Origin of the sequence: Alloacidobacterium sp., assembly GCF_035631355.1 — a bacterium.
In the GTDB taxonomy this organism is placed as follows: Bacteria; Acidobacteriota; Terriglobia; order Terriglobales; family Acidobacteriaceae; genus Alloacidobacterium.
Window position 1 is genome coordinate 57,672 of sequence record NZ_DASQIX010000061.1, and the last position, 115,343, is coordinate 173,014.

The window sequence follows — 115,343 nt, forward strand, 5'->3', positions numbered from 1 at the left end:
CGGCCCGACAGGCGGCTACTTCCACATGGGCCAGCCGCTGCCCTGGTAAATGAAAATACAACGGTGCGGAAAGCGTTGGCATCACTGCCTAGCTTTCCGCATTTCTTACTCCGTTCGTAACGCCTGCACAGGATCGGTGGAGGCTGCCCGTCGCGCGGGAATCAATCCGGCAATACAAGCTGCCACAGCAAGCGTCAGTATGGCTACAGTGAGCACACTGGAATCCACGCTGGCAATCTCATAGAGCTGCGCCTTCACAAAGCGCACGCAAAGTAAAGCAATCGGGACTCCAATGGCCAGACCCAATAGAGTCTGGAATACCGCCCCTCGCATCACCATCGCAATCACGCTGCCGCGTTCCGCGCCCAGAGCCATGCGAATGCCGATCTCCGAAGTCCGCCGCACAACTGTATATGAAGTGACGCCGTAAAGGCCGATTGTCGCCAGCAGCAGCGCCAGCCCGCCAAAGAGCATTGTCAGCCGGGCCAGCAAACGTTCTTCTGTAAAACGGTCGGCAATCTGTGCATCGAAGGTCTGGAATTTCTGGGCGGTCAGATTTGGATTGATTGCCGCAAGCGTCTGCCGCGCCAGCGTTTCCATGTTGTTGATCGGGTAGTCAGTGTCGAGGACGATTGCATTGACATACATCGACTCGTCCTTTTCGATCGGTTCCTTCGTGCCCAACGGCCTCTGGCCCAGCGGCACAAAGTACATCAGATGGTCCTTCCAGCGGACGTTCGTGTAGGCCGTATCTTCCACTACGCCCACGATCTCCCATTCGGCGGGAGACTCTGGACCGCCGCCAAAATGCTGCCCGATCGGATTCTCACCCGCCGCAAACAGCTTCCGCACAAACGTCTGATTCACAACCGCCACCGGCCGCGTAGCTGAAGTGTCCTGTGTCCCGATACCGCGCCCCATCACGACGCGCGTTCCCACCGAATCAAAGTACTCCGCATTCGCTTTGATACGCGATGCCCAAGTCCCATCCACACGAGGCTTTCCTTCTACCTGCACGCCCCAGCCGTTATTGTTGTCTTCCATCGGCGTATAGGAGCTGATACCGACTCTCTTCACGCCAGGAATCGCATGAAACCGGTCTTCCATTGTTCGATAAAGCGCCTCTACCTGTGTCTGCGCGTATCCCGCGGTCTGAGCATTGAAGTGGACGATATAGCGGTTCTTCGTTTCCAGCCTCATGTTCGTGCTTTCCAGCTTGTTCAGACTTTGCGAAAACAATCCCGCGCCCACCAGCAGCACCAACGACAGAGCCGCTTGCCCTACGACGAGTCCACGCTGGAGCAGCGAAGCGCCTGAGACTGTTGACCGAGAACTGCTGCGCAGTACATCGGCTGGTTCAGCCTGTGCCGCGATCCATGCCGGAGCTACTCCAAACAGCACGCCCGTCACCAGCGACAGTGAAAAGGCAAATCCCAGCACTTCCAGTGATGGGCTTGCGTTGATCGGAACATTCTGGTCTCCGGGAAACGCCAACATCAGCAGCATCCGTGTCCCGGCATATGCCACAACCAGCCCGACAAGCCCGCTCAACACCGCCAGCACGAGGCTCTCTGTCAGCAACTGCCGGATGATTCTGCTGCGTGCCGCTCCCAATGCTGTCCGCACGCACATCTCGGCTTTCCGCGCCATGCCACGCACCAGCAGCAGGTTGGCGATATTCGCGCATGCAATCAGCAGCACCAGGCCAGCGACCCACGTCAACAGGTGCAGGTGCGAAGAATAGTCGTCCTGCATCCACTGAATCCCCCCGCCAGCCGGCGTCACCACGATGTGCGCCTTCGCCAGCAGTTCGTCATGATGTGGTCCTGAAAACATTTCGCTCGGCGCAAAGATCTGCCGCAGTAGTCCGCTCAGTTTCGCCTGTAGCGGACCAAGTTGCACGCCCGGCTTTACGCGACCAACGATATAGAGCCAGTTCTGGTCAGGGTCATGGACATATGCAACATTCGCGAGCACCGGCATTGTCTCAATCGGTAGATAAAAGTCTGGCGGCGTGCTCACCAGCCGGTCTCCGAAATATCCCTTAGGAGCAATTCCGGCAATCGTCACTGGCTTTGTATTGATGTAGAACGTGCTGCCAACAATCGCAGGGTCGCCCGAATAGTCGTTCATCCACTTCTCATAGCTCATTACTGCAACCATCGGCGCGCCCTGAACGTCGTCGGCATCCGTGAACAGCCGTCCTGTCTGTGGCTTCAGTCCGAATGTCCGGAAGTAGTTGCCGGAGACAAATTCGCCCATTACCGACCGCGCCAGTTCTCCATTCCCATCACGTCGCACAGTCACGGGCCTGAAGGTAAAGCCCGCCTGAATGGCCGCCAGTTCTTCAAATTCCGGCGCATTCTTTTTTAATTGCTCATAGGTGTCGGTCGAGAAGAGAGAGTATTCGCCGCTGTCGCCGTTTGTCCCCTCCCCCACGCAGCAATCGTCGTTATTGCCCAGCCGCACCAGCGTCTTCGGATCGGTCACCGGCAGGTTCTTCAGCAGCACGGCGTTTACAAGTGTGAAAATCGCGCAGTTCGCTCCGATTCCCAGTGCAAGGGTCAACACTGCCGTGATCGTAAAGCCCGGAGTCTTGCGCAACTGCCGCAGAGCGTAGCGAATATCCTGCAGCCCGCTCTCGATCAGGCCTGTACCCCGCGCTTCGCGGCAGTCTTCCTTCACTTGCTCCTGCCCTCCGAAACTCATTCGCGCGCGCCGCCTCGCCTCGTCTTCATTCATGCCTGTCTTACGGTACTTCTCCACTTCATGCTCGAAATGGAAGCGCAGTTCATCATCCAGTTCCGCTTCTACAGTGTTCCGACGAAACAGCGCGCGCAGGCGATACAACAAGTCACTTAGCATTGCGGCCTCACACGCTTTCCAGAATCTGGGCGACCGCAGCGGTCAGCCTGCTCCAGCTCTCGGTTTCCGCCTCAAGCTGCTTCCGTCCCGAGCGGGTCAGTCCGTAATACTTCGCGCGCCGGTTATTTTCCGATGCCCCCCATCTGGCCTTGATCCAACCGCGCCGCTCCAGGCGGTGCAGCGCCGGATACAGCGACCCCTGCTGAATCCTGAGCACGTCGCTCGACACCTGCTGCACGCGGTCTGCTATGGCCCAGCCATGCTGTGACCCGGGCAACAAAGTTCTGAGGATGAGCAGGTCTAAAGTTCCCTGCGGGAGATCGATGCGTTCGGTCAATGATTTACCCTTTCACTTCTACAAGAAGATTAATACTTCATCTTTTGTAGAAGGGCAAGGGGAACAAGTTCAGTATTTGGTTATACCTAGGTGGAAATGTTGCTGCGCCGAAACGCCAGTTCCCAATCATTGAAATGAAGCGATCTAAGCTCTGGCGGTGGCGGTGACTCCTGCGGCGACTCCAGCGGAATCGGATCGATGAACTCAATGCCACGTTCGCGCAGCGCGCATCTCCATTCCCGTTCCACCCATTCCGAGTCTCGGGCATGAGTAGACCAGAACAGGTAAAAAATGTCGCTTGCAGGAATCACCCGCCACAATTCCGTTTCCCAGTTCTGTCCTGAGCGCAACGACAGCACATCGAGAAACACATCCAACTCTGGCGCAATTTTGTGGATGCCCTGGATCCGTCCCAGCACAGCATCGCGATCGGCTGACGCGTACGAGGCAAAGGCATTCTTGTATCGAACCCCAGAAGCCTCAATGATGTCTGCTGTACCCGCTGCCGATAACAGGAATGGAATCTTCGCAATCTGAACGCCGTTTGCATAGATGTGGGCAGAGCCGTAGCACTTTGCTTCCCTGCTTAACTCAGGCAGTGTAACCACGAACGAAGCGCAGGTGGATTCACCTTCCCACACCATCGTATCTTCCGACTCATCAATTACTGCGCCAGGAATTCTAAGTTGTACGCGCAACACGGTTCCGGTCAAAAGCTTGACCGGCCCCTTCGCCCGTGCCAGCACATCTCGCACTCCGAGTTCCTCGCGAGCCCGAGCCAGCACACGCGACCGCTGACCAGATTCGTGTGCCCAGATAAAAATCTCAAATGGCACTGACGGGACAACTGCGGCTGGAGCCGTCAGGGTAAAATCCACTTTTTGTGGCTCGCGAACGACAATTGACGCGGGCATAGCAGGCGCTGGAGCACGCGGCGGCGGAGAAACAGCACTCCTTTTTTCCTGTATCTGGTTACGCACCGAATCGAGTAAGCGGTTCACTTCCTCCGATTCAGGAAACTCGTGCACCGTGTGAAGTGCCGCATCATAACGGCGCGCCTCCAAGAGTCCTTCCACTACCTGCTTTCGTTTTTCGATCTCTATCAATCGAAGTTCAGACTCGCTCACGGGAAGGTCTTCCGCGTCTGCAAGCAGCGCCGCCAGATTGTCTTCACCGGCCAAATGCCCCAGCAACGTATTACGCAACTTCGCGAATACCGGACCCTCGTCACCGAACTTCTTCCAACATGCCTCTTCCAGCGTCTTGAGTCTTTCGATACAAGCATCGAGTTCACAGTTTCTTTTGCGGCGGCCCTCAAGGTCGTCGGTCTTTGGGTAAATCGCAAGAACTCCCTCAACCGATACTGCAAGCTGCTGGTCCAGCCATTCGAAAATACGCAGCCGGGACTCAATATCGCCGTCTTCGATCTCTGGGTACAGCGTTTCCCAGAAGTTCTCTAACAATCCGCGGTGTATGTCGAGTCCATCCTGCAGTCCGGCTAATCCATCTAGTGCAAGCTGCGCCTCGATCAGCCACGCTGCGAGCATCAGGTCTTTGCTTCGTCGCATCAGCAAATCGCGGCAGGTACGGGCAACAAATCGCCAGTCTTCATCGGCGCTGCAATAGTCGAGATCACCCGGATGGGAAAACACTTCGCCCCGCGCTCTCCTGATGCGCTTGCGAATCTCTCCATAAATCAGTTCGTGTCGAAGATTCTCGCCACTCGGATTTGTGCCGGGGATTGCGTCGAGGATCGTTGTGTCCATGCCGCCTCCGTTCAGCGCACAGAACTGTAGGCCGCCAGTGTAAACCTGTGGACGCATGAATTTTACTTTGGATTTATTCGGCTAGTTCCTTAAACCGCTTACTCCTCAGCGGATCGCTTCGGAGCTTTCAGTCCCAACTCGCGCATGGCAATCTGCAGGTCGGCCCAGGCTTCCTTCTTCTGCCGCGGATCGCGCAGCAGGTATGCCGGATGGTAGGTGACGATGAGCTTCGATCCGCGGGCCTCATGCACGCGCCCGCGCAGAGCGCTCAAGGATGATTTGCCGCCCAGCAGATAGGTGGCGGCCGTCGAACCGAGAGCGACAAGAACCTCGGGACGGATCACGTCGATCTGCCGGAAAAGAAACTGCGAGCAGGTGTTCGCTTCCACAGGCTCCGGCGTGCGGTTCTGCGGCGGACGGCACTTGACGATGTTGGCGATATAGACCTGCTCGCGCTTGAGCCCCATTGCCGTAATCATGTTGTTGAGCAACTGCCCTGCTCTGCCGACAAACGGCCGTCCCTGCGCATCTTCATCTGCGCCCGGCCCTTCACCGACGAACATGAGACGCGCATTCGGATCGCCTTCGCCAAAGACGATGGTATGCCGTCCCGCAAAGGCCAGCGGGCAACGTTTACAGTCGCCAATATCTTCGCTGATGACTCTGAGAGCGGCTTCGCGCTTCTCTGGAGCAATCAAAGAGTCAGATGTGAACAAGTCTTGAGGAGGAGCAATCGAGGACTTTTTCAGCATGTTTTCTTCTGAAGGTTCAACCGCAGATACAGCTTCAGGAATCGCATCGCCCCGGCGATAAAAGTCGAACACGCCTAGATCGCGATAGTAGTTGACGCGCGCGGCAAGGGCCATCTGTTGTTCAGGATTGAGACGAGGCATTGTTTACCGTTCCGCAACCACTTTCTGCGGGCGGCGGAGGGCCATCACCTCTTCAAGAATGCGGTCGGCAAGCTCGCGCTTGCTCATCTCAGGAAGCTCGATGGCCGTTGACTGCGTGAGGAATGTAACCGCGTTTCGGTCAGAGTCGAAACCGATGCCTTCACGCGAAACATCATTCAGCACGATGGCGTCAGCGCCCTTGCGCAGCAGCTTGTCGCGTCCGTGGACGATAGCGTTTTCGGTCTCGGCGGCGAAGCCAATGACCAGCATTCCATCGCGGCGGCGGCGGACGACTTCAGCCAGAATGTCTTCCGTCGGCTCCAGTTCCAGCGTCAACGGTCCGGAGCGCTTCAGCTTCTGCTCTGCCTGTATGACAGGACGATAGTCGGCTACAGCAGCGGCCTTGATGACAATGGTCGCTTCATCGAGCCTGCTCAATACAGCCGAGCGCATCTCCTCGGTTGTGACGACAGGAACGACTTCGCAATTCATAGGCGCGCGAAGAGCAGTTGGCGCCGTCACAAGAATCACCTTTGCCCCGCGCTTCACTGCCGCTTCCGCGAGCGCATAGCCCATCTTGCCACTTGAGCGATTGCCCAGAAAGCGCACTGGATCGATGGCTTCGCGCGTGCCGCCCGCCGTGATCATGACCGTCTCACCGGCAAGGTCGTTGCGATGATTCAGAATGTCGAGCACCGCCTGCACGATGGCGTCATTCTCGGCCAGACGGCCACTGCCGATCATGCCGCAGGCAAGATAACCGCTGTCCGGCGAAACGATGCGCACGCCGCGCTCTTCCAGCAGTGCGAGATTAGCGCACGTCGCGGGATGGTTCCACATATTGACATTCATGGCCGGGGCCACGATCACCGGAGCCGTCGTCGCCAGGTATATTGTCGTCAGGAAGTCGTCAGCAATGCCCTGTGCGAACTTGGCAAGAATGTTCGCTGTCGCCGGAGCGACTACCAGAGCATCCGTGGTCTGCGCCGCGTCGATGTGCTCGATGGCCGATGCCAGGTTACTCTCGTCAGAATCGGTTGCCCAAAGGCTGGTGATGACCTTGTGCCCGGTAAGCGATGCGAAGGTCAGCGGCTGCACGAACTGTTGCGCCGCTTCGGTCATCACAACATGAACATCGAGCGCCTGCCGTTGCAACGCGCGAACAAGTTCGGCTGCCTTATAGGCGGCGACACCACCGGAGACTCCGACTGTGACCTTCATAGTCACGATTTTACGCTGGATTCACAAACCGGCTGCCTCGGAAATTCGCCCCATGGGCTGAGGAAATCCGGGTACAAATCCCGTAGTCTGGTGAAGATGAAGATCGGCGTCATCTCCGATACACACGGCCTGCTGCGGACTGAAGCAGTCGAAGCGCTGCTCGGCGTTGAGCACATTCTCCACGCCGGTGATGTTGGCGACCCGGCAATACTTGACCAACTACAGCAGCTTGCGCCTCTGACCGCGATTCGCGGCAATGTCGATAATAGCGGCGCTTGCTCACAACTGCCGGAAACAGAGCTGGTCGAATTGAGCGGATGCTCGATATACATGCTGCATGATGTCCATGCTCTCGATCTTGATCCGGTTGCAGCCGGGATTCAGGTTGTTGTCAGCGGGCATTCTCATAAACCCTCGATCGAGTGGAATAAGGGAGTGTTCTACTTTAATCCGGGTAGTGCGGGGCCTAAGCGTTTTTCGCTGCCGATTTCGATTGGGTTTCTGGAGATTGCGGGAGCCAGAATCGAGCCGCGTTTGAAAGCTCTTGTGTAGTCTCTACGCGCATTGTCATCCTGAGCGAAGCGAAGGACCTGCTTCTTTCGCAGAGTGGAACAAAACAGATCCTTCGCTTCGCTCAGGATGACAATCTTTCATTAACACACGCCTCAATTCCGAATGCGTGGATTTACAACCATGTACAACACGTCGGTCAGCAGGTTCACCAGCACATAAGTCAGCCCTATGGCAAGGATGCAACCCTGCACCAGCGCATAGTCGCGGTTCGAGATGGCCGATATGGTGAGGCGTCCAATTCCGGGCCAACTGAAGATCGTTTCCGTGACGATGGCTCCAGCGAGGAGAGCGCCAAATTGCAGGCCGATCAACGTGAGCACGGGAATCATGGCGTTGCGCAAAGCGTGTTTGTAGACGACCGTGCGCTCAGGCAATCCCTTGGCGCGCGCGGTGCGGATGTAGTCCTGCCCCAGTTCTTCGAGCATCGCCGTGCGCACCATGCGCGTCAGGATCGCGGCCAACGCGCTGCCCATGGTGATGGCCGGCAGGATGAGGTGGTCCACTCCACCCGCGCCGCTCACCGGCAGCCAGCCGAGTTTGATGGAAACCAGCAAGATGAGAATCGGCCCCATGGCAAATGCCGGAAACGATAATCCAAAAAGGCTGACAACACTGAGCACATTGTCCTGCCATCGTGCTCGATGAAGCGCCGCAGTGATTCCCGCCGGAATAGACAGGAGCAATGCGACGAACAACGCTGCGGCAGTTAATTCCACCGTATATGGATAGCGCGTGAGCACAAGATGCGTGACCGTGTCATTCAACCGCACAGACCTGCCCAAGTCGCCATGAATCGCTCCGCGCCAGTAACGGATATACTGCTGGCCGAGTGGGATATCCAGCCCATAAGCATGACGCAGCGCGGCGATATCCTGCGCGCGCGCGCCTTCCCCAAGCATCTGCTCGACCGGATCGCCGGGGACGATGTGAATCAGAAGAAAGACCAGCGTAACCACCAGCCACACCACCGGGATGGTGTACACCAGTCGCATAAGCAGCGACCGCAGGGCCTGCATCAGGAGGCTTTCTCCTGCCTCTCGCCCGGCGCGGGCAGATTTTCGACAACAACTTTGCTGATGCGGTTGCCGTTCATCTCGGCGACCGTAAGTTTGCGCTCTTCAAATTCGACTGTCTCGCCGCCTCTTGGAATTTTCCCAAGGCGCGCGAGCAGGAAACCGGCCAGCGTTTCCACGCCTCCATCCCGCGGCAGATGCCAGTTCATCTGTGTCTCCAGGTCGCGCAGGTTCACGCTGCCGTCGAGTGTCACGCTTCCGCTGGCTGAGGTAAGGGGCGTTTTCGCGGCTACATCAAACTCATCCTCCACTTCACCTACCAACTGCTCGATGGCATCTTCCACAGTGACAAGGCCGACGGTCGAGCCGAACTCATCCACGACGATCGCCAGATGGCGGCGGCGCTGCTGAAATTCCTGCAGCAGGTCGAGGACAGGTTTCGTCTCCGGCACCACCAGCACCTCGCGCATGACCTGCCGGAGGCGCAGTTCGGTAAAGGGCGCATCGGAAAAACGCGTCCGGGCCGAGGCACGAAAGTGCATAAGCCGAGAAACATCCTTGGAGTAGACGATTCCAACGATATGGTCCGGGCCCCGCGCCGGGTCGTATACCGGGATGCGCGAGTGCAACTCTTCTACAATCCGCGCACTGGCTGCTTCAATCAGCATGTCCGCCGGGAGCGAAAATATCCGCTGGCGCGGGGTCATAATCTCGCGCGTGGTTATCTCATTCACTTCCACGGCGCGATGAATCAATGATTCCTGAAACTCCGGCAGAATTCCGCCGCGCCGGGCTGCGGTCGCAATCAGCTTCAACTCTTCCGGCGAATGCACCGTACCCTCATGAACCATTGGCGCGCGAAAAAGCCTTAGTACGAATGCGGCAGATACATTGAGCAAGCGTACTGCTGGACGCGTGATGTGGATAAACGCGTCCATTGGCCCAGCCACGCCTAGCGCCACCTGGTCGACCTTACGCAAAGTCAATGATTTAGGGACCAACTCTCCAAGTAACACATGAAAATAGGTAATCAGGGCAAAGGCCACTGGGACAGCAATCAGGTGGGCATAGACGTTCACATGCGGAAGATATGACAGCCATTCCCGAAAAACGGAGGCAACAAGAGGCTCGCCGATCCAGCCCAAAGCCAGGCTACAGAGAGTTACACCAAATTGGACGGCAGGCAAAAAGTCGTCGAGGTTCTGCTGGAGGCGGCGTACTGTGCGCGCTCCGGGTCGGCGTTGCGCGATCAGTTGTTCGACGCGCGTCTCCCGCAGACTCACAAGGGCGAATTCCGCCGCGACAAAGAAGCCGTTGGCGAGAATCAGCACTGCGATCGAGACAAACCGGAAGAGCAGCAAGCCTGACATTTTTCCTGAGTGTAACAACTGGCGAAGAAGATAGGGAGATAGGGAGGTTAGAACCAAAACCAGCGGCCTTCCAGGAAAAGTTCGCGTGTGTCAATTCATTTGGATACTGAAGGACAGACACCAGCATTCCTGGAGCGCGCAGGCGTAGACTATTAGAAGAGGAATGCTGCGAAGCCGTCCGGTAGAAATTCAATTCGAAAGATTTGGCCCGGCTTGCTCTTTCTTTTGTTGTGGATGACAGGAATGATTGCGGGCCTCGCTACAGGTGTGCCTCCCTGGTTACAAACGACCGGATGGCTCCTCTATGCAGGATATGTGGTTGGTGGTTCGATATATCTCATCATGCGTTTGAATCGCAATGGCAGACAAACTTTTGGTGAGGTTGGTTTACTGCCACCACGGCTAAAGCGTTGGGTCCTCGACGAGCCTGATCCCGGGACCAAGCATTAGCCTATTCCATACTCCCCTGTTTTTCCACCCGTCCCACGGAACCAACGGCCTGCCGTCTCCGTATACCACTTCGCAATGTACCTATTTGCAAATAACCAGTCTAAGAAGCGGGAGCGCGGCAGGTGACACAGCGTAAGCGGAAGAAGAGATGGTGGCTGTGGGCCATTCCAGCGGTAGTCGTAGTTCTGCTGGTTGTAATCGTTGCCGTGGCCCGCGGAAGTGGCAGCAAGATCGACCCCAGCAAACTGGCTAAGGCCACGCGCGGCGATATCGCCAAGAGCGTAGTTGCTACCGGAAAAATCCAGCCCATCACCAAAGTCGAGCTTAAGTCGAAAGCCAGCGGCATTGTCGAGAAGCTTTTTGTAGACATCAACCAGCATGTCCATAAAGGCCAGGTACTGGCGCAGCTTGACCAGCAGGAAATCCTCGCGCAAGTTGCGGCGCAAAAGGCGCAACTCGCCGCGTCTCAGGCGAACGTCGTTACCTACAAAGCAAACATTGACCAGGACAAAGTCGCAGCCGCTGCTCCTGACCTGCCGATGTATAAGTCCACCTACGACCGAAACCTTGCCATGTCCAATGACGGCATTGTTTCAAAGCAGACGCTGGACGATGCTCAACGAAACTATGTTGCCGCTGAAAACAAGCGCGACTCTTCCGTAGCGCAGATCAGCGTCGATAAAGCAAAGTTGAAGCAAGCCGAAGCACAGGTGCAGCAAGCTCAGGCCAGTCTTGACCAGCTCAACGAACAACTTAGCTACACAACGCTGGTTTCCCCAATGGATGGCGTTGTGCTTTCCCGCGACGTTGAGATCGGCGACGCGGTCAGCTCCATTCTCGTACTCGGCTCGACAGCTACGTTAGTCATGACCCTCGGCGACACCACCCAGGTTTATGTGCAGGGCAAAGTGGATGAGGCGGATATTGGCAGCGTTTATATGGCCCAGCCTGCACGTATTCGGGTCGAATCGTTCCCGAACAAGACCTTTAACGGAAAAGTCACGAAGATCGCTCCGCTCGGCGTGGAGAAGGATAACGTTACGACCTTCGAGGTTCGCGTTTCAATCGACAACCCAACAGGCGAACTGAAAGCCAATATGACCGCTAACGCCGAGGTTCTGATTTCGGAACACAAGAATGCGCTCTCCGTACCGGAACAGGCGATGGTCTATGACAACCAGAAGAACGCCTCTGTGTTCATTCCCGATCCGAAGCAGAAGGATGGCCAGCGGAAGATTTCAGTAAAGGCCGGAATCTCGAATGGCAGCAAAACTGAGATTCTGGACGGGTTAAAAGAAGGAGACACGGTCGTTCTTCAGCAGTAAAGTAGTTGTGCTGATTATTTGCACATAAGGCAGTACCCTAAAACCGCAGGTCCCTCCGCTCCGCGCGGCCGCGCTCCGGTCGGGATGACAATATCAGACATCAGCAAAGGAAATTGTTATGCACCTCCATAAAGCACTTGCAGTAACCGCGCTGCTGTTGACGCCGGCGGCGCTTCTGGCGGCGGATGGCACATTTGACAAGACGCTGCACACCAGTGGAGCGGTCACGCTCTACGTGAATACCGGCTCTGGGTACATTCACGTCAATCCGGGTTCCGATTCGAATGTCCACATCATCGGCCATGTGCATGCGGCGAAGTGGAACAGTTGGATCGACAGCGGGTCCCCGGAAGAGCGCGTGCAGCGCGTCGTGGCCAACCCGCCGATTGAGCAGACGGGGAACACCATCAGCATCGGGAAACACACTGATGATCTCAAGAATGTCTCCATTGACTACGACATCACCACGCCGAAGGGCACCGACCTCGCAGCCAACAGCGGCTCTGGCGACATTCGCGTTTCCGCCCTGAGCGGCCCAGCGAAGATCAATACGGGTTCGGGCTCGATTGACGCTTCCGGATTGAGCGGACGCACGAACCTGCAGACCGGTTCGGGCGACATTCGCGCCGAGTTGTCGTCGCCGACCGAAGTGAAGGCACAGACCGGCAGCGGCAGCATCCGGCTGAAGGGCGTGCAGGGCGATCTTTATGCCCAGACCGGTTCGGGTGATATAGAGATCCAGGGCCAGCCCACCGCATCATGGCGCCTGGAAACTGGTTCCGGCTCGGTGACGCTCGATACGGGCAGCGCGCGGTTCTCGCTTGATGCCCAGACCGGTTCGGGCTCGGTTCACAGCGATCCTCCGCTTACCACGCACGGCAGCTTCGAGAAGCACCACATCACCGGCGATATCAATGGCGGCGGACCGACAGTACGGGTCGAAACCGGCTCAGGCGATATCCGGATTCACTGATCCCTGACAAATTGGCTAAATTCCTGCAATAAAATAGCCCACTTCTCTTGAGTGGGCTATTGCTTTCAGGGCCTCTGCTTGAGTTGCTAACTCTTGCCTCCTTCAAAGGCCGCCTCGGCACCCTCTTCCAGTTCTTCTTTCGTTGGATTCTTGACGGATTGTCCGACGGACCATTCGTGACCAAAAGGATCAGTAAACTGGCCATAGAGATCACCCCAGAATTGTTCCTTGAAGGGCATCTTTGCAGTTCCGCCTGCTGCGATGGCGCGGTCCCAGGTTTCCTGACCGTTTTCGACCTGTAGGTGAAGCGTAACGGGCGAGCCTCCGAAGGCCTGCGGGGCGCGGCTTTTTCCACCCATGAATTCCGGAAAGTCATCAGAGAAAAAGAGTGCATTGCCGTTGATATTGAGGTGAACGTGCATGAGCTTGTCGCCGCCGGGCGCGCCGTGGCGCGTTACTTCTTCAGCGCCGAAGGCCTTCTTATAAAACTCGATGGCTGCTTTGGCGTCGCTGACAGTGAGATATGGGGTAAGTCCCATGACAGAATTTTCCATTTCGACCTCCTGAATCGACGCCACAGTATACGCGCCAGAGGTGAAGTGGATTTGTGAATTTTCGTGCCTATTTTAAGGACATCAAGACTGCGCACGGCGGCGATACCAATCGCTTGCCCCCGTCGCTAGGTCCCGACCAATTACGATACGATTACCTGTTTGTTTCTAAAGACGCGAAGAATGGTTCCTCTGGCAGAAAAGGAAGGCAAACCGTCAGCCGAGGCGGTTGCCGGATTGTATTTTGGGTTTGTTCTTACCGGCATCGGCACCAACCTGTTGGGTGTGATTCTTCCCGCGTTGAGCGGCATCTGGAATTTAAGCGACAGCCATTCCGGGTTTTTGTTTGCCGCGCAATTCACAGGGTCATCGACGGGCGCGCTCCTGATGCAGTCGAACCTGTTCAGAAGCGTCACCCGCGGGTATGCGCTGCTTATCGTCGGCGCAATTGCCTTCGCGCTCTGTCGCGGTCATTTTGCCGCCCCGCTTTTATTTTGTTTTGGCCTCGGGCTCGGCTCGGCCATGACGGCCACAAGCATGCTCTTCGGGCGGATGTATGCGGCGAGTCGTGGCGCTTCCCTTTCGCTGCTCAATGCCTTTTGGGGTTTTGGCGCGGTCCTGTGCCCACTGCTGGCCACGGGGTGGGAACGGTTTCGCTCGTCCAATTCGCTCTACCTGATGCTGGCTGGGTTGGCGATCCTGCCACTGATTGTGATCGCAACCCAACGCGGCTATTTGTCACAGCTGCGCGATGAGGTTGTGGCCGTACCAAACCGGCAGACCAAGCTTTCTCTGCTGATACCGCTTGCGATTTTTGCCTTTCTTTATGTAGGGGTCGAATCGTCGATCAGCGGATGGATGATGACCTATGTTCATCGGATGGGGCTGGCCAGCGGCCTTTATGCGCCGATTGCGACCTCGTTTTTTTGGATTGCTCTGCTGGTGGGCCGGGCAGCCGCGCCAATTGCGCTGAAGCGCATTTCCGAGTCGGGACTGCTGATGATTACGCTTTGCGTGATGCTGGTTAGCAACGTAATGCTGCTGTTGAGCCATACGCCTGCTATGAGCATAATCAGCGCCTCGCTCGCCGGGTTGATGATGGCGCCGATCTTTCCCTTGTGCATGTCGAAAGTGCTGGCGATTGCCAGCGGGCCGTCCGAATCGCGGTGGGTCTTCGCCATCAGCGGGATGGGCGGAGCGGTGCTGCCGTGGATGACGGGACAGCTGGCGTCCATGAGCGGATCGTTGCGCACGGGGCTGGCTGTGCCTCTGGTGGCGGGATGCGTAATGTTGTTACTGCATCAGAGCACACTGGCGTTGATGCGCCGTAACGGCGTTGAGAACTGGTGAGGTCTCGAAATCAAGACCTGGCCCATCTGGCGAGTCCATCTCAGTCTGGAGATTCAAAATTACTTAGAGGGTGCCCAGAAAGGCTCGTCCGCCCTTATGTATTCAATTGGCACTCCCGGCAATACCCCTTTCAACCATTGCGCACAGTAGCGCATTCCGGCTTCTTCTGAGACTTCATGGCCGAGCAGGATGAGAGCTTTATGCCGTCCCTGCGCGGCCGCGTCGCGCGTGTACTCCACCGTTTCCCATTCGGCTGATTCACCGACGACCAGCACCTGCACATCGTCGCGCTCCAGCAGTTTCACTTGCATTTTCAGCCCAGCTGCGCCAGGGAGCAGAGCTACACGCGTCACCGGCATGTCCGGGTCGCCGACAACGCGAATGATCCGTGAGCCGGCCCTGACGCGAAGCGTTGCGGCGAGTTGGCGCACGGATGTCGGCGGCAAAGTGAAGAGATGGGGGTTGTCGCGACTTTGATATGGCTGCCAGCCAAATTCCTGCATGACGCCTTCAAGGATGCCGTCCGGCTGGCGCAGGTGCCATGTGTCGTGAAAGCGCCAGACGACAAGGTGGTGTTCCTTGATAAAGGTAAGCTTCTGCGCCTGTACAGGATCATTACCGAGCACGGTCATGTCGTCGGGATGGTTATAGAACGTAGGCTCGTGCGTAATGATGAGGTTCTTCCCGTCAGCTACGGCCTTTTCAAGAACCCGATAGGTATCGAGGAAGGTGGTTGCGATTCCTGTGACGACGGTAGTCGGGTCGCCTGCCTTGATGGTGTCCACCGTGCCCGGTGGCGGAGTTGCCCCGATCGCGGCGATGATGCGTTTGATGGCCGCGTCTGCGGTCAGTGAAGTGCTGGTTGTCTGCGCTGCCAGCGGAAGGCTTATGGCAGAAATTGTAATTGCCGCGGTTACGAATATATTCGGGATTGTCATTCTGTGCGAAGGGCCTCGATGGGATTGACTGCTGCTGCGCGGCGCGCAGGAACATAGCTTGCGGCTAGCCCGCAAAGCGCGAGAATGGCAGCGACAGCGAAGACGGTGAAAACGTCGTATCCATGGAAGCCATAAATGAAGGCGCGCATAATGCCGCTGGCGGCGATGGCAAGGGCGATTCCGGCAGCAACACCGCTACCAAGCAGGATGCAGGCATGGCGCAGCACCAACCAGAGCACTTTACCCTGAGGTGAACCGAGCGCCAGCCTTACTCCAAATTCGCGAGTACGCTGGCTGACAGAATATGAAAGCAGCCCGTAGATTCCGGCAACAGCAATGGCCAGCGCCGCCAGGCCGAAGATGCCGAGCAGGCGCGCGGCAAGGGTCTGACTGCCCATCGAATCATCGACAGCCTGCTGCATGGATTGCACGTTCTGAACGACGACGTCAGGGGCGAGTTCGTGGACTGCGTTTCGGATCGCCGTTTCGGCGGTTCTCTCAGGCAGATGGGTGCGCACCGCAACATTCATGAGAAAGGACCCGAGCATATAGAACCCGTCCTTTTGCGTGAGCTGCATGAGGTTGATGTCGAGTTCCGGTTGCGACAGCTCACCGGCAGAGCGTTGCCTGACATCCTCGGCCACACCGACGATGGTTCCCCACTCGTGCGGGCCATCGTCATTCATCTGGATTTGCTTGCCGATGGGGTCTTCATTGGGAAAGACGCGTTTAACGAATTCGGTATTGACGACGATGGCGATGGGAGTGTCTGGAGTGTCCTGTGAATCGAAGAATCGGCCTTTGATGAGGCGGATGCCGAAGGTCCTGAAGTAGCCGGTTGTGGAGGCACGCACATTTGCGTTGATCTCATCTCCTTTCGCCGGCTTTGGCCTACCGTTGACGACGATTCCATCAACAAAGTTCCAGGCAGGCATGAGCGGGCGAACGGTGGTCAGGCCCGCTTCAGTAATGCCGGGCGTGTGGCGGAGCTTTTCGACGAGTGGTCCCCAGAGGACATTGACAAGGTTCGGGCTCTTGACTCGATCGCTGGATGTGAACCATGTACCGTGCGTGGGAAGCAAGAGCGATCCGGTTACGACATTGTCGGCGACAAAGCCTAAGTCGGCGTTGCGGAGCACAATCAGGGTTCGCATCATGAGTCCAGCGGCAATAAGGAGGGCCAACGTCAGAGTGATCTCGCCTACGACCAGAGCATCGCGCCAGCGTGCCTGCCGTTTACTTGCGCCGGTTGATGCCGCACCTTCGCGCAGGCCTTCTTGAGCGGGGACGTTGGCCGCTGCCCACGCGGGGGCGATGCCGAAGAAGAGCGCGGATACGCATGAGGCGGTAAGCAGGAAGAAGCAGACAGCGACGTTGATATGGATCTGATCGCCGTAGAAGACGGCGTTTTCAAGATAATGCTTGAGCACGTGCAGGATGATGCTCGCGAAGCCGAGACCCACGGCTCCTCCTGCCAATGCGACCAGCAGACTTTCGGCGAGGAATTGCTGGATGACGCGGTTGCGGTTTGCGCCAAGCGCTGCGCGTATGGCGATTTCGCGCCTGCGGTTGTTTGTGCGCGTCAGCATAAGGCCTGCGACGTTGGCACAAGCGATGAGCCACACTGTTATGACGGCGACATTCAGAGCGAATAGCGCGGGACGCTGGCTTGCCGTGAGCACGTCGCGGTATTTCACAACATGAATCGGATCTTTGCCTTCATCCTTGGGGTATTCAACAAGCAGTTGTTTGCGAATGGAGTTCAGCTCAGTCTGTGCCTGGTCAATGGAAACGCCGGGCCGCAACAGCCCGAATGGTACAGTGCCGGCATCGTCGCGGCCGGCGAGATCTTTATCGTCTATGTTGAGCGGCGTATAGATGGCTGCGTCCACATTGGCGGGAAAATTAATCGACGGCGGAAGGATACCGATGACCAGGAACGGGTCACCATTGATCGACACAGAGCGGCCGATGATACCTGGATCACCGCCGAAATTTTTCTTCCAGACGGCATCGCTGAGGACCATGACATTGTTCTGTCCGGGCTTGCTGTCGTCAGGCACGAATAAGCGTCCAAGGGCAGGCTTGATGCCAAGCAGGTCAAAGAGATTCGTGCTGGAGAGCACTTCCGGGGTGATCTCCGCTGCTCCACTGCCACGCAGTGGCTGGAACTGAAAGGTCATGAGGCCGATGGACTGGAAGGCATGGCTGCGCGCCTGGAAATCGCGAATGTCTGGCACGGACATCGTATTGAGGCCGGTGCCATTTTCGGGATTGGGTCCGAATTGGACGATCCGGTCCGCATTTTGGTAAGGCAGCGGCCGCAGGAGCACCTGGTCGATGACAGAGAACATAGCGGCGTTTACGCCGATGCCGAGAGCAAGGGTGAGAACTGCGGTTAAGGTAAATCCGGGTGTTTTCACAAGCTGCCGCAGCGCGTATTTCGCATCGTTCCAGAACATGGGTGGCCTCACTGCTTCTTCTGGATTGTCAACAACGTATCACAGAGAAAGCGTACAGGGCGCAGCGCTCAGGGCACAGTCCCAATAATCAAAACGTCAGGTTTCGCAACTAGAAAATGAAGCGCAGCCGAATGCCTGGGTTGATCCCTGAGACCTGTATTCTGTGCTCTGAGCGCTGCGCCCTGTACGCTGTACTCATGTCCCAGACTCTCTATGTCGCCAGCAGCAATCCCGGCAAGCTGCGTGATTTTGCTGTTGCGGCTGAGCTTTTCCAGTTCGATGTGGTTCCGATGCCTGGACTCTCTGACATTCCCGCTCCTACTGAAGATGGCATCACCTTTGAGGACAATGCCCGCCTTAAGGCTGTTTACTACAGCGCATTCGCGCTCGACAGCGTTGTGATTGCAGACGATTCTGGACTGGAAGTGGACGCATTGGGCGGCGAACCGGGAGTTCGGTCCGCGCGTTTCGCCGAAGATGCTGGGTTTGTGTCCGATAAGGCTGACACTGCCGATGAGCGGAACAATCTGTATCTGTTGCAGCGGCTGGCGTCACGCGGAGCGGGAACCAAAGCCGCTCGCTATCGTTGTGTGATTGCAGCCGCGCGCAACGAAGAAATACTGACGACGGCGGAAGGCTCTGTAGAAGGCGAGATTCTTCTTAAACCGCGCGGAAGCGGCGGCTTTGGCTATGATCCACTCTTCTATCTGCCCACGCTGGGCAAGACCATGGCTGAAATTGATCTCATGCGGAAGCAGTCGTTGAGCCATCGCGGGAAGGCGTTTGTCGCGCTGCTGGAGAAGATGCGCGGCTAGGAATTTTGATCGAATGCGGCGCAAACGCCATCCAGTTTCTTGACGGTAGTTATTGCGCACACCAATAATAGAAGGTGACTTCTCTACAGGCTCAACAGTATTTCAGCGTCTCTGTCGCTAGCGACAGGGCCCTTACCGTGGTACCAGCTCCAGGCTGCTAATCATCAACTGTTCGATTCGCTAACGGCGGTTGGACTTGAGCGACTTGTGCCGCGCAGACGAACTTTGGGTCGATAAGAATGGCTATGAATCAAAAGGTTAGGAAACGCACATGAGTACAACTGCGGTCGGTCTGAGGCAGAATCCGGCAGCCAGGTTCTGGGATTCGACGAACGGCAAAAAGGCGGTCATGGCCGTGACGGGCGCGATACTGTTTCTCTTCGTCATCGGGCATCTCGCCGGGAACCTGCAAATCTTCGAGGGCCGGGAAAAACTGAACGCCTATGGCCACTTTTTGCACAGCATTGGCGAGGTGCTTTGGATCGTACGCGTCATTTTGATTGTGGCTGTAGTGCTGCACATTACGGCTACAGTGCAGCTTGCGCTCAGAAAAAAGCGCGCGCGTCCGGTTGGATATTCGCGCAGGGAGGCGATCGCATCTTCTTATGCGTCGCGCACCATGTACTGGTCTGGCCCGATTGTCCTGGCCTTCGTCATCTTCCACCTGCTGCAATTCACCGCCGGGTACATCCATCCGGAATCACAATTCATTGAAGGCGATGTCTACCGCAATGTGGTCGCCGGATTTCAGGTGTGGTGGGTCTCTGCGTGGTACATCTTCTCACTCTGCCTGCTTGGACTGCACCTGCGGCATGGCATCTGGAGCATGTTCCAGTCGGTCGGCTTCAATCATCCAAAGCACACTCCGCAGTTGAAGAGCGCGGCTCTAATCATCGCCGTCCTGATTGTGCTGGGTTACATCTCAATTCCGATTAGCGTTTTGCTGGGGATCGTAAAGTAATGACACTCGATTCGAGAACACCTTCCGGCCCGATTGAGCAGGCATGGGACAAGACGCGCTTCGACATGAAGCTGGTGAACCCGGCAAACAAGCGTAAGCACACGGTCATCGTTGTCGGCTCAGGGCTTGCCGGCGCATCGGCTGCGGCCACTCTGGGCGAGCTTGGATACCACATCAAGTGCTTCTGCTTTCAGGATTCGCCGCGTCGCGCGCACTCCATTGCCGCGCAGGGCGGCATCAACGCCGCGAAAAATTATCAGAACGACGGCGACAGCGTCTACCGGCTCTTCTATGACACGGTGAAAGGCGGCGACTTTCGCGCACGTGAGGCCAACGTCTACCGGCTCGCGCAGATCAGCGTCAACATCATCGACCAGTGCGTCGCGCAAGGCGTTCCTTTTGCCCGCGAATACGGCGGCACGCTGACCAACCGCTCGTTCGGCGGCGCGCAGGTTTCGCGTACCTTCTATGCGCGCGGACAGACAGGGCAGCAGCTTCTCCTGGGCGCGTATCAGGCGCTGGAGCGGCAGGTACAGGCCGGCACTGTGGCCATGTATCCGCGCACCGAGATGCTCGACCTCATCGTGATCGACGGTAACGCGCGCGGCATTGTCACCCGCAACCTGATCACCGGCGAAATCGATACGTATATCGCCGATGCCGTGATTCTGGCGTCAGGCGGATACGGGAACGTCTACTATCTTTCGACCAACGCCAAAGGATCGAATGTTACGGCGAGTTGGCGGGCACACAAGCGCGGAGCGTATTTTGCCAATCCCTGCTACACGCAGATTCATCCCACCTGCATCCCCGTCTCCGGCGACTATCAGTCGAAATTGACTCTGATGTCCGAGTCGCTGCGCAACGACGGCCGCATCTGGGTGCCGCAGAAGAAAGGCGACAAGCGCTCGCCTAACCAGATTCCCGAGGCGGAGCGCGACTATTATCTGGAGCGGCGGTATCCCAGCTTCGGCAATCTCGTTCCGCGCGACGTGGCTTCGCGCAATGCCAAGGCTGTTTGCGATGAGGGGCGCGGCGTGGGCGAGACGGCTCTCGGCGTCTATCTCGACTTTGCCGCTGCCATCAAACGCCTGGGCGAGAACACCATCCGCGAGCGCTACGGAAATCTCTTCGACATGTACCAGCGCATTACGGATGAAGACCCTTATAAAGTTCCGATGCGCATCTATCCCGCCATCCACTACACCATGGGCGGACTGTGGGTGGACTATCACCTGCAGAGCACGATTCCTGGTCTCTTTGTTCTTGGTGAGGCGAACTTTTCCGACCACGGAGCTAACCGCCTCGGGGCAAGCGCGCTGATGCAGGGTCTCTCAGATGGCTACTTCGTGATTCCCTACACCATCGGCAACTATCTGGCCTCGAATAAGCTGGCCAAGGCAGACGCTTCGCACGAAGAAGCACGCAACGCCGTCGCGGACGTACAGCAGATGACGCAAAAGCTGCTCTCGATCAAAGGCAAACGCACAGTTGATTCCTTCCATCGCGAGCTGGGCAAGATCGTGTGGGACGAGTGCGGTATGTCGCGAACGGCGCAGGGTCTGGAAAAAGCCATTGGCCAGATTCGCGCGCTGCGCGAGGAGTATTGGCAGAACGTCAATGTTCCCGGCTCGGGCGACGACTTGAATCAGAGCCTCGAAAAAGCCGGGCGTGTAGCCGACTTCTTCGAGCTTGGGGAATTGATGTGCGTGGACGCGCTGCACCGCAACGAGTCGTGCGGCGGTCACTTCCGCGAGGAGTACCAGACGCCGGATGGCGAAGCACAGCGTGATGACGAGAACTTTTCCTATGTTGCCGCGTGGAAGTATCGCGGACTTCACGCTCCAGAAGAGCTGCACAAGGAGCCGCTGGTCTTCAACTACGTTCATCCCAGCCAGAGGAGCTACAAGTAATGAAATTAACGCTGAAGATCTGGCGTCAAAAAGGGCCAAAGGACCGGGGCGCGTTCGTCGACTATGCGGTCGATAACGTCAATCCGGAAATGTCGATGCTCGAATGCCTCGACGTGCTCAACGAAACACTGATCGAGCGCGGCGAGGAGCCGGTTGCTTTCGAGCACGATTGCCGCGAAGGCATCTGCGGCTCCTGCGGATTCATGATCAACGGCGTGGCCCATGGCCCGCAGCGCGCAACCACCGTCTGCCAGTTGACCATGCGCCACTTCAAGGATGGGCAGGAACTCGTGATCGAGCCCTGGCGCGCAGCCGCATTTCCGCAAATTAAGGACCTCGTTGTTGACCGCCGCGCTTTCGACCGCATCATTGCTACCGGCGGATACATCTCGGTTTCGACCGGCAACGCTCCCGACGGCAACGTGATTCCCGTCGGCAAGGAAATTGCCGACCGCGCGATGGATGCAGCGGCCTGCATCGGCTGCGGCGCCTGTGTCGCTGCCTGCCCGAATGCCTCAGCAGCGCTGTTTACCGGAGCCAAGATCTCCCACCTCAGCGTTCTGCCCCAGGGTGTGCCGGAACGAGATCATCGCGCGGTAAACATGGTCGCGCAGATGAATGCCGAATCCTTCGGAGGTTGCACCAGCATCGGTGAGTGCACGGCGGTCTGCCCCAAGGAGATTCCGCTGGAAGTCATCGCCATCATGAACCGCGATTACATTCGCGGTAGCTGGAAGAAGCGCGATGACGTGGTGAAGACGATTGCTCCTGTCACGGATTGGAGCTCGGGCCGAGGTTAAAATTACTAGGTCGCAGGCACAGTCCTGCGCACCAGCAGCGTTCCGATAATCACCATCAATACCGCCGAACCTCCATGCACCAGAACGTGGTAGGTAATGCCGGTGGAGTGGATGACCGTCGCGCAATCGACGATCGGAATGATCACTACAAGGAGCAACATCAATCCGGCGATGCGCGCCGCCTTAACCGCCATCAGCGCAAAGAGCATTACCGCCAGCCCGATATCGCGCACGCCCATGAGCCGCGCCCAGGCAATGGCCTGAGTGTTGCCGGCGTCTCTGACCGGAACGCCGAAGCTGGCTGAGCCTGGGACCGGCGCGACTAAAGCGAACAGCCCAACGAGAAGGACTGCGACGGCAAGCACACCGCAGATCCAGAAAAGAACAGAGCCTTTGTTGAAAGTAGGGTCACGCTCAGCGATCATGTTGCATGCCTTTCTTAAACCAGCACGCGCCGAATTTCGTCCACCAGCTTTGTCCAGGCTTCCAGGTCAACAAAGTGGCCCACGCCGGGCAGCGGCCTCCAGTCGCCTTCGCAACCCGCATCGTTGAAGCTCTTGATGGCAACAGCGGACGGGAGCGCTCCGTCTTTCATGCCCCAAACCATCGTTACCGGAATACTGATCGGCGTCTCGTAAAGCGAATACAGTCGCTTGTGCTGCGAAGGCGAGAGCAGTGTCTGGACGAAGGCGCGGTAATATTGGATGGCCCCATGAATGTCGATGGGCTTCTGGAAGCGGCCGACGAGTTCATCCACCAGCGCGATGTCCATGGTCCCTTTCTGACCCTGCCTCACCGTGAACGACCATTTCAGCAGTCTGCGGCCGAGGTTCGTCGTCATGAACCACTCCGGGAACCACGGAATTTGGAAGAACGGAACCCAGGGGATGCGGAAGGGCTGCCAGTCTTCGCAGGTTAGCGCCGCGCGTACGAGCGTTTTGGGATGGGTGCAGTTGACCACCACCAGTTTTCTGACCAGGGAGCCATACCGGTGCGAGAACAGCCAGCCGAGCGCGCCGCCCCAATCGTGGGTCACGAGCAGACAACCCTGAATGCCGAGCGCTTCTATGAGGGCTCGAATATCATCAGTGAGCGTGAAAACATCGTAGCCGTTTTTGGCATAAGTGGAGCCTGGATAGCCGCGCAGATCGGGCGCATAGATGCGGCATTCGGGCATCAACTCCATAACGTGCCGCCAGCTCATCCAGCCTTCGGGAAAGCCGTGGATGCAGAGGATCGGCGGAGCATCAGCAAGGCCCGAGACGGCCACATGGAAGGTGATGCCGTTGGCCTCGACCTGCTGGTTTTCAATGTTTGCGGTCACGGTGTTGACTCCGAAACCCGGTTGGGGTGTGACGATATCAGAGGATGCTCTGTTCGCCAACTGAATTTCATTTAATCGTGTTGCAGGAAGAGTGCCCGTTTCAGCGCAAAGCTACTGCGTGGTTTTAGCCACCATCATTAGATTTGTGATCCTGAGCGAAGCGCGTAGCCGAAGAGCCTGCCCTGAGCTTGCCGAAGGGGGCTTGCTTTTCTGCTTTGCGCGGTGGTGCTGCTACAATCCGGCCATTGCTGAAAATCATGAAGATCCAACACGCCGCGACACTCCTGCTTGCCATCACGCTGTCCTTGGCCGCTCAAACCACCGCAAAGAAGCCAGTGAAAAAAAACTCCACCGACCCGCTCGCCGTCCACCGCAACGCCATTGTGATTGACACCCACGCCGACACCACACAGCGGCTGGTTGACGAGAACTACGACCTCACCGATCCGCTGAAAGGCGGCCAGTTGAACTTTGAATCGGCGAAGAAGGGTAACCTGGGCGCGGAGTTTTTCTCCATCTGGGTCGAGCCCGATCTCTACAAGGGCCAGTATGCGCACCGCACTCTGGATCTGATTGACGCCGTCTATCAGCAGGCGGCAAAGCATCCTGACCAGATGATGATGGCCTTCTCGCCTGCTGACATTGAGAAAGCTCGCCGCGAGCACAAACTGGCCGCGCTGATGGGGATTGAGGGCGGCCATTCTATTGAGGACTCGCTCGGCCTGCTGCGCGACTATTACCGGCTCGGCGTGCGCTACATGACTCTGACCTGGTCGAACTCGAACGATTGGGCTGATTCTTCGGGCGACGCCGACGATCCCAAAGTCCACCACACGCAGGATGGCCTGACCGATTTCGGCAAGGATGTAGTCTACGAGATGAACCGCCTGGGCATGATGGTGGACATCTCGCACGTTTCGGACAAGACGTTCTACCGCGCGGTGATTACCTCGCGCGCTCCGGTGATCGCCTCGCATTCGTCGGCGCGGGCCATCTGCAACGCTCCGCGCAACATGACAGACGACATGCTGCGCGCCGTCGCACGCAGCGGTGGCCCGAACAGCAAGGGCGGTGTCGTCATGGTGAACTACTATTCGGCGTTCATCAGCCAGGCATATCGCGACGCCATGCTGAAGCAGGAACCTGAGGTGAAGAAGGCCACCGACGACCTGAAAGCGCAATTTGCGAAAGAAGGCAAGCAGGTCACCTACGGCGACCTCGAAAAGCTGCAGGAGTCCTATGCCAATAAGATTCCTCGTCCGCCGTTGAGCGCACTGATTGACAATATCGACCACATCGCCAAAGTCGCCGGCATCGATCATGTCGGTCTGGGATCGGATTTCGACGGCGTCTCAGGCCAGCTACCGGAAGGAATCGACTCGGCTGCCGACCTGCCGAAGATTACGCAGGCCCTGATGGCTCGTGGGTACTCGGCTGCGGACTGCGACAAGATTCTCGGCGGAAATCTGTTACGTGTCTTTCGCGAGGTCGAGACCACGGCGAAAGAGTTGCAGGCAGAATCGGCTACGCGGCCCAAGATTGAGGAGCAGCAGCCGTTTCACAAAAACTGACGACGGCATCGACAAGTCGCCAATTGTCATCCTGAGCGCAGCGAAGGATCTGTTTCGTGCAGACCCTGCGCCCTGCTCTGCTGTTTAATAAAACATTGCCTTGTCTAAACAACCACCTTGTTGGCAGTGCAGAGACGAGGCATTTTCCTGTACCCTAACCATTGGGATACTGCATGAACGCATTCGCTCGCCTAGCTTCGCTTGCTTTTCTTTCGTCATCGCTACTTTTCGCACAGCAATCCACTCCGCCGACTACGCCGCCAGCGACAACTCCTGCCACCAACCAGGAACTGCCGGATTCGCCCGACACGCAGGCGCATGTAAGTCCGCAGCCTACGGGGCCAACAGCAGTGCTGGACACGAGCATGGGCCGCATTACCTGCAAGCTCTTCTCAAAGGAAGCGCCCAAGACGGTCGAAAACTTTATCGGACTCGCGCAGGGAACGAAGGACTGGACCGATCCAGTCACGCACAAGAAGATGCACGGCAAGCCGCTCTATGACGGCACGCAGTTCCATCGCGTCATTCCCGACTTCATGATCCAGGGCGGCGACCCAACGGCAACCGGCATGGGCGATCCCGGATATATGTTCGAGGACGAGTTCGATCCCAACCTGAACTTTGACGTTCCGGGCCGCCTCGCAATGGCCAACAGCGGACCCAATACCAACGGCTCGCAGTTCTTTATCACTGAGGTTCCAACCGAGTATCTGAACGGCAAGCACACGATCTTCGGACAGTGCGACGATTCGAGCGTCCTTGTGGTCAAGTCGATTGCGCGTGTCGAGCGCGACAGCAACGACAAGCCGGTCGATCCCGTGATTTTGAAGAAGGTCACTATAGTGCCGAATGGACAGCCGCTGCCTGCTGCGCCCGTCATGTCGGCAGCAACATCTAATTAATTAATTAAGCCGGGCTAAAGAGGCTGCTGAAATTGAATAGAAACACTATTACCTCAGCGGCTAAAGCCGCGCTGATTTTGTATTACTTACGGCACGGCTAAGCCGTGCCCTTACGAAACAGCAACTTTTCAGCATCCTCTGAAACCCGGTGCTTCTACCTAAAACCAGGTTTGAATTTCGGACTAATCTTCGTAAAAGAACAAGGAGTACACATGCCCCGCACAACCGGAACATACGCGATTTTCAACACCAGCGAAGGAACCATCGTCTGCCGTCTTTTTGAAAAAGAAGCGCCCAAAACAGTCGCCAATTTTGTCGAGCTCGCCGAGGGCAAGCGCGAGTGGACGCATCCCGTCGGCGGCAAAAAGAGCAGCGACAAGCTGTTTGACGGCACGATCTTCCATCGCGTCATTCCCGACTTCATGATCCAAGGCGGCGATCCGGCGGGAACCGGCTTCGGCGGACCCGGCTACAAGTTTGAAGACGAGACGAAGGGCTCTCCGCACTCCTTCGACAAAAAAGGCAAGCTGGCCATGGCCAATGCAGGCCCAAACACGAATGGCTCGCAGTTCTTCATCACCGTCGCCCCCACAACATGGCTCACCGGCAAGCACACCATCTTCGGCGAAGTAGTCGAGGGCCAGGACGTGGTTGACAAGATTTCCAACGTCGCCCGCGGCGCACAGGACAAGCCAAAGACTCCGGTCACGATTCAGTCGCTTGTGATTGAGCGCGTGGCTTAACGGGTATATTGCTCTGGCTGGAAATAGCTGTACCGCAAAGGACGCTAAGGTCCGCCAAGGTGCGCAGAGGCATTCATGTCACTGGACTTGTTTATAACAGGCACTGTGGCGCTACAATAAATTCAGTTAGTTGCGGTGAAGGAGTTCACCCTTAACCGCTGTCCCTCCTCATAGGCCGGACAGATGATGACTCCTGACAGGGAACCCTGTCGTGGAGTCGCATTTTCCCGGCGCGTTTCCTGCATACAGACTGGACTGGTTTAGGCCTCAAAGGAGGTACTGTTTGCAGAACTATCTCTACATTGCCGTGGGCGGCGCACTTGGCTCTCTTGCCCGCTACTGGGTCGGCTCGGCAGTTACGAACCGCATGGGGACGAAATTTCCTTATGGCACCTTCGTCGTTAACATATCTGCATGTCTTGTTATAGGGTTCGCCATGACACTGCTGGGCCGCCGTCCAGAGTTCAGCACCGCATGGAGATTCCTTATCCCCATCGGCTTTGTCGGCGCTTACAGCACCTTTTCAACATTTGAATGGGAGGCCTTTGCCAACCTGCAGACAGGCGCATTTCTAATCGGCGCCACATATGTTGTCCTGAGCTGCTTTCTGGGCCTGGTGGCCGTGTGGTGCGGCGTGCTGCTTGCGCGGTTGTGCTTGTGAGCACGATGATGATTGCGGAGTTGGAGAAGCCATGTTGAATACCGGAAAGGCAATCAAGGTTTCCATCTACGTCAGCGAAGGATCGACGCACAAAGGCGCAGCGGCGTATTCGAGCATCCTTGATTTTCTCTTCTTTCGTGGAGTCTCGGGTGCAACTGTGCTGAAAGGCGTGGCGGGCTTTGGCGCGGACCACCATCTGCACTCGGCAAGCATGGTTGATATTTCCGATCGCATGCCGATGAAGATCGAATTTGTCGAGACGCAAGAGAAAGTTGACGAATTGCTACCGCAACTTCAGGAGATGGCGGGAACCGGCATGATCGAGTTGCAGGAAACGACTATCGCCAAACCTCCGCAGCCGGCAAAGTCAGTGAAGGCGCCTGCGCCGCACGTCAAGATTGAAGGCAAGGCGAAGCTGATGCGAGTCTTTATTGGCGAGAGCGACCGTTGGCAGGACAAGCCTTTGCATGAGGCTTTGGTCACGGCCATGCGCGCGCATGACCTTGCTGGAGTGACGGTCTATCGCGGCATCTCCGGCTATGGCGCGCATCGCAGAGTCCACAAGGAAAAGCCATTTCATCTCTCGCGTGACAATTCGATCATGCTTACTGTCGTGGATACAGAAGAGAAGCTGAAAGCATTTTTGCCGGTTGTGGACCAGATGGTGCAGGAAGGGCTGGTTGTGCTCTCGGATGTGGACATCATTAAGTATGCACATCGGACCGAATCGGGAAATAACGACTGAAAGCTATCTACTTCAGAGGTTTGAGGTCGCCTAATACTGTCGGAATCAATTCCGATACGGTGGGATGGATGTGCATGGCGCGCTGCAGCGTCGTGTATGGCGCCTTCGCATACATCACGTCGAGGATGCAATGGATGACTTCATCGCATCCGGTTCCGAGCAGCGATGCCCCCAGGATTCGCTTGCTTTCAGCGTCTACCAGGATTTTGAGAAAGCCTTCAGTTTCTCCCTTTTCGACAGCTCGGCCTACTTTTGTCATCGGCCGGATACCCATGAGCGCAGGCTTTCCTGACTTGCGCACTTCCCTTTCCGTCGTTCCGGCACGGCCAAGTGGCGGATCGGTGTAGAGGCAGTGCGCGGGGATTCGATCGCTTACACGGCGCGGGTCGTTGTCGAGCAGATTGGCGGCGACGATTTCGAAATCGTTATATGACGTATGGGTAAAAGCGCCCTTGCCGTTGCAATCGCCCATCGCCCAGATGCCGGGAACACTGGTTCGCAGCTGATCGTCGACTTTGATATAGCCACGCTCGTCAACCTCAACTCCCGCGCGTTCGAGGCCAAGATCGTCCGTATTGGGGCGGCGTCCGACGGCGAGCAAGACATGAGAACCAACACTGGCTGAAGCGTCGGATTCGCAATCAACGCCCACGGCCGCGTCGCTGCCTCGCATTTCCAGGTGAATACATTTCGAGTTAAGCCGGATGTGGATGCCTTCTTTTTCGAGGAAGCACTTAATGGCCTCCGAGACGTCTTCGTCTTCATGCTGCACGAGGCGCGGGCCCATCTCGACAACCGTGACCTCACTGCCAAAGCGACGGTACATCTGCGCAAATTCGAGACCGATGTAGCTGCCGCCGACAACTACAAGGTGTCGAGGCAAAGTGCTAAGTTCAAGAATGCCTACATTCGTCAGGAACGGCACAGTGTCTACACCCGGTATGTCGGGAATGTTCGCGCGTCCGCCAACATTCAGGAAAATTTGTTCGGCTGAGAGCAGATCGTCGCCTACGCGTATTTCATGCGCAGATTCAAAACTGGCATGGCCGGTGTAGACACTGCAGTTCTCCATGCCGCGAAGCCAGCCTTCAACGCTGGTGCGCGATTTGCCAGAGACTTGATCCTTGCGCGCCTTGACCGCCTTCATATCAACGGAAACAGCGCCCGCCGATACTCCGTACTCCGCGGCAGTGCGCGCCTTATGCGCGACATAAGCGCTGGCCACCAGCGTTTTTGTCGGAATGCAGCCGGTGTTGACGCAGGTTCCACCAAAAAGCTTGCGCTCGATCATGGCAACTTTGCGGCCCGCCTGCGTGAGGCGTCCGGCCAATGAAGGACCAGCCTGCCCGGCCCCGACGATAATTGCGTCGAAATTAGACATGAGTCACAATCAACAATCCGCCAATGGTGGCAATGATAGAACCGTCTCTCAGGATAGCGGCTTGCTTGCATTTAAGCCAAAACCCTGCAACCCTCTGCGGCCTGTAAACTGTAAGTAGGATGATTCCCACACTCGAATGGACACGCGAAGGCGTCCGCTTCCTCGACCAGACGAAGCTTCCGCTTGAAGAAACCTATGTGCTCGCTACCAGCTACCAGCAGGTGGCCGACGTCATCACTACCATGGTCGTGCGTGGAGCACCCGCTATTGGCGTCTCCGCTGCCATGGGTGTAGCGCTCGGGGTCAAACAGAGCCGCGCCGCAATCATCTCCGATCTGGCTGCCGAGTTCGACATTATCTGCAACACCCTGGCCGCCACTCGACCGACTGCAGTGAATCTCTTTTGGGCCATTGCCCGTATGAGAAATCACTTCTCCACGCTTGCCGCGCAGCCTACCGCCACCCGCGAATCCATTTCTGAAGCTCTTATCAGAGAAGCGCAGATTATGTATGACGAGGACATCGCTGCCTGCAGAACCATGGGTGCCCACGGAGCAGACCTGCTGCCCGAATCCGGCGGTGTGCTCACGCACTGTAATGCCGGAGCACTCGCCACCTGCGGCTATGGCACCGCTCTCGGCGTCATCCGTGCCGCGGTTGAGCGCGGTCACGGCATCCATGTCTATGCGGACGAAACTCGTCCCTTCCTGCAGGGCGCCCGCCTTACAGCGTGGGAGCTTATGCACGACAACATCCCGACCACCGTCCTCTGCGACAACATGGCCGCCAGTCTCATGCGTGCGGGAAAAATCAAAGCAGTTGTCGTTGGAGCAGACCGTATAGCTGCCAATGGCGACGTGGCCAACAAAATCGGGACCTACAGCGTAGCAATTCTGGCCAAGGAGCATGGCATTCCCTTCTACGTCGCCGCGCCCTGGTCCACAATTGACCTTGCTACGCCAACAGGCGGCGCTATTCCCATCGAACAGCGTCCGGAACGCGAAGTGACACACCATGCCGGGAAGCAGCTTACCCCCCATGGCGTCAGCATTGAGAACCCTGCCTTCGACGTTACGCCGGCGAAATACGTGACCGCCATCATTACAGAACGCGGAGTGCTACGCGCGCCATATGCCGAATCATTGGCTGAATTGGAAGCCGCTGCCGCAACTAGGTAAGAGGTAAGAGGAAAATCGCTACAAACTGAAAGCCCAGGAGCATTGCCCTGGGCTTTCAGTTTTTCCTAAATTCAGAAGCCAGCTAAATTACAGCGCTCCCGCAAGCGCGGGATAAAGAACGTACTGGTTCGTCTCGTAAAGAGACAGCAGCCGCCTGGTCATCAGGTAATAAGAGGCAGCTGCCTGGTGCACATAAAAAGGAATCCGCAGATGACCACGCCGCATATGCAGGCTCCAGCGAATCCTGCGCGCCGCGCGCTTCAATTGGATGGAATCGTGGCGAATGCGTTCAGCAACAATGATGGACTGGTCGTGGTTCCAATTTCTGACGTATGCGGCCAGCGCGATCATCAGATCGGCATTGTGCTCCATGCGCCGCAGACCTTCTTTGCCGCCAACCAGACCCCAGATTTCATCCGGCTCCAGCCGAAGCTGGTTCTTCTTCGGCTCCAAGTGGTCAAGAGCAACCATCTCGAGCCCGCGCATGTGCATGGGTTCAATCGATGTGACCAGCTCTTGCCAGTCTTTTGAAAGCAACTTGCGAGACCGAATGTGCGCATAAACCAGCGCAACAGCAGCCACCAGCCCAAATAAGCCTAACGCAATGTATGCCATATGCAGTTATTGTTTCCCGATACTGCCAACGTGTTTTAGTTCTGACTGCAATTGTACATGAAGGCTGTCAAGGTAGGCCTGCATGTCCGCGGATAGTGTACGATGCTTCGGTTCCGGACGCCATAGGGTTACTATCCAGTAAATAGTCACAGCTTGATATACCAAAATTCTAACGGTGTCCGGCAGATCATTATGCCAGTCCGGGCCAAAATGGCTGTAGATTCCTTCGGCCAACAAAGCCACGATCGCCCAGGTGGCCCATCCCTGGCCCAGCCGCATCACATGGCTGCTCCCTACCAGTCCCAAGCGGCTGGAAGCAAAAAGCATCGCAGCAAAGAGCTCCAGTGTAAGCATCGCGGAGAACAGCTCCCCTTTTTCAATCCAGAAATCGCGGGTCGTAGGCGAACTTGGATTAATACCATAAGCAATGGCTGCTGCAATGACCGCACCGATAATGCCATAAATCAAAAATTGTCTTTTTGCATCCAGTACCCAGGTCCCCGTCGGCTTTAGAACAACCCGTGCCAGCTCATAAATAATGCCAATCTGCAATGCCAAGTCAACAAAAGAAGCACCCCAGTATGCGAATGCATACTGATCTGAGCTGGGAGATTTGTAGATCACTAGAAGCAGCGCAAGAAGAATTGTGCGAAACGTATTGAAACCGATCAGCGCCGTAAATACAGGAAAGATCCTCCAGCGCCTGCGCACAAGCAGCACGAAGAGAAGAGCGGCGTGCTCCAAAAAGCCCGCCGCCCACAATACTTGTGCTGTCAGAGTCAAACCCACAGCACGATACTACTCTGGGGAAGTGCAGATTCAGCACGTTTTATCGAAACTCAGTTGAGGAGTTCCGATTTCGGGAGGATGCAAGTCCCATGAGGATTAAGCTACCGGACCATTGCCGGTCTTCGGCGGGCGCGGATCGCTGCCCGTAATGCCAGCTACCAGACCATTGCCGGTCTTCGGCGGACGCGGATCGCTGCCCGTAATGCCAGCTACCAGGCCATTGCCCGTTTTCGGTGGGCGGGGATCGCTGCCGGTGATCCCGGCTACCAGGCCATTGCCCGTCTTTGGCGGACGCGGGTCGCTGCCGGTAATCCCGGCCACCAGCGTACTATCGTTTGCAAGTCCAATTACCAGGCCATTGCCCGTCTTTGGCGGGCGGGGATCGCTACCTGTAATGCCAGCATAAGCTTGAGTGGACACAACACCAAGAATCAAAGCAGAAATTCCAAACCACATACTACGGGCCCAAAGCTTCTTCACAAACTCTCTCCTTAATTTTGTGGGTTACCTAAAGCGATATCAGACACACAACTGCTTATTTTTATCGACACTTGAACAGCTTACTAGTGCATTCTTTGTGCCAAAAGATACGCGAAGAGAACTCTTTTGGAAACAACAACTTGTTAGAATTGTTGACGCTCAATGCACATATCTCGTGCACTATAGTCATTTCCTCTGGTAACTTAATGAGTTTGTGGAAGTTAGCTTAAAGTCACAACCCAGGACTAACGCAAAACTAACAAATCTTTTGCTGATGAGATCATTCCTGCTTATCTTCCTGGCAAGTCTGGGATACAAAAGATGTACCGCATAGCGGTACTAGTTCCCCGGACATTCTGACAGGTACAAGGCCAAGTGGGCCGCCCCGAATCGTGCACTTTTGACACTACGGGCGTGTAATTCCTCATCTGCAATGCCTTGCAATCTTTGCTGCCTGAAGGGCGACTGAAAGCAGGCCTACTGGATCCATCCTCCATAGGGGTAAAGCAGAAGGAAGAAAATCATCGCCAGCGCCATCACATCCATGTAGAGCAACAGCAGTACGCCTCCATGATAAAAACTCCAGCGCAGTTGCAAGCAACGCGCGGTGTCATACGTCCCATAAAGCGCAAGAAAAGCAGGCAGGATAAGTTCCAGGGATGGCCGTGCATTGGGGAAGCCCGACATTGCAAAGGCCATCGCCAGGCTTCCAAGGACTAAAATGGTTCCGCGCGCCAGCGACCGCGCCCGAAGATTGAAAAACGCCGGAGGCATCTCGAAAACGACCACTATGTCTACTCTATCCAACGCCACACCCTCTACGTCTGGCAAACAGCAGGAGAGCCAAAAACGCGAGCGCATCGTCAGGCGTGTCGCGCGCGAATTACGCGACGGCTATTACGTGAACCTCGGCATTGGCATGCCGACCTTGATCGCAAATTACGTCCCTTCCGGTGTTGAGGTCGTTCTGCAGTCTGAAAACGGCATATTGGGCGTTGGCCCATATCCCACTGAAGGCGAAGAAGACCCTGACCTCATCAATGCCGGCAAGGAAACCGTTACTGAGCTTCCGGGCACATCCTATTTTTCCAGCGCCGATTCATTCGCTATGATCCGCGGCGGCCACATCGATCTCAGCATTCTAGGCGCCATGGAGGTCGACGAAGAAGGCAACCTCGCTAACTGGATGATTCCCGGGAAAATGGTCAAGGGCATGGGTGGCGCCATGGACCTCGTCGCCAGCGCCCGGCGCGTTATTGTCGCCATGGAGCACACCACGAAAGACGGCAAGCCAAAAATTCTCCACCGCTGCACACTGCCGATCACAGGCCTCAAAGTCGTCGACGCCGTCGCCACGGAAATGGCATGGATCAGCGTCACGCCCGCGGGCCTGGTGCTCGACGAGATTGCTCCCGGGCTCACCATCGCTGACGTACAAAATGCCACGGAAGCAAAACTGAAAATCAGCCCACATCTGAAAGAAATGATTGCCTGAATTATTTGTGAAGGCACTGGGCTTTGTGCCGGTTCGTCTAAGCTGACAATCTAGACAAACAGTTCTCGCATGATCCAGATGAAATCCAGGCCCCTTGTGACACTCGTCATCTCCGTGATGATCGCAGCCGCATCCGCGTGGCTCGCGTTCGGCTCACACGGAATCTACTGCGACCGTCTGCCATCGATGACTGTCTGCGCGACTCTTGCGGCATTTGCCATCGCGCTGTGCTTCCGACAGATGCCCAAGGCGATGACAAAACCACAGAAGTGGCTTCTTGCCGCATCCTTCTTTATCGGCGCGGTAACTCTCTTTGCCGATGCACGCTTTGTGATGAAGTATCGGGGCCTTTGCTCTCAATTGCAGGAGCAGATTCGGCAAACGCACACGCCGTCAAAGTAAAGCGACGCCTGCGTTGTACTGCCGTGCGCTGCGGATTGCGATTACGGCAGCCACAGTGAACAAAATGAAACTCAATAACCAGGATGAGAACGTGCTGAGGTTCAATAGCCCTCCGAAGTTCGCATGAAAGATCGCAGACGCATACTGACTGGCGAACAGTCCCCACAACCCTGTAGCAATTGCCATCAGCAGAAGTGATGCGGCAAGCACCACAATTGACATCCGGCCTACAAATCGCCAATGAAGAAGACTCGGAGCTGCCGCCTCCTGAATCATCTGACGAAAACCAATCGCACTGCATAAACCTGTCGCGAGCAGCAGAACAAGCGTCGTCACGCCGAATATCCAGCGTGTCAGCAACGAAGGCCACCCCGGCGCAACGAACCAGTCGCCGGTAACCGCCCAGGGCAATGGCGCCCAATGACCACGCGTTCCGATCAACACCGTTCCGATCCAAAGCAATACCACAGCCGCTCCCACCGGCAATGCCATGAGTCGAACCAACATTTGGCGCCGCTGTGCGCCTTGCGTTTGCCTGAACACCGCAACCAGCAGGGGCAGCCCCGCCGCCATAACCGCAGCCAGTCCAAGAAGCGAACCAAGCTCAATCGCCAGCCAACTGTTCATCCACGGCGCATGGCTTCGCATCGAAGCCACGAGCGGATTGTCATCGACAGAGGCCCATAGATTAATTCCAGCAGCGACGGCAATCAGCCATGCCGCGAACAAAGCCGGCAAAGCGCGTTGAACAGGATGAACCATTGTTTCCTCCACAAACAAACTCACTCGTGTAGAAATGGCGCACACAACGATGTCCAGCAGGCTGGCAAGTCCCGGCGGCGTTTCTTCAAGCAGGGCCGTAAATTCCGCCTCGTAACGACTCCGCCACCAGTGCGGGTATAGGCGCAACAAAACTTCAATCAAATCGGGTCGCATCACGCCTCCAGCTTCTGCAAGCCTGCGCGCACGAACCTTCGTAGAGTCGCCAGCTGCGCGCGCAGCACCTTCTCGCCCTGCGATGTCAATCGGTAAGGATAGCGTCGCTCGTCAGCAGGCAGTGGCTTTATCAGCCCCTGCTTTTCCAACCGGGCGATTGCGCCATACAAAGTGCCCGGCCCAAGCCGGGTACCCGACATCCGAAGAATGTCCTCGATCATGGCGTGCCCATGCTTTGGCCCATCCGCGAGGCTGGCAAGCACCAGCAGCGGCGGGTCCGAATAGTGCCCCAGGCCATCTTTATCATCTACTACGCTACGAGTAGTACGCATCACGTAGTATTTATGCCACAGGACCGCTCAGAACGCAAGCATAATTTAAGAAAACTTTGATGCTATGGTCAGGCTTTGCGCAGCGTCCTGCGCTCGATCTGCCTCTCGTATTTCTCACCCTCGATAATGCGTTTCACGTAAATTCCCGGCGTAACCACCTGATCGGGATCGATTTGTCCCGGCTCAACCAGATGCTCGACTTCTGCAATTGTCACTTTCGCCGCAGTCGCCATCATCGGATTAAAATTTCGCGCAGCCTTACGGTAAATCAGGTTCCCCAGGGTATCGCCTTTCCACGCCTTCACCAGCGCGAAGTCAGCACGCAGCCATCGCTCCAGAAGATACGGCCTGCCATCGAACTCTCGCGTCTCTTTGCCCTCAGCCACCAGCGTTCCCACGCCCGCAGGAGTATAGAATGCGGGAATCCCCGCGCCGCCAGCGCGGATGCGCTCGGAAAGCGTCCCCTGGGGAATGAGCGTGAGATCCAGTTCGCCCTTGAGTACCTTGCCCTCAAGCAGCCTGTTCTCGCCTACATAGCTGCCGGAATGCGACGAGATCATACCAGCCTCCAACATGAGGCCCATGCCGGAGCCATCCACTCCCATGTTGTTGCTGATCGTGTGCAGTCCCTTTACGCCACGCCGCACCAGCGCGGCAATCAGGTTTTCCGGAATACCCGCTAACCCAAAGCCGCCGATCATGATCGTCGCGCCATCCGGAATGTCCCGCACCGCCTCGTCCGCGCTTGCCGCTACTTTTCTCAATTCACCGCTCCTGCTTTTTAAGCACGAAGCAGAATACTTGACGCGCTGCCCATCCTACAAACCGGGCGCCACTCTGTATGGTTCCACTTCACAATCGAGACGAGTTGTGCTGTAGGATGTCAGCGTATTGCGACTTGGAGGAAACAGGCATGTTAAAGGGATTTCGTGATTTCATTCTGCGCGGTAACGTAGTGGATCTGGCTGTGGCGGTCGTCATTGGCGCTGCTTTCACCGCGATCGTCAATTCCCTGGTGAAGGACATCATCAACCCGCTGATCGCCGCAATCTTCAAGAAGCCCGACTTCTCTGCCCTCGTTTTTCAACTCAATGGCGGCAAGATTACCTATGGCAATTTTCTCAATTCACTTATCTCCTTCCTGCTGATTGCAGCGTCCGTCTACTTCCTTTTTGTACTGCCCGTAAACAAGCTGCTGGCCCGCTTCTTCCCCGCTCCTGCCGAGCCGCCCAAGACACATCCCTGCCCGCAGTGCCTCAGCGATATTCCTGTCGAAGCAAAGCGCTGCGCGCACTGCACGCAGTTAGTGGCATAAATGTTTGGGGGCGATTACGCCGGTGCGCATGAGCAAAAACCGATATTCAAAATTCTGCGCGGCTGCGGCACTGGCCATGCTCGGAATCACAGCAGCGTATGCAGGCGGCGATGACAAGTCTCCTATTTCCCTCACGCCAGCAACTATGACCCGTATCGGCTCCGTTGACGAGCGGTTCCTCTCCCTCAATATCGAAATGCTTGAAGTCACCGGGGGACGCTTCTGGAAGCCCTACAACCAGACGCAAGCTCAGGAACCGCCGACCGATTCATCCGAATCGCACACACCCGCCGGTATGAACCCCAATATGTATCAGTACCGTCCGCCTATCGATTTCGCGAATCCACGCCGGCGCAAGCTGGCTGCCGCATTGGGGCCATCCTACATGCGCGTCAGCGGAACGTGGGCCAACACCACGTATTTTCAGGATTCAGCTGGCCCGCCGCCGAAAACTCCCCCCACTGGCTTTAACGGCGTGCTCACACGCGAGCAGTGGAAGAGCGTCGTCGATTTTTCCCACGCCGTCGATGCAAAGATCGTTACCTCCTTCGCCACCAGCGCGGGCACGCGCGATGCGGCAGGCGTGTGGACTCCCGCGGAAGCAGCCAAATTCCTCGCGTACACTCATTCGATTGGCGGCAGCATCGCCGCCGCCGAATTCATGAATGAGCCAACGATCGCGACCCTCGGCGGAGCGCCAAAAGGCTATGACGCGGCGGCCTACGGACGCGACATTTCCGTCTTCGTGCCATTCATCCGCAAAACCGCTCCGGACATGGTGATTCTCGGCCCCGGATCGGTAGGGGAAGGGCGAACGCTGATGCCCGCATCGATGCCCGGCGTACTCAGAAGCGAAGACCTGCTCCAGGCAACAGGCCCTGTCTTCGATGCTTTCTCCTATCACTTCTATGGCGCCGTTTCCAAACGATGCGCAGGTATGGGTGGCGCTGCCATGCAAACTACGCAGGAAGCGGCACTCTCCGATGAATGGCTCGCGCGCACCGATCAAGTGGAAGCGTTCTATGCAAATCTCCGCGACAAATTTGACCCTGGCAAACCGCTCTGGCTCACCGAGACCGCCGATGCCGCATGTGGAGGCAATCCCTGGGCATCAACATTCCTCGACAGCTTCCGCTATCTCAATCAGTTGGGAACTCTGGCCCATCACGGCGTCCAGGTGGTGATGCACAACACGCTTGATGCCAGCGATTACGGCCTGCTCGACGAAACTACTCTGGAACCTCGACCCAACTACTGGGCCGCACTTCTCTGGCGAAGGCTCATGGGAACCACAGTTCTTGATCCCGGTGCATCTTCTGCGAATGGCCTTCATATCTACGCGCATTGTTTGCGCGGCAAGCCCGGAGGCGTAGCCGTGCTCGTCATCAATACCGACCGCAATGAGGCGCAATCGCTGGATATGCCCAGCCCGGCCGAACGCTATACTCTCTCATCCGGCGATTTAATGAGCACGCACGTCGACCTCAACGGGCATGAACTCGAATTAGGCGCGAATGACGCTCTCCCGCAGTTGAAAGGCGCACCTGTTCATGCGGGAAAGCTCACATTCGCCGCAGCCAGCATTACATTTCTAGCGATTCCAAAAGCAAACAATCCAAGCTGCCGTGCTGAACGCTGATCGCGCTGCTTAAGCTGTGAAGGAAGGCTCTCAAATTTGCAGTCCCGTAATATTAAATCTGCTCGTTGCGCCTAGAGTAACAAGATAACTATTCCACGTCGGAGATTCTGTAATGCCGCTACCCACAGATGAAAAGGCTCTAGCTCTCGGTAAAGATTTGTTGCAGGCATTCGACAACGTCGATGGGGGCTATCACCCAGGCTTCCGCGCAGCGCACGCAAAGGGTGTGCTTTTAACGGGCACATTTGTTCCCTCGCAGGAAGCGCAGGCATTGACCAAAGCTCCCCATATCCACAACTCTTCTACGCCCGTCTCCGTGCGCTTCTCCGACTTCGCAGGAGTTCCGTCCGTTGCTGATAACGATCCGCAGGGAGCCAGCCCGCGCGGCTGCGCCATCCGCTTCCATCTCGCCGAGCATGTTCATACCGACATCGTGAGCCACTCCGCGAACAGTTTCCCCACCCGTACTGCCGAGGAATTTCTCGAATTCCTGCGCGCAGTCGCTGCCAGCGGCCCGTCGGCCCCGCATCCGAATCCCATTGAGCAGTTCCTCGGCTCGCATCCGGCGGCTCTGGCCTTCGTGCAAATGCCCAAGCCTTTTCCCACAAGCTTTGCGCGGGAACACTTCTTCGCTGTCAGCGCGTTCAAATTCACAAGTCCAGATGGAAGCGTCAGCCACGGCCGTTATCGCGTCTTCCCTGAATTCGGAACCGAATACATCGAGGCGGACGACGCCGCTGCCAAAGGTCCCAACTACCTTTTTGATGAATTGGCAGGCAGACTCATGGCCGGGCCAATCAAATTCGAAATTTCCGTGCAGCTGGCCGGACAAGATGACGTTGTGGACAATGCCACGATTCAGTGGCCGGAAGATCGACCTGCCTTGAAATTCGGGGAAATCACTCTGAACGCATTCGCTCCCAACAATGAAGCAGAGCAGCGCCAGATTATCTTCGACCCCATCCCTCGGGTCGATGGCATCGAGACTGCTGGTGATCCCTTGTTTGATCCCCGCGCTACGATTTATCTGATGAGCGGCCGCCGCAGGCGCGCAGCACAACCGTAACTTCAATCCAACTCGCGCAGCGCCTTCGACCGCATATAGAACCCGAGATAGCACACCATCGCGAGCCCGGTCATCGCGGCGATGGCGTGCTCTGCCGCCATGTGCCGTGACAGCACGCCGATAATCAGGCACCCTACCGGAGGCAGACCAAGAAAGCTCGTCGCGTAGATGCTCATCACCCGTCCGCGCATCTCGTCGCTTGATAGCTGCTGCATGGTCACGTTCACCGTTGAAAGGCTGGTGACCATACCGAAACCTTCGCAAAATGACATCGCCGACGACAGCGCAAAGATGCGCGAATAGCTGAAGACAATCACCGCCGTCATCACAAACAGGCCGCAGAAAACAATCACCCGCCCGCGCCAGCGAATTCTCGGCAACGCTGCAATCATGCCCGCCGCTGTCAACGCGCCTATGCCCGAGCACGCCATCAAAAATCCGAGTCCGCGCTCGCCTGCGTTGAGCACGTCTTTGGCAAAGTAAGGAATAAACGTGATGAACGGCAGCAGAAACAGGCTGGCGCTGGCAATCAGCATCACAATCGCTGACATTTCCGGCGAGCGCCGCACATACACGATGCCTTCATGCAGACTTCGCAGCACGCTTGCATGGCGCTCCCGCTTTTCTTCCGGATATCGCATCCGGTGCAGCGGCCAAAGCACAGCCAGGAAGCTGAAGCCGTTCAGCAGAAAATTCCCAGTCATGCCGAAATACGCCATTGCATAGCCGCCCAGCGTCGGTCCTACGATGCGCGACGTGTTGAACTGTGCGGAATTCAACGCAATTGCGTTCTGCAGATCTTCCGGAGGAACCAGCCGCGGCACCAGCGCCTGGTATGCAGGCGCATTCAACGCATTTGATACGCCGGTAAGAAACGCCAGCAGCGCCAGTTGTCCAATTGTAATGATCTTGAAATATGTCAGCCCCGCCAGCACAAAGGCGAAAATCATCTGCGCGGATTGCGTGCCAATCAGCAGATGTCGCTTGCTCACGCGGTCGGCGATCACGCCGCCAAAAAGCGTAAACAGCAGAAACGGGAACGAGGCCGCGAACCCCACCATCCCCAGCCAGAACGATGAGTTGGAAAGCTCCAGCACAAGCCAGCCCTGCGCCACATTCTGCATCCAGGTGCCGATATTCGAGACCAGGCATCCGCTCCAGAACAACCGGTAGTCATGGTTGCGCAGCGCGCGCGCAATCGGAGGCCAGCGTGTCCCCGCAACCGGCAGCTCCAGCACAAGATCGGCTTCAAGCTCCGGATTCACCTCCGTCTGCACTGTCTCTTCAGCCACGGCCCCGCCTACCTTCTTTCAGCATCTGCACAACACACGGGTGCCCCATCCTATCGCGTAGTTTGCGATAGGGTGGGAAACCATGAACTGAATTAGGAACCCACGCCCCTCAACCCTTAGTGTAATCTGTGTGTTTTGCACATCATTTCACCCTGGGAGCAGTCCTTTGAACCGTAGTGCTCTTGTCACTTCCCTCTGCCTTTCCGCATTCGTCATTTCCCTGCCCGCGCAGGATTCCGGCACACCCAAGTCCGTCTTCGGCTATCGCGACTTCTCCGCGCAGGCAAAAATTGACCAGCAGTTTCTCGCCGTGCCCGACGCCAAACTCGCTGGTGAAGAACTCAAAACGCTGACCGCCGCGCCCCATATCGCAGGATCGAAGGAAGACCACGACACCGCCCTCTACGTCGCCGACAAGTTCAAGGCCGCCGGGCTCGACACCTCGATCGTGACCTACAAGGCATGGCTCAATCTGCCGAAAGAAATCCATGTCACCGCAACCGATGCCAGTGGCAAAACACTGATGACCGGCCCCACGCCAGAGCACGTTGCCGGCGACCCGTTCGACGACGATCCGCGCGTCGTCATGCCCTTCAATGGCTCCTCACCCTCCGGAGACCTGACCGCAGAAGTCGTCTACGCCAATTACGGCCGCCCTGAAGATTTCAAAAAACTCGACGACCTCGGCATCAGCGTCAAGGGCAAAATCGTCATCACGCGCTATGGTGGAAACTTCCGCGGCGTCAAGGTTTACATCGCCCAGCAGCGCGGCGCAGCCGGCGTCATTATCTACTCCGACCCGGCTGATGACGGCTACTTCCGTGGCGACATGTATCCCAAAGGCCCCTACCGCCCTGAGACAGGAGTGCAGCGCGGCGCGGTGCAGTTCCTCTTCAAGTATCCCGGCGACGCCAGCACGCCCGGCATCGCCTCCACGTCCGACCTGCCTGAATCAAAGCGCATCAACCCGGCCACCGCGCCAAACATGCCGCAGATTCCCGCCACGCCCATCTCCTACCACGACGCCGCGCCCATTCTTGAAGCGCTCGGCGGCCAGACCGTTCCGCATGAATGGCAGGGCGCATTACCCTTTACCTATCACGTCGGCGGAAGCGACAGCGTAAAAGTCCACATGGTTCTCAAGCAGGACTACGCCTACCGCGACATCTGGGACGTGATCGGCAAAATCCCCGGCACTGAATGGCCCGATGACTGGGTCGTCGCCGGCAATCATCGTGATGCCTGGGTTTATGGCGCGGTCGATCCCAACAGCGGCACCGCGGCCATGCTTGAAACCGTGCACGGTGTCGGCGAGTTGCTCAAGACAGGTTGGAAGCCGAAGCGGACCGTCATTTTCGCAAGCTGGGATGCGGAAGAAGAAGGACTCATCGGCTCGACGGAATGGGCCGAAGACAATGCAACTGCGTTGAGCAAAGCTGTGGCTTACTTCAACACCGACGTCGGCGTGGCCGGCCCCAACTTCGACGCCTCCGCCGTACCGTCGCTCAAAATCTTTATCCGTCAGGTCACAAAGGAAGTCCCCAGCCCCAAAGGCGGCACCGTCTACGACCAGTGGAAGAAGAGCCAGGCAAATGGCGAATCGCGCCGCCACTCCGCCGACGAGCATATGGGCCAGCCGGCACACAAGGACAGCGACGTTGAAATCGGCGACCTCGGCAGTGGCTCCGACTACACGCCCTTCATCCAGCACCTCGGCGTACCGTCAACCGACATCGGCTCCGGCGGCCCCTACGGCGTGTATCACTCCGTCTTCGACAACTACAACTGGTTCATCAAAAACGCTGACCCCACCTTTGTCTACGAGCAGCAGCAGGCCCGCGTCTTCGGCATTGAAGTGCTGCACATGGCTGACACCGACGTGCTGCCCTATGACTATGTGACCTACGGCAAGGAAATCACCGAATACCTCAATGCCGCGAAAAAGAAGGCCGACGACGCCAAAGTTTCAGGCCTCGACTTCGCCCCGGCCCTCGCCGCGGCGCAGCGTTTCACCACTGCCGCCGAAACCGTGAACAAGCAGCAGCAAGCCATCCCCGCCAACCCAACCGAACTCAATACCAAGCTACGCCAGGTCGAAGATGACTTCCTCTCATCCGCCGGCCTGCCCAACCGTCCGTGGTTCAAGCACACCATCTACGCCCCCGGCGAATACACCGGCTACGCTGCCGTCGTCATTCCCGGAGTAAACGAAGCCATCGACGCTAAGGACAGCACCCGCGCCGCTGCTCAGTTGTCAACGCTGACTGAAGCCATCAGCCGTGCGGCTTCTACATTGGAGGCCGCAGGAAAGTAGATTAGGTGCCCCATCTGAGCAAGCGGCGGTTGGAGTTGAGCCCACCGCCCTCTTGCTAAACTTCTCGGGCAAACGAACAAATCCTGCGAACAGTTACTCTCTACAGCGACAATCCACAAAGGCACTATCGACAGATTTCAGCATCGTATGATGGCGACAAATTCGCTGTGCGTATCTATGAGGGAACAGTCAAACAAATAGTGCCATTCAAGAAAGAGTCGACAGGTTATCGTGAGATCTCCTGTTTAAGCCAGCAGGAAGCACTATCTGAAGCCGAAAAGCATATTCAATCCAGCAGACAAAGTGGCTGGATTGACTACAATCCAGCATTTGATTAGTAAACAAACTCTGAGATTATGCCGCCTCTGACACTCGCTGCTTCACCTTGGCAATCGTCTTGTCCCGGGCGGCCTCTGCCAGATCAAAACGGTTCTGCAAGTTGAGCCAGAATTGCGCCGATATCCCAAAGTACTTCCCCAGACGCAGGGCGGTGTTAGCTGAAATCGCGCGCCTGGCGCGCACAATATCATGCACACGAGGCACGGGTACCCCAATTTCCTTGGCCAGCCGGTAGGAAGTCAATCCCATCGGCTCCATGAACTCGGTCAGAAGAATCTCTCCCGGATGAACTGCAAACGTCTTCATAATTCCCTCAGTGATAATCAACAATCTCCACCTGATGAGCATTATTGTCTTTCCACACAAAGCAAACCCGATATTGATTATTGATGCGAATTGAGAACTGCCCCTCACGGTCGCCTTTTAGCTTTTCGAGCCGGTTTCCGGGAGGCACTAGCAGCTCTGACAACTCAACAACGGCATCCAAGATTGCCAGCTTCTTGTTCGCAACATCGCGAATCGACGCCGGAATCCTGCGACTTTTTCCTGTTTCCCAGAGAATTTCCGTGTCGCGATCAGCGAAACTGACAATCATTCAAACCGGATAATAACGCAATACGATAATAACGTAAACCGTTATTATTGTCTGCATGGTGGACGATTTTGAGATCTGAGCGGACCTCAAATATTGAAAGGCGTGACATTTTATAGGGCGAAACTTTAACTCCGCCCTAACCAAGATGTTCTTGACAATCCGTGCATAAGAGCTATCGTGAACTGCGGTAGTTGATATGCTTTTCTGGCTGGCTTGGTATCGTGGCAACCGATTGGCCTGCCTGGGAAGCATGTGAAATCTCCCCCTTGGGCCCAAATCTTCGCAATTTAAGGATCAGGAGGTTGCTCCATGCGCAATGCTGCACGTGCAGTTGTGCTCAGTTGTTTTCTGCCCGCTCTGTCCAGTCTCGCCTTTGCACAGGTGTCCGGAATTGTCTCACTGGCAGGTCCAGGCGCCAACCCGGACTACGCGGAACGCCCGCCGGTCAAGATAAGCACCTTGACGGCTACCTATTCAGTCAACTCGCTGGTGTTGGATGCGGAAACTGGCGCGGTCATCAGCGGCGGGGTAGGGACTGCAGCCATAACGCCGAATGCTAACGCAAATGCCAACGCAGCCGCCGGAAACGATGACAGGTTTGACATCGACGAGAGGCGCCCTAATAAGCCAACCATCGACGGCCTCAATACGCTGGCCACCTTCGATGGAGCGTTTGTCGGTCAAGCCGGACCAAGCGCCGGTACTGACTTTCGCTTCACAATGATTGGCAACGACCCCCGGCGCGGAGGCACTACGGTCTACCCGGCAAATGTGGATGAAGTGTCTCTTCAGTTGCTTAACGCCGACGGCAGCGTCTTCCAGACCGTGAGCTATGCTCCCTTCGAGCATCTGACGCTCGAATCCCCCAATTTCGAGCCCCTCAACTACACCTCAGGCCATGGGGTGGAGTATGCCGACGCGATTCACCGCGCCGAATTCAATAGTGTGAGGAGGGAAAACTGGCATACGCTGATGATCCCGAAGGTGGTGAACAAGACGACCATTACCGTCCCATTTTTTGTAAATATCCAGTTAAAGAACGGGAATATCATTCAGGCCCGTTCCTACTTTACCGGAACAGCATCTGATGGAAGCACCTTCGTGCTGATGCTGAGCCCGCTGTTTAATTTCTTTTTTGACAACGAAGTCGTTAATGAGATCAATCTGGGCAACTTCACGACGAACGGCATCAACATCACGGCGTTCCCCAACACCTATCTGTTCTCGCTGAACGTCAACAACCCCAATGTTCCCGGGGGATGCTGCACACTCGGCTTCCACACCTATTTCCTCGATGGAGTGTTTCCGGAATCGCGCTGGGTCACCGAATACGCGAGCTGGATTTCACCTGGGATCTTTGGCGGCGGTTTTCAGGATGTGACCGCTTTGTCGCACGAGACCAGCGAATCATTTGACGATCCTTTTGTCGACAATCCGACGCCCAATTGGCAGTTCCCGGGACAGCCTGCAAACTCCACGGCGTGTCAAAACAATCTGGAGAACGGAGACCCAATCGAAGTTCTGCCGAACGCAACAGCTGCCATTCCGATTAAAGAGGTGAATTTCACTTATCACCCGCAGAATATCGTGCTCTACGAGTGGTTCGAGATGGGTGCAACATCGAATGCCCTCAATGGCGCGTTCAGCTATCCGGATCCAGTTCTGACACACTCTGCTGTTCCCTGCCCACAGTAATTCTTCGGTGCTGTAGCCCCATTCAAGCCTTTATTTCTCGGCTTGAATGGGGCAATCTGGAGCCCTTGGTTAAGGTGCCTGGCACAGCCCCCGCTGACCCTCGCAGCATGTCCCGCAGACATATGTAACACCACATCATTGCGTCCATCGATTCTTCGTGTTAACAATGGTTGACCCTCGGAAAAGGAAGAATCGAATGAACGTTCTTCTTCTCTCCATGCCGGATTCCTTTGAGCACATGCCGGTGCTCGCCATCCGTATGCCTAATGGAGCGCTCACCTCTCTAGCCGGCAATGTCGATCCCCACCACAAAATCGCCGTGGCCGACCTCATCCTCTGCCAGGACAAAGTCCGTGAAACCGTAACGCAACTCGTCGAGCAGTACCAGCCCGATGTTGTCGGCATGTCCGTTATGACCTTCCAGCGCCGCACCGCTGGCCGCATCGCCGAGTTGGTCAAGACTCTCAAACCCGATGTAAGAATCGTTGCCGGCGGCTATGATCCCAGCCTCGCCTTCGAAGACTATGCCGCCATGCCCGTGGATTACATCGTGCGCGGCGAAGGCGAAGTGACCTTCCGCGAATTGCTGCGGGCGCTTGAAAGCAATTCACCGCTCCACTTCATCGCCGGTTTGTCGCATCGTGAAAATGGCCGCTGGATACACAACACAGACCGCCCCGTACACAAGCTCGAAGATGACGAGATCCGCCTGCCGAACCGCGACGCGCGCGTCCTTAAGGGCTATACGCTGATGGGCCGCAACATCGACGTTATCGAAACCTCGCGCGGCTGCACCTTCGATTGCAGCTTCTGCTCCATCATCGAAATGCGCGGGCGCAACTTCCACACCTATTCCTTTGACCGCGTTCTCGCCGACATCCGCGATGCCCGCGACCATGGCGCCCAAACCCTCTTTCTCGTCGACGACAACATCACCCTCGACGTGCACCGCTTCGAGGCCTTCTGCAAAGCCATCATCGAAGCAGGTCTCAATAAGCTCGATTACTTCGTCCAGGGCATGACTTCTGCCATCGCCAACCATGGCGAAACCCTCGCCCCGCTGATGCACAAAGCGGGCTTTCGCTATGTCTTCCTCGGCATCGAGAACATCCTCGAAAGCGACCTCACTTTCCTCAACGCTTCCTCCAAAAACATCGAGCGCGACAAGGGAAAAAAGGTCGGCAACGCAACCATGAAAGCCATCGACTATCTGCACAAGAATCACATGCTTGTTGTCGGCGGCCTCATCATCGGCAGCCCCGACGACACCGTCGAATCCATCGAAGCCAACCTGACATTCGCGCGCAAACACATCGACTGGCCTTACATCCAGCACCCCACGCCTTACCCGCGCACGCCCATGACGCGCGAATTCCGTGATCAGGGCCTCATCGCCAACGAGCGTCTCGAGGAATACGACGGCACCACCGCCGTCGTGCGCACCAAGTTCGTCACCGCCGACCAGATTGAATACCTGCGCTGGAAGAGCGAGCGTGGCATGAAGACCCGCCACATCCTCCCCGTTATCAAACACGACCCATGGTTCGTCCTGCGCAATGGCCGCAAAATGATGAAGCATACCTATCGCGGCAGCACCTGGCGCAATCTGCTCGGCTTGGAAGACGACCGGAAAGCCTTCGCCCGCTACAAGGAAATCCGCCGCCAGGAACGCGAGTACTTGTAATACCGCTACCCCAATATTGCCATCCAGAGCGCAATGGCTTGCCGACCTGCTGACTCAGATGGCAAACTAAATCGCACCGTTCGCATAGAACACCGGCTGTCTTTCCGGCAGCCGGTGATGCGATTTATTCCGAGGAGAAAATATGAAAATCGCCGCACTTGTCGCCCGCATCATCATGGGCCTCATCTTCATCATCTTCGGCCTGAACGGCTTCCTCAACTTCATCAAGGGCCCGCTACCCCCAGGTCTGGCCGGTCAATTCGTCGGCGCACTCATACAGTCGCACTATGTCTGGGTGGTGGCTGCAGCACAGATCATTGGCGGGGCACTGGTGCTTATCGGCCGCTATGTCCCGCTAGGCCTCGCCATCCTGGCGCCAGTCATCGTGAACATCCTCGCCTTCCACGCGCTCCTGATGCCGGCTGGCGCCCAGATGGCCATTCTCGTCACCATCTGCTGGATCATCGCATTTATCCCAGTGCGGCAGCACTTCTCCAGCCTCTTCGTGCAGAAGACATAAGCAAGCTGTTAAATCGCGTCAACCGTGACCGTCGCCGACTTGGCTTTCCATGCGCCCTGAATCGCGCCCATCACCACCATGCCAATCAGCGAAATGCCTGTATTTACCATTAGAATCCGCAGGCCTTTCTCTTCAAATGCATATTCTGCCGACCATGTGGTGAGCACAAATCCAATCCACGCGACAATGCCGACGAGGATTCCCCGAATCACACTCTGCTTCCCTGTCATTTGCGTGAACCAGGAAATCGCCGCAGCCATCACCAGAGCGCCTGCAAACCCAATCACGTAGGCAAGCACCACGCTGGCGCCTTCCTGGTGCAGCTGGTCAGCAGTCTTTCCGATGCCTTCCAGCCAGTCCGTCATGAACACGGTGAACCACACCGCCTGCATGCCGAAATACACCAGCGCCGACACCAGAATTGCAAGATAATTCAGCCGCACCTTTCGCGTCTCAAGCATCTGCTCTTCTCCTTACTCGAAGTTAGTCAGCGATTGTACCTGACACCGCACAACGCACTGAAGATGAAAAAGCCTCCTCCTGTCCCACAGAAAGAGGCTTTCATCACAAACTGGCCAGAGCCGGGTGCTGGGTGCCCAAGAGCCTGTCCTGAGCGAAAGTCGAAAGGTCTCAAAGAGACATGGGATTTATTCAGACTGTCACAGGGTCTTCTTCGCCGCCCGCGACGATGGATGCGTCCGCGGCTTTTTGCCGTTGGTCCGCTTGCCCGGCGTCTCAATCACGCCGCGCATCCAGAAGTTCCCCTCCGGGTCGACCTCGATGCCATGCACTTCACGCTCGAATCCGGGAAACCTCTTGCTGAATTCCTCCAGCGCCAGAAGGAACCGGATTACCGGACTGTTCGCATCGCCCAGCCGCTCGCCCGGCATGCTGATCGGGATGCCCGGCGGATACGGCACCAGCATCACCGCCGGAATGCGCCCCGCCATCTCCGTCAGCCGCACCTTCTCCGTACCGTCGCGGATCAGCTTCTGATACGCCTGCGCAGGGGTCATTACCGGATTCGCCTCTACATCAAACGCCTCCTGCAGTAGCCCCGGCAGGTTCAGCGCCTTCATCGCCGCGTGCATCTCGTCGCTCAACTGCTTCAGGTCCATCGATCCATAACGCTCCGGATACTTTGCCACCAGCTGCGGCAGTGCTTCGCTCAATGAAGCTTCCTGATCGTAGAGCCGCCGGAACTCGAACAGCGTCTCCAGCAGGCTTCCCCACTTGCCCTTACTGGTGCCTACTGAGAACAGCGTCAGGATGGTGTAGTCACCCGTGCGCGCAATCTCCACGCGCCGCGCGTCAAGGAACGCCGTAAGAATTGCAGCCGGAATGCCCCAGTCGCCCTTGTTGCCCTGGGCATCGATACCAGGCGTCAGAATCGTCACCTTCGTCGGATCGAGTAGCACATAATCGTTGGCAATATCTTCGTCGCGGTAGCCGTGCCACGTCTCGCCCTGCTTCAGCGTCCAGCACTGCGCCGATTGCGACAGCAGATCATCCGGCGCGTCTTCAAAGCGGAATATCTCACCGTTCGCCGCATCCTTCACGTAGTCCGGTTGGAACATGCCAAAGAACCAACCGCCGCCTTCTTCCGCCTTCAATCTGTGCGCGACCGAAGCCATCGCCTTGCGGAAGCTGATCGCGTCCTGAATCGTCTCTGTCATCAGCGTCGATCCCGCCGGCTCGTCCATCATCGCCGTCGCCACGTCAATCGAAGCAATCATCGGATAGAACGGCGAGGTCGTCCCCCGCATCATGAACGATTCATTGAACTGGTCGAATTCCAGTGGCGCCCGCGGGCTCTGCTTTACGTGAATCATCGAAGCCATCGAAAATGCCGGTAGCATTTTGTGCGTCGATTGCGTGGCAAAAAGCAGCGGACGGTCCGGCATCTCATCCGGCACATCCATGGCAAAGCGCCCGCGATACAGGGGATGGAACTTCGCATATGCATACCACGCCTCGTCAAAATGCACACGCGGCGTGCTCTTCGCCAGTTGTTCCACCACTGAATTCACGTGATAACAGAATCCGTCATACGTCGAATTCGTCACAACCGCGTAGCTCGGCTCTTTTGAAACCGCGCCGGCAACAAACGGACTCTTCTCGATCATCGCCCGGATATTCTCCGGGTAAAAACGCGCCAGCGGCACCAGCCCGATCATGCCAAAGCCGTTGCGCGTCGGCTTAAAGTACACAGGCCGCGCCCCCGTCACCGTCAGCGAATGGCAGATGGACTTGTGGCAGTTCAGGTCAGCCAGCACCATCTCGTCCTGCGCAATTACGCCATGCCCGACAATCTGGTTCGAGGTCGAGGAACCGTTCAGCACATAGAATGTCCAGTCCGCGCCAAAGATGCGCGCCGCGTTCCGCTCCGATTCCGCCGGCGGCCCAATGTGGTCAAGCCACGAGCCAAGCTGCGCGGTCGAAATACCCAGGTCTGACCGCAGCAGGTTCTCGCCGAAAAACTTGTGAAACGCCATCCCCACTGGATGCTTCAGAAACGCCACGCCGCCCATGTGCCCGGGCGCGTCCCAGGAGTAAGCGCCCTGGTCGGTGTACTTCACCAATTCTCTGAAGTACGGCGGCAGCAGTTGCTCCTCATACCGCTCCACGGCAAAATCCACGCGGTTGGCAATGAATGCTGGCGTGTCGCCGAACAGGTGAATGTACTCGTGCACCTGCTTCACCACTTCCAGCGGCAGCTCACTCACCAGCGTACGGTCGGCAATCAGGAAAATTGGCAGCTTCTTGTTGCGGCGGCGCACGGCGCGAATAATGCGCAGCGCTGCGCGCTCGTCAAACTGGTCCTCCGGAAGGTCCCAGTCCAGCAGCACTGCGCTCTGCGACGGGTCGGAATTCACCAGAGCCAGACCGTCCTCAGGCGTAGCCGTCCGCACCACCCGATACCCTTCGCGATCGATCGCCTCGCACAGCCGCTCCATGGCGCGGTCTGATACAGAATCGGTCCCGCCCGCCTCACTCGCGATGAGCAGAACCCACCGGCCTTCTTCCATCTACTTCAACCTCTCTCTTCACACTCTATGCGCTGCAACCACACAGGATTCTCCTGCTTCTTGAACAGCGCGTTAAAATTTCTGATTGAATCATTTCGGACGCTACGTTTCGATATTATCCCAGGAAATTTTGTCATCCTGAGCGGAGCGCGTAGCGCGAAGTCGAAAGCCTGCCCTGAGCCTGCCGGAGGGACCTGCTTTTTCTCTAAGCACCACGAACCCGGGATGCTAAATCGACTTCGTTCTGGCCCGTCCCGGTAGTTGAGCGTTCGTCTTTCCTCGCAGCGAGCCAAACGGCCACGGAGTAGTTGACGCGCCTGACGAAGTATCCGCCAATGGAACAATCGGGATCTGGAAGTCCCGGGCGCACTTCGAAATCAGCTTCTGAATCTCATCATTCACATACGGTCCAGTTGTGTCCTTTGAAAGCGCCCCATTCCTCATAAAAATATTGCCATTCCCATCAGTCTTCACAAAAATGCCAGTGACATCCACCTGCTTGCCTTCAGGCGAAGTGCCCACAACCACAATCTCGTTATAGCCGGTGTCACTGTCATGGCCAGTTGTATTGGCAAGAATCTTCTGCGGTGAGCGTATCTTGCTCTGCTGCATTTGCTGTTTGCTCTCAAGCTCCCCAAGAATGTCGTTCGTCCTGTTGGCCACGCCTACATCCGAGGACGAGGTAATATAAATGCACTCCGGCGGAACCCGCATGATGAACCCGAATGGATAGTAGGTCGCATGCTTCGTTTGATTAATGACGGTACTGCTGATGATGTTATGTCGAAGGATATTGGGATTTCCCAGGTATTGTTCGTAAAAGCGCACCATCAACCGCTTCTTCATTGGGTTTTTGGCGTCAATCGTCGCGTATCCCATGTATTTGCCGCGTAATTCGTTAAACGCTTCTAGTTCGCTCGCCGAGGCGCCGCGAGACATAACCTCTGTCACCTTCGACGCTTCTCCCATGATGGAATGCACCACATACATGTAGTTGCCGTTGTTATGGCACCACGGGTCGGTAAAGTTTCGCGGTTCCCACTCAGAACGTTTCGCGAAGCGCCCCCGGAATGGCTTGTACGGAAAAAGGTTGCGCAGTTGTCTTTCCAGTTGCCCCGTATCCATCGCCAGAAGCGAATCGCGCTGGTTGTTAGCTTGCGTCGATTGCAATTTGCCTTGTGAAAGCTGGGTCAGCAGGATTGCCCGGACCAGATTGCGGCGAAAGGTCTCGGCATTGGACTTAAACAAGCCAATACCGCCGCGAAAGCCGCCAATCCCAAGGTCAGTTCCAAACTGCTGCATATTTTGCGGCGTTAACTTTCCTTCTACGCTTCCCCGCTCATCTTCTCCCACAACTAACTCAATCACGCCAAGCGCATGCGCAATCCGCTGATTGCCAGTGGACATATCAATCCTTCCATGCCGATGCTTAAATTTGCCAAAGGCTTACGTAGCCTCTTCCACAACGTCGCCCTCGCCCGGAGCCAGAAACAGGTTCGTCTCCAGCCCATGCTGCCGGGTGTAGAGGTCATAATACCGGCCACCCAGGGCGAACAAGCTCTCATGCGTGCCCCGTTCAACGATCTCCCCGGACTCGACCACCAGGATCTGGTCGGCCCGCCGAATCGTCGAGAGCCGGTGCGCGATGACGAAGGTAGTCCGTCCCTGCATCAGGTAGCCCAGTCCGTGCTGGATCATCTGCTCGGACTCGGAATCGAGCGACGAGGTCGCCTCGTCCAAAATAAGGATGCGCGGGTCGGCAAGAATGGCCCGCGCTATCGACAGCCGCTGCCGCTGACCGCCCGACAGCTTCACTCCGCGCTCGCCTACAATCGTGTCGTAGCCTTCGGGAAAGCGCTCGGCAAACTCATCGACGCGGGCAATGCGGCACGCATCGAGGAACTGCTCCTTGGTCGCATCCGGATAGGAGAAGACCACATTTTCCCGGATCGTTCCATCGAACAGGAACGACTCCTGCAGCACCACGCCAAGCTGGCTACGATAACTGTCCAGCCTGACCGTGGAGAGATCAACCCCATCCACCAGCACCTGTCCTGAATCCGGCGAATGGAAGCCGCAGACGAGGCTGATGATGGTCGATTTGCCCGATCCCGACGAACCAACCAAAGCTGTCATCGTGCCCGGACGCGCTTCAAAAGAGACGCCATGCAGAACAGGCTTGTCCGTCTGATAGGCAAAGCGAACATCGTTGAAGGCAACATTACCGCGAATCTCGCCCAGCGTCACAGTGCGTTTCGGATCGTTGAATTCGTCCATCTCGCTCAGGATTTCAAGCGTGCGGTCCAGCCCGGCAACCGCCTCCGTAAGCTGCGTGCCGATGTTCACCACCTGAAACACCGGAGCAATCATGAAGGCCAGAAACATGTTGAACATGAAGTAGTCGCCAAGCGTCATCTGGTGGCTCAGGACTGCGCGTCCGCCCAGCAGCATCACCAGTCCGCCAACGATTCCAAGAATTGTCATGGCGGCAAACGACATGGCGCTGGTCGCTGTCAGCGAGCTGATCACGTTATCTAACAGCCGCTGCACGCCCGCGGCAAACACGCTGGCCTCGCGCTCCTCGGCGTGGTAACCCTTCACCACGCGCACGCCGCCCAGCGATTCGGTCAGCCGCCCAGTCACTTCGGCGTTGATCTTGCCGCGCTCGCGAAAGATGGGGCGGATGGTTTTGAACGCCTGCCGCAGAATCAGAACAAAAACCGCCAGCACGGCAAACACGATCAGCGTGATCTTCTTGCTGGTGTGCATGAGGATGCCAAAGGCAATAATCGCCGTCATGATGCCGCCCAGGAACTCGACCAGCCCCGTCCCAATCAGATTCCTGACGCCTTCCACATCCGTCATGATGCGCGAAACCAGAGTGCCTGTGCGGTTACTGTCATAGAAGCTGACCGGCAGCAGCCCGATATGCTGCTGCACCTGCTTCCGCAGCTCGGCAATCATGCGCTGCGCCGCTTTGGAAAGCAGTTGCGTTAATGAAAACGAAGTCACTGCCTGAATGGCAGTGGCAACAAAGACAACGCCGACCAGCGGTATCAGCCTTTCCGGGTGATGCGGCCGCAAAACCGAGTCGATGAGATACTTGGTGCTCCCCGGCAGCACCAGACCGCAAACCCGGTTCACAGCCATCAGCACCAGCCCGAAAAGCAGCAGACCCCGCCGAGGCCGGATCAGCCTCCAGATTTCCGGCATCACCTTCTTGATATCGGTCTTCTTCTTCGGCTTATCGCCCGCGGCCGCACGGATAGCAGCACGATGGCCAGGGCTGCGTTCAGCCCGCATCGAAGTCATCGATCCTATCCGCATAATGCCCTAGGCCCGCGCCCTGCGCGCAGCGATAAAGGAGCGTACGCAGAAAATCACAAAAACCAGCAGCAGAATCGACATCGCGGCGTTCGCCTGCACCACCACCGGATGGGGAAACTGTGCGCCATGCCGCCAACGAAAATAGTCCACCACGCTCTTGATTGTTGCCAGAAATCCCAGCAAGCCAATGGTGACCGCGATGTGCATGAAGAGCATCCGCTTCTTCGCATCGTCCGTCATCGCAAGAAAGCCGAGTATGCCTAACACCAGTCCAACAGCCGCGGGAATCAGCGCCAAAGGGGTGTGGCTATGAGAACCGGCATAACCGAAGATGCCAAGCAAAATGAGTACAACACCGAAGCTGATGGTAGTTTTCGCCATGCGTAAAGAGCGCCTCCGCTATGCAACAGGATAGAGCATCATAAGTGGCACAAGCCTCAGACGTACAGAAAAACCGGAGGACTCAATTTGTTTGTGTCAAAGGAGCGATGCCCAGTATGTCGAGTACCTTCCGCGCCGCAGCCTCTGAAGGCTCCAGCGCTGAAACGTGCAGCGCATCCGCCGGCAGTTCCAGCGTTGCTATCTGGCTGTCGAGTAACTCAGCAGGCATGAAGTGCAGGCGGGCTTTCATGCGCTGCGAGATGACTTCCCTCGGCGCCTCCGTCAATACAAATCGGCAGGCTCCAGGAGGCAGATCAGCCGCCAGGATTTCGCGGTAAGTCTGCTTCAGTGCCGAGCACGTCAGAATGCCGCTCTCTCCGCGCTGATGCCACTTGAGAATCAACGCATGAAGCGTAGCCAGCCAAGGGCCGCGGTCTTCATCCGTAAGCGGAATGCCGGAGTGCATCTTCCGTCGGTTCGCTTCGCTGTGGTAGTCGTCGCCCTCGGCAAACTGCCAACCGGTAAGCTTCGCCAGCGTCTGCGCGAGCGTCGTTTTGCCGGAGCCGCTCACTCCCATCACGATCAGGATCATGCCTTCCCCTGCTCCGAAACAAGCTGCTTTACGTCTCTCACAATCTGCTCCGGCGTCCAGTCGTTTGTCGGATACCACTTGTAAACCTTGCCGTCCGGGCCGATCACCAGCGTTGAAAGCGAATGCGTAATGGTGCGGTCTTTCTCCGGAGTTGCGCCTACATCAAAGAAGCGCAGAACCGGCGCCAGATCAGCCTTGCTGGGCGCGGCAAAGTCCCAGTGCTCGAAAGTCTCTTTCGTATATCTGCCAGTATAAGAACCGCCATAACTGCGCAGCACCTGCGGCGTGTCATAATCGGGATCAAAGCTGACGCTCAACAAATGCGTCTTCTTGTATAGCTTAGGATCGGCCGCGAGCGTCTTATCGATCTGTGCAAAATTACGGCTCATTCGTGGACAGTAATCTGCCAGCGGGCACCGCGTATAGATAAACGTCATTAGAAGCACCTTGCCGCGAAATTGCGAGAGATGAATCTGCCTGTCGCTCTGGTTCAGCAGATGAAAATCCGGGATCTTATCGCCGGGCTGAATCGGATGATAGAAGAAGCTCGGCTTATAGTCGGGCTTGGCCTGCGCAATGATGACGATTTCATCCAGCAGGTCTGAGTCGTCCGCTGCAATAAGCGTTGCCGTAATGCTGTCGCCGGGATGCAGTTCCGCAATGATGCTCGGGTTCTTCAGCTTGTAAGGCATCGTCATCGCGTCCATGAAACCGGGAATCGCCGCCGCATCCAGAACAATTTCTCCATGTGTTGTATCGACGGTGACGATCTTGCCGCGCACCGGATAATGCTTTGCATGAGCGTCTGTGGCTGACTGCCCCGCTTCTGGATTCGCATTCTGACGGCAACCAGCCGGGATGACACAAATAGCCACAACAGCAAGATACAAGGAGAAAAAAGAACGGGTCACAGCTCAGTTTACACTTTCAATGTGCTCCCACTCTTTGACTCGCAGCCCATACCACAACTGACGGACATTGTTCTCAATGCTCTTGCGGACGGGTCTGTTGTAGTTACGGCAAATGCGCGCGCAGCGCGTGCGCTCAGGCTCATCCATGCGGAGCGCCAGCGGGAAAACGGCCTCTCCATGTGGGCCACGGCGGCAATCTTTGACTGGGATACATGGCTGAATCATCTTTGGCAAGTGCAGGTATTCACCCATCCCGACGCTCCATTACTGCTGACAGCTTTCCAGGAACACACTCTCTGGGCACGTGTCCAGCAAAACGCTGCCGAGTTAGTTGTTTCAGTAAATGCGCTGGCTTCGCTTGCACAGAACGCTTATCAAAGTCTGAGCGACTATGAGATGCAGCGAGAAAAAAACGCGACATGGTTTGAGCCGGACGCCGAACAGTTCCGCCAATGGGCAAAGTCATTCGATCAGCTTTGCAGCGAGCACAACTGGACAAGCCGCAGCAATCTGGAAGCTCTTCTGAGCCACATCAACAGCCTCAATTTGCCAAAGCATGTTCTACTCGTGGGCTTCGACCGTTTTATCCCTGCGCAACTGAACCTCCTGGAGCATCATCGCAAATCCGGAGTGGTCATAGAAGAAGCAGTACTACCATCAGCGGACGCAATGCCAACACTCCTCGCCGCAGTCGATGCGCGTGATGAACTGCTTACCTGTGCGGAATGGTGCAGGCATAAGCTGGGGCAGAACTCCGATATCCGGATTGGTGTGATCGCGCCTGATGTCGGCAGCATACGCTCTGAAGCCGATCGCATATTTCGCTCCGTATTGATGCCGCAATCACTCGATCTTGCGAACGCACCCGTTCCCATGCCATTTGAGTTCTCGCTGGGCGTGCCGCTCTCTACCGTTCCTGTTGTCCGCGCGGCCTTGTTGTTGCTGCGCTGGGTCGGCACCCAATTACCAGAGGAAGATGTTTCATGGATTCTGCTGTCCGGCTTTTTCAATACCGACGCATCTGAGACTCTTGATCTTGCACAACTCGACTTCAAGCGGCGCAATTTCGGAACGCTATCTCCTGAAATATCGCTTAAAGGCTTTGCAGACCATCATGCGTCAAAGCCATTCGCTCGGCGCATGAAGAGGCTGCTGAAAGCAGCAGACGAAAGCCACGCTGACCGTAGGGAACAGACGTTCTCCTATTGGAGCGACCTCACGGAAAAACTGCTCAACCTTGCACAATGGCCCGGCTATCGTTCACCGGACAGCATCCAATTCCAGGCGCAGCAGCGCTTGACCAGGCTGCTGGATGACATTTCGCTGCTCGATTCCACAGGCGGCAAAGTTGCCTTCTCCGCATTTCTGCAAACGCTTGAAATGCACGCTGCCGAGACCACTTTCAGCGCTGAGTCCCACTACGCTCCGATACAAATTCTCGGCGCGCTTGAATCTTCCGGCCAGACATTCGACGCAATCTGGTTTCTCGGCGCTGATGATACACAGTGGCCTCAGACTGGAAGGCCGCATCCCTTGCTGCCGCTTGCGCTGCAACGGAAAGCGAAGATGCCGCACTGCGACGCCGCTGCCGATACAGAGTTGGCCGTCACAGTAACGCGGCGAATCGCCGGCAGCGCCGCTGAATGCATCTTCAGCTATGGGCGACAGAATAAAGAGGGCGAACTACGGCCTTCGCCGATTCTGACAAGTGCCTTTCCCTATGGTCTGCACTCCGTTTCGTCCACTGAATTTCGCCAACAACTTCGCGCACCGGAACCGGCAAAGGTCAAGCCGCAGATCGAATCGGCAGTCGTACACTCGCAGATTGCCCCGTGGCCTGCCGATCGCATCGCCGGCGGCGCGGATCTGCTGCGCGATCAAGCGGCCTGCCCTTTTCGCGCCTTCGCAACCCGTCGCCTTGCCGCGCAGCCACTCAACCGCACCGAATGGGGACTGGATGCGGCAGAGCGCGGCAGCCTGCTGCATTCCATTCTGGAGAACATCTGGTCGCCCGAGACCTCAGAAGAATTTCGCATTGGTTCTCTTGATGATCTCCGTCGCGCAATTGCCTCCGGGCGGCTCGATAAAATTCTGCGCTATCACATCGGCAATGAGTTCAGCGATCTTGCCCATGAGCACTCGGAAGACCCATGGATGCAGGCCTATCTCGAGTCTGAACAGCACCGCCTGCTCGTTCGTCTCCGCGACTGGATGCAGTATGAGGCCAAGCGCCAGCCTTTCACGGTCGATAAGGTGGAGGAGAAGCTGAAAGACGTAAGCGTTGGGCCGCTGAAGCTGAACCTGCGTGCAGATCGCATCGATAGACTCCCCAATGGCTCGCATCTACTTGTCGATTACAAAACGGGCAAGGTATCGGCCTCTGCATGGAAAAGCGAACGGCCCGATGAGCCACAGCTCCCGCTTTATGCGGTGTATGGCAATGTCGAACATGTTAACGGGCTTCTCTTCGCCCAGATTCGTGCCGGCGATACTGGTTTCGTAGGCCGGGCAGCCAATGCGCAGCAGACATTGATGGCCGATTTACCGGCGAACAGCTCTCTGGTGAACCAGCCGCTTGATAACGCCATGCAACACGCATGGCGGCAAGCGCTGCTGCAACTCGCTGAAGAATTCCTAGCGGGCGAAGCATCCGTCGATCCCAAACATGGGAAGGAGAGCTGCACATATTGCCCTTTGCCGGGGCTTTGCCGTGTTGCGGAAACAGACCAGGCAATCGAGCCGGACGACGCCGAGGCCGAAGATGCCTGATCTTCGTCTCACAACGCCGGACCAAAGCGCGCGCGATAAAGCGCTCGACACGAATGCGTCTTATATCGTGCAAGCCCCCGCAGGTTCTGGCAAAACTGAGCTGCTTACGCATCGCTATCTGAAGCTGATGGCGCTGGTCGATGAGCCGGAAGAGATACTTGCCATCACGTTCACTCGCGCTGCAACCGCTGAGATGCGCTCCCGCATTTTGAAGAAGCTGGAAGAAGCGCGTGAGAATCCCGGCGCTCAAATCAGCGATGCCATGCTCGTCGCCGCGCGCACCGCGCTGCTCCACGCCGAGGAGCGCGGCTGGAAGCTGCTTGAACAGCCGCATCGGCTGGATATCCAGACCATTGATTCACTTTGCATGCGCGTCGCACATGAACAACCTTTGCTGGCGCGCATGGGCGGGCAGTTGCAGCCGCAGGAAAATGCGCTGCCTCTTTATGAGAGAGCAGCGCAGCGCACGCTTGCTCATCTCGGCGGACGCAATCGCGATCTGCATGACTCGCTCAGGCACCTGCTTCAACTGCGCGACAACAATCTTGCCGATGCGCAGAGGCTTATCTCGGAGATGCTCGCGCATCGTGACCAGTGGGTGCACGCTTTTCCCTTAACAGGAGAACTGACCGAAGACGACTGGGAAGAGATACGCAGGCGGCTGGAAGCGCCTTTTCGGAATGCAAATCTTCGCGTTCTGCAACAGGCGTATCGTTTGCTTGCAGCTCAACCGCTGATTACAGACGAACTCATAGCGCTCGCCTGCTATGCCTGCGAAAACGACGCCGGCATAGACATTGCGCTGCTCGCCGAGTTGCGACGCCTTCCGGGCCCCGACTACGGACTGGCTGAACATTGGAAATGCCTAAGCCGCTTGCTGCTCACTGAACAGGATGACTGGCGCAAACGCTTTGCCAAACAGGAGGGCTTTCCTGCCTCGAAGGAGAAGCATCTCGCGGCAGACAGCAAACCCAGCGAGCGCATGAAGAGTGTCGTGCAGCATTTGCGGCGTGTTCCAGGCCTGCTCGGATTGTTGGCAGAGATAAGGGACCTGCCGCCTGCGCGTTATGACGATGATCAATGGCGTATCCTGCGCGATCTTTTTGCCGTTCTGCGCTATGCGGTTGCCGAGCTGCGTGTTCTCTTTGCAGACTCAAATGCTGTGGACTTCGTCGAGTTGGGCACGTCCGCGCTTCACGTCCTCGAACAGGAACATCCCAGCGAACGCGCTCTCGGCGTCAGTGACCGCGTTCGGCACCTGCTGATCGATGAGTTTCAGGATACGTCGCGCCGTCAGCATTCGCTTGTCCGGATGCTGCTGCGCGCATGGAATCCGGGTGATAGGCGCACCTGCTTCTTTGTCGGCGATCCGATGCAATCCATCTACATGTTTCGCCAGGCAGAAGTTGAGCTTTTCGAGCAGGTGCGGAAGCATGGCGTCGTGGCTGCCGGTCAACAGCATTTATGTACTCCGCTTCAGCTTTCTGCTAATTTCCGGTCACATGAAGGCCTGACCGGTCCTCTGAATGCTTACTTTGATGCTATCTTTGCCGGCGCTCACGCTGCTGGAGCCGCATCTGTATCGTTCTCCGCATCGCAGGCCGTCAGCAAAGCGCTTCCGGGAAGGTCCATCCACCTGCATCCGCAGTTCGTGCCCAGAGGAGATGAAGATGCGCTCATTGATGCCCGCGAACACGAGGCGGATGAAGCGCTGCGCATCATTCAGGAGCACATGCCGCGCATCCAGAAAGCTGCCGAGCAGACGGCGGACCCGGACAAGTCTTATACCGTCGCAGTGCTGGCGCGCGCCCGGCCACATCTGGCGCTGATTGCGCAGAAGCTGCGTCAGAACAACGTTCCGTTTCGCTCTGTCGAACTTGAAGCCCTTACCGAGACACAGGAGATTCTTGATCTGCTGTCGCTCACCCGCGCGCTGCTGCATCCGATGGACCGCATCGCGTGGCTCTCCGTCCTGCGCGCTCCGTGGTGCGGACTTACGCTTGAAGACCTCCATGTCCTTTGCGGCAGCGATGACAAACAGTTCGCCAGACTACCAATACAGCAGCTTATCGAAGAGCACCTGCCCTTGTTGAGCGATGACGGGCAGCAGCGCTTGCGGCGGACTTACGCGGTGCTGACGCGAGCGCTTGAAGTCCGTTATCAGCAGACACAATCTCCATCGCTTTCATCATGGATTGAGCGCACCTGGCACAGCCTCGCCGGTCCGCTCTGCCTGAATGAGCAGCAGCAGGAAAATGCGCGCATCTTTTTTACCATGCTGGATGGCGTTGCACCAGACGGCATTGAGTGTCTGAGACAGGAATTCGACCACAAGCTCAGCCGCCTGTTTGCGCAACCCGATCCGCGCGCCAGCGAGCGCTTCGGCGTGCAGTTGATGACCATCCACAAGGCCAAGGGATTGGGGTTTGACGTGGTGCTTGTTCCAGGGCTGGACAGGAGCACAGGACGCGACCGGCAGCAGTTGATCTGTATGCTGGAACGCGTCAGCGTCGATGATCCCGACGTGGATGAGTTGCTCGTCGCACCCATCGGCAGCAAGGGCGAGGACACGCATCCGCTGTATCAATGGGTGCGGAAGCAGCGGCAGATGCGCGAGGATGAAGAGCGCAAGCGCGTCTTTTATGTCGCCTGCACGCGGACGCGGCGCGAGCTGCACTTGTTTGGAACCGCTGTTATCGGCAACCGCGGCTCGCTTGAGCCTGGCTGGCCGGACAGTCTGCTCGCTACGGCCTGGCCTGCTCTGGAGCCTGAGTTCGCTTCTGCTTATCAAACACAGTCGAAGCAGATTGTGATTCCCTTCCCGTCGCCTCCGCAGCCGGGTATCGTCGATATTGCAGCGGTCGCGAGTCCGTCACATCCTCCTCTGGTGCTAAGACGATTGCCATCGGATATTGTGATCCAGCCAACGGGAGAAAATGTAACTGTTGCAGGCACATTTACTCACCTAACAGATGACCGCGAGCCTTTTGAGCGGCCTGAAGGCTCGCGCCGGCTGCGCGTTATTGGCAGCGTTATTCATGCGCTTTTGGAGCGTTTAAGTCGCAGTTTTGCACAAAATTCCGCACTTTCCGCAGCGGAAATCCGGCCTTTGCTTCAGCCACAGGCGTCTGCCATGCTGCGAGCCGCCGCGTTTCCCCCTGACCAGAGCGCAGCGGCACAGGCGGACATTATGGCCGCCGTCGAATCGGCTGCAGTCGATCCGGTGGGCCGCTGGCTGCTTGGGCCACATCCGGATGCGCAATCTGAGGCGTCGTGGACGGGCTGGGTCAATGGCCGATTGCAGACGCTTCGCGCCGATCGCGTCTTTCGCGCAGGTGCGAAGCCTCTGGAACAAGGCCAGGATTATTTCTGGGTTGTGGACTACAAAACCTCGGTTTGTTCCGGCCGCGATGTTGATGGCTTTCTTGCCGAACAGCGCAAGTTCTATGAGCCTCAGCTTGCGTCTTACGGACAGGCTTTACGCAAGCTCCACGGAGAAAATCTTCCCCTTCGATTCGGGCTTTACTTTCCGCGAATAGGGCGGCTGGACTCCTGGGCTGGTTGAAACGATGCCGAAACGCAGCGCTGGTTTATTGATGTATCGGCGTGTGAATGGCCGGATCGAGGTGCTGCTCGCGCATCCGGGCGGGCCGTTCTGGGGGAAAAAAGACCTGGGAGCGTGGTCGATTCCCAAGGGAGAATTCGGGCCTGAGGAAGACGCCCTACTGGCTGCGAAGCGCGAGTTTGAGGAAGAGACCGGAGTCATGCCAGAGGGCGATTTTATTTCGCTGGGAGAGCAGAAGCAGGCTGGCGGAAAGCTCGTCGCAGCATGGGCAATTGAGGGAGATTGCGAGCTGTCGATTCTGAAGAGCAATTTGTTCTCTATGGAATGGCCACCGCGCTCGGGACGTATGATGAAATTTCCCGAGGTTGACCGGTGGGCATGGTTTGGTCTGGATGAGGCGCGGGAAAAGATTCTCGCCGGACAGAGAGTGTTTCTGGAGCGGTTAGTGGAGAAGGTGTAGCTGGGCTGAATTATTGCTTTCCCACCCTCGCAAACTGCGCGATAGGATGGGGCACCCAGGTTTCGTGCTCAGGTGGTCCCACACTTCGCTACCGCGTCTTGCGCTAGCTCATCGAGACCCTCATTGACGCGGGCCAGATCGGGTATGACATAGCTGAGATTGACAGCAAGCAGATTCTCCTGGACGACCTGCGCAATGACGCGCCGCAATGTGCAGAATTCCGCCAAAACAATATCCGAAGTAGAGCTCTCAAAATTTTCCTGATCGCCGTGCTGCGGGTATTTCGGCGGACCTTCTCCCGCATAACTCTGCGCCGCCTGAATGACCTGCTTCATAATCCCATGAACGCGCTGGCTGAGTTGGTCTTTATCCAGCGGCAATCGCGATATTCGAGGATCGTTCTGAATCGCCGACAGCCACAGCTCCTCAAGCCGTTCCAAATGCTCGTCAAGGAGCATCGCCACCCGTTTCGGAGGCGGAAGGCGGTGCTGACGCAGTGGAGTGGTCAGTTTGTTTTCAATGGTGCGCACCAGCAAGGAAACATTCGCGGGCTTCACAATGTAGTCATCTACTTGCTGCCGGATGGCTTCGAGCGCGGTTTCAAATGCAGGATACCCGGTCAGGATTATGGTCACTGCTTCGGGTTGTGTTCTGCGCATGGCGCTGACCACGGTCAAGCCATCAGCAGGGTTGCCGATATTAAGATCCGATAAGAGCACATCGAATTTCTCCGACACGATTTTTTGCAAAGCATCGGCAACAGTAGCCGCTACGCTCACCTCAAACTCATGCTGGGCAAGAATCGCGGCCAACGTGATAAGAATAATTTCTTCATCGTCTACGAGTAATAATTTTCGCTGCACTATGGTTGGATGATAACTCCCGCTTCGGAGGACTGTCTGCGGGCCAGCTGGCGGGCGATAGCTTGCTATCCCTTTGTTGCGCAAAGGATAGGCGCACCTATTCGTGCCAGCAAAAGCGGATTCTTCCGCTTTCTCTCATCATCAGGACGCCGGAACTCCATTATGAGTTTTCCGTGAGCGCATTGCCTGCCAGGATGACGCAGGGAGGGGGGAGCGGTGCTGTCTGCGCTAGTTTGCCGATGGTAGTGTGCAGCGATTGCTCTTTTGGCGTTGCGACATTTGAGACAACGATGCAGGGCGTGTCCGCGCCGAATCCGGAAGCGGTGATTTGTGTGAAGAGGTGGGCATAGTCAGATCCTGGCATATAAATGACGAGGGTTGCATCGGCGGGCAGATGTCCCCAGCCGGTACCTTCTTTCGTCGCGCGATGGCCTGTCAGGAAAATGACTTTGGACGCGAGCCGTCGGTCGGTCAGCGGGGTGTGGATGGCTGCCGCTGCAGCGAATGCTGCGGTGATTCCGGGCACAATTTCAAAAGGCACTGACGCGGCACTCAGCGCGTCGATTTCCTCGCCGGCGCGGCCGAAAAGCATGGGATCCCCCACCTTGAGGCGCACCACGCTGTGGCCATCGCGCGCATGGCGGATGAGCAGTTCATTGATATCGTGCTGCGTGACGGATTTGCTGCCGCAGCGCTTGCCGACATTGCGAACTATGCCTTTGCGAGCCAGCTTAAGGATTTCCGGCGCGACGAGATCGTCGTGAAAGACCAAATCAGCGGTTTCGATCAGCGCGGCGGCGCGAACGGTCAGCAGGTCCGGATCGCCCGGCCCCGCGCCTACCAGATAGACTTTTCCCTTCTCTGCTCTTTTCATAGGTTCTGGTTTTTGAATGCCCGGGTTAAAGCCCCTTTGTTCTCTGCGTTGGTTCACCGAGCTAAAGCCCGGTGCTTTTACCCTTAAAAGCTTTTCAATATCTGCTTTATAAAATGATGTCGCCTGGCGCTATGCACCTTCAGCGTTGACGCGCTAATACGAGCGTAATGTCGTCGGGCTGCTCCTGTCCGCCGATCCAGTTGCGCAGCGACTGCATGACTTGTTCCGAGATGGCTTCTAACGGCAGGTGGCGATGTCTGCGCACAACTTCCAGCAGGCGCTCTTCGCCGAACTCACCGAAGTCGTTTTCCGGCTCGGTAACCCCGTCGCTATAGGCAATGAGAATGTCGCCCAGATTCAGCTTCTCGACGCCCTGGTCGTAGGTTGCATGTTCGAGCAGGCCTACCACCGTCCCACCACAACCAAGCTGCGTCGTGCTGTTGTCGCTGCGGAGAATCAAAGGCGGAAGCTGACCCCCGCACGAGTATGTGAGCTGGCTGGTGCATCCGTCATAATGGGCCAGAAACAATGTTGCATATTTTTCCGGCTGCGTGCTGCGATACAGGTGACGGTTCAACTGTGTGAGGATTTTCGCCGGTTCCAGGAATGGATCGCTGCCATTGCCGTTTGTCGAGCCATGAGTCATAACCGCTGCGCTTAACTGATGGCCCGCAGTCAACAGGTCTTCTCCGGCAAAGCGATAAGCGCGAACGGCGGAGTGTAGTGTCGCCATGAGCAGCGCGGCCGAGATGCCCTTCCCGCTGATGTCGCCCAGCGCCAGGCCGAGGCCGGAATCGCCGGAGACGAGGAAGTCGTAATAATCGCCGCTGACGGTGCGCGCGGGATAGCAGGCGCCGTGCAGCTCAAGCATGGGCAGTGAAACGGAACCATGAGGGAACAGGTTTGCCTGGACTTCCTGGGCAATGGCAAGCTCGCCTTGCAGGCGCTCTTTTTCACGCTGCTCGGCGAGCAGACGCTCCAGCGAATACGACATGCGGTTGAAGGAGCGGCTGAGAGAAGCGAGCTGGTCGCTGCGCGTGACCTTGATGCGATGCGCGAGATTCCCCTGGTCGATTTCCAGTGTCGCGTCATAGAGATCGTTGACCGACCGGGTGATGGTGCGGTTGAGGCGCACGGCCATGATGAATGCAATGAGCTCGAGGATCGCGAAGAAGACGGCGATTGCGATGAGGATGTTCTGCACGAAAGTCGCCACGGTTAGCGAAGTGATGAACAGCCTCTGATAAAGCAGGGAGGGACGCGAGGTGACGATGGTTGGCGTGCCGAGGGCCTTGCCCGTGGCCCAGTCGCGGGTTTCGAGCGGCGCGTAGAAGCTTATGGGTATGTCATAGAAGTGCTGGGCAGCGGGCAGCGAACCGCCGACAATGGAGTTCTTGCGGATCTCCTCACGCGTGGCCTCATGATGACGGAGTTCCACCTTCATGCCGGATTGAGAGGGTGTGTTGAGTCGGGACTGATCCCCTCCGGCAGAATTTTCATCATCCACGGGGAGGTTGGGCACGATTTCGATTCGTCCAAGACCGTGGGCCACTCGATCGAGACGCGCCCTGTCCACCAGAACGCTGGTGATCAAAGTAGTCGTATGGCTGCCAATGGTCTGCATGTCAATGGCGCGGAGATAGAGCTTGCCATTATCGCGTACCGCCCCGCGGAAACGGTCTTCTGCCCATGATGGGACATGCGTTATTTCAGTGGCCTGCAGGTCCGCAGGAGTAATGGCAACAGGCTTGCCATCCTGAAATGCGGCCATGTGCAGACCAGTGTCTAGACTGCCGGGCGCGGTGTCTTCCATTTCAGGGGGCGGAGATACGCTTTTGCTTCCGGGACTGGTAGCCAGAAAGTGTGCCACATGCACGCAAAAAGCACGATTTTCCGCCCCATAATGCTCCATTTGGGCGTCAATGTCGGATGTTGCAGCAAAGATGGCGAACTGCCCGCTGAATCCATAGAGTGCGATCAACGCCAACAGTACGAAAAGCACGACCGGCGTGAGCGCCATGAGCAGATAGGTCATGATGAGCCGGTTGCGAAGCTTCCACAGGAAGCGTCCGAAGATCCAGCGCCAGACCAGCGGCACGCAAAAGATGATCAACAGAAAAAGTGTGAAGGAGCCTATGCCGTTAAACACCGCACCGGCGACGCCCGGCAGCAGGCGCGTGGGCAGCAGGATTAAATAGATAATGAGCAGCCAGAAGGCGAGACGGTGCACCTTGGTCTGCGGCGGTTCGCGGCGCAGCGCGCGGAAAACGCGGGCCTCAAAATTTTTCACCTGTCCCATGGTTTCTATTCGCTGTTGCTTCGCCTGGCTATCTGGATTGAGTTTACGGCATTTCACCAGAAATCCGGGAAGCGCTTTAGCTGTCTGCTTTCTGGGCGGCTTCGATATCGGCTTTGCGCGCCAGGCGCAGGGTGTATCGGGTCGCCGAGGACTGCGCGCCGGCAAGCAGCAGTAATCCAGTAAGAAACGCCCACATCATCAGGCTGACGGAGACGGAAAATGGCCCATAGACGGACCGCAGATCGAGCCAGGGGAGGACTTTCACATAAAGCACCTTGGCGGCTTCCCACATGAGTCCGGTTACGATTCCGGCGGGCAGCACGGCGCCTACCGGGAGCTTGCGATTGGGCAGGACCCAATAGATGACGAAGAAGATAGCGACACTTAAAAATGCGGCGGATATCTGCAGAAAAACATGCTCGAAAAACGAATAGAAGACGTTATTTGTCTTCCCCAAAAATAGGAATGAAAGAACTTTGTTCTGCGTAGCAGTAAGAGCGATAGACACAATGGCGAGCAGCCCCACCGCAAACGCGAGTCCAATGGAAATGAGCTGATTCATCCAATACGAACGATTCTTGGGCACGCCCCAAACGCGATTGAGCGCAACTTCAAGCGGCAGAAAAACCCCGGTGGAGGAAATCAATAGCATGACAACCGAAGCAATCTGCACTCCTCCGCGCGGGTTCACGAGAAGACTCATGTTGCGGACGACGAAGTCCTGGTTGGAGGGTAAGAAGTAGCGCAGCATGTCCCCGATAACATCGACCATGGCCTGGGAATGAAAAACGCTGCGCGCGAGCGTAAACATCATGACGATAAACGGAAACAGCGATAGAATGGCGTTCGCGGCAACGCTGAAGGCGTAAGTGTGCACTTCCGTCTGGGTTAGGTATTTGGCCAGCGAGGTAATCTGCTTCCAGAAAAGCGATCCCGAAAGCGAGACTGCCGGCTTTGGCGGTTTTTTACCGAGCATAAGTGCGGTTGGCGGAGCGGCCTGCATGTCTTAAGCTACCAAAACATACGTGGAAAACGTCTTATAGGCACCATCTGTTTTCCCCCACTTGGTAAAGCGCGAAGTGTTACTAGAGTACAGTGTCCTCTCGTAACCTCTTGTGATTCCTTGCATTTATAACGCACTTTTTACTTGCTTCCCACTCTGTTTCCTGCCATAACCATAGGAACCGATTTGCTTTTCAGCACGTCGGGATTTTGGAAGGCCATTTATTAGTTTGTGGTTCAGTCTCCGGGAAATCCTGTCAGTGCGTGGGCTGCCGATGCAGTAACGGCGGCTCTTGGCGTCTACAGGGGCGTTTTTCAGGAGCAATAGCGGAAAGGAGTAGAGGTGAAAGAGCATGGTGTTGTGAAGTGGTTCAATGGAGCCAAAGGTTATGGGTTCATTCAGCGTTCGACAGGAGAGGATGTCTTCGTACACTTCTCCGCGATTCAGGACAATGGGTATAAGACGCTAAACGAGGGTGAGGCAGTGGAGTTTGAGTGCCAGCAGGGTCCCAAGGGACTGAATGCGGCCAACGTAACACGCAACGCCTAGACTCAACACAACTTCTTCTTCTGCAAACGGACACCTGTGCAACACAGGGAGTCCGTTTGCTATTCTTCGTGCAGAACCACCATCGGATCGACGCTGGCCGCCTTGCGGGCAGGGATGAAGCTGGCAACAATCACGATGACTGCCAGAGACACCAGCGACGCGCACAGCGTCAGCGGATCATGCGGCTTCAATCCATACAGCATGGAAGCAGCAGCTATTCCCGCTGCAAGAGCCAGTCCGGTTCCAATCGCTGCACCAATCGCCAGCAGGATCAGTGACTCCCGCAAAACCATCAGCAGAATCTTCGCCCGGGCAGCCCCCAGCGCCATACGTACGCCTATCTCATTTCTGCGACGGATGACCATGTAGGAGATCACGCCATAGATGCCGATCATGGCAAGAACAATCGCCAGTACACCAAAGAATCCCGTAAGTGTTGCCATGACCCTCTCTCCAACCAGATCGTCACGAACCTGAGTTTTGAAGGTCGAGAAATTCAGCACCATCGCCGGATTCATCTCCTGCGCGACACGCTTGACTTCGGCTACAAGCGACTCCGTTGCCTCGTTCGAGCGGATCACAAACGTCTGCCCTTCTCCCGGTTCCTTTTCCTGTGAAGTAGCGACAAAAATGATCGGCGGGAAGTCTTCCCGCAGTTGGCGATATTTCATATCTTTCACCAGCCCTACGATCTGGTACGTCTGGTCCGGCTGGCCCGAATCGTAGATCACCTTGCCAACAGGATTGGCTCCTCCGAAAAACTGCTTGGCGAACGTCTCGTTCACGATGGCTACGCGCGGTGACGTGGGCGTGTCAGAATCGTTGAAATCGCGTCCCGCAAGCGTTGGAACGCGCATGGTTTGAAAGTAGCCCTGCGAGACCGAGTTGAAAAATGTGTCCTTCCGCTGCGGTCCGCCGGGAACGTCAACGTTATTGTCCCATCCGCTGTGGCTGATCGGCACGATGAACACACCGGCCGCTGATTCAACCCCCGGAATTGCATGCAGGCGCTCGTTTAATTCCCGTTTGAAGGCTGCGCGTCTTTCGAGCAGAATATGCATTGGCGAGAAGTCGAAGCTCGCAACAAGTAGATGGTCCTGCTCAAAGCCGACATTGACAGTCATCAAATTGCGAAAGCTTCTGGCAAACAGAAGCGCTCCTACCAGCAGCACCAGAGACAGCGCCACCTGCGAAACCACAAGGATGCGGCGCAAAGCAAAGTGATTGCGCCCTGAGGTCACGCCGCGTCCGCTAGCTTTCATCGCCGAGCCGGGATCCGTATGCGAAGCCTGCAGAGCGGGAGTCAATCCGAAGAGAATGCAGGTCAATACCGCCAATCCTGCGGCAAAACCTAAAACGCGCCAGTCCAGCGGAATGTCAAGGAAGATGCTGTCCTGGCTCGAACTGAATAACAGGATCACGGCCCGGCTCAGGAACTGCGCAAGGCATACGCCAGCCGCCGTTCCGAAGACCGCCAATAGCACGCTTTCCGCCAGAACCTGCCGCATCAGATGCATACGCGATGCCCCCAGCGTAAGCCTCAGCGCCATTTCACGCTGGCGGGCGCTCGCCCTTGCGAGCAGAAGATTTGCTAGATTCGCGCATGCAAGCAGGAGAACGAGGCCGGAAAGTCCCAATAAAATATTGAACGGATCGTTTCCGTCGCGCAGGTTTGAAACACCTTTATCTGCGCATTGGGCCTCAAGCTGGAACCGCAGATAATCCTTCTTGGTAATGTCGTCGTATTTCGGCGGGAGGGTCGCCGCAAAAATTCCCGGTGAAATCGTAGCCAACTGCGCGTTCGCGCGCTCAAGAGTCCATCCTGGTTTGAGCCGTCCGATTGCCGCCAGCCACCAGGTCATGGGATCGTCGGTCCACGAATTTTTACCTGAGAACGCTGGTTCAGAGCATATAGCGATGGCAACATCGAAATTCCTGCCCACGTCTACACCGTGAAAGGACGGCGGTGTTACGCCGATGATCTGAAATGGCTGCCGATCCAGCATAATCTTCGCGCCCAGCGCTGTATCGCGTCCGCCATATTCCTTTTGCCAGAAGGAGTAGCTGAGAACCGCGCCCTGTGTGCCGCATCCGCGATAGTCATCCGCAGGCGACAGCAAGCGTCCAATCACCGGCTGCACGCCCAGCATCGGGAAGAAATTGCCGCTGACCATCAGCGTGGACGCATTGCGCGCTTCCCCGCCCTGACTGAGGTTGTGCCCTTGTGGGGACCATACGGCGATATCGGAAAAGCCCTGTTGCTGAGCGCGAAGCAGGTTCCAGATACCAAACGTCAGGTCTGAGTGGTTTGTTACGAAACTTCCCGTCATCCCATTAGGGTCATGCGTAATCCGCACTGAAACCAGTTGCTCCGGATGCTTTACCGGCAGCAAACGCAGACGCACTGCATCGAGAAGCTGAAAGATGGCCGTGTTAGCACCAACCCCGAGTGCGAGCGAAAGTATCGCGACAACAGCAAAACCGGGACTGTTCCAAAGCTGGCGCATGGCATAGTGCACATCCCTTCCGAGTCCGCCAAAAAATCTCGCGCTACCACTGCTTCCCGCCGCCAACGGCTCATGTGCCCTGGCGATGGTACTCGCCAATCCTTTCAACAGACGTCCATCTTCAAGCTCGGAGTGTAGCGTCTGATATGCCTGGTCCGCATCCACTCCGCGGGTGAGCATTTCTTCATAACGGTCGCGCAAGTGCTGGCCCAGTTCCTCGACGACATCTTCTTCGCGTGTGGGCTCAAGACTTAGACCGGCTATGGCGGCGCGTACTTCTTTCGACCAGTCAGGCATTTTCCGCCTCCGTGATGCGGTGGATCGCGTTTACGAAATCGAGCCAGGTTGCGCGCTGCGTCTTCAGCACATTTTTACCCTGCGCGGTGAGGCGGTAAAACCGCCGGCGGCGCTGGCCCGCTTTTTCTACCCAGCGCCCTGCAATCAGCCCGCGTTGCTCCAACCGGTATAGCAACGGATAAAACGAGGCGACGTTGAATTTCAGTACGCCACTGGAGCGCTCTTCTATGAGCTTGCTGATCTCATAGCCATGCCTCGCCTTGTGCTCGATAAGCGACAGAATCAGCAGCTCGGCGCTTCCCTTTTTCAGTTCGCGGTCGAATACTCGCGCAGCCATATGTTTCATAACAACATATGCTAGCGCAATATACGAAACTGTCAAGATGTTGGCTGCGGTTTGCCGTAAACAGGCTGACTACCTGCGATAATGCGGCGATGCCTTCTTCCGCGTGTCCGAAAGGGTGCACTTAGATGAGAAGAGCAATCCGGAGAGCCAGCTGCTAGGGTGGCCTCAATCCGTAGAGCAGAATACGCAGCTTGGTAGCCGCATATTCTGCCGAACTCATATCCAATGCTTTCCAGCATGGCCCAATGGGATGTCTGGATGAACGGAGGGCCTCACTACCGGTTCGGCCCATTTCGACGAGCCGTTACATCGGCTTGACCTTAGAGCGTCCGCTCCTTCATGACGCCATCAGCCCCGCCACATATGCATAATCCACCTTTGCCGCCTCGAATGCCGTTTTCCCATGGAACGGCGGATCATGGTCCACGATGAAGTACTCCACACCCGCCTTCCGTGCCGCTTCATATGCGGCCTTCAGCGGAGCCACACCCGTTCCCAGGTCTACGATATGCGAACCCGCCGCCTCGCTCAGTTCATTCACCGGTGGCGTGATCGTGCTGAAGTCTTTGAAGTGCAACAAACGCACGCGCCCGGCATTGGCGGTAATCAGCGCTACCGGATCGGCCCCGCCAGCCGCCATCCACCCCGCATCCACTTCCAGCTTGACCAGCGTGGGGTCCGTCTCTTTCAGAAAAATTTCGTATCCAGTCTCTCCGTTTCCCATCTTGCGGAACTCCACGTTGTGGTTGTGGTAGGCGAACTCCATCCCGCGCTTCTTCGCGCTCTCGCCAATCTGGTTCGCCAGTGTTGCCATCGTCTTGAAGTCATCCGCAGTCAGATGGTTCAGCCGCTCGATCGATGCCTTAATATCGCCATTCTTCAGCGGTTCTGGCGGCAGCACCGAGCTGACCGCGTAATGTACCCCCAGCGCACTCGCCTCATCCAATGCCTTTTCCGTGTCCTCGAACCCAAATCCGAAATGCCCCGACGGGCATCCTAGCCCGGTGTCCGTCAGTATTTTTCGGAACTCCGCGGCGTTGTGGATGGCCATCGAAAAAGCCTCGACGTACCCGTAACCAATCTCCGCCAGCTTCGCCAGCGTACCCGCCGGATCCTTCGCATACTCCGCCGCTACCATGTACATCTGCACGCCCGGCTTCGATCTGGCGTCAGCGCCCCACAGGCGGGTGTATCCGGCCAGGTGCGCACCGGCAAAAACAGTAGCGGAACGGATGAGAAGACTGCGGCGCGAAAGCGAACTCTTCATATCGACTCCTTTGTCCACCGTGAGTATATCGCCTGCGTTTAGGGAAACTCGGCAGACGGCTTGCAATAATGGGTTGATGCCTTCCTCCGCTTGCCCGAAAGACGAATACGTTCTGAGGCTGTCTACATTGGCTCAGGAACAGGAGCGTCATACGCGATGGGACCGGTTGTTTGCAGGCGCGAAACTCACGGTGGGACTGGCAACAGTTGTTTTTACGCTATGGCTGGCGAAGTATCACACGGCGCGGATTGCATGGGTTTTTCTGCCTATCGCGGTGCTGGTGGCGCTGTTTGCCGGACATGAGCGCGTGCTTCGAACCATCCGCCAGTGCTCGCGACTGCGACATTTTTATGAACAAGGTATTGCGCGGCTTGAAGACCGCTGGGCGGGCACCGGACAAACGGGCGAGCAGTTTCTCGACGCTTCGCACCCTTATGCGCGCGATCTTGATCTATTTGGCAAAGGCGGCTTGTTTGAGTTGCTTTGCACGGCGCGAACCGGCGCGGGGGAAAGCACGCTTGCAGCGTGGCTGCTGGAACGTGCCTTACCCGAAGAAATCGAGTTGCGGCGCGAAGCCATCAAGGAGCTTGCTCCGAATCTGGATTTTCGCGAGCGGCTGGCGCTTGCCGGTGAGGAAGTCCGCAAAGGAGTCCGCCCCGAATCTCTGATTGCGTGGAGCGAATCGTCGACGCGACTTGAGCCGCACCGTGTTTTACGCATCGCCCTGCCGCTGCTCGCGGCTTGCTGGGCCTTCAGCATGGCCGCCTGGTTTATATGGGACTGGGGCACAGCAGCGCTGGTGATGAGCCTGCTGAATCTGGCGATTCGATACCGGCTTCAGCCGCGTGTGAAAGAATCGGCCAGCAGGATTGATGACGCGGCACACGACCTGGGTATTCTTGCCTCCGTTATCGACGAAATTGAGACCGCGCAATTTACTTCACGAAAACTGACGGGTTTGCAGGATAGTCTCCGATCGAGTGGGTCTTCGCCATCGCAGGCGATTCGCCGCCTGAGCAAGCGCGTAGCCTGGTTCGATTCACATGAACACTGGATGGTAAAGGTCATCGATCTTTTCATCTTCTGGACGCCGCGGTGGGTCCTTTCGATTGAGGCATGGCGAGCAATTCACGGAGTTGCGGTGCGCCGCTGGATCAAAATCACCGGCGAGGTAGAGGCATTCGCTGCATTCGGCTGCTATGCGTATGAACATCCGGAAAACACCTTCGCTGAATTTGTGGAGCATGGCCCGTTTTTTCATGCTGAGGCGATGGCGCATCCGCTGCTACCGCGAGAGCACGCTGTGCCGAATGACCTGAAACTCGATGACGAGCTGCAGTTGCTGGTCATCAGCGGGCCGAACATGGCGGGCAAAAGCACATTTATTCGCTGCGTGGGCATCAACGTTGTTCTGGCGCAGGCTGGAGCGCCTGTGCGCGCCCGGCAACTGAAATTGTCGCATCTCGCGGTGGCGGCCTCGATCTGCATTCTGGATTCCGTGCAGGGCGGGCTCTCCCGTTTTTACGCGGAGATACTGCGGTTGAAGACCATTGATGAACTGAGCAAGGACAGCATCCCGGTCCTCTTTCTGCTCGATGAATTGCTTTCAGGGACAAACTCCCATGACCGGAGAGTCGGCACAGAATCGTTTGTGCGTCATTTGCTGACCCGCGGAGCTATAGGTCTCATCACTACACACGATCTGGCACTGGCGAAAATTGCGGAGGAGATGCCGGAACATGCGGCAAATTTCCATTTCTCGGACCAGCTTGTAGATGGACATCTGCGCTTCGACTACAAGCTGACTCCTGGCATTGTGCAGACGGCGAACGCGCTGAAACTGATGCGTTCGATTGGGCTTGAGGTGTAGAAGCTGCTAGACTTCGTTCTCTACTTGCCTGATTGCCCAGCCCGCGGCTTCCGCCAGCACTGGATCGTCGCCTTGCCGCCACTCTTCAAGCTTTGGCAGAAATCGCCGCGAGCGGCTGTTGCCCATGGCGATGGCGATGTTGCGGCGCAGGCCGTCAAACTTTGCGCGCTTGATGGGCGATCCAAAGAACATCTGCCCGAAGCTCTCCTGATTCAACTCGGCCAGCCAATCGAGCGCTGGATTCACCAGCTCAGACCGCGCCTGTAGTTCAGGATCAGCGGAAATCGGCGCCTTGCGGTTCCAGGGACATACATCCTGGCAGATGTCGCAGCCGAAAACCTGGCGGCCGATTCCCTCTCGCAGTTCAAGCGAAATTGGCCCTCGCTTTTCAATCGTCAAGTAGGAGATGCAGAGAGTTGCATCCATCTGGCGTGGGCTGGTAAGCGCCACGGTGGGGCAGGCATCGATACAGCGCGTGCAACTTCCGCAGCGGTCAGCGGCAAGTTGCGGGCGCTGATCATCAGGAACTTCCAAAGAAGTCAGAATCACGCCGAGAAAAAGCCATGAGCCAAGCTTCTGGTTGAGGATGCAGGTGTTTTTGCCCGTCCAGCCGAGTCCCGCGTAACGCGCATAAGCGCGCTCCACAATCGGGCCAGTATCGACGTAGCATTTCGACTCGAATGTGCCGAGCTTGTCTTTGAGCGCAGTGTTCAGCTGCTCAAGGCGTTTCAGAAGAACTTTGTGATAATCGCTGGGCGCGAGACCGCCGTCGCCGATTTGCCGGCCACTCCATGCGTAGCGCGCAATCCATCCTGCGCCTTCTTGAGCGAGGTCAGTCGAGAGCGGCTGCTGCGTGTTGTAGTTCGCTGCGCAGACAACAACAGATTTGGCCCACGGAACCGCCACGCGCAAGGACGAGCGCACAAGTTCGCCCGCGTCATTGCAGCGTTTGAGATATTCCATCTCGCCCGCATTGCCCTGTTCGACCCAATCGGCAAAGGCCCGCCGCTCATTTTTGTCTTCAGTCGAGTCCGATTCGGGAACGGCGGCAATCCCAGCCGTCGAGAAGCCTGCTTTCACCGCTTCCTGCGCAACCAGCGTTTGTAAGGAGTCCTGCTGCATGAAATTGCTTGCTGTTGATATGGTAGTCGAGTGCCTGCTGAAGCTGATATCGATGTAAATCACGCGCCGCGCCGCCGCTGGAGAATCGCCTTCCTGCTTGGAATCGGAGTGTTGGTCAATTACTTCGACCGCGTCAATCTGTCGGTCTCTCATAGCGGCCTTTATGCGACTTTCGGCATTTCGGACATCACATTCGGCTATTTGCTCGGGGCCTATAACTGGACATACGCCATGTGCCAGCTTCCTATCGGCGTGGTACTCGATCGGTTCGGAATAAAGCTGGTGGGGCGCATCAGTACGTTTTTGTGGAGCATGGCATCTTTTGCCGCCGCGCTCACGCCCAGCATTGGCGGATTCTTTGCCGCGCGCTTTCTTCTTGGAGTTGGCGAAGCTCCGACGTTCCCCGCCAATGCAAAGGCCATAGGCTACTGGTTTCCTCCGCGAGAGCGCAGCCTTGCCACCAGCATCTTCGATTCGATGGCAAAATTTTCTTCGGCCATCGGCGTGCCGCTGATCGGAATCCTGCTGCTGCATGTAGGCTGGCGGTTAAGCTTCGCCGCAACCGGCACAATCAGCTTCCTCTACTTCCTGTTTTTTTTCTGGATCTATCGCGATCCCAAAGACGATCCGGGCCTGACCTCTGAGGAGCTAAGTTATATCCGCTCGGAAGACACGCTGCCGAACGTTGAATCAGGGCCTCTGGAACAGGCTTCGCTCGGCTACCTGCTGCGCAGGAAAAAAGTGATTGGTCTGGCAATCGGCTTTGGCTCCTACAACTATGTGTTTTATCTGCTGCTCACCTGGCTGCCGAGTTACCTTTCGCGCTCGCTGCATATCGATCTGCTGCACTCGTTTCTTTACACAGGAGTACCGTGGCTCTTCGCAACTATCGCGGACCTCGTTGTGGGCGGATGGATTGTCGACGCTCTCGTGCAGCGCGGATGGAACGCGAACATCGTTCGCCGCGTGGTATTGATCGGAGGCACCGCGCTCGGCCTCGGCATTCTCGGCGGCGCACACGCGCATTCTCCCGCGCAGGCGCTCTTCTGGATCAGCGTTTCCATCAGCGGACTGTCCGCAGCGGCGCCAGTCGGATGGTCGATTCCATCGCTGATTGCACCCCGCGCAAGCGTAGGCACACTTGGCGGAATTCTCAACTTCGCCAATCAGATTTCCGGCATCGCCGCGCCCATTGTGACCGGATATCTTGTCGAGGCGCGACATTCCTTTGCGCTGGCCTTCGCCGTGGCTGCGGTTTATCTGGCGGTCGGAATTTGCAGCTACCTCTTCCTGCTCGGCGATATCAAGCGCATTCTCGGTGAGGCTCACTTAGCGGTGTAGCTTTTGCTCTGACCTGTGCGTGGATTCAGAATAGAGAAATTGCCGTCCTCACCGGCCGTCACCTCAAGGCCAAACCCTTTATCAGGCCCTTGCGGATTCGCGATGTACTCGTCCTGCGTGTTGAGGATCTGTCCACCTTCGTCTGAGTAGTGCAATTGCCAGAGCGTTTCGAGACCAGGAATGCTTTTGAATGTCTCAAGAGTGGCTTTCGATCCGCCTTTTTTCTCACCGTTGTCCATGACGGCGATTTGCGGATGAATAGCGTCCACCAGCGCAGGACTTGAACTCTGATATAAGCCGTGATGCGACACAACAAGGATATTTACATGGCCAAGTTTATTAACCGGACACATCAACTGCATTTCTTTGTCCCAAGTAAGGTCACCGAGGTCGAGAATGCGCAATTTGCCGAAGGTGATGAGCACGCCAAGCGACCGCCCATTCTCTGACTGGTCGGCTGGGCGCGTTTCCGAAGCTTTGCAGTACGAATTCTCTTCTCCGCCACCGGGAAGAGCGTGATCAATCAGGTTTCCGTCCGCGCTAACAACAAAAACATTGAGACCTTTGACAGGAAGCGTCTCGCCGGGCTTCGCCACAATGTGTTTGTATTTACCGCTGGCGAGCAGCTTCTGATAAGCCTCATAGCCTTTCACAGTGGATGCGTCAGATGTTTCGCGGTTCGGGCCGTGATCGATGAATGTGCCGATGGGGATGCGCGCCGCGAGTTGAGGAGCGCCTCCAACATGATCTACGTGGTAGTGAGTAAAGAGCACATAGTCGATTTTGCTGATTCCGGCCTTCTTCGCCGCTGCCATAATGCGGTCGGTGTCACGGCCATTGTTGTCAGGCCAGCCCGTATCGATGAGCAGCGATTGTCCCACCGGAGTCACGAAGAGCGTCGATTGACCGCCTTCTACATCAATGAAATAAATCTGCAGTTTTCCTTTGTTCTGCGCCGGTGCCACAGCGCAGACACACGAAAGCAGCGCACACACCATCATCCAGCATTTGGCTTTGCTCATCATTTCCCCTTTTGTGAAACAGTAGCGCGCAAGGCCCCGGTCGAGATGCCGCCATCGACCAGCAGCGTCTGCCCGGTGACATAGCGGCTCGATTCAGAGGCAAGGAAAACAATCGCCCCATCAAGATCGTCGGGCTGGCCCGGCCGGTTCAAGGGAATACGCTCCACCAGATATTCGACCCATCCCTCGTCCTCATACATAACCCGGTTCTGCGCGGTCTTGAACCATCCGGGCGCGAGGCAATTTACCGTGACGCCCGATTTCCCCCAATCGGCAGCAAGACTCATAGTAAGTTGCCGAATGCCGCCGCGACTTGCCGTGTATGGCCCAAGACCCGCATAACCGGCAACGCTGGTCACTGATCCCACATTGATAATGCGCCCGTAGCCGCGCTCGACCATGCCGCGCGCAACAGCCTGCGCGACGAAAAAGCTTCCACGCAGATTCGTGTCGAGCACAAGATTCCAGTCGTCCCAGGTCACATCAAGCGCAGGCTTGCGAACATTGCAGCCGGCATTGTTAACGAGGATGTGAATCTGCCCGAAGGCTGCTTCGGCATCGGCGGCCATGCGCTGGATACTGTCCTTGTCACGCACGTCAAGTTCGAGCGAAGCAATGCGACGGCCCAGCGCCTTCATTTCCTTCTCAAAAGCCGAGAGAGTTTCGCGCTTCCGGCTGGTGAGAATCAAATCAGCGCCAGCGCGGGCGAGCGCGCGCGCGAAGTATTGACCGAGTCCGCGACTGGTTCCAGTAACCAGCGCTACCTGCCCGCTGAGATCGAAAAGAGGATTGCTCATTGACCCGCCTCTATCTGCGATGGCGCGAGGACGACTTTCATCAGGTTAGGCTCTCCGGCATGCAACCGCTCGAACCAGCGCGGGCCTTCATCGAGCGGCGCGACCGCCGTGATAAGTGGCTTCACGCGAATCTTTCCGGCTGTCATCAACTCAATGGCCTGCGGATACTCGCCGGACGACGCCGCAGTGCCCTGCAATCGAATCTGCCGCGATACGACTTTCTGCAGCGGTATTGTGATCTCGGGCGATATGTTCCCAATCAGCGTCACTGTTCCGCCTTTGCGAACGCAGTCAATGGCCGCGGAGATGGTCTCATTCCGTCCCACGGCTTCAAGCGCGATGTCCACTCCCTTGCCTGCCGTGAGCCGTATCACTTCAGCAATCAATTCCGCGCCGGATAGATGCAGCGTCTCATCCGCGCCCATTTCTTTGGCAAGTTTGAGGCGCGTAGCGTCGAGGTCCGTGATGAACACGCGCTTTGCCCCGGCAGCCCGCGCTGCCTGAAGCGTAAGCAGACCGATCATGCCTGCGCCGATGACCAGCGCCGTTTCCCCGCTGTGCATCTCCGAAACACGCACCGCATGGAGCGCAACCGAGACCGCCTCCAGCATTGCGGCTTCTGGAAACGAAAGCGCGTCAGGAAGCCGGTACAAGATGCGCTGTGGCACAACAACGTACTCAGCAAACGCCCCATAGCGGCGGTAGTCTCCACAGGAGACACCGACCACCTGGCGGAAGTCGCAGAGATTCACCTGACCGCTGCGGCAATAGTCGCACTTGCCGCAGTAAATGGTCGAGTCGAAGGTGACGCGATCACCTTGCTTAAATCCGCTGACGTCTGAACCTGTTTCAGCGACAATACCAGCTGCTTCGTGCCCCATAACGATGGGAGGGATGCGGCGGCCGGAGCTTCCGTCATATCCGTGCACATCGCTGCCGCAGATGCCGCAGGCCGCAACCTGCACGACGACTTCTTCAGGTCCGGGCACGGGACGCGTGAGTTCCGCGAGTTCCAGCTTGTTATAAGCGGAGAGTAAAAGCGCTTTCATCGTTTCCTCGTTCCTATTCGTTTTATTCCTTCAAGATTGCACCGCGCAAAAAATCGTAGTTGCCGGAGGGCGAGAGATGCAGATTTCCGAGACGGCGGCTGTGCACCAGCACCGTATCCAGATACCAGAGATTAATCGTCGGCATATCTTTCGCAAGAATACTTTGCACTTCATCGTAAGCAGTCTGCTGCTTTGCCCGATCAGATGTAGAGGCTGCTTCAGAAAGCAACTGGTCAACACGGGTGTTCGCATAAAAGCCGCGATTTGCCCCGTGGGGCGGGAAGCTTGCCGTTGCAAAGGAATAACGGAAGATGTCCGGCGCTTCGTTCCCGCCGATCCATCGCGACGGCGCCATCTGAAAGACGCCGCGGCTAATGTCCGCATAGAACGTCGCAAATTCAAAACTGCGGACATCGAGCGCAATGCCCACATTCGCAAGCTGCTGCTGCACGACCATCGCAAGCAAACGGCTGCCTTCATCGGTAGAAGTTTTCATCCCAATATGAAAGCGGTAGCCGTCCGCCTTGCGCGGATATCCGGCCTCATCGAGCAGCGCATTTGCCGCCGCCGGATCATAGTTGTGCTGCGCGACGTTTCCGTTCCACGCCCAGTGTTCAGGAGGCAAAATGCTCTCCGCCAGCCTCGCTTCATCGCGATACAGCGAGTGAATAATCAATGGCCGATTGATGGCCAGAGCAATAGCATTGCGCACACGAGGATCGCGCAGCACCGGGTCGCGCGTGTTGAAGGTGAGGTAAACGAGCGTGGTGCCGGGTCCGGAGTCAATTTGCAGGTTCGAGTCGCGGCGCAAAGCATAGACCGTGTCCGCAGGAAGCGCATTGATGGTGGCATCGGCGGAGCCTTTCTCCAATTCAAGAGCGCGCGTTGTCGCGTCAGGAACTACGGCAAAGCGCAGAGTCGGAATCGATGGCAGCGGCTGCCATGAATGCGGCGCGCGCCGCAGCACAACGTCCTTGTCCTGCTCCTGACTTACAAACTCATATGGCCCGCTGCCGATAGGGTGCTTCCAGAAATCGCGACCGCTGCCCGCAGGAACCACACCAAAGCCGCCATCACTAAGGTTCCAGAGCAATGCCGGGTCCGGCTTCTTGAGGTGGACAACGAGGGTTTGCGCATCAGGCGCATCAACGCGGTCGATAGTCTGATAGGCATTCGCCTTTACGCTGACAATTTTCCCCTGCAGGATCGAGTCCAGCGTGTACTTCACGTCGGCTGAGGTGAGGAGCCGGCCATCATGAAAATGCACATCGTTGCGGAGATGAAAAACCCAGGTCAATGGATCAGGGGTTTCCCAACTCGTAGCCAGCCAGGGCGTCGGGTTAAAGTGCTCATCCTTGCGCACCAGAGAATCGAAGATCAGCGAGTCGATACGCTCAGATTGCGCGTCCACTCCTATGCGCGGATCAAGGTTCGTCGGACTACTTTCAATGAGCACCGTGACTATGCCCGCAGGCTCCCACTGCTGCCTGCAGCCGAGCTGGATACAAGTAGCCGCAAGCAGCAAAGCAACCAGCGCCAGCTTCTTCGAGCGCGTTTCACAAATGATTTTGGGGTAGAAGCACCGGCCTTTAGGCCGGTGAAATCGAGCTATAAATTCAGGGGCTTTAGCCCTGGCAAACTCCGCAAGCGCCGATTTATGAAACGCGTCGTCAGGCATAGGTAATCTGTCCCAGAATCGCTGGCCGCTTCGCTCCGGTCGCGGATGGAACATTTGCCGGATGCCGATGCCACGTGTAATAAGCAAGCAGAGCAAAGGCAACAGCCTCTTTCGCATCGACTGGAATTCCGGCGTCGCCACTCTGCATTAACTTGCAGCCGACTGGTTCAAGCCTCTGCCCCAGCATGTCCATGAGTGCCTTGTTTTTTGCGCCACCGCCGGAAACGATGTAATCAACCGCAACGCCGCGTCTCAGTTTTGGCTTTACAAACTCATCGAAAGAGCGAGCGATGCTCTCAACCGTGAGAGCAGTTGCCGTCGCGATGGCATCCTCGTCTCGGCCACCCTCTTTCCGGCACTCCACAAGAAATTTTTCGGCAAAGGATGCGCCAAACTCTTCACGCCCAGCTGACTTCGGCGGTTTTGCGCGGAAAAATTGATGCGTTAGTGCCCCGGATAACACCCTACCCAGAACATGCCCCTGCGATGCAACCTTGCCATCCCGGTCATAAGATTTCTGAAATAGCTGCTGCATCAACGCATCGATCACCATATTTCCGGGACCGGTGTCGAAAGCGAGCAACTTATCAATGTTGGCCCCAGGCGTTATCAGCGTCAGATTGCCTATGCCGCCGATGTTCTGTAAGACGCGCGCGCGCTTTTCATCCCCGAACTGAACATAATCGAGCAGCGGCACAAGCGGAGCGCCCTGTCCACCTGCAACCATATCAGCAGGGCGGAAATTGCTGACGACAGGAATACCCAGTTCCGCTGCAAGCAGTGCAGGCTCCCCAATCTGCCAGGTGCAGGCAATCTTGCGGCCGGCATACATCATCGGCGTGCCCTGATGGTAGATCGTCTGCCCATGACAGCCAATAAGTTGCAGAGTGACTGGAAAGCGCTTCAAAGTCGCGCGAACGGCTTCGGCATAAGCCTGCCCCAAACGCCAGTTGAGCCGCGCAAGCTCGGCGGTGGAGATGGACTTCGCATCCATCGCTGACAAAACAGCACTGCGTAGAACGGATGGAAATGGAAAGGCGCTATGCCCCAGCAATTCCAGCTTTAATTGCCCATGGTCCGGTCGGATTTCTACAAGCGCAACATCAATTCCATCAGCCGATGTGCCGCTCATCACGCCCGCGACCGTCATTGGGCGAAAGGGTATGGTCCTAAGATTTTGATGGGACGCTGGGCTGACGGGCAACTATCACTCCCCTTGCTCTCAACCCTCATTATCACAAATCTGCCTATCGGCGTTGAATCTAACGACGAGCACCGTCTCCCACGCTCATGTGGTGGCGCACGTCGAAGCCCTGCACCCAGAAGATCACATCTTCGGCGATGTTGGTAGCGTGGTCGGCGACGCGCTCCAGACTGCGCGCGATGACAAGCGCGGCAAGTGCCTGCGGCGTATGCTGCGGTTGCTCTTTCATTACGTTCAGCAGCGTAAAGTGGATCGTCTCATTCAGTTTGTCAACGCTGTCATCCATCGACAGCACGGTCTGGGCCATCTTGGCATCACCCTCAATAAAGGACTGGAGGGCCTTGCGCACCATCTCTGCAGCAAGGTTGGCCATGCGCGGGATGTCGATAGGAAGGTCAACCGCCGGGTAGGCCTGCAAGTCGCGCACGCGCTCAATAATATTCACGGCTGAGTCGCCAACGCGCTCCACGTCGGCGTTGATCTTGATGACGGCCAGAATAAAGCGCAGGTCGATCGCCATGGGCTGCTCCATCGCGAGCAGGTCGAGCGCCATCTGGTCTATCTCGCGCTCAAGCCGGTTAATGGCCATCTCACTGCGGTCGACGAGGTCGCAAATGGACAGGTCGCGCGTGCGATAGGCTTCGACAGCGCGCTGGATAGACTGCTCGGCCATGCCGGCCACGACCAGTAGCTTTTCTTTGAGATCATCAAGGCTCTTGTGAAAACGAAGGCGCATCATCCGAACCTGCCCGTTATGTAATCTTCCGTCCTCTTATCGCCGGGATTTGTGAATATCTTGTGAGTGGTATCAAATTCCACAAGCCTGCCGTTCAAAAAGAACCCCGTGCGCTCGGCCACGCGCGCCGCCTGTTGCATATTGTGGGTCACAATCACAATGGTGTACTGCGACTTGAGCTGAAAGATGAGGTCTTCAATCTTCGCCGTCGAGACTGGATCAAGCGCCGAGGCAGGCTCGTCCATCAGCAACACTTCAGGATCGACTGCCAGAGCGCGCGCAATGCAGAGGCGCTGCTGCTGCCCGCCGGAAAGGCTCGCGCCGGACTTTTTCTTCAGGTCGTCCTTTACTTCGTCGAAAAGCGCGGCGTGCTTCAGCGAGCGCTCCACCACTTCATCAAGCACACGGCGATTGCGATAACCATTCAGACGCAAACCGGAAGCCACATTGTCGTAGATCGACATCGTGGGAAATGGATTCGGGCGCTGAAAGACCATGCCTATCCGGCGGCGGACCTCGACCGGCGAGGCATCGTTGTAAATGTCCAGATTGCCAATCCGGATCGTGCCCGTGACTTTGCCAATGGGATTCGTCTCGTGCATGCGATTGATGCAGCGCACAAACGTAGACTTGCCACAGCCGGAGGGACCAATAAGCGCTGTAGCCTGATTTGCCGGAATATGCAGGTTGATGTCCTGCAGCGCGTGGTTTGAACCGTACCACGCATTAAACTGTGAAACTTCGATTCCGACACTCACTAACTTGCTCCCTTCAAAACGCCGCGCGTGGTGACATATCGCACCAGCGCCACGGAAACCACAATCAACGAGATCAGAACCAACGCCCCTGCCCATGCCAGGCGGTGCCATTCATCATAAGGAGAGATGGCATAAACATAGATCTGCAGCGGCAGCGCCGCAATGGGCTGGTTGATGTTCGCGCTCCAGAAATTGTTGCCGAACGCGGTAAAAAGCAGCGGCGCAGTTTCTCCGGCAACGCGCGCAAACGCCAGCATGCAGCCGGTGATAACCCCGGGCGAGGCTGTTTTGAGGGTAATGGAAAGTACCGAGCGCCAGTTCGGAACACCGAGGCCAAGCGCTGCTTCCCGAATCGCGTGCGGCACCATCAGCAACATTTCTTCCGTAGTGCGCGTGATGGTGGGAATCATCATAATGCCCAGCGCCACGCCACCGGAGAGCGCCGAGAAATGCTTCTGCGGCAACACAATGAGCGAGTAGACCGCTATGCCCATCACGATGGAAGGCACACCGTTAAGCACGTCCGCAGTGAAGCGGACGAAATTCGCCAGCTTGCCGCCGCGTCCAAACTCAGCGAGATAGATGCCCGCGCCGATGCCTACAGGGACGCCGAGAATGCTGCCAAGCGCGAGCAGGATTCCCGAGCCAACAATGGCGTTGGCCATGCCCCCGCCGGTTTCTCCCACAGGCTTGGGAATTTGCGTAAAGAATGCCAGATTAATCGAGCTGGCTCCCTTGTAGAGTAGGTAAATAAAAATAGCGACGAGCGGCGCGACGACAAGTACCGTGCTGATAATCGCCAGTCCTGTAGCCGCATGGTTTGCAAACATGCGCCACGCGCGGTTCATTCTCCCCGATTTTTGCGGTAAAGCCATGCTGCTCGTTCCGTTCCCTGTTCCCTACACCACGCGCTGCGGAGCGCCACGCGTTACTGCCCATACCAGCAGGCGCGCAATAGCATTCACAATAATGGTCACGATGAAAAGCGCTAACCCAATCTCAATCAGAGCGCTCAGGTACATATCGTCCGACGCTTCGCTGAATTCATTCGCAATCACACTGGACATGCTGTAGCCAAGGCCAAGCAGCGATTTCACAATCTCCGGCCGGTTGCCGATGACCATCGTTACGGCCATGGTTTCACCCAGAGCGCGGCCCAGCCCAAGAATGATCGATCCCACGATCCCGATGCGCGCATTGCGCAGCACGCCCATGCGAATCATCTCCCAACGCGTCGCGCCCAACGCCAGCACAGCTTCGCGCTGCGTATGTGGGACGGCCGTCATCACCTCGCGCGTGAGCGATGAGATGATGGGCAGAATCATGATGGCCAGAATGACACCAGCGGCAAGGATGCCGATGCCATAATTCGGACCCGTGAAGAAGCCTGTCCAGCCGAGCGTCTTCATCAGGTATGGATTCACATGCTCGCGCAATATCGGCACCAGGACGAAGATCGCCCACAATCCATAAACCACACTGGGAATCGCAGCCAGCAGCTCTGTAAGAAATGACAGCGGTCCACGCAGGAATTTCGGGCACATCTCCGTCAAAAACACGGCGACGCCGATAGCGAGCGGTACGGCGATGATGAGCGCAACGATCGATGAAACCAAGGTGCCGTAGATAAATGGCAGCGCCCCAAAATTGCCGCTGACCGGGTCCCATGCCTGCTTGAAGAAGAATCCGAGACCGAATTTTGAGATCGACAGTTGCGAACGCGAAATCAGTTGCCAGGCAATCAGCGCAACAATGCCGAAGATGACCAACGCGCAAACCAGCATGAGCCATCGGAAAGTGCCATCGCTTATCGCAGAATTGCTGCGTTCAAGCAGAAATTTTCGAATCGGCGAGGCGGCGGGACTCTCAGTCCCCGTAGTCAAGGGTTCCGGAGGGGGCGGCGGGGCTACAGGCAGACCGGGCACGCGAGCTTCCTGGACTTTGAGGTTCACCAGCTACTACCTTAATTGCCTATTTTGAATAGAGCGTTAAACGTGATGAAAAATAAGGAAATATGGCGTCTTTTCGCACTTATTGTAGCGAAAAACTGCGGTAAAAATGCAAAGGCCGGCTCAAACACACCGGCCTTTGCACATCATTTGCAGCACGTTACTGCAATTGGCTAATGGTGGCGCGGACCTTGTCGGAAACCGACTTGGGAAGCGGCGCATAATAGAGAGCGCTGGTTTCCGATTGTCCATGGTCGAGCATCCACCCCAGGAAGTCCTTTATTACCTTGCCATTGGCACTATTTGGCGCAGGAGTAGGTACCAGTAGCCAGGTAAAGCTGGAAATCGGATAGGCATTCGCGCCCGGAGCATTCGTAATAGAAACGCGGTAGTCCGCAGGCATTTGCTTCACGCTCGCCGCCGCTTCAGTCACGCCTTCAATGCTGCCCTTCACCCAGTTCCCTGCCGTATTCCTGATGTAGCCAAATGCAATTTTGTTTTGAAGCGCATAGATCAACTCAACGTAGCCAATCGCGCCGGGCATCTGGCGGACCATGCCTGCGACAGCCTCGTTGCCTTTGCCTCCGATTCCCTTCGGCCACGGCACTGCAGTGCTCTTGCCAACGGAGTTCTTCCAGTCGGCGCTGACTTTTGAAAGGTAGTCAGTGAAGATGTAAGTGGTTCCACTGCCGTCCGAGCGGTGGACGACGATGATGTCCGTATTCGGCAGCTTGGCGCCGGGATTGTCTTTCGCAATGCGGGCGTCGCTCCAGTTGCTGATTTTCCCAAGATAGATATCGGCCAGCACATCAGGCGAAAACTTCAGTTCGGCCGTCAAGCCGGGAATGTTATAGATGGGAACCACTGCGCCCAGCACGGTAGGAATATGCACAATCTTTACCTTGGACGACTTCAACTGCTCGTCGCTCATCGGCCCGTCGCTGGCGCCAAAATCTACTGTGCCGCTCGTTACCTGGCGGATGCCGCCGCCGCTGCCGATGGCCTGGTAGTTGATCTCAACGCCGGAATGCTGCGCGCTGTATTCACTGAACCATTTGGAATAAATGGGATATGGGAATGTAGCGCCCGCACCATTGATTTTCTGGGAAAACCCTGCAGATGCCGCGCACACGAATAGCGCAGCAACAAAAAGCGTGCTCTTTTTCACTGAACTCCCCCTCAGAAACTACTTCCGATTCTGTGGGGCGATTGTTAAAGCAGCTTTACTGCTGTGTGAATTGCAGAAGAAACCCGGCCACTGATGAAGGAAACAATGATGAGAAATCAGTTTATAAACTGATTTGCGTTGACCTTCAGCCGGCAATCTCATACATTTACTCATCTCGCGAACAAAGAACCCTCCTGAAGTCCATCTGAAAGGAGTCTGTTCTATGAATTGTCCGACAGTTGCGGCGGTATCACACCAGCTTGCACGGGGTATGGTTTCCAGGACAGTGGAGAGGGTGCTCTTTCTCATCATCACTGTGAGTGTGTTGGCGATGTGCCCGCTTCTTCACGGCCAGGCCACAGGAAGCTTCTCCGGCACTGTGATTGATAAGTCCGGATTGGGCATCTCAGGAGCCACAGTTACAGCTACCTCTCAAGCAACTGGCCTCGCGCGCGAAGGCAAGACGGACGACGCAGGCCACTATCTCATCCCGCTGCTTCCGGTTGGCACATACACGATTCGGGTTGATTTCACTGGCTTCCAAAGCAGCGAATCCAAAGATCTCAATCTGCAGGTCGATCAAGCCCGCGAACTGAATTTCTCTCTTGCTCCCGCCAGCGTATCCACCACGATTACCGTTGCTGGAACGGCGGTCGCTGCGGAAACGACCAACCCCTCTCTTGGTCAGGTCATTACGTCGCAGCAAGTGGCACAGCTGCCTTTAAACGGGCGCGACTTCGTGCAACTCGCCACACTCACGGCAGGTGCTACAGCAGAGACCAACCCGGGCAGCTTCTTTACCTCTGCGGCCAGCAGTGAGGTGGCAGCACGGGGTCCCTTCTCTTTGTCCGTCGGTGGCTCCCGCCCAAACAGCACGGATTGGTTGCTGGACGGCGTGGATAATAACGAGTTGACCGCAGGCGGCATCGCCATCTTAACGTCGATCGACGACATTCAGGAGTTCAAGGTTCTCACCTACACTTATTCCGCCGAGTACGGAACGCGGGCGGGCCCGACTGTACTCCTGACCACGAAGTCAGGCACCAATGACTTCCATGGAACGTTGTATGAGTTCTTCCGTAATACGGCGCTCGATGCCAAGAGCTATTTTGCGACCTCGGCCGAAAAATTCAATCTGAACCAGTTCGGAGGCGCAATCGGCGGACCTATTCGGAAAAATAAGACGTTCTTCTTTGTCGACGGCGAACAGAAGTATCAGCGCCACGGCATCACCTTTACGGGTTTGGTTCCATCTCTGGCCATGCGCACAGGCGACTTCTCCGCCGATCCTTTCGGCAATGCCCTCAGCGGTCTCGCCATCGTGAATCCGAATATGATCGGGGCTTCAACCGATCCGATTACTTATCCAAACGTCTATTTCCAATGCAATGGAGCGGGGCAGCCCATCGCTGCCAATCCTGACGGAAGTCAGCCACAAGGAACCGCCTGCAACAAGATCCCATCCAACCTGATCAACAACATTGGGCAGGCGATGATGAATCTGTACCCAGCGCCGAACGCCAGCAACGCTTCAGCCGGATACAACTACGTCAATATTCCCGTCCGCGAACTCGACGAGACGAAGTTTGATGGCCGTCTCGACCATAGTTTCTCGAACTCCGATTCCCTCTTCGGGCGCTTCAGCTACGATCAGGCCTTCTCTTACGTGCCGGGTGGCTCGCCTGGATTTGCTGCGCAGAATGCTTTCGGCACCAATCAACGCATCATCAATCACGCTCGCAATGCGGCCATCGGAGAAACGCATGTCTTCTCGTCCTCGATGGTCAATCAGGCCACCTTTGGCTACAACCGCATCTTTGACTACATCTCCTCGTTCGGCACCGGAACATGCGCCTCCGCCACCATCGTGCCCGGTGGAATTCCCAATGCCAACCTCGGATGTCCCACAGGCTCGGGCCCCTGCGCGCCCGGGGCCTATAGCTGCGGTCTGGTCTCTACCATCGTCTTCGGCGGCTATTGGGCCGTCGGCGATCGCGGATATTCTCCCTTCCAGGGTGGAACGAATATCTTCTCCTTCCGCGACTCGCTCGATCTCATCCGTGGCAAACACGACATTCATGTCGGCCTTGATTTCCGAGCCAATCAGATGAATGTCGGCACTGAGGCATTTCAGGATGGCTTCTGGATTATCGGAAACGGTGGCAACTTCAGCGGTCTTGCCAGCGCCAATGTTGGCGGCAATCCAGAGGCCGATTTTCTGCTCGGCATCACCGGCCTAGCTATTCACGATCAGACGTTCGACGGCCCTGTGACCGGCCGCCGCTGGAAAATCTATCGGCCATTTGGCGAAGATGATTGGAGAATCACCAATTCTCTTACCCTGAATCTCGGCCTTGCCTGGGATATGACCACACCCATCACAGAGGCCCACGGACGACTGGCAAACTACATTCCCAGCACCGGGCAGCTTCTCATTGCCAACCAGAACGGTGTCAGCTCGTCGGCTGGTGTGAACATGGATTGGACAGCCCTCGAACCGCGCATTGGTGGCGCCTGGAAGGCATACGGGGACAAGACGGTATTCCGAGCCGGCTTTGCTATGTTTCACGATTCAGCATGGAGCCAGGGCGCTCAGGGTCTCTGGCAAAATCCGCCGTTTCTTGGCGAATCCGATGCCTTCGCCTCTGCTGGTTGTGCCTTCGCGACCTCGTACTGCACTACCACGCTTGGACAGACGCCCTCAGCCATTAGTCTCTCCAGCGGATTTCAGGCCATTCCAGCGCCGCCCACCGTCGGGACATTTACCGGCTCGTTTTATACGCAACCCACAGACTATAAGCTGGGCAGAGTGCGCCAATACAACTTCAACGTCGAGCAACAGTTGCTCGGTAACGTATTGCTCACAATGGGATATGCCGGATCACGCAGCAACCACATTCTGGTTGCAGGCAATAACCTCAATACGGCAAGTCCGAACGCCTGCGTGGGCAACCCTGGCTACACCATTGGCTGTCTACCCGGAGGACAGCCATATATCCCCCCCTACAGCACCTTCAGTACGATCTCCCTCTTTGGCGATGTCGGCAATACAAACTACGATTCGCTGCAGGTCAAAGCAGAAACCAAAACATCGAAGGGCCTTTATGCTCTGATTGCCTACTCCTACTCCCACACATCCGACAACGGGCTGTCCGATGGGTTGGGCTCTCTGTTGAGCGCGCCATATTTCCCGCTCCCCAACTGGCGGAAGCTCGATTACGCGCTGTCGCAGATCAATCTCTATAACAGCTTCACCGCGAGCGTAATCTACGATCTCCCCTTCGGCAGAGGCAAGCGTTTCGGCAGCGATTGGAGTGGGCTGACCAACACTTTTCTCGGTAACTATCAGGTGACCGTCATCGAGAGAATCTCTTCAGGTTTCCCGGATCCTCTAATCGACAGCAACAACCAATCCGGCTCTTTCTTCCAGAACGGCGGCAACGGCAACAACTGGAATCGCCCTGATCAAATCCCGGGATGCAACGTCTACGCGGCGCATCACAAGCAGAATCAGTACATCAATTCCGCATGCTTCGTTGCGCCTCCGATAGGACAGCTCGGAAACTCAAATCGTGTGCCGGTCACAGGGCCTGGCTTCGTCAACACCGACTTCTCTGTCATCAAGCAGTTTGTTCTGCCGAGAAAGGAGATGGGCCTGAACTTCCGCGCAGAGTTCTTCAACCTCTTCAATCACGCGCAGTTCGGTCTCCCCGTGAACGATGTAAGCGCTGTGGGCTTCGGCTCCGTAAACTCAACCGTGAACAATCCGCGCCTTGTGCAATTCGCGCTCAAGCTGACCTTTTAAGTCGCGAGCTAAATTCAATCACATCGCCCGATTAGCGCGATGATTTGACATCGCTGTTAAACTAAAAATCAGCACAAGCGCATGACTTATTTTGGTCACGCGCTTTTTATTTGCGGCAAACTTAAGCTATTGAAAACAAAGGATTCCCGTACAGAATCGGCGCTGTAAGTAATTGAAAATAAACATTCCCCGTACAGAATGGGGAGGGGGTGTCAATCGGATACGTACTGCGCCGCAGTCTCCAACGTTATTGATGGCTTCTTTTCGGGAGCGCATGGGAGGGTAAAGAAAAAGGTCACGCCCGCGCCGAGTTCGCTCTCTGCGCGGATGGTTCCGCCATGGGCCATAATGATGTGCTTGACGATGGCAAGGCCGAGTCCAGTACCGCCGGATTCGCGTGAGCGTGCCTTGTCCACGCGGTAGAAGCGCTCAAAGATGCGGTCCAAATGCTCTGAGGCGATACCCGGGCCGAAGTCGCGGACGAAAAATTCGACCATATTCTGGCCGTCATCTTCGCTTTTGAGCAGATGCGCGCCAACAAGCACCCGTTTGCCCGATTTGCCGTATTTCATCGCATTCTCGATTAAATTGCCGAAGACCTGGTTGAGAGCGTCGGCGTCGGCCAGGACGGGCGAATCGGTCGTCTCGGCAGCTTCGAGCGTCACGCCGGAATCGAAGACCATACCGGTGAGCGAGTCGATCGCGTCTTCCACAATGGCAGACGCGCGCATAGATTGAAGCATCAGCTTGTAGTCGCCCGATTCGACTTTAGCCAGCGCCAGAAGGTCTTCCGTCAGCCGGTTCATGCGCGTGGCGTTTTTGAGAATGATGGCGAGAAACTCGCGCGCCTGCGGGGAAACCTGCTCATGGCCTTCGAGCAACGTTTCAACATACCCGGAGATAGACGTGAGCGGCGTGCGCAATTCGTGCGAAACATTGGCGATGAAGTCGCGGCGCGTCTTCTCGGCTCGTTCCACGCTGGTAACGTCGTGCAGTACGGCCACAGCGCCGCCTCCAGGGGTGGGCGCGGCGTTCACCTCGAAGATGCGTCCCGGCGCAACGCTGACCGCTTTGCCATTGAAGTTCATGCGCTGGCGCAGCGCGCCTTCGACACACGACAGCACATCGGGATCACGCAGAAGTTCGACCAGCGGACGGCCTTCGCGCACAGCGCTTGAGCAGATTCCCTGCATCACAGAATTCGACCAGATGACCTGGCCCTGAGCGTTGACGGCAACCACTGCCTCCTGCATGCTATCGAGCAGCGCAGCCAGTTCACGGCGATTGGCCTCAAGCGCGTGGAAGCTTTGCTCAAGACGACTGGCGGTAGCATCCAACGCGCGCGCCACATCTGAAAGCTCGTCGAGCTCGTCCTCCTGCAGACGCGCCGAAAGATCGCCTGCGGCGATACGGTTGGCAAAGAATACGATACGGTCGAAGCGCTGGGCCACGCGCCGGGCCAGAAAAGCTGCCAGCAGAATCGCCGCAGCCAGCGCCAGGATCGAACCTAAAATCAGATCGCGAGCTGCATGGACATCATCGCGCATGGCGTGCTCGAAAATCGGGCGCAAAGAAAAGTCAAGGATTGCTGTTCCGACCAACAGCACCAGGACAAACGAGAAGAGCAGTTTGGTGAAGACCCTGCCTGTCAAAATCAGGTCCTATGTTGCGGCGGGACTACTGCACGGGCCGCGGAACTTCAAACCGGTATCCAGCGCCGCGAACTGTCTTCAAAAAGCGCGGATTTTCCGGGTCTGTCTCGATTTTCTCACGGATGCGCCGCACATAAACGTCTACGGAACGAGGCGTCACAAAGCGAGCGTCACCCCAGACGGCATCGAGCAGGTGGTCGCGGCTGAAGACGCGGCCCGGATGACGTGCAAGGTAGTCAAGCAGACGAAATTCAGTGGCGGTGGTAGTCGTGAGTTCACCGCGCACCTTGAGCTGCATGGCGCTGGCGTCGATGAGCACGTCTTCAAAGCTGATAACGGAAGGCGTGGCGGGACGCTCGAAGCGCCGCAGAACTGCTTTTACACGCGCGAGCAGTTCGCGAGGAGCGAAGGGCTTGGTGATATAGTCGTCCGCGCCGAGCTCAAGGCCGAGCACGCGGTCGTTTTCTCCCGCGCGCGCCGTAAGAAAGATGATGGGCACCGGGCTCAGTGCTGGATGGTTGCGTAGACGGCGGCAGACATCGAGGCCGTCCCCGCCGGGAACCATGATGTCAAGAAGGAAGAGTGCCGGCGGCTGGCGTTCGGCATCGGTCAATACGTTGGCCGGATTCGCATAGAGACGCGCGGCAAAACCTGCCGCTTCCAGATGGTGCTGCACCAACCGCGAAATATCAGTGTCGTCTTCAAGCACAAATACAGTCTGGCTCAAGCCGGTTTTTTCCCCTCGCAGGCGCCCGGCCATTGTGAACCAGACGCTAATTTTCGATTACAGGCTATCGTAAGACGGCAAAGAGAATGCAAACGTTATGTTAATTTCCAGGGCTTGATATGGGTAACTCAAGACACTTGGCCTGGGAATCGAACAGTTAGAGCGCAACCGCAAGGAAGCGCAGACGCACATAATCCGCAGTCCACTTCCCCAGATCGTCACACAAGAAAGGCTTTAGAAGCTCAACGGTTTCTTTCAAAGCCGATTCCCTTTCTGCTTCAGGCAATTGCTGAAAGATCCCGCTGCGAAAGGTTTGGAGCCAGCCGCTCATGCCGCTTTCCGGAAGCGGCGTGGGACGTGGCAGCAATTCAATGTAATGTATGTCGAAACCGTGATGGCGCAGGCGGGATTCGTAGCTTGCGGGAGTTGGAAAGTAATTTTGCTCAATACGGGCAGGGTCGATTCCATTTTTCGAGAAGACCGCAAGCAGTGCAACTTGGATGGCGGCGATGTTGCCATGGCCTCCCATTTCAGCCACGAAACGTCCGCCCGGCTTGAGCGCGCGATGTACTCCAGCGAGGACAGTGTCCTGATTGCGCATCCAGTGCAGCGCCGCGTTCGAGAAAACGGCGTCGAACTCATGGTCGAAATCGAGCGCGTCGGCATCCATCACCTGCGCGTCTATTCCCACGGCTCGCGCTGCCGCGACCATACTTTCTGAACTGTCTACTCCTTTCACCTGCGCTCCCGAGGCCGCAATCTTCGCCGTCAATGCGCCATCGCCGCAGCCAAGGTCAAGGATGTGCTCGCCGGGACGGGCGTCAAGCAGGTCGATCACTCCGCCCGCCAAGTCGGCAACAAAACGCCCATTAAGCGCGTACTGGGTGGCGTTCCAGGTTTGTTTCGTCATGCTGCCATTTTATGGCAATACGAGTTTTCGGATTTCTTCTTGACAATAGAGAAAGGCATAGTCAATCTATGCCTATGCCTTTTATGCCTAAACCTGATATGCCTCCCGGCGCTCTCACGCTGCTCATTCTGCGAGTGCTGCAGTCCGGATCGCTCCACGGATATGCCATTGCCCAGCGCATCCATCTTCTTTCAAGCGAAGTGCTGGCAGTGGAAGAGGGGTCGCTCTATCCCGCCTTACAAAAAATGCTGTTAAAGGGGTGGGTCACGGCCGAATGGGGCATTTCCGAAACAAGCCGCAAAGTTCGCTTCTACCGCCTGACCGCAGCAGGACGCAAGCAACTACAGGCTGAAATATCGAACTACGACCGCGTCACTGAGGCAATCCAAGCCATATTGCGCACTGCCTGAAATGGAGCTCCATCATGGGTGAATTTCTCCGCCGTCTTCGCTATCTGCTGTTTCACCGCCGCTTCGACCGCGAGCTTGAAAACGAAATGGAGTTCCACCGGGAGATGGCCGCGCGCCAGGGCCGCCGCAACTTCGGCAATACATTGCGGCTACGTGAACAGTCGCGCGAAGCCTGGGGATGGACCTGGATCGACCGCCTGTTGCAGGACCTGCGGTATGCGGCGCGCATCCTGTGGCACTCGCCTGGATTCACTATTACCGCGCTGTTCGTCCTCAGTCTCGGCATCGGCGTCTGCGTCTCTGGATTTACGCTGCTCAACGTCGTCGCGCTCAAACTGCTTCCCGTACGTGATCCGTCATCCATCGTCCGTCTCGACAGAGACGCTCCTGAGATCCACACCTCTGAGACGCCCTATCTTCAATTCGCCTTCTATCGCGACCACACAAAGAGCCTCTCGGCCATGTTTGCGACCATGGGGGCGCCGGGCATGGAACTCGACCAGGACCTACAGCCCGTCTCAGTCGATTACCTCACGGCCAACTACTACTCCGAACTCGGCGCTCAACCCGCAGTTGGCCGCCTTTTCGATTCCACGAGAGATGCTTCGCCTGACGCACCCCCAGTCGTCGTCCTCAACTATCTCTTCTGGCAGCGCCGCTTCAACGCCGATCCCGGAATCGTAGGCAGGATCATCCACTTAAACAAAAAGCCGGTGACCGTTATAGGCGTCGTCAGCAGCGCAACGCCAAGCGTCGAAGGCGCTGACGCCGACGTCTGCCTGCCCATGAGCAAGCAGCCCTATTTCGTCGAGGGCAGCAAAGCGCTCACCGACACCTCTGATGGCGGCGCGGTTCGCATGTGGGGAAGATTGGCGACCGGAGTCTCAGCAAAAGCAGCCGAGGCCGAGTTGCTCACGCTCACGAATGAGCTGCGCAAGATCTATCCCAAAATGATCTGGGACAAGCAGTACATCCGCAGCCGTCCCGGCGGACATCTGCTCATGCTGCAGCCCGAAATGTATCGCGTCTTTACCATGATTGCCGCGCTGCTGCTGCTGATCTTCATAGTAGCCTGCGCCAACCTCGGCAGCCTTATGACGGCACGAGGAGTCGCGCGCGAGCATGAGATCAGCATCCGGATTGCGATTGGGGCGGGCAGGTTCCGCATCTTTCGCCAGCTTTTTACTGAAAGCCTGCTCCTCGCCGCCATCGGCGCTGCCGGCGGCCTTGCGCTTTCCTATGCGGCGCTGCGCATCGCATCCGCATACTTCGGCAACGTACCACCCTGGATCAGCTTTGCGCCTGATTGGCGCGTGGTGCTCTTCGCCCTGGTCATGACGCTTACATCAGCCATTGTCTTCGGCTTTTTGCCTGCGCTGCAAATCGCGCGCCAGCGCCAGCGCAAAACCGCCGTGCGCCAGGTCCTCATCGGTGCGCAAATCGCCGCAAGCTGCATCCTGCTCATCGTCTCTACCTTGCTGGTGCGCGCCGTCCACCACGTCCTCTACAGCGATCCCGGCTTCGGATATGAAGGCGTACTCAGCATCAATCCTGATCTTCAAAGCCACGGCTACACGCCTGTGCAGGCGCGCGCTTATCTCACGCAGCTTGAAGATCGCTTACGCGCATTGCCCGGTGTCACATCCGTTGCAGAATCGCGTATCCCGCTTCTGGGAAATGGTTTCACCGCTTACATGACCATCGATATGGACGGTCATCCGGTCAACGTCTATCCCAATTGGGTTGATCCTGTATTTTTCAGGACGATGGAGATTCCTCTTCTACGCGGCCGCAACTTCCAGACCGGAGAAAAACACGTTGTAATCGTCAGTGAATCACTCGCCAAACGTCAATGGCCGAGCAAAGACGCGCTCGGCCAGAAGTTCGGTGATGCGAAAGATCTGGTCATCGGCATCGCAGGCGACGCCCGTATTAAATCACTCAACGACAACGACGCAACCGAGATCTACTGGGCGGCGCAGTCCGAGAACCTGCCCACCATGACGGTGCTCGTCAAAGCCTCTGGCCCACTGGACAGTCTCGCCACACAATCCAAAGCCATTGTCGAATCGCTCGACCCGAAGCTCTTTCCTTACATCTGGACACTCAAATCCGGGTTCCGCGACTTCACGCGTATTCTTGAAAACTGCGCCATTGGCGTCAGCCTACTTGGCATTATCGCCGCGCTGCTTTCGGGAGTCGGCATCGTCGGCCTTGTCGCTTACGCTATCTCGCAGCGCACAAAAGAGCTCGCTATTCGCATTGCCCTCGGGGCCAAACCCGGGCATGTGCTCTCCGTTGTTCTCAGGCAATTTATGCTTCCTGTTGCTGTCGGCGCGATTTTAGGCGGCGCCGCAACAGCAGCTGTTTCGCAGGTCCTGCGGAAAGTTCTCTTCGGTGTCAGTAATCTCGATCCCTTCAGTTACGCCGGAGGCATCATCGTCCTCATCGCCATTGCGATCGGAGCAGCGCTGCTTCCAGCGCGGCGCGCCCTGCGGGTTGATCCAGTTCGTGCCCTGCACGAAGAGTAGAAGGATAAAAGAAAGCCCTGACCGAAATCAGGGCTTTATTGCATACCTTGTGTTATCAGTGAACTACCGACTGGAAAAGCGGCGACTGCAGGAGGCTGGAAAACTGGCTGTCCGAGGACGAGTAACGCACCTGCAATGTGCCTGAGTTGGAATCAATGGACGTGTTGTCGATGGCCGCCTTTTCTGCCACCGTTCCGCTGACTTTCTTGTACATGGCAGCTGCGTTTAGCAGTGACGACATCGTTGCTGCAGTGAAGGTATCGGGCGTCACAACATCAAGGTTAAACTTCACCCCATTGTTGAAGTTCATAGTGTAACGCGATGCCGTTAAACGCTTTTTAACCGTGTCGTAGTCCGCCAACTGCGCCGCCTCGCCAAGCACGCCGCGCATCATCATCTGTGTTCCTTTCTGGTCAAGAATGCTCCAGATCGGCTCAGTATCAACAATAGACATCTGCTGCATCATGGCGTCGTTGTTGAGCAAGCTTTGCGCAAGACCATCACGGGCATCAAGAGCATACTTGATCGAGTCGCTAGAGCCAAAAACCATCGTGGTGGGGTTGAGAAAGCTCACCAGCATGCCGCTCGCGCCCATGGGGTAAATGAGATTGTTGCGAAGTTTAGTCGCCTTCACTTTCTGCTTCTTGAAGTTCGCCAAAATGTCCGGCAGTGAGAACTGTCCCTGCGCAATCCCGACAATCTTGGTACTGTCTCCACCGTTCGGGGTCCGGAAGGCGGCGAAGGCCAAATCATCCACATCGTGATTGTCATTGAGGCCGGACGATTTGAGCGCCGTTTCCAGTTGCTTCAGCTCTGGTGGAAGCACGCGCGCTTTCAGGTTCATGGCGGCTTCAGAGTTCTGCATCGCTCGGTAATCGACGACGATGAGCTGCTGCACGTCCTTAGGAATCGCCGCGCGGGCGTCGCCGCTAAGCTGCGCCGCACTTGCGGTCAATGATACAAAAATGCCCAGCGACATGGTTGCCGCGAGCGAGAGATACTTGCCAAACTTCAAATTCATTACCTCCGAGGGGCCATAAGCTTACCCTTTGTGTCCATGAGCGAGGAAATGCTCAACTTCTTATTTTAGACTGGCGCGGGCGGCTTCCGGTACCGGCCAGGCAATTGGGTGCTCCAGCATGCGCTCCAGCAGCTTCTCATCCGGATTAAACCCATGTAACTGACGCACCCACTCGCTGTCCTGCTCAAAAGCCGCTTCCGGGAGCAGGCCGATAAGCTCCCCGCGCATGGGTCGGACGCGGTGACGCGCTGCCTTGTGCTTCACGGCAGCATAGGCATCGGCTACCGAGGTCTGACGGAAGTCAGTGATATTCATGGATATCTGCGCCATTCCGTGGGCAAGTACACCCATCGCCTTTACGCCGGAAAGCCCGCCGCCGGAAGCGCGAATCTCCTTCGCAATGGCACGCGCTGTAGCGACGTTTTCAGTGTCGAGATAGATATTGTAAGCAATCAGGAAGCGGCGCGCGCCGATGGCGGACGCTCCCGCAGTCGGGTGCAGGTCAGGACCGCCTACATCGGGGCGGCGGGAAACGTCTTTGCGCACTGCCTCACGCAGGCCCTCAAACTGGCCCTGCCGAACATTTTCGAGCAAGGCGCGATCGGGACGCGATGCGGCAGCTTCATAGAAATAGACCGGAACATGATGGCGCTTCCAGATTTCCATGCCCGCCTGCCGCGCCAGGAGAGCGCACTGTTCAAGCGAGATGCCGCGAATGGGAACAAAGGGAATCACGTCCGCTGCGCCAATGCGCGGGTGCACGCCATGCTGCGCAGTAAGGTCGATGAGTTCCGCTGCGCGACCAGCGGCACGGACTGCGGCTTCGACAACTGCGGCGGGAGGACCGGCGATGGTGACAACCGAGCGATTATGGTCGGCGTCGAGCGACCAGTCGAGCAGCGATACGCCATCAACCTGCATGGCCGAAACAATGGAGGCGACCTTGCGCGGGTCAGCACCCTCTGAGAAGTTCGGCACGCATTCGATCAAGGCATCGCTCATCTCAGGCCAGTCACTTCCACCATGTATAGCCAATCTGGAACTGCACGCTTGCATTTACGCCCGGATTGCGGTCACCCAATGACGCGCTTGATATATGAATCGCATTTGCGGCAAACGTCAATGACTGGCGCGGCTTCACAAAATAGTGAAGCCCAATGCCGAACTGCGGCGTGAAATTCCAGATGCTGGTTCCACCCGGCTCGCCGTGTGGCACAATAATGTCCGGCGGATATTTATGGTTCGTCCAGACCAAGCCCCCCGCTCCCTGAATCCATGGAGCAATTTTCCGGCCCGGTTTCAAGTTCCAGCGAAGAATGATTGGCGTAATACTGACGCCGGTAAAAGTTCCGCCATTGTAAGGCAACAGCACAGACCCGGTCTGGCCATCAAATTCATATTTGGTCTCCTGCAAATGCGGGGCCGGCGTAAATGACTGCCAATAAGGCATCAGCTCGCCTGCGTATTCAAATTGCCCGCGCAACAGGCCCGGCAGATGCTGGTTGGTTATGACCTTACCCAAGCGCGCGCCTGCGCTGAGGAAGCTGAAGTCCGAGCGGTCGCCAACGCCCACGCCGCCCTGCAGGAACGGACCGAACTCCCACGGTCGTGTTGCAAACACAGTGGACGCCGGATTGTCATTGATTGCTGAAGATGTTTGTGCGTTGGTCGAAAATGAAACCAGAGTGAAGGCCAGAACAAAGAGAGAAGGAACGAATTTTTTCAGCATAGTATGTGATTGGTCTTTTCGTATGCCCTGATTTTGATAATCGTCTTTCGATTTCTTCCGTCTGAAAGAAAGGCCGCCAGTCGGCGGCCCCTGGATGGTCGATTTTACTAACCACTAGCCTGCTACTTCTTCCAGTTGCTTTGCGTCCATGTCGAAATTTGAATAGACGTTCTGAGTATCGTCATGGTCTTCTAGCGCTTCGAGGAGGCGAATCATCTGCGCCGCAGCCGAACCTTCGAGCTTGGTGTAAGTCGTCGCAATCATCGTAACTTCCGACATCACCGTCTCAATACCGGCGTCGCGGACGGCCTGCGCTACAGCCTCAAATGAAGCGGGGTCAGTAGTGATCTCCCATGTGTCGCCCTCATCATTCAGGTCTTCTCCACCGGCTTCGAGCACGATGTTCATCAGCTTCTCTTCGTCGGCTGCTGTCTTTGGAACAGCGATAATGCCCTTCTTGTTGAACATGAAGCGTACCGATCCGGACTCGCCCAAGTTCCCGCCGTTCTTTGAGAAAGCGTGACGGATTTCACTTACCGTACGGTTGCGGTTGTCGGTTGTCGTCTCGACAATAATGGCCACGCCACCGGGACCATAGCCTTCGAAGGTGATCTCTTCATAAATCGCGCCGGGAAGCTCACCCGTGCCGCGCTGGATGGCGCGCTTGATGTTGTCCGCTGGCATGTTTTCAGCCTTGGCAGCGGCAATGGCCGTGCGGAGGCGCGGGTTTCCGTCAGGGTCGCCGCCCGCTTTGGCGGCAATGGTGATTTCTTTGATCAAACGCGTGAAGACCTTGCCGCGTTTCGCGTCAAGAGCCCCTTTTTTGTGCTTAATTGTCGCCCATTTTGAATGGCCTGACATGGGAAACCTCGGAAGCTTGTATGTTTTCGTGTTGCGGCGAAATGCTTGAAAACAGGAATGGTTTAGAGCAACTCCCGCAATTGATAAGTATAACAGGGAGCCGCTAAGTAGAGCGACGGCACACGGAAACAATCGCCCGCAACATTTTGCCATTCTTATGACTTTTTCACGGCTTTCTTGTCATCCTGATGGTGCAATCAGCCATTGAAAGAGAATGTCATGAATCTTCTACCGCGACTTTTCCTCCTTCTCGTGATTGTCTCATCGATTCTTGCTTCCACATGCAGGCTGTCCGCGCAGATTGTCTTTAACTCTGAGTCTTCTCGCGCAGAGGAGATCCGCGAATTGCGAAGAGAACTTGCTTCGATTAACGCGCGGCTCACGAAACTTGAAAAAGAAGAGATGGCCGATCCTAAGGCAGGAACAGCTCCTGACGAAAATGCGTCGGTTTTGAGCAGCGCAAGCGCGATGCTTAGTGCAAAGCCTCCGGAACCTACGCCCCCAGCGCAGGTTCTGACGAACGCGGATCGCGTCACGCCCGAATCGCTGAACGGGACTACGATCAATTTTGTCTTCGATGGCTACTACGGATACAACTTCAACGACCCCATTGGCCGCGTAAATCTGTTACGTGCCTACGATGTCAGCAGCAATGCTTTCAGCATTAATCAGGCAGATATTGTCCTGGAGCATGCTCCCGACCCGGCGAACGGCAAGCTATTTGGCGCGCGGCTCGATCTTCAGTTTGGCCAGGCAACGGAGACGCTGCAGGGCAATCCTGCCAATGAACCGCGGCCTGAGATTTACCGCAATATCTTTCAGGCTTATGGAACGTATGTGGTCCCCATTGGCAGCGGCCTGACTGTCGATTTCGGGAAATGGGGCAGCGCGTTAGGGATTGAGGGTAACTACACCAAGGACCAGATCAATTATTCTCGCTCCTATTGGTTTAACTACCTGCCTTTCTATCACATGGGCCTGCGCGCGACCTATGCCCTCACGCCGCGAATTTCCGGCCGTTACTGGATGGTGAACGGCACGCAGCAGACCGAACCGTTCAATAATTTCAAAGATGAAATGTTCGGCTTTGAGGCCAAACCCATTAAATCCCTCGACTGGACCTTCAACTATTACCTGGGTCAGGAGCATCCGGATTTTGAATACGTCACCAACGGTCCGCCGGGGCTACCCGAACAACAGGGCGTGCCCTTTGAGCCGATTTCCAATTCCCCCAAAGGCAAACTGCATATCTTTGACAGTTATGCAACATGGACAGCAACGCCTAAATTAACGCTCGCAATTGAAGGCGATTATGTGATCTCGCGCGATCAGACATACTCAGCCCCGCAGCATACGGATGGCGGCGCGTTTTATGCCCGCTATCAGTTCAATCCTCTGATCGCGCTTGGAGGGCGCATGGAATACCTGTCTGACCGCGGCGCGCTCTTCAGCGGAAAAGTGCAGGCTCTCAAAGAATTCACGTTCACCTTCGATCAGGCCGTCGCCACTGGCTTTCTTGTGCGCGAGGAACTGCGTCACGACTTCTCCAACCAGCCGTATTTTCTAACTGATACGCTGGGCCATCTCACCAACGATCAAACAACGGCAACCATTGGACTGGTCTGGTGGTTTGGCGGTAAGCAAGGGGCATGGTGATTCCGCGAACGAAACTATCCTTCTCTCGTCCCGAACGCATAATATGCCTTTACAACTATTTCGTATGTGTTGCAAACTATATTTATCTATGTACGGAGTTGTCAATAATCCGTTACATGATTGTTTGACAGATTTGTATTGCCTAATACAATAATTTCCCGATAAATTACGTTTCTTTTTGAGTGAAAGCGCATTACACTTTTTTGCAACACAAACAAACTAAATATAAACAAGCTGCAATCTTGAGCTGGGGAACATGAACAATCACCTTTTCTGCTTGTGCGGAAAACTAGCGGTGGTGCTGGGGGGAACATCAGGCATCGGTCGCGCTATAGCACTGGGGCTCGCCAAGGCCGGAGCGAATGTAATCGCAGCTTCCCGGCGCATATCAGAAGTGGAGCAGACTGCAGGAGCGATCGAGGCTCTCGGGCGGAAGACCTTCGTGTTAACCGCAGACGTGCTCGACCGGGCTTCTATCGAGGCATTACACGCAAAGGCGATTGAGGCATTTGGCCGCGTTGATATCCTCGTCAATTCAGCCGGAATCACCCGGCGCACTCCGACGCTTGAATGCACGGAAGAGGAATGGAGCAGCATCCTCGAAACCAACCTCACCGGTACGTTTCGTTCCTGCCAGATATTCGGAAAGACAATGGTCGCGCAGCGCTACGGCAGAATCATTAACATCGCTTCCCTGGCCACCTTTGTGGCTTTTCATGAAGTTGCGGCATACGGCGCCAGCAAGGCCGCAGTCGGCTCGCTGACACGATCGCTGGCCATAGAGCTCGCTCGCGACGGCGTATGCGTCAACGCAATTGCTCCCGGCATCTTCCCCACTTCGCTAAATGAAGGGCTGCTGGATAAGACGGAGCGTGGACGCGAAATGCACACTCGGATTCCGATGGAGCGCTTCGGCCATGCGGACGAGTTGGTCGGGACAGCTGTTTTTCTTGCCTCTGAAGCAGCTTCCTACATGACCGGGCAGATTATTGTTGTCGATGGAGGATATCTGGCGAGTGGAGTGAATCAGTAATGGCTGCCGGAAACAGGCAGTGCCTCCCGGGTGTACATTAAACTCCGGCGCGGCTATTGGTTTGACTTTCAGGAGATTCTCATTTGGCAAGACTACGGCAAGCAAAGGGCATGAGACGCGTTGATCTTAGCAGTGTTGAGTTGGCGTCGAGCGAGACCGCGCGCAGCATCAACCGCGACATTGTGCTGCAACTGATCCGGGCTAAACAGCCCATCTCGCGCGCCGACCTTGCACGACTCTCAGGCCTGCAACGGAGCACAGTTTCGCAGATTATAGAGCAGCTGATCGCGGAGCGCTGGATCAAGGAAGGGGCGATGGCGCATCTGCCGCGCGGGCGCCGTCCGACACTTCTCCATCTCAACGACGATCTCGTCGTCCTCGCGGTTGATATTCATCCACGGCAGGCGACAGTAGCAATGGTAGATTTGAATGGTCACCTGCTGTCGCGCTCCCTGTTGCCCATCGGCTCTAATCCGGCAAAGTCCATCGAGGGCATAGTCGATTGCATGAAGCGCATCCGCGACAATTTTCCGAAGAAGTCCGTGGAAGGCATCGGCATCAGCGTGCCAGGTCGCGTCGATACCGAGTCACAGCGCCTGATTTTCGCACCTAACCTGCATTGGCCGGATTTCGATATCAAGCATATGATCGAGCGCGGTATGGGTCTGCCCGCCGAGATGGAGAACGCGGCAACGGCTTGTCTGATGTCTGAGCTGTGGTTCGGAAGAATGGATGGAGTTCGCGACGCCGTTCTCATCACCGTATCGGAAGGCATTGGCGCAGGCATTATGACGAATGGGCATCTCGTCTCAGGCCAGCACGGGATGGCCGGCGAGTTCGGCCATATTCCGCTAGATCCATCCGGGCCGAAGTGCGCATGCAAGACCAACGGATGCTGGGAGGTGTTCGCCTCGTGCAACGCGGGACTGCGTTACTACAGCGAGCTTGAGCCGAAAAGCAGGCGCATTACTTTTCATGAGTTGCTCAATCTTGCTGAGGAAGGCAATACCCACGCACTTGAGGCCCTGAAGACGCAGGCCAGGTACATCGGTAAGGGACTGCGCATGGTTACAGCCGCCTTGTCGCCTGAGGTGGTGCTTGTGGCTGGCGATGTTACGTCAGCCTGGCGCCGCTTTGCCCCAATGATTGAGGCGGAACTGGCCGCGACATCCCTTGCGGGAAAACCTCCTCGTCTGATGCCGACACACGAAGGCGATGTGGCTCGACTACGCGGCGCCGCGGCGCTTCTGCTCCAGCGTCATGCTGTGCATGGCCCGTAGACGATATAGTTCTTGCTAAGTACTAAATATTTGTCCCAAAAAACCAGGCGGCATTCCAATCATTGAAAACTCGTGATTGAACTTATTCAGGAGATCTGCAATGAAGGTCGCAAATGCGTCGGTCAATATCTGCTCGCCCGGACGCAATTTTGTCACGCTCAGGATCGAAACTGGTGAAGGCATTTACGGGCTGGGTGACGCGACGCTGAATGGCCGTGAGCTTGCGGTTGCGAGCTATCTTACTGATCACGTCATCCCATGCCTTATTGGCCGCGATCCGTTTCAGACTGAGGACATTTGGCAGTATCTCTATCGCGGCGCCTACTGGCGGCGCGGCCCGGTTACCATGGCGGCCATTGCGGCAGTCGATGTTGCTCTATGGGACATCAAGGGAAAGGCGTTGCAAACGCCGGTTTATAACCTGCTTGGCGGCAAAAGCCGTGACGGAGTTCTTGTCTACGCTCATGCTCATGGCGCGACAGCGGAAGAAGCAGTGGAAGATGTACAGAAACACATCGAGATGGGCTATCTGGCTGTACGTGCGCAAAGCGGAATCCCCGGCCTCGAATCCACTTATGGCGTGCCTAAAGGATCGCAGCCCTACGAACCAGCCGAGCGCGGACTACCTTCCGAAAGCTGCTGGTCAAGCGAGTTATACCTGCGGCACACGCCTAAACTGTTCGAGACAATCCGCGCCTCATGCGGCGAAGACGTCCACCTGCTGCATGATTGCCATCATCGCCTGACGCCCATCGAAGCTGCGCGCCTGGGTAAAGAACTGGAGTCGTTTCATCTTTTCTGGATGGAAGATCCTGTCCCGGCCGAGCTTCAAGAGGCATTCCGGATTATCCGTGAGCACACCACCATACCCATCGCGGTTGGCGAGGTCTTCAATACCATCTGGGACGCGCACGATCTAATCCGTCACCAATGGATCGACTACATCCGCATGGCGATTGTCCATGGAGGCGGTTTTACGCCTCTGAAAAAAATCGCCGATTTCGCCGCGCTCTATCACGTCCGCACCGGATGCCACGGCGCAACCGACCTTTCACCAATAACGATGGCCGCAGCGCTGCACTTCGGCATCGCAGTCCATAATTTCGGCATTCAGGAACACATGCCCCACTCCGCCGAGACGGACGCGGTTTTCCCTCACGAATATCGCTTTTATGCGGGCTACATGTATCCCGGCGATGCGCCGGGGCTGGGTGTGGACATTGACGAAAAGTTGGCCGCGAAATATCCGTACCAGCGAGCTTATCTACCTATCAATCGGAAACTGGATGGTACGCTTACCGACTGGTAGCAGGTCACGGGGTTGTTCCTGTCTGGTAGTTCAGCGTGGCCAGAGCAAGCCGGTACTGATACTGGGCATTTGTATTGCCAATCGCAGCGTCGGTTTGCTGGTATTGCGCCTGGCTTAGTTCCACAATGGAGCTGAGCCCCATCTGATAACGTGTTTTCGCCAGATCGAGCGCCAGATTGGCTTCTTTTAGAAGCTCAGATGTAACTGCAACGCGCTGGAACGCGGTATTTGCCGAAAGCCATGAAGTGCGAATATCGCGGACGATCTGATCGCGCAAATCCCGGCCCTGTTCCGACGCGGCCTCAGCGCGAATCGACGCTTCCTTTGCCTGTGCGGAATAGAGAAATCCGTTGAAGATCGGGATGTTCATGTTCACGCCAATCGCGCCCCACCAGTTCGTAACATAGTATTGGTCAGAGCGGACGGGAACCGTTCCCGCCGTGCCCGCCGCACTGATGGACGGAAGCATCTGATCGCGTTCAGCGTGACTGTACTTGAGCGCCGATTGAGCGCGGTAGTTTAACGCCTGCAAGTCTGGTCTCTGCTGCAAGCCGAGCTGTATCAGTTGATCGGCATCCGGCGGCGGTGGTTGCAAAGTAGCATTAGTGACCACCAGCTCATAGGTCACCTGATGGTCCAGGCCTAGCACCGCGTCCAGCGCTGCCATGGTTGAGTCGGCGTTGTTCTGTGCATCCAGCAACAGCAATTTAGCCTGCGATAAGTTCACATCCGCAAAGCTCAAATCGAGCGTGGACTTGAGCTTGTTCTTTGTCAGCTCGCCCACCTGTGTTTCGGTGGCTTGCCGTGTCGTCACGTTCTGTTCAGCCACTTTAAGCAGCGCCTGCGCTTCAAGAGCATTGTAGAAGGCCTGATCGGTGGCGAGAACAATGTCCTCAGTCGTCGCTCGCGCATTGGCATTCTGCGCCTTTTCCTGGAGCTTTGATGAAGCCACCAGATTGCTCGTCCTGCCAAAATCTGTGATGAGCTGCGTAAAGTTTGCGCCTGCGCCAGCGTGTGGAATCAGGCGTGATGCAGTGAGCGATCCTGCAGAAATGCGGCTCCCTTCTTCGGCATTGACAGCGGTGATGCTGCCCATTAAAGTCGGCAATTCGGCTGCTCTAGTCTCGCGGACTACCTGGTGCTGCGCCAAAGCAATCAATTTGCCAACATTGATACGCGGATTGTTCTTGATTGCTAGTTGTTCAGCCTCGGCGCGCGTCAAGGACGGATGTTGCCCTGCTTGTGGAACCGATGCGCTATTTGCGCTTTTCGTAACCTGAGCATCCGGCAGCGGTGTTGCCGTCGCAGCAAAATTCGCGGGTGGAGCTTCAGGAAGCGAAGTCTGCGCGGTAGCAATAGCAGGTTCCACAAAAAACAATGCCGCAGCACACGCACATGGAACCAGCCACATGCCTGTTTTCTTCTTTTTCATCTTCTATATCTCTCCTGCAAATGGCTTCTCCCCTTCAGGCGGAGTTGCAACCGTTTTGCGTCTCGCATGAATGACGAGATAAATAGCCGGTACCAGATAGACCGTGGCGACAACCGAGACGGCAAGCCCGCCAATAATGGCGCGGGCCAGCGGGGCATATTGTCCGCTTCCAGCTTCAGCGCCGATCGCCAGCGGTATCAGGCCGAGCAGCGTCGCAAACGAGGTCATCAGGATGGGGCGGAGACGAATCCGGCACGACTCGACCACGGCCTCTGCCAAGGAAAGTCCGCTCTCGTGCAGCCGGCCAGCAAACTCCACAATGAGAATGCTGTTCGACACCACGATGCCGGTCATCATAATCACGCCCATCAGTGACATGATGTTCAGCGTGCTATGCGTAGCCAGCAGAATTACCAATACGCCGGTCAGCCCCGGCGGAATGGCCATGAGAATAATGAACGGGTCAACGAACGACGTAAGCTGCGCCATCAGGATCAGGTACACAAGCAGAATTGCCAACACCAGTCCAATGCCGAACCGCTGGAAGGATTCGCTCATACTCACGACCGTTCCGCGCACCACAACACGCACGTTTTGCGGCAGTTTCATTCCTCCGACCAGCTTATTCACCCGGCTGCTTACAGATTGCAGCGCCTCGGTTGACGGCATGACGTAAACGTCGATGACGCGGCGGATCTGATAGTGATCGACTTCCGTTGGCGTATTGATTTCCTTGATATTTGCCACCGATTGCAATGGCGTGTAACTGGATTGGCCGGGTGCCCGCAGCGGCGTTTGTTTGAAATCATCCATGCTCATGTTGGCGATTTTCTGGTCGAAATACTGTACTGTGAGCATGTAGTTGTTGCCGGTTTTTGGATCGATCCAGTAGCTCGGTGCGATCATGCCATTGGAGGTCAGCGCCGTGATCACGTTGTCCACCACATCCTTTGGTGACAGTCCGATCAGGCTGGCGCGTTCACGGTCGATGTTCAACTCCAGTCCGGGATACTTCAGGTCCTGCGGAATCAGCACGTCACTGACGCCCTTCATTTGCCTCGCCTTTTGCGCGATCTGTTGCGCGATGGCAAACGAATCGTCCATGTCGTTGCCGCGCACCTGAATATCAATCGGCGCAGGCAGGCCCTGGTTGATGACAGAATCGACCAGTCCGCCTGTCTGGAAGTAGGTCGTAAGCTCCGGCATTTCCGCGGATAGCTTGGTTCGCAGCCGCGCCATATATTCATAGCTGCCCGTCTTATGTCCTTCTTTGAGGCTCACCTGAACAAAAGCTGTGTTCATTGCCGAATTAGTGGTGTAGATCGCGGACAAATCCGGGGTAATGCCGATGTTGGACACGATCATGCCCAGGTCCTTTGGGGGCACGACCTCACGGATTTTCTCCTCGACCTGCGCGATGAATTTGTCGCTCAACTCGATGCGCGTTCCGCTCGGGCACTTGACCTTGATGACAAACTGTCCAGGATCTGTGCGTGGAAAATACGCTCTGCCCAGCAAAGGAAACAACGCAAAACTGAGTAAGACGCCGCCGAGGATATAGAGCGTCGTCGCCAGCGGGCGCAGGATCGATTTGTTGACAGTCACGACATACTGGTTCAGCATTCGTTGGAACCAGTAGTTAAAGCCATGAATCACGCTCTTGAAGAGCGAGCGTCTTCTACCCGCTTCCGGCTCGTCAACATGCACTTCATGAGCATTGATGAAACGGGCGCAATAGAGCGGCACCACGGTCATGGCTACGACATAGGAAGCGAACATTGAAAGAACAACTGTCAGCCCCAAGGCGGTGAAGAGATATTTGCTTACGCCGTAGAGAAGCACGACCGGGAAGAACACAATCGCCGTGGTGAAAGTGGCAGCCAGCACCGCCAACTGCACTTCCCTTCCTCCAACCTCTGCCGCCACTTCCGGCGACTCGCCCATTTCGAGATGACGGAAAATATTTTCGAGCACGACCACCGAATTGTCGATGAGGCGCGAAAGAGCGAGCGCAAGTCCGGCCAGCACCATTGTGTTGATCGAGCCGCCGCCAATCTTGATACAGATAAATGCAGCCAGCGCTGATAATGGAATCGAAAGCAGCACTGCAAATGTGGCGCGGATGCTGCCCAGAAAGAGCAGAATCATCAAGGCAGTAAGTACAAGCCCTATACCGCCTTCGGTCACCAGGTTCTTCAGAGCAGATTTGACGAAGAGGGACTGATCGAAGACGACTGCCGTCTTCAACTGCAATGGCACATCGACCAAGTCTTTGATTGCCGCCTTCATCCCATTCACGATGGTGATGGTATTGCTGTCGCCGCCCTGCTTCAGCACGGGAATGTACACCGACTTCTGCCCATCGATGCGCACGATGTTCGTCTGGAGCGTGCCCGAGTCCTCGGCTTTTCCAATATCGCGGACCAGCACCGAAGCATTGCCTATGGACTTCAGGGGTAGATCGTTCAGCGCTTGAATGTCCGGCACCTGGCTGTTGGCGTAGATGTTGTAATCTTTCGTGCCAATGCGGACGTCGCCCGCGGGAAGAATCAGGTTCGACTCATTGATCCCGTGTACCACATCCATCAGGCTCATGTTGTATGCCTGCAGTTTCACCGGATCGACATATACCATGATCTGGCGATAGCGTCCGCCATAGGGCTGCGGCACCGATGCGCCCGACACGTTCGCAATCTGATTGCGGACCTGAAACTGCGCCAGGTCCTTAAGGTCGGTCTGGTTCAATCCCTGGCCCTTCAGTGTTACCAGACACACTGGCTGGCTCGACGCATCCATACCTAGCACAACTGGTGGCAGTGTTCCCGGCGGCAACCGCCGCAGATCGGCCATAGCCAGATTCGCAATGTTGCTCAACGCCGCATTCCGGTCCGTTCCCGGCTTGAAATATATCTTGATCAGACTCACGCCCGTCAGGGAGCGGGATTCAATGTGGTCGATGTTGCTGCCCAGCGTGAAGAAGCGCTCAAAAGTGTCGGTGATGTCGGCTTCGACCTGTTGCGGCGGCATCCCGGAATAAAAGGTCGCGACCACCACAACTGGAATGTCGATCTGCGGAAACAGATCAACTGGCATTCCGACAATGCTGGTGATGCCGACGACGACAATCACCATGCAGGCCATGATGATGAAGTACGGATATTTCAGCGCAAATTTAGGCACTACTCGCCGCCATTTCCCTGCTCAGTGTCGGTGTCGTTGGTTGACACCTGCTGCAGCAGCGGCTTGACGGTCTCACCCGGTTGATATTTTGCCTGTCCGCCGGTAATGACGCGGTCTCCTTCGTTCAATCCGTTTGTAACTTCGGCCAGCATCGATCCTTGAAGTCCAAGCTGTATGTTGCGTGGCTGTACGTGGTTCTGACGGTCGACTACCAGCAGGGACGCCTGATCGCCGTTCTTCACGACTGCCTGAAGCGGAACCGTCAGCACATTGTCCTTGCGCTCCAATTCGAGCGTTGCGTTGGCATACATGCCCGGCGCCAGTGACAGATCTTTGTTCTCAACATCGATTTCCGTTTCCATCGTCCGTGTCGCCAGGCTTACATCGCGCGTAAAGCGAACGATTTTGCCCGTCAGCGTACGTCCCACCGCATCCACGCGCACCTGTACCGGCGCACCTTCGTGAATAAACTGCACAGCGTCTTCAGGAACCGGCAGGCGGAGACGCAGCATGTCGCTTTGCGAAAGCTTGACTACAGGAAGTGTTTGAATGTCGGAAGTAGTTCCGGCCTGAATCAGCGCGCCTGTGTCCGCGTCACGCCAAATGACCACACCATCAAACGGCGCTGTTACTCGGGTGTAGGCGTTCATATCACTGATGCGCTCATTGTCCGCGCCCGCTACTTCTGATTGTTGGTCAGCCGCCGCCAAAGCCGCCTTGGCTGCATCGACTTGCGCCTCAGCTGCAAGATCTTTTGACTGAGCGTCATCAAGTTCCTGCTCTGCGATAAGTCCCGGTTGCGCGGCGGACGCCTGTTTTAAACGCAGATAGTCAGCGTGCAATGCTGAGTGTTCTGCCTGCGCGCGAGAGAGCTCATGCTGCGCCCGTGTGATCTCGTCTTTACTGTGCGCAACCTCGGCTACCGTGCCTTTAAGCTGTGCGTCCAGTTCAGGCACTTCCAGCACGGCCAGCACCTGTCCCTGCCGTACTTTGTCTCCGATATCGACATAAATATGCTTGATGTAGCCCGAAACTTTCGCGTGCACATCCACGACCTGATAGGGCTGGAACTGCCCGGCAAGGTTCAGCGTGTGAGTAATCGTTTCGCGCGTTACTGCTGCTACCGTCGCCGACGGAATCTCAGCCGCATCAGCCTGCATATTCTTCGCACGGGAACTGCACGCAGTTACGCCCACCACGGCTGGCAGCGCCAAGCCAATGGCAAGCATCAAGGAGCATTGCTTTCGCATGTCTTAATACACCTTCTTTTTTGGGGCGACCATGGTGAGTCACGCCTACGCGGAAGAACACACCGCGTGGCAGCCGACAGCCAAGGCCGCTTCACTGTTTTGGTCTTGAATAAAAGGAATTAAAACGAGGCGGAAATTGGAGGTGGGCGGAAGAAAAAAGCATTCAAACTGCCTGGTGCGTGTGGCCGCTTTGGTCGCCTAGCGTCCCAGATGCTCCGGATCGGTGCGGGAAAGCCCATGAACTGCGCCGCCAGCACAAATGAGAGAAAGAGAGTAAAGAGCGTCGTCATAGGCATTGCCTTAATGGAAACGCCGCTTTTTTCCAGGAGCGCACTTTTTGCCGTCGCGCTCTGCTCGTTCTTTGACAGAAGCTTGGCACTGGGAATTTCGTGAGAGCTGGCCTGCGGAGGATCGTAAAGCGAGAGCTTGTATTCAAGTCCCCAAGTAAACACGCACAAGGCCAACCCCAGAAAACAAAGGGTGAAGCGCGAAAACACGGTCTTATTTGTGAACAAAGCTCTCAAAAGAAAATCAAAGCCTTCGCATGGGTCGATAAGGCCAGCTATCCGCCTCACACGATCTCCCTACATTCTTTGATAGCACAGGAGGGTCAAACGAAAGCTGAATTATTTCGATTAGCGAATAAATATGTGCTTTCTTTGTAGGCAGTCCTGCCCGAATTTACTGAAATAATTCCTCTACCAAGTGCATCTTGACAGCTTTGAATTCAGCGAGTTACCATCCTCCCTCGGTAAACATTTACCATTCCTGGAAGCAATCTATTGCACCATCGTTCATAAAATACAACACACTAAATTGGTTTACTGCTCTTTAAATTGTTGATTTTTATTCGCTATGGGGCGAGGAAAACGTTTCCATCGTATACCCATACCCTGATCGGCGTTCGACCGGGCAAGCACTGTCTTACCGGCGCACTTCGAGACCCAAGTATTAAGCAGATAACGGTCTCGTCAACCAGTGATCGATCTCAGGAGGTTATGATGCTTCGTTCCAGGTTTCTATTAGCGAGTGTCGTTGTCCTCGCTCTATTGTTAACACCCTGTGTCTGGGGTCAGGAAAACGCAACAATCACCGGAACAGTCTTCGATCCCAGCGGCGCGGTCGTTCCCAGTGCCGCCATTACTCTCACCAATCCAGCCACTGGCCAGGCCAGACAAACCGTATCTAATAACGACGGAATCTACCTGTTCGCCAATGTGGGCGTCGGGAGCTTCACATTGAACGCTACTGCCGCAGGCTTTGTGAACTACACGCGCACCGGCATTGTGGTGAACACCGCCCAGACATTGAAGGAAGATGTCCATCTTGCCATTGGCGCTGCTGGGCAGACAGTCACAGTTCAGGCAGACGCTCTGCAGGTCCAGACTGAAACCAATGAGCTAAGCAATCTGATCAGCGGCCAACAGGTTACACAACTGGCAACTAATGGCCGCAACGTGACTGCGTTGGCAGCTCTAGGGTTGGGCAAGTCCAATAACCTGCCGTTATTCAGTGGCGTGAATGCGCTCACATCCGCTAATGGCATCAGCTTCAACGGCACCCGCACCACCCACAACATCTACATGCTGGATGGAGGCGAATTGAACGATCGCGGTTGTGGCGGCTGCTTCAGCTCCCTGCCCTCGATGGACTCACTCGCCGAATTCCAGACCCTGGACAGCAACTACGGACCTGATTACGGCATAGGATCAGGTGGAACCATCCTCATGGTTCTCAAACAGGGCACCCATGACTTCCACGGAGGCGTATGGTACTTCAACCGGAACGAAGATTACGACGCCAACAACTATTTCATCAATTTCGCCGGCAAGCCGCGGCCTGAGTTCCGTCTAAACGAACCTGGCTTTAACATCGGCGGTCCCGTGTGGATTCCCCATGTCTATAACGAAGGACGAAACAAAACATTCTTCTTTGTGAATGAAGAGTGGCGGAGACTCATTCAGGGAAGTTCACCCAACGTCGTGAACGACATCGCTGCGGTGAATTTCGCGGTTGCTGGACAGCCGTTGGCATATCAAGTTCCGGCTAATGGGAAAGTTCCCATTGTCCCTGTCACCACAGATCCAGCTAAGTTGGCCTTATACACGCAGGATGGTTTGACTCCAGGGCAGCCATTTCCAAACAATACAATCCCTGCCAACCTGATGGACCCCAACGCGCTCCTCGAGTTGAATGCGGGCACCTTTCCTAAACCAAATCTTGGAACCAGCCAAT

96 protein-coding genes and 1 riboswitch (2 of these 97 cut by a window edge) are annotated in these 115,343 nt (G+C 56.4%); of the genes, 38 read left to right on the forward strand and 58 right to left on the reverse strand.

What is annotated here, in order from left to right; genetic code table 11:
* Window positions 1–49 carry the end of an SDR family oxidoreductase gene (locus VEV40_RS10530; RefSeq protein WP_324832184.1) on the forward strand. 692 nt of this gene lie to the left of the window's left edge, so 49 of the gene's 741 nt are visible here — the last part of the coding sequence; the start codon falls outside the window, past its left edge; its stop codon occupies window positions 47–49.
* Window positions 50–105: 56 nt separating this feature from the next.
* Here the strand turns inward: VEV40_RS10530 and VEV40_RS10535 are convergent, their stop codons facing one another.
* From VEV40_RS10535 to coaBC, 5 genes are all read right to left on the reverse strand, one after another.
* Entirely contained in the window at window positions 106–2,865 is a 2,760-nt protein-coding gene (locus tag VEV40_RS10535) for an ABC transporter permease (protein WP_324832185.1), read from the reverse strand.
* Window positions 2,866–2,872: 7 nt separating this feature from the next.
* A complete protein-coding gene (locus tag VEV40_RS10540; protein WP_324832186.1) occupies window positions 2,873–3,202 on the reverse strand; it encodes a PadR family transcriptional regulator in 330 nt (109 codons plus the stop codon).
* An 86-nt stretch (window positions 3,203–3,288) separates the two neighbouring features.
* Window positions 3,289–4,968: a type VI secretion system ImpA family N-terminal domain-containing protein gene (locus VEV40_RS10545; RefSeq protein ID WP_324832188.1), complete on the reverse strand. Its 1,680-nt coding sequence runs from the start codon at window positions 4,966–4,968 to the stop codon at window positions 3,289–3,291.
* Between the two features lie 98 nt (window positions 4,969–5,066).
* A complete protein-coding gene (locus VEV40_RS10550) occupies window positions 5,067–5,861 on the reverse strand; it encodes a uracil-DNA glycosylase (RefSeq protein WP_324832189.1) in 795 nt (264 codons plus the stop codon).
* A 3-nt stretch (window positions 5,862–5,864) separates the two neighbouring features.
* Window positions 5,865–7,082 carry a bifunctional phosphopantothenoylcysteine decarboxylase/phosphopantothenate--cysteine ligase CoaBC gene (gene coaBC, locus VEV40_RS10555; protein WP_324832191.1) on the reverse strand — a complete coding sequence of 406 codons (1,218 nt, stop codon included), beginning with the start codon at window positions 7,080–7,082 and terminating at the stop codon, window positions 5,865–5,867.
* A 96-nt stretch (window positions 7,083–7,178) separates the two neighbouring features.
* Between coaBC and VEV40_RS10560 the strand changes: the two genes are divergently transcribed.
* The gene (locus VEV40_RS10560; RefSeq protein ID WP_324832193.1) at window positions 7,179–7,634 is read left to right on the forward strand and encodes a metallophosphoesterase family protein; all 456 of its coding nucleotides are present in this window, start codon (window positions 7,179–7,181) and stop codon (window positions 7,632–7,634) included.
* Window positions 7,635–7,747: 113 nt separating this feature from the next.
* Here the strand turns inward: VEV40_RS10560 and VEV40_RS10565 are convergent, their stop codons facing one another.
* Together VEV40_RS10565 and VEV40_RS10570 are read right to left on the reverse strand one after the other, a co-directional pair.
* Window positions 7,748–8,671 carry an ABC transporter permease gene (locus tag VEV40_RS10565; RefSeq protein WP_324832194.1) on the reverse strand — a complete coding sequence of 308 codons (924 nt, stop codon included), beginning with the start codon at window positions 8,669–8,671 and terminating at the stop codon, window positions 7,748–7,750.
* Window positions 8,671–10,038, reverse strand: coding sequence for a hemolysin family protein (locus VEV40_RS10570; protein ID WP_324832195.1), 1,368 nt, complete (start codon window positions 10,036–10,038; stop codon window positions 8,671–8,673). The genes VEV40_RS10565 and VEV40_RS10570 overlap by 1 nt, the downstream gene beginning before the upstream one ends.
* Before the next feature lie 572 nt (window positions 10,039–10,610).
* Here VEV40_RS10570 and VEV40_RS10575 point away from each other — a divergent pair.
* Together VEV40_RS10575 and VEV40_RS10580 are read left to right on the forward strand one after the other, a co-directional pair.
* Entirely contained in the window at window positions 10,611–11,813 is a 1,203-nt protein-coding gene (locus VEV40_RS10575; protein WP_324832196.1) for an efflux RND transporter periplasmic adaptor subunit, read from the forward strand.
* A 118-nt stretch (window positions 11,814–11,931) separates the two neighbouring features.
* Window positions 11,932–12,786, forward strand: coding sequence for a DUF4097 family beta strand repeat-containing protein (locus VEV40_RS10580; RefSeq protein ID WP_324832197.1), 855 nt, complete (start codon window positions 11,932–11,934; stop codon window positions 12,784–12,786).
* 86 nt (window positions 12,787–12,872) lie between these two features.
* Here the strand turns inward: VEV40_RS10580 and VEV40_RS10585 are convergent, their stop codons facing one another.
* Window positions 12,873–13,340 (reverse strand): VOC family protein, encoded by a 468-nt coding sequence (locus VEV40_RS10585; RefSeq protein WP_324832198.1) that lies wholly within the window; start codon window positions 13,338–13,340, stop codon window positions 12,873–12,875.
* 180 nt (window positions 13,341–13,520) lie between these two features.
* Between VEV40_RS10585 and VEV40_RS10590 the strand changes: the two genes are divergently transcribed.
* A complete protein-coding gene (locus tag VEV40_RS10590) occupies window positions 13,521–14,687 on the forward strand; it encodes an MFS transporter (protein ID WP_324832199.1) in 1,167 nt (388 codons plus the stop codon).
* A gap of 59 nt (window positions 14,688–14,746) precedes the next feature.
* Here VEV40_RS10590 and VEV40_RS10595 read toward each other — a convergent pair whose 3' ends face one another.
* The gene (locus VEV40_RS10595) at window positions 14,747–15,625 is read right to left on the reverse strand and encodes a Nif3-like dinuclear metal center hexameric protein (RefSeq protein WP_324832200.1); all 879 of its coding nucleotides are present in this window, start codon (window positions 15,623–15,625) and stop codon (window positions 14,747–14,749) included.
* Complete coding sequence (locus VEV40_RS10600) at window positions 15,622–18,099, reverse strand: ABC transporter permease (RefSeq protein ID WP_324832201.1); 2,478 nt, start codon at window positions 18,097–18,099, stop codon at window positions 15,622–15,624. The genes VEV40_RS10595 and VEV40_RS10600 overlap by 4 nt, the downstream gene beginning before the upstream one ends.
* A gap of 185 nt (window positions 18,100–18,284) precedes the next feature.
* Between VEV40_RS10600 and VEV40_RS10605 the strand changes: the two genes are divergently transcribed.
* From VEV40_RS10605 to VEV40_RS10620, 4 genes are all read left to right on the forward strand, one after another.
* Window positions 18,285–18,902: a non-canonical purine NTP pyrophosphatase gene (locus VEV40_RS10605; protein WP_324832202.1), complete on the forward strand. Its 618-nt coding sequence runs from the start codon at window positions 18,285–18,287 to the stop codon at window positions 18,900–18,902.
* A gap of 271 nt (window positions 18,903–19,173) precedes the next feature.
* Window positions 19,174–19,863 (forward strand): succinate dehydrogenase cytochrome b subunit, encoded by a 690-nt coding sequence (locus tag VEV40_RS10610; RefSeq protein ID WP_324832204.1) that lies wholly within the window; start codon window positions 19,174–19,176, stop codon window positions 19,861–19,863.
* Window positions 19,863–21,776, forward strand: coding sequence for a fumarate reductase/succinate dehydrogenase flavoprotein subunit (locus tag VEV40_RS10615; protein ID WP_324832205.1), 1,914 nt, complete (start codon window positions 19,863–19,865; stop codon window positions 21,774–21,776). The genes VEV40_RS10610 and VEV40_RS10615 overlap by 1 nt, the downstream gene beginning before the upstream one ends.
* The gene (locus VEV40_RS10620; protein ID WP_324832206.1) at window positions 21,776–22,576 is read left to right on the forward strand and encodes a succinate dehydrogenase/fumarate reductase iron-sulfur subunit; all 801 of its coding nucleotides are present in this window, start codon (window positions 21,776–21,778) and stop codon (window positions 22,574–22,576) included. Before VEV40_RS10615 ends, VEV40_RS10620 begins: the two co-directional genes overlap by 1 nt.
* Before the next feature lie 5 nt (window positions 22,577–22,581).
* Here VEV40_RS10620 and VEV40_RS10625 read toward each other — a convergent pair whose 3' ends face one another.
* Together VEV40_RS10625 and VEV40_RS10630 are read right to left on the reverse strand one after the other, a co-directional pair.
* The gene (locus tag VEV40_RS10625) at window positions 22,582–23,001 is read right to left on the reverse strand and encodes a DUF4267 domain-containing protein (protein ID WP_324832208.1); all 420 of its coding nucleotides are present in this window, start codon (window positions 22,999–23,001) and stop codon (window positions 22,582–22,584) included.
* A gap of 14 nt (window positions 23,002–23,015) precedes the next feature.
* Window positions 23,016–23,900, reverse strand: a complete 885-nt coding sequence (locus VEV40_RS10630) for an alpha/beta hydrolase (RefSeq protein WP_324832209.1) — start codon at window positions 23,898–23,900, stop codon at window positions 23,016–23,018.
* Window positions 23,901–24,157: 257 nt separating this feature from the next.
* On the opposite strand from VEV40_RS10630, the gene VEV40_RS10635 reads away from it, so the two are divergent.
* From VEV40_RS10635 to VEV40_RS10655, 5 genes are all read left to right on the forward strand, one after another.
* Window positions 24,158–25,471 carry a dipeptidase gene (locus VEV40_RS10635; protein WP_324832210.1) on the forward strand — a complete coding sequence of 438 codons (1,314 nt, stop codon included), beginning with the start codon at window positions 24,158–24,160 and terminating at the stop codon, window positions 25,469–25,471.
* A gap of 173 nt (window positions 25,472–25,644) precedes the next feature.
* On the forward strand, window positions 25,645–26,373 hold the full coding sequence (locus VEV40_RS10640; protein ID WP_324832211.1) for a peptidylprolyl isomerase: 729 nt from the start codon (window positions 25,645–25,647) through the stop codon (window positions 26,371–26,373).
* A gap of 212 nt (window positions 26,374–26,585) precedes the next feature.
* Window positions 26,586–27,116, forward strand: a complete 531-nt coding sequence (locus tag VEV40_RS10645) for a peptidylprolyl isomerase (protein ID WP_324832212.1) — start codon at window positions 26,586–26,588, stop codon at window positions 27,114–27,116.
* Window positions 27,117–27,241: 125 nt separating this feature from the next.
* A riboswitch (Fluoride riboswitch) is annotated at window positions 27,242–27,319 on the forward strand.
* Between the two features lie 80 nt (window positions 27,320–27,399).
* Window positions 27,400–27,777, forward strand: coding sequence for a fluoride efflux transporter CrcB (gene crcB, locus VEV40_RS10650; protein WP_324832213.1), 378 nt, complete (start codon window positions 27,400–27,402; stop codon window positions 27,775–27,777).
* 31 nt (window positions 27,778–27,808) lie between these two features.
* On the forward strand, window positions 27,809–28,522 hold the full coding sequence (locus VEV40_RS10655) for a DUF190 domain-containing protein (RefSeq protein ID WP_324832214.1): 714 nt from the start codon (window positions 27,809–27,811) through the stop codon (window positions 28,520–28,522).
* A gap of 7 nt (window positions 28,523–28,529) precedes the next feature.
* Here VEV40_RS10655 and VEV40_RS10660 read toward each other — a convergent pair whose 3' ends face one another.
* Window positions 28,530–29,903: an FAD-containing oxidoreductase gene (locus VEV40_RS10660; RefSeq protein WP_324832215.1), complete on the reverse strand. Its 1,374-nt coding sequence runs from the start codon at window positions 29,901–29,903 to the stop codon at window positions 28,530–28,532.
* Window positions 29,904–30,022: 119 nt separating this feature from the next.
* Between VEV40_RS10660 and mtnA the strand changes: the two genes are divergently transcribed.
* Window positions 30,023–31,081 (forward strand): S-methyl-5-thioribose-1-phosphate isomerase, encoded by a 1,059-nt coding sequence (mtnA, locus tag VEV40_RS10665; RefSeq protein WP_324832216.1) that lies wholly within the window; start codon window positions 30,023–30,025, stop codon window positions 31,079–31,081.
* An 87-nt stretch (window positions 31,082–31,168) separates the two neighbouring features.
* Here the strand turns inward: mtnA and VEV40_RS10670 are convergent, their stop codons facing one another.
* The 4 genes from VEV40_RS10670 to VEV40_RS10685 form a co-directional block, all read right to left on the reverse strand.
* Window positions 31,169–31,696: a hypothetical protein gene (locus VEV40_RS10670; RefSeq protein WP_324832217.1), complete on the reverse strand. Its 528-nt coding sequence runs from the start codon at window positions 31,694–31,696 to the stop codon at window positions 31,169–31,171.
* 6 nt (window positions 31,697–31,702) lie between these two features.
* Window positions 31,703–32,485 carry a hypothetical protein gene (locus tag VEV40_RS10675; protein WP_324832218.1) on the reverse strand — a complete coding sequence of 261 codons (783 nt, stop codon included), beginning with the start codon at window positions 32,483–32,485 and terminating at the stop codon, window positions 31,703–31,705.
* 96 nt (window positions 32,486–32,581) lie between these two features.
* The gene (locus tag VEV40_RS10680) at window positions 32,582–32,965 is read right to left on the reverse strand and encodes a hypothetical protein (RefSeq protein WP_324832219.1); all 384 of its coding nucleotides are present in this window, start codon (window positions 32,963–32,965) and stop codon (window positions 32,582–32,584) included.
* 477 nt (window positions 32,966–33,442) lie between these two features.
* On the reverse strand, window positions 33,443–33,664 hold the full coding sequence (locus VEV40_RS10685; protein WP_324832220.1) for a permease: 222 nt from the start codon (window positions 33,662–33,664) through the stop codon (window positions 33,443–33,445).
* A 91-nt stretch (window positions 33,665–33,755) separates the two neighbouring features.
* On the opposite strand from VEV40_RS10685, the gene VEV40_RS10690 reads away from it, so the two are divergent.
* A complete protein-coding gene (locus VEV40_RS10690; RefSeq protein ID WP_324832428.1) occupies window positions 33,756–34,460 on the forward strand; it encodes a CoA transferase subunit B in 705 nt (234 codons plus the stop codon).
* Window positions 34,461–34,538: 78 nt separating this feature from the next.
* Window positions 34,539–34,862: a hypothetical protein gene (locus VEV40_RS10695; protein WP_324832221.1), complete on the forward strand. Its 324-nt coding sequence runs from the start codon at window positions 34,539–34,541 to the stop codon at window positions 34,860–34,862.
* On the opposite strand, the gene VEV40_RS10700 is transcribed toward VEV40_RS10695, so the two are convergent.
* The 3 genes from VEV40_RS10700 to VEV40_RS10710 form a co-directional block, all read right to left on the reverse strand.
* Window positions 34,854–35,798: a hypothetical protein gene (locus tag VEV40_RS10700; RefSeq protein WP_324832223.1), complete on the reverse strand. Its 945-nt coding sequence runs from the start codon at window positions 35,796–35,798 to the stop codon at window positions 34,854–34,856. The genes VEV40_RS10695 and VEV40_RS10700 overlap by 9 nt on opposite strands.
* Window positions 35,798–36,130 (reverse strand): PadR family transcriptional regulator, encoded by a 333-nt coding sequence (locus VEV40_RS10705; protein WP_324832224.1) that lies wholly within the window; start codon window positions 36,128–36,130, stop codon window positions 35,798–35,800. Before VEV40_RS10705 ends, VEV40_RS10700 begins: the two co-directional genes overlap by 1 nt.
* Before the next feature lie 68 nt (window positions 36,131–36,198).
* Complete coding sequence (locus tag VEV40_RS10710) at window positions 36,199–36,894, reverse strand: CoA transferase subunit A (RefSeq protein ID WP_324832225.1); 696 nt, start codon at window positions 36,892–36,894, stop codon at window positions 36,199–36,201.
* Window positions 36,895–37,043: 149 nt separating this feature from the next.
* Between VEV40_RS10710 and mscL the strand changes: the two genes are divergently transcribed.
* The 3 genes from mscL to VEV40_RS10725 all read left to right on the forward strand — a co-directional run bounded on the left by mscL (window position 37,044) and on the right by VEV40_RS10725 (window position 40,150).
* On the forward strand, window positions 37,044–37,445 hold the full coding sequence (gene mscL, locus VEV40_RS10715; protein ID WP_324832226.1) for a large conductance mechanosensitive channel protein MscL: 402 nt from the start codon (window positions 37,044–37,046) through the stop codon (window positions 37,443–37,445).
* 28 nt (window positions 37,446–37,473) lie between these two features.
* Window positions 37,474–39,084, forward strand: coding sequence for a hypothetical protein (locus VEV40_RS10720; protein ID WP_324832227.1), 1,611 nt, complete (start codon window positions 37,474–37,476; stop codon window positions 39,082–39,084).
* A gap of 112 nt (window positions 39,085–39,196) precedes the next feature.
* Window positions 39,197–40,150: a catalase family peroxidase gene (locus tag VEV40_RS10725; RefSeq protein ID WP_324832228.1), complete on the forward strand. Its 954-nt coding sequence runs from the start codon at window positions 39,197–39,199 to the stop codon at window positions 40,148–40,150.
* A 2-nt stretch (window positions 40,151–40,152) separates the two neighbouring features.
* Here VEV40_RS10725 and VEV40_RS10730 read toward each other — a convergent pair whose 3' ends face one another.
* Window positions 40,153–41,442, reverse strand: a complete 1,290-nt coding sequence (locus VEV40_RS10730) for an MFS transporter (RefSeq protein ID WP_324832229.1) — start codon at window positions 41,440–41,442, stop codon at window positions 40,153–40,155.
* A gap of 166 nt (window positions 41,443–41,608) precedes the next feature.
* Between VEV40_RS10730 and VEV40_RS10735 the strand changes: the two genes are divergently transcribed.
* Entirely contained in the window at window positions 41,609–43,756 is a 2,148-nt protein-coding gene (locus VEV40_RS10735) for a M28 family metallopeptidase (protein ID WP_324832231.1), read from the forward strand.
* Between the two features lie 354 nt (window positions 43,757–44,110).
* On the opposite strand, the gene VEV40_RS10740 is transcribed toward VEV40_RS10735, so the two are convergent.
* Window positions 44,111–44,401: a HigA family addiction module antitoxin gene (locus VEV40_RS10740; protein WP_324832233.1), complete on the reverse strand. Its 291-nt coding sequence runs from the start codon at window positions 44,399–44,401 to the stop codon at window positions 44,111–44,113.
* 7 nt (window positions 44,402–44,408) lie between these two features.
* The gene (locus VEV40_RS10745; RefSeq protein WP_324832234.1) at window positions 44,409–44,690 is read right to left on the reverse strand and encodes a type II toxin-antitoxin system RelE/ParE family toxin; all 282 of its coding nucleotides are present in this window, start codon (window positions 44,688–44,690) and stop codon (window positions 44,409–44,411) included.
* 309 nt (window positions 44,691–44,999) lie between these two features.
* Here VEV40_RS10745 and VEV40_RS10750 point away from each other — a divergent pair, with 309 nt between their 5' ends.
* The 3 genes from VEV40_RS10750 (at window position 45,000) to VEV40_RS10760 (ending at window position 48,589) form a co-directional block, all read left to right on the forward strand.
* The gene (locus tag VEV40_RS10750; protein ID WP_324832236.1) at window positions 45,000–46,385 is read left to right on the forward strand and encodes a hypothetical protein; all 1,386 of its coding nucleotides are present in this window, start codon (window positions 45,000–45,002) and stop codon (window positions 46,383–46,385) included.
* A gap of 196 nt (window positions 46,386–46,581) precedes the next feature.
* Entirely contained in the window at window positions 46,582–48,069 is a 1,488-nt protein-coding gene (locus VEV40_RS10755; protein WP_324832237.1) for a B12-binding domain-containing radical SAM protein, read from the forward strand.
* A gap of 142 nt (window positions 48,070–48,211) precedes the next feature.
* Entirely contained in the window at window positions 48,212–48,589 is a 378-nt protein-coding gene (locus tag VEV40_RS10760) for a DoxX family membrane protein (protein WP_324832238.1), read from the forward strand.
* 8 nt (window positions 48,590–48,597) lie between these two features.
* Here the strand turns inward: VEV40_RS10760 and VEV40_RS10765 are convergent, their stop codons facing one another.
* The 7 genes from VEV40_RS10765 to VEV40_RS10795 form a co-directional block, all read right to left on the reverse strand.
* Entirely contained in the window at window positions 48,598–49,050 is a 453-nt protein-coding gene (locus VEV40_RS10765) for a DUF1761 domain-containing protein (protein WP_324832239.1), read from the reverse strand.
* 198 nt (window positions 49,051–49,248) lie between these two features.
* Window positions 49,249–51,618, reverse strand: coding sequence for an Orn/Lys/Arg decarboxylase N-terminal domain-containing protein (locus VEV40_RS10770; protein WP_324832240.1), 2,370 nt, complete (start codon window positions 51,616–51,618; stop codon window positions 49,249–49,251).
* Between the two features lie 228 nt (window positions 51,619–51,846).
* Complete coding sequence (locus VEV40_RS10775; RefSeq protein ID WP_324832241.1) at window positions 51,847–53,025, reverse strand: hypothetical protein; 1,179 nt, start codon at window positions 53,023–53,025, stop codon at window positions 51,847–51,849.
* A gap of 39 nt (window positions 53,026–53,064) precedes the next feature.
* A complete protein-coding gene (locus tag VEV40_RS10780) occupies window positions 53,065–54,930 on the reverse strand; it encodes an ABC transporter ATP-binding protein (protein ID WP_414637841.1) in 1,866 nt (621 codons plus the stop codon).
* 21 nt (window positions 54,931–54,951) lie between these two features.
* On the reverse strand, window positions 54,952–55,326 hold the full coding sequence (locus VEV40_RS10785) for a hypothetical protein (protein ID WP_324832242.1): 375 nt from the start codon (window positions 55,324–55,326) through the stop codon (window positions 54,952–54,954).
* Between the two features lie 82 nt (window positions 55,327–55,408).
* On the reverse strand, window positions 55,409–55,918 hold the full coding sequence (locus VEV40_RS10790) for a gluconokinase (RefSeq protein WP_324832243.1): 510 nt from the start codon (window positions 55,916–55,918) through the stop codon (window positions 55,409–55,411).
* Window positions 55,915–56,829, reverse strand: coding sequence for an SCO family protein (locus tag VEV40_RS10795; RefSeq protein ID WP_324832244.1), 915 nt, complete (start codon window positions 56,827–56,829; stop codon window positions 55,915–55,917). Before VEV40_RS10795 ends, VEV40_RS10790 begins: the two co-directional genes overlap by 4 nt.
* A 21-nt stretch (window positions 56,830–56,850) precedes the next feature.
* Between VEV40_RS10795 and VEV40_RS10800 the strand changes: the two genes are divergently transcribed.
* The 3 genes from VEV40_RS10800 to VEV40_RS10810 are packed head-to-tail and all read left to right on the forward strand — an operon-like array spanning window position 56,851 to window position 63,623.
* Entirely contained in the window at window positions 56,851–59,598 is a 2,748-nt protein-coding gene (locus tag VEV40_RS10800; protein ID WP_324832246.1) for a PD-(D/E)XK nuclease family protein, read from the forward strand.
* On the forward strand, window positions 59,591–63,163 hold the full coding sequence (locus VEV40_RS10805) for a UvrD-helicase domain-containing protein (protein WP_324832247.1): 3,573 nt from the start codon (window positions 59,591–59,593) through the stop codon (window positions 63,161–63,163). Before VEV40_RS10800 ends, VEV40_RS10805 begins: the two co-directional genes overlap by 8 nt.
* 4 nt (window positions 63,164–63,167) lie before the next feature.
* Window positions 63,168–63,623: an NUDIX domain-containing protein gene (locus tag VEV40_RS10810; RefSeq protein ID WP_324832248.1), complete on the forward strand. Its 456-nt coding sequence runs from the start codon at window positions 63,168–63,170 to the stop codon at window positions 63,621–63,623.
* Between the two features lie 68 nt (window positions 63,624–63,691).
* On the opposite strand, the gene VEV40_RS10815 is transcribed toward VEV40_RS10810, so the two are convergent.
* The 4 genes from VEV40_RS10815 to VEV40_RS10830 form a co-directional block, all read right to left on the reverse strand.
* Entirely contained in the window at window positions 63,692–64,486 is a 795-nt protein-coding gene (locus VEV40_RS10815; RefSeq protein ID WP_324832249.1) for a response regulator, read from the reverse strand.
* A 160-nt stretch (window positions 64,487–64,646) separates the two neighbouring features.
* A complete protein-coding gene (gene cobA, locus VEV40_RS10820; RefSeq protein ID WP_324832250.1) occupies window positions 64,647–65,360 on the reverse strand; it encodes a uroporphyrinogen-III C-methyltransferase in 714 nt (237 codons plus the stop codon).
* Between the two features lie 139 nt (window positions 65,361–65,499).
* Window positions 65,500–67,716: a PP2C family protein-serine/threonine phosphatase gene (locus VEV40_RS10825; RefSeq protein WP_324832251.1), complete on the reverse strand. Its 2,217-nt coding sequence runs from the start codon at window positions 67,714–67,716 to the stop codon at window positions 65,500–65,502.
* A gap of 19 nt (window positions 67,717–67,735) precedes the next feature.
* On the reverse strand, window positions 67,736–68,662 hold the full coding sequence (locus VEV40_RS10830) for a YihY/virulence factor BrkB family protein (protein WP_324832253.1): 927 nt from the start codon (window positions 68,660–68,662) through the stop codon (window positions 67,736–67,738).
* Between the two features lie 342 nt (window positions 68,663–69,004).
* Between VEV40_RS10830 and VEV40_RS10835 the strand changes: the two genes are divergently transcribed.
* On the forward strand, window positions 69,005–69,211 hold the full coding sequence (locus VEV40_RS10835) for a cold-shock protein (RefSeq protein WP_324832254.1): 207 nt from the start codon (window positions 69,005–69,007) through the stop codon (window positions 69,209–69,211).
* Window positions 69,212–69,270: 59 nt separating this feature from the next.
* Here the strand turns inward: VEV40_RS10835 and VEV40_RS10840 are convergent, their stop codons facing one another.
* The 3 genes from VEV40_RS10840 to VEV40_RS10850 all read right to left on the reverse strand — a co-directional run bounded on the left by VEV40_RS10840 (window position 69,271) and on the right by VEV40_RS10850 (window position 73,628).
* Window positions 69,271–72,015 carry an ABC transporter permease gene (locus VEV40_RS10840; RefSeq protein WP_324832255.1) on the reverse strand — a complete coding sequence of 915 codons (2,745 nt, stop codon included), beginning with the start codon at window positions 72,013–72,015 and terminating at the stop codon, window positions 69,271–69,273.
* The gene (locus VEV40_RS10845; protein ID WP_324832256.1) at window positions 72,008–72,361 is read right to left on the reverse strand and encodes a PadR family transcriptional regulator; all 354 of its coding nucleotides are present in this window, start codon (window positions 72,359–72,361) and stop codon (window positions 72,008–72,010) included. The genes VEV40_RS10840 and VEV40_RS10845 overlap by 8 nt, the downstream gene beginning before the upstream one ends.
* A gap of 337 nt (window positions 72,362–72,698) precedes the next feature.
* Entirely contained in the window at window positions 72,699–73,628 is a 930-nt protein-coding gene (locus tag VEV40_RS10850) for a sugar phosphate isomerase/epimerase (RefSeq protein ID WP_324832257.1), read from the reverse strand.
* A gap of 76 nt (window positions 73,629–73,704) precedes the next feature.
* Here VEV40_RS10850 and VEV40_RS10855 point away from each other — a divergent pair, with 76 nt between their 5' ends.
* Window positions 73,705–75,498, forward strand: a complete 1,794-nt coding sequence (locus VEV40_RS10855) for a MutS-related protein (protein ID WP_324832258.1) — start codon at window positions 73,705–73,707, stop codon at window positions 75,496–75,498.
* Window positions 75,499–75,504: 6 nt separating this feature from the next.
* Here VEV40_RS10855 and queG read toward each other — a convergent pair whose 3' ends face one another.
* The gene (gene queG, locus VEV40_RS10860) at window positions 75,505–76,773 is read right to left on the reverse strand and encodes a tRNA epoxyqueuosine(34) reductase QueG (protein ID WP_324832260.1); all 1,269 of its coding nucleotides are present in this window, start codon (window positions 76,771–76,773) and stop codon (window positions 75,505–75,507) included.
* On the opposite strand from queG, the gene VEV40_RS10865 reads away from it, so the two are divergent.
* Complete coding sequence (locus VEV40_RS10865; RefSeq protein ID WP_324832432.1) at window positions 76,723–77,961, forward strand: MFS transporter; 1,239 nt, start codon at window positions 76,723–76,725, stop codon at window positions 77,959–77,961. The genes queG and VEV40_RS10865 overlap by 51 nt on opposite strands.
* Here the strand turns inward: VEV40_RS10865 and VEV40_RS10870 are convergent.
* The 10 genes from VEV40_RS10870 to pstS all read right to left on the reverse strand — a co-directional run bounded on the left by VEV40_RS10870 (window position 77,946) and on the right by pstS (window position 88,322).
* Entirely contained in the window at window positions 77,946–78,986 is a 1,041-nt protein-coding gene (locus VEV40_RS10870) for a ComEC/Rec2 family competence protein (protein WP_324832262.1), read from the reverse strand. The genes VEV40_RS10865 and VEV40_RS10870 overlap by 16 nt on opposite strands.
* On the reverse strand, window positions 78,983–79,780 hold the full coding sequence (locus VEV40_RS10875; RefSeq protein ID WP_324832264.1) for a glucose 1-dehydrogenase: 798 nt from the start codon (window positions 79,778–79,780) through the stop codon (window positions 78,983–78,985). The genes VEV40_RS10870 and VEV40_RS10875 overlap by 4 nt, the downstream gene beginning before the upstream one ends.
* A complete protein-coding gene (locus tag VEV40_RS10880) occupies window positions 79,777–80,829 on the reverse strand; it encodes a galactitol-1-phosphate 5-dehydrogenase (protein WP_324832266.1) in 1,053 nt (350 codons plus the stop codon). The genes VEV40_RS10875 and VEV40_RS10880 overlap by 4 nt, the downstream gene beginning before the upstream one ends.
* A 22-nt stretch (window positions 80,830–80,851) precedes the next feature.
* Entirely contained in the window at window positions 80,852–82,507 is a 1,656-nt protein-coding gene (locus VEV40_RS10885; RefSeq protein ID WP_324832268.1) for an ABC transporter substrate-binding protein, read from the reverse strand.
* Window positions 82,500–83,657: an anhydro-N-acetylmuramic acid kinase gene (locus VEV40_RS10890; RefSeq protein WP_324832273.1), complete on the reverse strand. Its 1,158-nt coding sequence runs from the start codon at window positions 83,655–83,657 to the stop codon at window positions 82,500–82,502. The genes VEV40_RS10885 and VEV40_RS10890 overlap by 8 nt, the downstream gene beginning before the upstream one ends.
* Before the next feature lie 112 nt (window positions 83,658–83,769).
* On the reverse strand, window positions 83,770–84,447 hold the full coding sequence (gene phoU, locus VEV40_RS10895) for a phosphate signaling complex protein PhoU (protein WP_324832433.1): 678 nt from the start codon (window positions 84,445–84,447) through the stop codon (window positions 83,770–83,772).
* Window positions 84,447–85,205: a phosphate ABC transporter ATP-binding protein PstB gene (pstB, locus tag VEV40_RS10900; protein ID WP_324832275.1), complete on the reverse strand. Its 759-nt coding sequence runs from the start codon at window positions 85,203–85,205 to the stop codon at window positions 84,447–84,449. Before pstB ends, phoU begins: the two co-directional genes overlap by 1 nt.
* Window positions 85,205–86,053, reverse strand: a complete 849-nt coding sequence (gene pstA, locus VEV40_RS10905; RefSeq protein ID WP_324832276.1) for a phosphate ABC transporter permease PstA — start codon at window positions 86,051–86,053, stop codon at window positions 85,205–85,207. The genes pstB and pstA overlap by 1 nt, the downstream gene beginning before the upstream one ends.
* Window positions 86,054–86,104: 51 nt before the next feature.
* A complete protein-coding gene (pstC, locus tag VEV40_RS10910; protein WP_324832278.1) occupies window positions 86,105–87,157 on the reverse strand; it encodes a phosphate ABC transporter permease subunit PstC in 1,053 nt (350 codons plus the stop codon).
* 157 nt (window positions 87,158–87,314) lie between these two features.
* Window positions 87,315–88,322, reverse strand: coding sequence for a phosphate ABC transporter substrate-binding protein PstS (pstS, locus tag VEV40_RS10915; RefSeq protein WP_324832279.1), 1,008 nt, complete (start codon window positions 88,320–88,322; stop codon window positions 87,315–87,317).
* Between the two features lie 223 nt (window positions 88,323–88,545).
* On the opposite strand from pstS, the gene VEV40_RS10920 reads away from it, so the two are divergent.
* Complete coding sequence (locus VEV40_RS10920; RefSeq protein ID WP_324832281.1) at window positions 88,546–92,127, forward strand: carboxypeptidase-like regulatory domain-containing protein; 3,582 nt, start codon at window positions 88,546–88,548, stop codon at window positions 92,125–92,127.
* 212 nt (window positions 92,128–92,339) lie between these two features.
* Here VEV40_RS10920 and VEV40_RS10925 read toward each other — a convergent pair whose 3' ends face one another.
* The 3 genes from VEV40_RS10925 to VEV40_RS10935 all read right to left on the reverse strand — a co-directional run bounded on the left by VEV40_RS10925 (window position 92,340) and on the right by VEV40_RS10935 (window position 95,416).
* A complete protein-coding gene (locus tag VEV40_RS10925) occupies window positions 92,340–93,779 on the reverse strand; it encodes a sensor histidine kinase (RefSeq protein WP_324832283.1) in 1,440 nt (479 codons plus the stop codon).
* Window positions 93,780–93,804: 25 nt separating this feature from the next.
* The gene (locus tag VEV40_RS10930; protein WP_324832284.1) at window positions 93,805–94,506 is read right to left on the reverse strand and encodes a response regulator transcription factor; all 702 of its coding nucleotides are present in this window, start codon (window positions 94,504–94,506) and stop codon (window positions 93,805–93,807) included.
* 157 nt (window positions 94,507–94,663) lie between these two features.
* A complete protein-coding gene (locus VEV40_RS10935; RefSeq protein ID WP_324832286.1) occupies window positions 94,664–95,416 on the reverse strand; it encodes a methyltransferase domain-containing protein in 753 nt (250 codons plus the stop codon).
* 83 nt (window positions 95,417–95,499) lie between these two features.
* Between VEV40_RS10935 and VEV40_RS10940 the strand changes: the two genes are divergently transcribed.
* Together VEV40_RS10940 and VEV40_RS10945 are read left to right on the forward strand one after the other, a co-directional pair.
* Window positions 95,500–95,826 (forward strand): PadR family transcriptional regulator, encoded by a 327-nt coding sequence (locus tag VEV40_RS10940; RefSeq protein ID WP_324832288.1) that lies wholly within the window; start codon window positions 95,500–95,502, stop codon window positions 95,824–95,826.
* A gap of 14 nt (window positions 95,827–95,840) precedes the next feature.
* A complete protein-coding gene (locus VEV40_RS10945; RefSeq protein ID WP_324832289.1) occupies window positions 95,841–98,357 on the forward strand; it encodes an ABC transporter permease in 2,517 nt (838 codons plus the stop codon).
* Window positions 98,358–98,412: 55 nt separating this feature from the next.
* On the opposite strand, the gene VEV40_RS10950 is transcribed toward VEV40_RS10945, so the two are convergent.
* From VEV40_RS10950 to VEV40_RS10965, 4 genes are all read right to left on the reverse strand, one after another.
* A complete protein-coding gene (locus VEV40_RS10950; protein ID WP_324832290.1) occupies window positions 98,413–99,378 on the reverse strand; it encodes a hypothetical protein in 966 nt (321 codons plus the stop codon).
* Window positions 99,379–99,438: 60 nt separating this feature from the next.
* Window positions 99,439–100,380: a glutamate formimidoyltransferase gene (gene ftcD, locus VEV40_RS10955; protein ID WP_324832292.1), complete on the reverse strand. Its 942-nt coding sequence runs from the start codon at window positions 100,378–100,380 to the stop codon at window positions 99,439–99,441.
* A 10-nt stretch (window positions 100,381–100,390) separates the two neighbouring features.
* The gene (locus VEV40_RS10960) at window positions 100,391–101,107 is read right to left on the reverse strand and encodes an acyloxyacyl hydrolase (RefSeq protein ID WP_324832293.1); all 717 of its coding nucleotides are present in this window, start codon (window positions 101,105–101,107) and stop codon (window positions 100,391–100,393) included.
* A 114-nt stretch (window positions 101,108–101,221) separates the two neighbouring features.
* Complete coding sequence (locus VEV40_RS10965) at window positions 101,222–101,968, reverse strand: YebC/PmpR family DNA-binding transcriptional regulator (RefSeq protein ID WP_324832295.1); 747 nt, start codon at window positions 101,966–101,968, stop codon at window positions 101,222–101,224.
* A gap of 219 nt (window positions 101,969–102,187) precedes the next feature.
* Here VEV40_RS10965 and VEV40_RS10970 point away from each other — a divergent pair, with 219 nt between their 5' ends.
* The 4 genes from VEV40_RS10970 to manD all read left to right on the forward strand — a co-directional run bounded on the left by VEV40_RS10970 (window position 102,188) and on the right by manD (window position 107,246).
* Window positions 102,188–103,624 carry an outer membrane beta-barrel protein gene (locus VEV40_RS10970; RefSeq protein ID WP_324832297.1) on the forward strand — a complete coding sequence of 479 codons (1,437 nt, stop codon included), beginning with the start codon at window positions 102,188–102,190 and terminating at the stop codon, window positions 103,622–103,624.
* Window positions 103,625–103,880: 256 nt separating this feature from the next.
* Window positions 103,881–104,657, forward strand: coding sequence for a 3-oxoacyl-ACP reductase family protein (locus VEV40_RS10975; protein WP_324832299.1), 777 nt, complete (start codon window positions 103,881–103,883; stop codon window positions 104,655–104,657).
* A 110-nt stretch (window positions 104,658–104,767) separates the two neighbouring features.
* Window positions 104,768–105,937, forward strand: coding sequence for an ROK family protein (locus VEV40_RS10980; RefSeq protein ID WP_324832300.1), 1,170 nt, complete (start codon window positions 104,768–104,770; stop codon window positions 105,935–105,937).
* Window positions 105,938–106,037: 100 nt separating this feature from the next.
* Window positions 106,038–107,246, forward strand: a complete 1,209-nt coding sequence (gene manD, locus VEV40_RS10985; RefSeq protein WP_324832302.1) for a D-mannonate dehydratase ManD — start codon at window positions 106,038–106,040, stop codon at window positions 107,244–107,246.
* Window positions 107,247–107,250: 4 nt separating this feature from the next.
* On the opposite strand, the gene VEV40_RS10990 is transcribed toward manD, so the two are convergent.
* The 3 genes from VEV40_RS10990 to VEV40_RS11000 are packed head-to-tail and all read right to left on the reverse strand — an operon-like array spanning window position 107,251 to window position 113,108.
* Window positions 107,251–108,678, reverse strand: coding sequence for a TolC family protein (locus VEV40_RS10990; protein WP_324832304.1), 1,428 nt, complete (start codon window positions 108,676–108,678; stop codon window positions 107,251–107,253).
* 3 nt (window positions 108,679–108,681) lie between these two features.
* Window positions 108,682–111,858 (reverse strand): efflux RND transporter permease subunit, encoded by a 3,177-nt coding sequence (locus tag VEV40_RS10995; protein WP_324832305.1) that lies wholly within the window; start codon window positions 111,856–111,858, stop codon window positions 108,682–108,684.
* Entirely contained in the window at window positions 111,858–113,108 is a 1,251-nt protein-coding gene (locus VEV40_RS11000) for an efflux RND transporter periplasmic adaptor subunit (protein WP_324832306.1), read from the reverse strand. Before VEV40_RS11000 ends, VEV40_RS10995 begins: the two co-directional genes overlap by 1 nt.
* 998 nt (window positions 113,109–114,106) lie before the next feature.
* Here VEV40_RS11000 and VEV40_RS11005 point away from each other — a divergent pair.
* Window positions 114,107–115,343: the 5' end (the start) of a TonB-dependent receptor gene (locus VEV40_RS11005; RefSeq protein ID WP_324832307.1), read on the forward strand. The gene runs 2,204 nt beyond the window's last position; the window shows 1,237 of its 3,441 coding nt (coding positions 1–1,237); it begins with the start codon at window positions 114,107–114,109; its stop codon lies off the right edge, out of view.

Bases quoted from the DNA above. Each gene is read 5' to 3' on its own strand.
- VEV40_RS10535 (WP_324832185.1), bottom strand. From the start codon at position 2,865: ATGCTAAGTGACTTGTTGTATCGCCTGCGCGCGCTGTTTCGTCGGAAC.
- VEV40_RS10545 (WP_324832188.1), bottom strand. From the start codon at position 4,968: ATGGACACAACGATCCTCGACGCAATCCCCGGCACAAATCCGAGTGGC.
- VEV40_RS10550 (WP_324832189.1), bottom strand. From the start codon at position 5,861: ATGCCTCGTCTCAATCCTGAACAACAGATGGCCCTTGCCGCGCGCGTC.
- coaBC (WP_324832191.1), bottom strand. From the start codon at position 7,082: ATGAAGGTCACAGTCGGAGTCTCCGGTGGTGTCGCCGCCTATAAGGCA.
- VEV40_RS10560 (WP_324832193.1), top strand. From the start codon at position 7,179: ATGAAGATCGGCGTCATCTCCGATACACACGGCCTGCTGCGGACTGAA.
- VEV40_RS10565 (WP_324832194.1), bottom strand. From the start codon at position 8,671: ATGCAGGCCCTGCGGTCGCTGCTTATGCGACTGGTGTACACCATCCCG.
- VEV40_RS10570 (WP_324832195.1), bottom strand. From the start codon at position 10,038: ATGTCAGGCTTGCTGCTCTTCCGGTTTGTCTCGATCGCAGTGCTGATT.
- VEV40_RS10580 (WP_324832197.1), top strand. From the start codon at position 11,932: ATGCACCTCCATAAAGCACTTGCAGTAACCGCGCTGCTGTTGACGCCG.
- VEV40_RS10585 (WP_324832198.1), bottom strand. From the start codon at position 13,340: ATGGAAAATTCTGTCATGGGACTTACCCCATATCTCACTGTCAGCGAC.
- VEV40_RS10590 (WP_324832199.1), top strand. From the start codon at position 13,521: ATGGTTCCTCTGGCAGAAAAGGAAGGCAAACCGTCAGCCGAGGCGGTT.
- VEV40_RS10595 (WP_324832200.1), bottom strand. From the start codon at position 15,625: ATGACAATCCCGAATATATTCGTAACCGCGGCAATTACAATTTCTGCC.
- VEV40_RS10605 (WP_324832202.1), top strand. From the start codon at position 18,285: ATGTCCCAGACTCTCTATGTCGCCAGCAGCAATCCCGGCAAGCTGCGT.
- VEV40_RS10610 (WP_324832204.1), top strand. From the start codon at position 19,174: ATGAGTACAACTGCGGTCGGTCTGAGGCAGAATCCGGCAGCCAGGTTC.
- VEV40_RS10615 (WP_324832205.1), top strand. From the start codon at position 19,863: ATGACACTCGATTCGAGAACACCTTCCGGCCCGATTGAGCAGGCATGG.
- VEV40_RS10620 (WP_324832206.1), top strand. From the start codon at position 21,776: ATGAAATTAACGCTGAAGATCTGGCGTCAAAAAGGGCCAAAGGACCGG.
- VEV40_RS10625 (WP_324832208.1), bottom strand. From the start codon at position 23,001: ATGATCGCTGAGCGTGACCCTACTTTCAACAAAGGCTCTGTTCTTTTC.
- VEV40_RS10635 (WP_324832210.1), top strand. From the start codon at position 24,158: ATGAAGATCCAACACGCCGCGACACTCCTGCTTGCCATCACGCTGTCC.
- VEV40_RS10640 (WP_324832211.1), top strand. From the start codon at position 25,645: ATGAACGCATTCGCTCGCCTAGCTTCGCTTGCTTTTCTTTCGTCATCG.
- VEV40_RS10645 (WP_324832212.1), top strand. From the start codon at position 26,586: ATGCCCCGCACAACCGGAACATACGCGATTTTCAACACCAGCGAAGGA.
- VEV40_RS10655 (WP_324832214.1), top strand. From the start codon at position 27,809: ATGTTGAATACCGGAAAGGCAATCAAGGTTTCCATCTACGTCAGCGAA.
- VEV40_RS10660 (WP_324832215.1), bottom strand. From the start codon at position 29,903: ATGTCTAATTTCGACGCAATTATCGTCGGGGCCGGGCAGGCTGGTCCT.
- mtnA (WP_324832216.1), top strand. From the start codon at position 30,023: ATGATTCCCACACTCGAATGGACACGCGAAGGCGTCCGCTTCCTCGAC.
- VEV40_RS10670 (WP_324832217.1), bottom strand. From the start codon at position 31,696: ATGGCATACATTGCGTTAGGCTTATTTGGGCTGGTGGCTGCTGTTGCG.
- VEV40_RS10685 (WP_324832220.1), bottom strand. From the start codon at position 33,664: ATGGCCTTTGCAATGTCGGGCTTCCCCAATGCACGGCCATCCCTGGAA.
- VEV40_RS10690 (WP_324832428.1), top strand. From the start codon at position 33,756: ATGTCTACTCTATCCAACGCCACACCCTCTACGTCTGGCAAACAGCAG.
- VEV40_RS10695 (WP_324832221.1), top strand. From the start codon at position 34,539: ATGAAATCCAGGCCCCTTGTGACACTCGTCATCTCCGTGATGATCGCA.
- VEV40_RS10700 (WP_324832223.1), bottom strand. From the start codon at position 35,798: ATGCGACCCGATTTGATTGAAGTTTTGTTGCGCCTATACCCGCACTGG.
- VEV40_RS10705 (WP_324832224.1), bottom strand. From the start codon at position 36,130: ATGCGTACTACTCGTAGCGTAGTAGATGATAAAGATGGCCTGGGGCAC.
- mscL (WP_324832226.1), top strand. From the start codon at position 37,044: ATGTTAAAGGGATTTCGTGATTTCATTCTGCGCGGTAACGTAGTGGAT.
- VEV40_RS10720 (WP_324832227.1), top strand. From the start codon at position 37,474: ATGAGCAAAAACCGATATTCAAAATTCTGCGCGGCTGCGGCACTGGCC.
- VEV40_RS10725 (WP_324832228.1), top strand. From the start codon at position 39,197: ATGCCGCTACCCACAGATGAAAAGGCTCTAGCTCTCGGTAAAGATTTG.
- VEV40_RS10740 (WP_324832233.1), bottom strand. From the start codon at position 44,401: ATGAAGACGTTTGCAGTTCATCCGGGAGAGATTCTTCTGACCGAGTTC.
- VEV40_RS10745 (WP_324832234.1), bottom strand. From the start codon at position 44,690: ATGATTGTCAGTTTCGCTGATCGCGACACGGAAATTCTCTGGGAAACA.
- VEV40_RS10750 (WP_324832236.1), top strand. From the start codon at position 45,000: ATGCGCAATGCTGCACGTGCAGTTGTGCTCAGTTGTTTTCTGCCCGCT.
- VEV40_RS10755 (WP_324832237.1), top strand. From the start codon at position 46,582: ATGAACGTTCTTCTTCTCTCCATGCCGGATTCCTTTGAGCACATGCCG.
- VEV40_RS10760 (WP_324832238.1), top strand. From the start codon at position 48,212: ATGAAAATCGCCGCACTTGTCGCCCGCATCATCATGGGCCTCATCTTC.
- VEV40_RS10765 (WP_324832239.1), bottom strand. From the start codon at position 49,050: ATGCTTGAGACGCGAAAGGTGCGGCTGAATTATCTTGCAATTCTGGTG.
- VEV40_RS10770 (WP_324832240.1), bottom strand. From the start codon at position 51,618: ATGGAAGAAGGCCGGTGGGTTCTGCTCATCGCGAGTGAGGCGGGCGGG.
- VEV40_RS10775 (WP_324832241.1), bottom strand. From the start codon at position 53,025: ATGTCCACTGGCAATCAGCGGATTGCGCATGCGCTTGGCGTGATTGAG.
- VEV40_RS10780 (WP_414637841.1), bottom strand. From the start codon at position 54,930: ATGACTTCGATGCGGGCTGAACGCAGCCCTGGCCATCGTGCTGCTATC.
- VEV40_RS10785 (WP_324832242.1), bottom strand. From the start codon at position 55,326: ATGGCGAAAACTACCATCAGCTTCGGTGTTGTACTCATTTTGCTTGGC.
- VEV40_RS10790 (WP_324832243.1), bottom strand. From the start codon at position 55,918: ATGATCCTGATCGTGATGGGAGTGAGCGGCTCCGGCAAAACGACGCTC.
- VEV40_RS10805 (WP_324832247.1), top strand. From the start codon at position 59,591: ATGCCTGATCTTCGTCTCACAACGCCGGACCAAAGCGCGCGCGATAAA.
- VEV40_RS10810 (WP_324832248.1), top strand. From the start codon at position 63,168: ATGCCGAAACGCAGCGCTGGTTTATTGATGTATCGGCGTGTGAATGGC.
- cobA (WP_324832250.1), bottom strand. From the start codon at position 65,360: ATGAAAAGAGCAGAGAAGGGAAAAGTCTATCTGGTAGGCGCGGGGCCG.
- VEV40_RS10830 (WP_324832253.1), bottom strand. From the start codon at position 68,662: ATGCAGGCCGCTCCGCCAACCGCACTTATGCTCGGTAAAAAACCGCCA.
- VEV40_RS10840 (WP_324832255.1), bottom strand. From the start codon at position 72,015: ATGCCTGACTGGTCGAAAGAAGTACGCGCCGCCATAGCCGGTCTAAGT.
- VEV40_RS10845 (WP_324832256.1), bottom strand. From the start codon at position 72,361: ATGAAACATATGGCTGCGCGAGTATTCGACCGCGAACTGAAAAAGGGA.
- VEV40_RS10850 (WP_324832257.1), bottom strand. From the start codon at position 73,628: ATGAAGAGTTCGCTTTCGCGCCGCAGTCTTCTCATCCGTTCCGCTACT.
- VEV40_RS10855 (WP_324832258.1), top strand. From the start codon at position 73,705: ATGCCTTCCTCCGCTTGCCCGAAAGACGAATACGTTCTGAGGCTGTCT.
- queG (WP_324832260.1), bottom strand. From the start codon at position 76,773: ATGAGAGACCGACAGATTGACGCGGTCGAAGTAATTGACCAACACTCC.
- VEV40_RS10870 (WP_324832262.1), bottom strand. From the start codon at position 78,986: ATGATGAGCAAAGCCAAATGCTGGATGATGGTGTGTGCGCTGCTTTCG.
- VEV40_RS10875 (WP_324832264.1), bottom strand. From the start codon at position 79,780: ATGAGCAATCCTCTTTTCGATCTCAGCGGGCAGGTAGCGCTGGTTACT.
- VEV40_RS10880 (WP_324832266.1), bottom strand. From the start codon at position 80,829: ATGAAAGCGCTTTTACTCTCCGCTTATAACAAGCTGGAACTCGCGGAA.
- VEV40_RS10885 (WP_324832268.1), bottom strand. From the start codon at position 82,507: ATGCCTGACGACGCGTTTCATAAATCGGCGCTTGCGGAGTTTGCCAGG.
- VEV40_RS10890 (WP_324832273.1), bottom strand. From the start codon at position 83,657: ATGACGGTCGCGGGCGTGATGAGCGGCACATCGGCTGATGGAATTGAT.
- phoU (WP_324832433.1), bottom strand. From the start codon at position 84,447: ATGCGCCTTCGTTTTCACAAGAGCCTTGATGATCTCAAAGAAAAGCTA.
- pstA (WP_324832276.1), bottom strand. From the start codon at position 86,053: ATGAACCGCGCGTGGCGCATGTTTGCAAACCATGCGGCTACAGGACTG.
- VEV40_RS10920 (WP_324832281.1), top strand. From the start codon at position 88,546: ATGAATTGTCCGACAGTTGCGGCGGTATCACACCAGCTTGCACGGGGT.
- VEV40_RS10935 (WP_324832286.1), bottom strand. From the start codon at position 95,416: ATGACGAAACAAACCTGGAACGCCACCCAGTACGCGCTTAATGGGCGT.
- VEV40_RS10940 (WP_324832288.1), top strand. From the start codon at position 95,500: ATGCCTAAACCTGATATGCCTCCCGGCGCTCTCACGCTGCTCATTCTG.
- VEV40_RS10945 (WP_324832289.1), top strand. From the start codon at position 95,841: ATGGGTGAATTTCTCCGCCGTCTTCGCTATCTGCTGTTTCACCGCCGC.
- VEV40_RS10950 (WP_324832290.1), bottom strand. From the start codon at position 99,378: ATGAATTTGAAGTTTGGCAAGTATCTCTCGCTCGCGGCAACCATGTCG.
- ftcD (WP_324832292.1), bottom strand. From the start codon at position 100,380: ATGAGCGATGCCTTGATCGAATGCGTGCCGAACTTCTCAGAGGGTGCT.
- VEV40_RS10960 (WP_324832293.1), bottom strand. From the start codon at position 101,107: ATGCTGAAAAAATTCGTTCCTTCTCTCTTTGTTCTGGCCTTCACTCTG.
- VEV40_RS10965 (WP_324832295.1), bottom strand. From the start codon at position 101,968: ATGTCAGGCCATTCAAAATGGGCGACAATTAAGCACAAAAAAGGGGCT.
- VEV40_RS10970 (WP_324832297.1), top strand. From the start codon at position 102,188: ATGAATCTTCTACCGCGACTTTTCCTCCTTCTCGTGATTGTCTCATCG.
- VEV40_RS10975 (WP_324832299.1), top strand. From the start codon at position 103,881: ATGAACAATCACCTTTTCTGCTTGTGCGGAAAACTAGCGGTGGTGCTG.
- VEV40_RS10980 (WP_324832300.1), top strand. From the start codon at position 104,768: ATGAGACGCGTTGATCTTAGCAGTGTTGAGTTGGCGTCGAGCGAGACC.
- manD (WP_324832302.1), top strand. From the start codon at position 106,038: ATGAAGGTCGCAAATGCGTCGGTCAATATCTGCTCGCCCGGACGCAAT.
- VEV40_RS10990 (WP_324832304.1), bottom strand. From the start codon at position 108,678: ATGAAAAAGAAGAAAACAGGCATGTGGCTGGTTCCATGTGCGTGTGCT.
- VEV40_RS11000 (WP_324832306.1), bottom strand. From the start codon at position 113,108: ATGCGAAAGCAATGCTCCTTGATGCTTGCCATTGGCTTGGCGCTGCCA.